Annotated in this window: 104 protein-coding genes and 1 tRNA gene (2 of these 105 cut by a window edge); 40 read left to right on the plus strand and 65 right to left on the minus strand. The window is 47.6% G+C overall.

Features of this window, described 5'->3' with window-relative positions; translation table 11 throughout:
* The 6 genes from odhB to sdhC form a co-directional block, all read right to left on the minus strand.
* On the minus strand, positions 1-475 hold the beginning of the coding sequence (gene odhB, locus SPL68_RS12170; RefSeq protein ID WP_323815432.1) for a 2-oxoglutarate dehydrogenase complex dihydrolipoyllysine-residue succinyltransferase. It extends 713 nt beyond the left edge of the window; 475 of the gene's 1188 nt are visible here — the first part of the coding sequence; its start codon is at positions 473-475; the stop codon falls past the left edge of the window.
* 63 nt (positions 476-538) lie between these two features.
* Positions 539-3367, minus strand: a complete 2829-nt coding sequence (locus SPL68_RS12175) for a 2-oxoglutarate dehydrogenase E1 component (protein WP_323815433.1) — start codon at positions 3365-3367, stop codon at positions 539-541.
* Between the two features lie 202 nt (positions 3368-3569).
* Complete coding sequence (locus SPL68_RS12180) at positions 3570-4274, minus strand: succinate dehydrogenase iron-sulfur subunit (RefSeq protein WP_323815434.1); 705 nt, start codon at positions 4272-4274, stop codon at positions 3570-3572.
* Positions 4275-4292: 18 nt separating this feature from the next.
* Entirely contained in the window at positions 4293-6065 is a 1773-nt protein-coding gene (sdhA, locus tag SPL68_RS12185) for a succinate dehydrogenase flavoprotein subunit (RefSeq protein WP_323815435.1), read from the minus strand.
* Positions 6065-6436, minus strand: coding sequence for a succinate dehydrogenase, hydrophobic membrane anchor protein (gene sdhD / locus SPL68_RS12190; protein ID WP_323815436.1), 372 nt, complete (start codon positions 6434-6436; stop codon positions 6065-6067). The genes sdhA and sdhD overlap by 1 nt, the downstream gene beginning before the upstream one ends.
* Positions 6430-6804, minus strand: a complete 375-nt coding sequence (gene sdhC, locus SPL68_RS12195) for a succinate dehydrogenase, cytochrome b556 subunit (protein ID WP_323815437.1) — start codon at positions 6802-6804, stop codon at positions 6430-6432. Before sdhC ends, sdhD begins: the two co-directional genes overlap by 7 nt.
* A gap of 629 nt (positions 6805-7433) precedes the next feature.
* Between sdhC and SPL68_RS12200 the strand changes: the two genes are divergently transcribed.
* Entirely contained in the window at positions 7434-8714 is a 1281-nt protein-coding gene (locus SPL68_RS12200) for a citrate synthase (RefSeq protein WP_323815438.1), read from the plus strand.
* 89 nt (positions 8715-8803) lie between these two features.
* Here the strand turns inward: SPL68_RS12200 and SPL68_RS12205 are convergent, their stop codons facing one another.
* Positions 8804-10048, minus strand: a complete 1245-nt coding sequence (locus tag SPL68_RS12205) for an alginate export family protein (RefSeq protein WP_323815439.1) — start codon at positions 10046-10048, stop codon at positions 8804-8806.
* 479 nt (positions 10049-10527) lie between these two features.
* Entirely contained in the window at positions 10528-12987 is a 2460-nt protein-coding gene (locus tag SPL68_RS12210; RefSeq protein WP_323815440.1) for a glycoside hydrolase family 3 protein, read from the minus strand.
* 464 nt (positions 12988-13451) lie between these two features.
* Between SPL68_RS12210 and glk the strand changes: the two genes are divergently transcribed.
* Positions 13452-14456: a glucokinase gene (glk, locus tag SPL68_RS12215; protein ID WP_323815441.1), complete on the plus strand. Its 1005-nt coding sequence runs from the start codon at positions 13452-13454 to the stop codon at positions 14454-14456.
* A 71-nt stretch (positions 14457-14527) separates the two neighbouring features.
* Here the strand turns inward: glk and SPL68_RS12220 are convergent, their stop codons facing one another.
* Positions 14528-15559: a LacI family DNA-binding transcriptional regulator gene (locus SPL68_RS12220; RefSeq protein ID WP_323815442.1), complete on the minus strand. Its 1032-nt coding sequence runs from the start codon at positions 15557-15559 to the stop codon at positions 14528-14530.
* Between the two features lie 200 nt (positions 15560-15759).
* Here SPL68_RS12220 and SPL68_RS12225 point away from each other — a divergent pair, with 200 nt between their 5' ends.
* On the plus strand, positions 15760-17103 hold the full coding sequence (locus SPL68_RS12225) for an MFS transporter (RefSeq protein WP_323815443.1): 1344 nt from the start codon (positions 15760-15762) through the stop codon (positions 17101-17103).
* 95 nt (positions 17104-17198) lie between these two features.
* Here the strand turns inward: SPL68_RS12225 and moaE are convergent, their stop codons facing one another.
* Genes moaE through moaC form a run of 3 tightly spaced genes read right to left on the minus strand, consistent with a single transcriptional unit; the run spans position 17199 to position 18389 of the window.
* Positions 17199-17657 (minus strand): molybdopterin synthase catalytic subunit MoaE, encoded by a 459-nt coding sequence (gene moaE, locus SPL68_RS12230; RefSeq protein WP_323815444.1) that lies wholly within the window; start codon positions 17655-17657, stop codon positions 17199-17201.
* Between the two features lies 1 nt (position 17658).
* Positions 17659-17907 (minus strand): MoaD/ThiS family protein, encoded by a 249-nt coding sequence (locus SPL68_RS12235; protein ID WP_323815445.1) that lies wholly within the window; start codon positions 17905-17907, stop codon positions 17659-17661.
* A complete protein-coding gene (gene moaC, locus SPL68_RS12240; RefSeq protein ID WP_323815446.1) occupies positions 17904-18389 on the minus strand; it encodes a cyclic pyranopterin monophosphate synthase MoaC in 486 nt (161 codons plus the stop codon). The genes SPL68_RS12235 and moaC overlap by 4 nt, the downstream gene beginning before the upstream one ends.
* A gap of 148 nt (positions 18390-18537) precedes the next feature.
* Here moaC and dusA point away from each other — a divergent pair, with 148 nt between their 5' ends.
* The 3 genes from dusA (at position 18538) to SPL68_RS12255 (ending at position 21107) form a co-directional block, all read left to right on the plus strand.
* Positions 18538-19554 (plus strand): tRNA dihydrouridine(20/20a) synthase DusA, encoded by a 1017-nt coding sequence (gene dusA / locus SPL68_RS12245; RefSeq protein ID WP_323815447.1) that lies wholly within the window; start codon positions 18538-18540, stop codon positions 19552-19554.
* 133 nt (positions 19555-19687) lie between these two features.
* Complete coding sequence (gene tal, locus SPL68_RS12250) at positions 19688-20641, plus strand: transaldolase (protein ID WP_323815448.1); 954 nt, start codon at positions 19688-19690, stop codon at positions 20639-20641.
* Positions 20634-21107: a tellurite resistance TerB family protein gene (locus SPL68_RS12255; protein WP_323815449.1), complete on the plus strand. Its 474-nt coding sequence runs from the start codon at positions 20634-20636 to the stop codon at positions 21105-21107. The genes tal and SPL68_RS12255 overlap by 8 nt, the downstream gene beginning before the upstream one ends.
* Positions 21108-21125: 18 nt before the next feature.
* On the opposite strand, the gene SPL68_RS12260 is transcribed toward SPL68_RS12255, so the two are convergent.
* From SPL68_RS12260 to trmJ, 21 genes are all read right to left on the minus strand, one after another.
* On the minus strand, positions 21126-21608 hold the full coding sequence (locus SPL68_RS12260) for an STAS domain-containing protein (RefSeq protein WP_323815450.1): 483 nt from the start codon (positions 21606-21608) through the stop codon (positions 21126-21128).
* Complete coding sequence (locus SPL68_RS12265; RefSeq protein WP_323815451.1) at positions 21608-22807, minus strand: PP2C family protein-serine/threonine phosphatase; 1200 nt, start codon at positions 22805-22807, stop codon at positions 21608-21610. The genes SPL68_RS12260 and SPL68_RS12265 overlap by 1 nt, the downstream gene beginning before the upstream one ends.
* 174 nt (positions 22808-22981) lie before the next feature.
* Complete coding sequence (gene der / locus SPL68_RS12270) at positions 22982-24385, minus strand: ribosome biogenesis GTPase Der (protein ID WP_323815750.1); 1404 nt, start codon at positions 24383-24385, stop codon at positions 22982-22984.
* Positions 24386-24542: 157 nt separating this feature from the next.
* Positions 24543-25769 (minus strand): outer membrane protein assembly factor BamB, encoded by a 1227-nt coding sequence (gene bamB / locus SPL68_RS12275; RefSeq protein ID WP_323815452.1) that lies wholly within the window; start codon positions 25767-25769, stop codon positions 24543-24545.
* Positions 25766-26455: a YfgM family protein gene (locus SPL68_RS12280; RefSeq protein WP_323815453.1), complete on the minus strand. Its 690-nt coding sequence runs from the start codon at positions 26453-26455 to the stop codon at positions 25766-25768. Before SPL68_RS12280 ends, bamB begins: the two co-directional genes overlap by 4 nt.
* Before the next feature lie 85 nt (positions 26456-26540).
* Entirely contained in the window at positions 26541-27812 is a 1272-nt protein-coding gene (gene hisS / locus SPL68_RS12285) for a histidine--tRNA ligase (RefSeq protein ID WP_323815454.1), read from the minus strand.
* Between the two features lie 34 nt (positions 27813-27846).
* Positions 27847-28971, minus strand: a complete 1125-nt coding sequence (ispG, locus tag SPL68_RS12290) for a flavodoxin-dependent (E)-4-hydroxy-3-methylbut-2-enyl-diphosphate synthase (protein ID WP_323815455.1) — start codon at positions 28969-28971, stop codon at positions 27847-27849.
* A gap of 25 nt (positions 28972-28996) precedes the next feature.
* The gene (locus SPL68_RS12295; protein ID WP_323815456.1) at positions 28997-29944 is read right to left on the minus strand and encodes a RodZ domain-containing protein; all 948 of its coding nucleotides are present in this window, start codon (positions 29942-29944) and stop codon (positions 28997-28999) included.
* Positions 29945-29976: 32 nt separating this feature from the next.
* Positions 29977-30756: a type IV pilus biogenesis/stability protein PilW gene (gene pilW / locus SPL68_RS12300; RefSeq protein ID WP_323815457.1), complete on the minus strand. Its 780-nt coding sequence runs from the start codon at positions 30754-30756 to the stop codon at positions 29977-29979.
* A gap of 19 nt (positions 30757-30775) precedes the next feature.
* The gene (gene rlmN, locus SPL68_RS12305; RefSeq protein ID WP_323815458.1) at positions 30776-31948 is read right to left on the minus strand and encodes a dual-specificity RNA methyltransferase RlmN; all 1173 of its coding nucleotides are present in this window, start codon (positions 31946-31948) and stop codon (positions 30776-30778) included.
* Positions 31949-31986: 38 nt separating this feature from the next.
* Positions 31987-32412, minus strand: coding sequence for a nucleoside-diphosphate kinase (ndk, locus tag SPL68_RS12310; protein ID WP_323815459.1), 426 nt, complete (start codon positions 32410-32412; stop codon positions 31987-31989).
* 211 nt (positions 32413-32623) lie between these two features.
* On the minus strand, positions 32624-33046 hold the full coding sequence (locus SPL68_RS12315; RefSeq protein ID WP_323815460.1) for a SufE family protein: 423 nt from the start codon (positions 33044-33046) through the stop codon (positions 32624-32626).
* A gap of 22 nt (positions 33047-33068) precedes the next feature.
* On the minus strand, positions 33069-33605 hold the full coding sequence (sufT, locus tag SPL68_RS12320; protein WP_323815461.1) for a putative Fe-S cluster assembly protein SufT: 537 nt from the start codon (positions 33603-33605) through the stop codon (positions 33069-33071).
* 23 nt (positions 33606-33628) lie between these two features.
* Positions 33629-33985, minus strand: a complete 357-nt coding sequence (locus SPL68_RS12325) for a HesB/IscA family protein (RefSeq protein ID WP_323815462.1) — start codon at positions 33983-33985, stop codon at positions 33629-33631.
* A 43-nt stretch (positions 33986-34028) separates the two neighbouring features.
* A complete protein-coding gene (locus tag SPL68_RS12330) occupies positions 34029-35276 on the minus strand; it encodes an aminotransferase class V-fold PLP-dependent enzyme (RefSeq protein WP_323815463.1) in 1248 nt (415 codons plus the stop codon).
* The gene (gene sufD / locus SPL68_RS12335; RefSeq protein ID WP_323815464.1) at positions 35269-36588 is read right to left on the minus strand and encodes a Fe-S cluster assembly protein SufD; all 1320 of its coding nucleotides are present in this window, start codon (positions 36586-36588) and stop codon (positions 35269-35271) included. The genes SPL68_RS12330 and sufD overlap by 8 nt, the downstream gene beginning before the upstream one ends.
* 2 nt (positions 36589-36590) lie before the next feature.
* Positions 36591-37340: a Fe-S cluster assembly ATPase SufC gene (gene sufC, locus SPL68_RS12340; RefSeq protein WP_323815465.1), complete on the minus strand. Its 750-nt coding sequence runs from the start codon at positions 37338-37340 to the stop codon at positions 36591-36593.
* A gap of 67 nt (positions 37341-37407) precedes the next feature.
* Positions 37408-38844, minus strand: a complete 1437-nt coding sequence (gene sufB / locus SPL68_RS12345) for a Fe-S cluster assembly protein SufB (RefSeq protein ID WP_323815466.1) — start codon at positions 38842-38844, stop codon at positions 37408-37410.
* A gap of 33 nt (positions 38845-38877) precedes the next feature.
* A complete protein-coding gene (locus SPL68_RS12350; protein WP_323815467.1) occupies positions 38878-40038 on the minus strand; it encodes an IscS subfamily cysteine desulfurase in 1161 nt (386 codons plus the stop codon).
* Between the two features lie 58 nt (positions 40039-40096).
* Positions 40097-40585, minus strand: a complete 489-nt coding sequence (gene iscR / locus SPL68_RS12355; protein WP_323815468.1) for a Fe-S cluster assembly transcriptional regulator IscR — start codon at positions 40583-40585, stop codon at positions 40097-40099.
* A gap of 165 nt (positions 40586-40750) precedes the next feature.
* Positions 40751-41578: a tRNA (cytosine(32)/uridine(32)-2'-O)-methyltransferase TrmJ gene (trmJ, locus tag SPL68_RS12360; RefSeq protein ID WP_323815469.1), complete on the minus strand. Its 828-nt coding sequence runs from the start codon at positions 41576-41578 to the stop codon at positions 40751-40753.
* Between the two features lie 272 nt (positions 41579-41850).
* Between trmJ and SPL68_RS12365 the strand changes: the two genes are divergently transcribed.
* The gene (locus SPL68_RS12365) at positions 41851-42654 is read left to right on the plus strand and encodes an inositol monophosphatase family protein (protein WP_323815470.1); all 804 of its coding nucleotides are present in this window, start codon (positions 41851-41853) and stop codon (positions 42652-42654) included.
* A gap of 76 nt (positions 42655-42730) precedes the next feature.
* On the opposite strand, the gene SPL68_RS12370 is transcribed toward SPL68_RS12365, so the two are convergent.
* The 8 genes from SPL68_RS12370 to queA form a co-directional block, all read right to left on the minus strand.
* Positions 42731-43300, minus strand: coding sequence for a TetR/AcrR family transcriptional regulator (locus SPL68_RS12370; RefSeq protein WP_323815471.1), 570 nt, complete (start codon positions 43298-43300; stop codon positions 42731-42733).
* Positions 43297-46431 (minus strand): efflux RND transporter permease subunit, encoded by a 3135-nt coding sequence (locus SPL68_RS12375; RefSeq protein ID WP_323815472.1) that lies wholly within the window; start codon positions 46429-46431, stop codon positions 43297-43299. The genes SPL68_RS12370 and SPL68_RS12375 overlap by 4 nt, the downstream gene beginning before the upstream one ends.
* Positions 46432-46436: 5 nt before the next feature.
* On the minus strand, positions 46437-47585 hold the full coding sequence (locus SPL68_RS12380; RefSeq protein ID WP_323815473.1) for an efflux RND transporter periplasmic adaptor subunit: 1149 nt from the start codon (positions 47583-47585) through the stop codon (positions 46437-46439).
* Positions 47586-47813: 228 nt separating this feature from the next.
* Positions 47814-49823 (minus strand): hybrid sensor histidine kinase/response regulator, encoded by a 2010-nt coding sequence (locus tag SPL68_RS12385; protein WP_323815474.1) that lies wholly within the window; start codon positions 49821-49823, stop codon positions 47814-47816.
* 162 nt (positions 49824-49985) lie between these two features.
* On the minus strand, positions 49986-51128 hold the full coding sequence (secF, locus tag SPL68_RS12390) for a protein translocase subunit SecF (protein ID WP_323815475.1): 1143 nt from the start codon (positions 51126-51128) through the stop codon (positions 49986-49988).
* 24 nt (positions 51129-51152) lie between these two features.
* On the minus strand, positions 51153-53066 hold the full coding sequence (gene secD, locus SPL68_RS12395) for a protein translocase subunit SecD (RefSeq protein ID WP_323815476.1): 1914 nt from the start codon (positions 53064-53066) through the stop codon (positions 51153-51155).
* Positions 53067-53176: 110 nt separating this feature from the next.
* The gene (gene tgt / locus SPL68_RS12400; RefSeq protein ID WP_465038330.1) at positions 53177-54298 is read right to left on the minus strand and encodes a tRNA guanosine(34) transglycosylase Tgt; all 1122 of its coding nucleotides are present in this window, start codon (positions 54296-54298) and stop codon (positions 53177-53179) included.
* A gap of 48 nt (positions 54299-54346) precedes the next feature.
* Entirely contained in the window at positions 54347-55429 is a 1083-nt protein-coding gene (gene queA / locus SPL68_RS12405) for a tRNA preQ1(34) S-adenosylmethionine ribosyltransferase-isomerase QueA (protein WP_323815478.1), read from the minus strand.
* Positions 55430-55669: 240 nt separating this feature from the next.
* Between queA and SPL68_RS12410 the strand changes: the two genes are divergently transcribed.
* From SPL68_RS12410 to SPL68_RS12420, 3 genes are all read left to right on the plus strand, one after another.
* A tRNA-Leu gene (locus SPL68_RS12410) sits at positions 55670-55756 on the plus strand.
* A 115-nt stretch (positions 55757-55871) separates the two neighbouring features.
* Positions 55872-56768 (plus strand): adenylate/guanylate cyclase domain-containing protein, encoded by an 897-nt coding sequence (locus tag SPL68_RS12415; RefSeq protein WP_323815479.1) that lies wholly within the window; start codon positions 55872-55874, stop codon positions 56766-56768.
* A 12-nt stretch (positions 56769-56780) separates the two neighbouring features.
* Positions 56781-57260 (plus strand): RDD family protein, encoded by a 480-nt coding sequence (locus tag SPL68_RS12420; protein ID WP_323815480.1) that lies wholly within the window; start codon positions 56781-56783, stop codon positions 57258-57260.
* 16 nt (positions 57261-57276) lie between these two features.
* Here the strand turns inward: SPL68_RS12420 and lptG are convergent, their stop codons facing one another.
* Positions 57277-58335 carry an LPS export ABC transporter permease LptG gene (gene lptG, locus SPL68_RS12425; RefSeq protein ID WP_323815481.1) on the minus strand — a complete coding sequence of 353 codons (1059 nt, stop codon included), beginning with the start codon at positions 58333-58335 and terminating at the stop codon, positions 57277-57279.
* Positions 58328-59425, minus strand: a complete 1098-nt coding sequence (gene lptF, locus SPL68_RS12430) for an LPS export ABC transporter permease LptF (RefSeq protein ID WP_323815482.1) — start codon at positions 59423-59425, stop codon at positions 58328-58330. Before lptF ends, lptG begins: the two co-directional genes overlap by 8 nt.
* A gap of 246 nt (positions 59426-59671) precedes the next feature.
* Between lptF and SPL68_RS12435 the strand changes: the two genes are divergently transcribed.
* The 3 genes from SPL68_RS12435 to SPL68_RS12445 are packed head-to-tail and all read left to right on the plus strand — an operon-like array spanning position 59672 to position 62359.
* Entirely contained in the window at positions 59672-61222 is a 1551-nt protein-coding gene (locus tag SPL68_RS12435; protein ID WP_323815483.1) for a leucyl aminopeptidase, read from the plus strand.
* 5 nt (positions 61223-61227) lie between these two features.
* Positions 61228-61647: a DNA polymerase III subunit chi gene (locus SPL68_RS12440; protein WP_323815484.1), complete on the plus strand. Its 420-nt coding sequence runs from the start codon at positions 61228-61230 to the stop codon at positions 61645-61647.
* 49 nt (positions 61648-61696) lie between these two features.
* Positions 61697-62359: a hypothetical protein gene (locus tag SPL68_RS12445; RefSeq protein WP_323815485.1), complete on the plus strand. Its 663-nt coding sequence runs from the start codon at positions 61697-61699 to the stop codon at positions 62357-62359.
* Between the two features lie 26 nt (positions 62360-62385).
* On the opposite strand, the gene SPL68_RS12450 is transcribed toward SPL68_RS12445, so the two are convergent.
* Positions 62386-63597, minus strand: coding sequence for a sugar efflux transporter (locus SPL68_RS12450; protein WP_323815486.1), 1212 nt, complete (start codon positions 63595-63597; stop codon positions 62386-62388).
* A 129-nt stretch (positions 63598-63726) separates the two neighbouring features.
* Here SPL68_RS12450 and SPL68_RS12455 point away from each other — a divergent pair, with 129 nt between their 5' ends.
* Both SPL68_RS12455 and ylqF read left to right on the plus strand, forming a co-directional pair.
* Positions 63727-64044 (plus strand): hypothetical protein, encoded by a 318-nt coding sequence (locus tag SPL68_RS12455; RefSeq protein WP_323815487.1) that lies wholly within the window; start codon positions 63727-63729, stop codon positions 64042-64044.
* A gap of 19 nt (positions 64045-64063) precedes the next feature.
* On the plus strand, positions 64064-65002 hold the full coding sequence (gene ylqF / locus SPL68_RS12460) for a ribosome biogenesis GTPase YlqF (protein WP_323815488.1): 939 nt from the start codon (positions 64064-64066) through the stop codon (positions 65000-65002).
* A gap of 14 nt (positions 65003-65016) precedes the next feature.
* Here the strand turns inward: ylqF and SPL68_RS12465 are convergent, their stop codons facing one another.
* Complete coding sequence (locus tag SPL68_RS12465; protein ID WP_323815489.1) at positions 65017-65955, minus strand: YidC/Oxa1 family insertase periplasmic-domain containing protein; 939 nt, start codon at positions 65953-65955, stop codon at positions 65017-65019.
* Positions 65956-66135: 180 nt separating this feature from the next.
* Positions 66136-66669: a YaeQ family protein gene (locus SPL68_RS12470; RefSeq protein ID WP_323815490.1), complete on the minus strand. Its 534-nt coding sequence runs from the start codon at positions 66667-66669 to the stop codon at positions 66136-66138.
* A gap of 28 nt (positions 66670-66697) precedes the next feature.
* Here SPL68_RS12470 and SPL68_RS12475 point away from each other — a divergent pair, with 28 nt between their 5' ends.
* Positions 66698-67552 (plus strand): RluA family pseudouridine synthase, encoded by an 855-nt coding sequence (locus SPL68_RS12475; RefSeq protein WP_323815491.1) that lies wholly within the window; start codon positions 66698-66700, stop codon positions 67550-67552.
* An 81-nt stretch (positions 67553-67633) separates the two neighbouring features.
* Here SPL68_RS12475 and SPL68_RS12480 read toward each other — a convergent pair whose 3' ends face one another.
* From SPL68_RS12480 to prfB, 3 genes are all read right to left on the minus strand, one after another.
* A complete protein-coding gene (locus tag SPL68_RS12480) occupies positions 67634-69292 on the minus strand; it encodes a glycosyl hydrolase family 18 protein (protein WP_323815492.1) in 1659 nt (552 codons plus the stop codon).
* Positions 69293-69688: 396 nt separating this feature from the next.
* The gene (gene lysS, locus SPL68_RS12485) at positions 69689-71185 is read right to left on the minus strand and encodes a lysine--tRNA ligase (protein ID WP_323815493.1); all 1497 of its coding nucleotides are present in this window, start codon (positions 71183-71185) and stop codon (positions 69689-69691) included.
* Between the two features lie 61 nt (positions 71186-71246).
* Positions 71247-72342 (minus strand): peptide chain release factor 2 gene (gene prfB / locus SPL68_RS12490; protein ID WP_323815494.1). Its coding sequence is split into 2 segments (ribosomal slippage): positions 71247-72269 and positions 72271-72342, totalling 1095 coding nucleotides; the frame shifts between segments, so codons are not numbered across the junction.
* Between the two features lie 267 nt (positions 72343-72609).
* On the opposite strand from prfB, the gene SPL68_RS12495 reads away from it, so the two are divergent.
* Positions 72610-74031, plus strand: coding sequence for a glycosyl hydrolase (locus SPL68_RS12495; protein ID WP_323815495.1), 1422 nt, complete (start codon positions 72610-72612; stop codon positions 74029-74031).
* 58 nt (positions 74032-74089) lie between these two features.
* On the opposite strand, the gene SPL68_RS12500 is transcribed toward SPL68_RS12495, so the two are convergent.
* The 4 genes from SPL68_RS12500 to SPL68_RS12515 form a co-directional block, all read right to left on the minus strand.
* Entirely contained in the window at positions 74090-75688 is a 1599-nt protein-coding gene (locus SPL68_RS12500; RefSeq protein ID WP_323815496.1) for a PQQ-dependent sugar dehydrogenase, read from the minus strand.
* Between the two features lie 56 nt (positions 75689-75744).
* Positions 75745-76593: an iron-sulfur cluster carrier protein ApbC gene (gene apbC / locus SPL68_RS12505; protein WP_323815497.1), complete on the minus strand. Its 849-nt coding sequence runs from the start codon at positions 76591-76593 to the stop codon at positions 75745-75747.
* 139 nt (positions 76594-76732) lie between these two features.
* The gene (locus SPL68_RS12510) at positions 76733-79813 is read right to left on the minus strand and encodes an efflux RND transporter permease subunit (RefSeq protein ID WP_323815498.1); all 3081 of its coding nucleotides are present in this window, start codon (positions 79811-79813) and stop codon (positions 76733-76735) included.
* 85 nt (positions 79814-79898) lie between these two features.
* Positions 79899-81023 carry an efflux RND transporter periplasmic adaptor subunit gene (locus tag SPL68_RS12515; protein WP_323815499.1) on the minus strand — a complete coding sequence of 375 codons (1125 nt, stop codon included), beginning with the start codon at positions 81021-81023 and terminating at the stop codon, positions 79899-79901.
* 484 nt (positions 81024-81507) lie between these two features.
* On the opposite strand from SPL68_RS12515, the gene SPL68_RS12520 reads away from it, so the two are divergent.
* From SPL68_RS12520 to SPL68_RS12555, 8 genes are all read left to right on the plus strand, one after another.
* The gene (locus SPL68_RS12520; protein WP_323815500.1) at positions 81508-81954 is read left to right on the plus strand and encodes an NUDIX hydrolase; all 447 of its coding nucleotides are present in this window, start codon (positions 81508-81510) and stop codon (positions 81952-81954) included.
* 82 nt (positions 81955-82036) lie between these two features.
* The gene (gene mnmA, locus SPL68_RS12525; RefSeq protein ID WP_323815501.1) at positions 82037-83170 is read left to right on the plus strand and encodes a tRNA 2-thiouridine(34) synthase MnmA; all 1134 of its coding nucleotides are present in this window, start codon (positions 82037-82039) and stop codon (positions 83168-83170) included.
* Positions 83171-83208: 38 nt separating this feature from the next.
* Positions 83209-83832, plus strand: a complete 624-nt coding sequence (gene hflD / locus SPL68_RS12530) for a high frequency lysogenization protein HflD (protein ID WP_323815502.1) — start codon at positions 83209-83211, stop codon at positions 83830-83832.
* A gap of 66 nt (positions 83833-83898) precedes the next feature.
* Positions 83899-85278: an adenylosuccinate lyase gene (gene purB, locus SPL68_RS12535; protein WP_323815503.1), complete on the plus strand. Its 1380-nt coding sequence runs from the start codon at positions 83899-83901 to the stop codon at positions 85276-85278.
* A gap of 73 nt (positions 85279-85351) precedes the next feature.
* Entirely contained in the window at positions 85352-86506 is a 1155-nt protein-coding gene (locus tag SPL68_RS12540; protein WP_323815504.1) for a cupin domain-containing protein, read from the plus strand.
* 33 nt (positions 86507-86539) lie between these two features.
* Entirely contained in the window at positions 86540-87001 is a 462-nt protein-coding gene (locus tag SPL68_RS12545) for a GNAT family N-acetyltransferase (RefSeq protein WP_323815505.1), read from the plus strand.
* Between the two features lie 19 nt (positions 87002-87020).
* The gene (locus SPL68_RS12550) at positions 87021-87521 is read left to right on the plus strand and encodes a DUF7931 domain-containing protein (RefSeq protein ID WP_323815506.1); all 501 of its coding nucleotides are present in this window, start codon (positions 87021-87023) and stop codon (positions 87519-87521) included.
* Between the two features lie 251 nt (positions 87522-87772).
* A complete protein-coding gene (locus SPL68_RS12555; protein WP_323815507.1) occupies positions 87773-88285 on the plus strand; it encodes an HU family DNA-binding protein in 513 nt (170 codons plus the stop codon).
* A gap of 114 nt (positions 88286-88399) precedes the next feature.
* Here SPL68_RS12555 and SPL68_RS12560 read toward each other — a convergent pair whose 3' ends face one another.
* The gene (locus tag SPL68_RS12560) at positions 88400-88822 is read right to left on the minus strand and encodes an HIT family protein (protein ID WP_323815508.1); all 423 of its coding nucleotides are present in this window, start codon (positions 88820-88822) and stop codon (positions 88400-88402) included.
* Between the two features lie 138 nt (positions 88823-88960).
* Between SPL68_RS12560 and SPL68_RS12565 the strand changes: the two genes are divergently transcribed.
* The 3 genes from SPL68_RS12565 to SPL68_RS12575 all read left to right on the plus strand — a co-directional run bounded on the left by SPL68_RS12565 (position 88961) and on the right by SPL68_RS12575 (position 92278).
* The gene (locus SPL68_RS12565) at positions 88961-90688 is read left to right on the plus strand and encodes a proline--tRNA ligase (RefSeq protein ID WP_323815509.1); all 1728 of its coding nucleotides are present in this window, start codon (positions 88961-88963) and stop codon (positions 90686-90688) included.
* Positions 90689-90906: 218 nt separating this feature from the next.
* Positions 90907-91212 (plus strand): ArsR/SmtB family transcription factor, encoded by a 306-nt coding sequence (locus SPL68_RS12570; RefSeq protein ID WP_323815510.1) that lies wholly within the window; start codon positions 90907-90909, stop codon positions 91210-91212.
* A gap of 13 nt (positions 91213-91225) precedes the next feature.
* A complete protein-coding gene (locus tag SPL68_RS12575; RefSeq protein WP_323815511.1) occupies positions 91226-92278 on the plus strand; it encodes an alkene reductase in 1053 nt (350 codons plus the stop codon).
* Between the two features lie 91 nt (positions 92279-92369).
* On the opposite strand, the gene SPL68_RS12580 is transcribed toward SPL68_RS12575, so the two are convergent.
* The 4 genes from SPL68_RS12580 to msrB form a co-directional block, all read right to left on the minus strand.
* On the minus strand, positions 92370-93089 hold the full coding sequence (locus SPL68_RS12580; protein ID WP_323815512.1) for a LamG domain-containing protein: 720 nt from the start codon (positions 93087-93089) through the stop codon (positions 92370-92372).
* Positions 93090-93117: 28 nt separating this feature from the next.
* Positions 93118-96234, minus strand: coding sequence for an efflux RND transporter permease subunit (locus SPL68_RS12585; protein ID WP_323815513.1), 3117 nt, complete (start codon positions 96232-96234; stop codon positions 93118-93120).
* Positions 96235-96245: 11 nt separating this feature from the next.
* Entirely contained in the window at positions 96246-97373 is a 1128-nt protein-coding gene (locus SPL68_RS12590) for an efflux RND transporter periplasmic adaptor subunit (RefSeq protein ID WP_323815514.1), read from the minus strand.
* 233 nt (positions 97374-97606) lie between these two features.
* On the minus strand, positions 97607-98008 hold the full coding sequence (gene msrB, locus SPL68_RS12595; RefSeq protein WP_323815515.1) for a peptide-methionine (R)-S-oxide reductase MsrB: 402 nt from the start codon (positions 98006-98008) through the stop codon (positions 97607-97609).
* 96 nt (positions 98009-98104) lie between these two features.
* Here msrB and SPL68_RS12600 point away from each other — a divergent pair, with 96 nt between their 5' ends.
* Positions 98105-99319, plus strand: a complete 1215-nt coding sequence (locus SPL68_RS12600; protein WP_323815516.1) for a pyridoxal phosphate-dependent aminotransferase — start codon at positions 98105-98107, stop codon at positions 99317-99319.
* A 69-nt stretch (positions 99320-99388) separates the two neighbouring features.
* On the opposite strand, the gene SPL68_RS12605 is transcribed toward SPL68_RS12600, so the two are convergent.
* From SPL68_RS12605 to SPL68_RS12615, 3 genes are read right to left on the minus strand one after another with little or no spacing between them, the layout of a single operon-like run.
* The gene (locus tag SPL68_RS12605; RefSeq protein ID WP_323815517.1) at positions 99389-100318 is read right to left on the minus strand and encodes a class I SAM-dependent methyltransferase; all 930 of its coding nucleotides are present in this window, start codon (positions 100316-100318) and stop codon (positions 99389-99391) included.
* Positions 100318-101454, minus strand: a complete 1137-nt coding sequence (locus SPL68_RS12610) for an ATP-NAD kinase family protein (protein ID WP_323815518.1) — start codon at positions 101452-101454, stop codon at positions 100318-100320. The genes SPL68_RS12605 and SPL68_RS12610 overlap by 1 nt, the downstream gene beginning before the upstream one ends.
* Entirely contained in the window at positions 101447-102709 is a 1263-nt protein-coding gene (locus tag SPL68_RS12615; RefSeq protein WP_323815519.1) for a 4-phosphoerythronate dehydrogenase, read from the minus strand. The genes SPL68_RS12610 and SPL68_RS12615 overlap by 8 nt, the downstream gene beginning before the upstream one ends.
* Positions 102710-102804: 95 nt before the next feature.
* On the opposite strand from SPL68_RS12615, the gene SPL68_RS12620 reads away from it, so the two are divergent.
* Positions 102805-103506, plus strand: coding sequence for a hypothetical protein (locus SPL68_RS12620; RefSeq protein WP_323815520.1), 702 nt, complete (start codon positions 102805-102807; stop codon positions 103504-103506).
* Positions 103507-103606: 100 nt separating this feature from the next.
* Here the strand turns inward: SPL68_RS12620 and tusA are convergent, their stop codons facing one another.
* Positions 103607-103840: a sulfurtransferase TusA gene (gene tusA / locus SPL68_RS12625; RefSeq protein ID WP_323815521.1), complete on the minus strand. Its 234-nt coding sequence runs from the start codon at positions 103838-103840 to the stop codon at positions 103607-103609.
* Positions 103841-103977: 137 nt separating this feature from the next.
* On the opposite strand from tusA, the gene SPL68_RS12630 reads away from it, so the two are divergent.
* On the plus strand, positions 103978-104352 hold the full coding sequence (locus SPL68_RS12630; RefSeq protein ID WP_323815522.1) for a hypothetical protein: 375 nt from the start codon (positions 103978-103980) through the stop codon (positions 104350-104352).
* Here SPL68_RS12630 and rlmM read toward each other — a convergent pair.
* Both rlmM and SPL68_RS12640 read right to left on the minus strand, forming a co-directional pair.
* Positions 104349-105401: a 23S rRNA (cytidine(2498)-2'-O)-methyltransferase RlmM gene (gene rlmM / locus SPL68_RS12635; RefSeq protein WP_323815523.1), complete on the minus strand. Its 1053-nt coding sequence runs from the start codon at positions 105399-105401 to the stop codon at positions 104349-104351. The two genes, SPL68_RS12630 and rlmM, sit on opposite strands and share 4 nt — an antisense overlap.
* Before the next feature lie 43 nt (positions 105402-105444).
* On the minus strand, positions 105445-105672 hold the full coding sequence (locus SPL68_RS12640) for a YheU family protein (protein ID WP_323815524.1): 228 nt from the start codon (positions 105670-105672) through the stop codon (positions 105445-105447).
* 148 nt (positions 105673-105820) lie between these two features.
* Between SPL68_RS12640 and SPL68_RS12645 the strand changes: the two genes are divergently transcribed.
* The 6 genes from SPL68_RS12645 to SPL68_RS12670 all read left to right on the plus strand — a co-directional run bounded on the left by SPL68_RS12645 (position 105821) and on the right by SPL68_RS12670 (position 110518).
* Positions 105821-106354 (plus strand): glycine cleavage system transcriptional repressor, encoded by a 534-nt coding sequence (locus SPL68_RS12645; protein ID WP_323815525.1) that lies wholly within the window; start codon positions 105821-105823, stop codon positions 106352-106354.
* A gap of 114 nt (positions 106355-106468) precedes the next feature.
* A complete protein-coding gene (gene trmL / locus SPL68_RS12650; RefSeq protein ID WP_323815526.1) occupies positions 106469-106933 on the plus strand; it encodes a tRNA (uridine(34)/cytosine(34)/5-carboxymethylaminomethyluridine(34)-2'-O)-methyltransferase TrmL in 465 nt (154 codons plus the stop codon).
* Between the two features lie 39 nt (positions 106934-106972).
* Positions 106973-107419 (plus strand): flavodoxin domain-containing protein, encoded by a 447-nt coding sequence (locus tag SPL68_RS12655; protein ID WP_323815527.1) that lies wholly within the window; start codon positions 106973-106975, stop codon positions 107417-107419.
* A gap of 41 nt (positions 107420-107460) precedes the next feature.
* Positions 107461-107997: a flavodoxin FldB gene (gene fldB, locus SPL68_RS12660; RefSeq protein WP_323815528.1), complete on the plus strand. Its 537-nt coding sequence runs from the start codon at positions 107461-107463 to the stop codon at positions 107995-107997.
* A complete protein-coding gene (gene mnmC, locus SPL68_RS12665) occupies positions 107994-110042 on the plus strand; it encodes a bifunctional tRNA (5-methylaminomethyl-2-thiouridine)(34)-methyltransferase MnmC2/FAD-dependent 5-carboxymethylaminomethyl-2-thiouridine(34) oxidoreductase MnmC1 (RefSeq protein ID WP_323815529.1) in 2049 nt (682 codons plus the stop codon). Before fldB ends, mnmC begins: the two co-directional genes overlap by 4 nt.
* 68 nt (positions 110043-110110) lie before the next feature.
* Entirely contained in the window at positions 110111-110518 is a 408-nt protein-coding gene (locus SPL68_RS12670; RefSeq protein WP_323815530.1) for a late competence development ComFB family protein, read from the plus strand.
* A 79-nt stretch (positions 110519-110597) separates the two neighbouring features.
* On the opposite strand, the gene SPL68_RS12675 is transcribed toward SPL68_RS12670, so the two are convergent.
* On the minus strand, positions 110598-111224 hold the full coding sequence (locus SPL68_RS12675; protein ID WP_323815531.1) for a DUF502 domain-containing protein: 627 nt from the start codon (positions 111222-111224) through the stop codon (positions 110598-110600).
* 33 nt (positions 111225-111257) lie between these two features.
* On the opposite strand from SPL68_RS12675, the gene SPL68_RS12680 reads away from it, so the two are divergent.
* From SPL68_RS12680 to SPL68_RS12690, 3 genes are all read left to right on the plus strand, one after another.
* Positions 111258-112085 (plus strand): glutaminyl-peptide cyclotransferase, encoded by an 828-nt coding sequence (locus SPL68_RS12680; protein ID WP_323815532.1) that lies wholly within the window; start codon positions 111258-111260, stop codon positions 112083-112085.
* 187 nt (positions 112086-112272) lie between these two features.
* A complete protein-coding gene (locus tag SPL68_RS12685; protein ID WP_323815533.1) occupies positions 112273-114246 on the plus strand; it encodes a carboxypeptidase regulatory-like domain-containing protein in 1974 nt (657 codons plus the stop codon).
* Positions 114247-114472: 226 nt separating this feature from the next.
* On the plus strand, positions 114473-115343 hold the 5' portion of the coding sequence (locus tag SPL68_RS12690) for a carboxypeptidase regulatory-like domain-containing protein (protein ID WP_323815534.1). The gene runs 821 nt beyond the window's last position; only the first 871 of its 1692 coding nucleotides appear in the window; its start codon is at positions 114473-114475; its stop codon lies off the right edge, out of view.

A 115343-nucleotide genomic window follows, 5' to 3' on the forward strand; every position in this document is an offset into this window, starting at 1 on the left:
CTTCAATTGCAGCAACTGGTGCTGCAGCGGTAGAAACAGATGCTGGAGTTGATTTAATGTGGTTTGCCACATCCTCTTTCAACACACGACCATCTTTGCCTGAACCAGAAACAGCGGAAGTATTTACATTGTTTTCTTCAGCCATTTTGCGTGCAGCTGGATTAACCGCTGCCGATTTGGGCTCTGCTGATGCAGCAGGGGCTGGCGCTGCCGCAGGCGCGCTGGAAGCAGCCACAGCACCTTCAACAAATTTAGCAATTACTTCGTTGCTCAGAACGGTTTCGCCTTCGCCTTTAAAAATTTCGGCGATGCTACCATCGGCTGGCGCAACTACTTCCAACACAACTTTGTCGGTTTCAATATCAACAATCAGCTCATCGCGCTTGACAGCTTCACCAGGTTTTTTGTGCCAGGTTGCTACTGTGCCATCTGCAACGGACTCAGGGAATGTAGGGGCTTTGATTTCGATACTCATGCTATTCCATCTCTCTGTAGCGCTAGGATTATTTGATCAACTTTAAATGCGTTAAAAAAGCACTCACACAGTGAGCGCTTTGTTTACAAAACGTTTCTCTTCTTCGATATGTGCAGACATATAACCACCTGCAGGAGCAGCAGAGGCATCACGACCAACATAATCGAGATACATTGCTTTGCCATATACTTCTGCAACAGCATGACGCATATGATGCTGACTGCTGTACCAAGCACCTTGGTTCATTGGCTCTTCCTGGCACCAGAAAATATCTTTGATATTTTTAAATGGAGCCAACGCAGCAGTTAACTCAGCCTCTGGGAATGGATACAGTTGCTCCAAACGAATCAATGCAACGTTATCAAGATTGCGAGCAGTGCGCTCTTTCAACAAGGTGTAATAAACCTTACCGCTGCACAAAATAACGCGCTGTACTTTTGCTGGATCAACATTTGTATCAGAGATTACATTTTGGAAGCTGCCGTTTGCCAACTCTTCCAACGTTGAGGTTGCCAATTCGTGGCGTAATAAAGATTTGGGACTCATCACAATCAACGGGCGACGCATTGGACGAATCGCCTGACGACGCAACATATGGAAAACTTGCGCTGGCGTTGAAGGTACACAAACCTGAATATTGTGCTCTGCACACAACTGCATAAAACGTTCTAAACGTGCAGATGAATGCTCAGGACCCTGCCCCTCATAACCATGCGGCAACAACATCGTCAGGCCGCACAGACGCCCCCACTTGTGTTCACCAGAAGTGATGAACTGGTCTATAACCACTTGCGCACCGTTGGCAAAATCACCAAATTGCGCTTCCCAGATGACCAAACCTTTTGGTGCGGTAGTGGCATAGCCATATTCGAATGCCAGCACCGCTTCCTCTGACAAGTAGGAATCGTAAAGATCGAACTCTACTGCCGAGTTAATGCTCTTTAAAGGAGTTGCAGAGCTACCATCTTTTTGACTGTGCACAACAGCGTGACGGTGCGAGAAGGTACCACGACCAACATCCTGACCGGTCATACGTACAGAATAACCTTGTTCAAGCAAAGTGGCATAAGCCAAGGTCTCAGCCATACCCCAATTAAGCGGCAGTGCACCGCCGGCCATTTTGCGACGATCCTCGTACACTTTATCTACTTGTTTCTGTACCACTATGCCTTCCGGAATAGTCAGCATTTTACCAGCAACAGTTTGCAGAGTTTTTAAATCAAGACCTGTGTCAGCTGGGGTCAACCAATCGTGGCCGATGTAAGGTGTCCAATCTACAAATAGACTGCGATCCGGCTCGCTTACCAAACCGCTGGCAACATGATCACCGCGATCCAGCGCCGCACGATAATTGGTAGTTAGCTCATCTGCAGCCGCTTGGGTTAACAGATTTTCTGCAACCAGTTTGTCAGCATAAAGAGTACGAGTTGTTTTAAGTGCGCGAATGATTTGATACATCAGCGGTTGGGTTGCTGATGGCTCGTCAGTTTCGTTGTGACCGCGACGACGATAACAAACCAGATCGATTACTACGTCTTTTTTGAATTCGTAACGATAATCCATTGCCAACTGGGCAATAAACAATACCGCTTCAGGATCGTCACCATTCACATGGAATATCGGGCATTCGATCATTTTGGCAACGTCAGTACAGTATTCTGTCGAACGCGCATCTTCACACTTGTTGGTAGTGAAACCAACTTGGTTGTTAATCACGATATGCAGGGTACCGCCAGTGCCGTAAGCGCGAGTTTGAGACATTTGGAATGTCTCCATTACTACGCCTTGACCTGCAAAAGCAGCATCGCCGTGAACATTGATCGGGACTACTTTTGCACCGGTTTTATCGTTACGACGATCCTGACGCGCACGCACTGAACCTTCCACTACCGGAGAAACGATTTCCAAATGCGATGGATTGAATGCCATCGCCATATGCAATTCACCACCAGGGGTCATCACGTTTGATGAAAAACCTGAGTGATACTTCACGTCACCTGAAGTATTCAACGAACGCTTACCATCAAATTCAGCAAACAATTCTGCCGGGTTTTTACCGAACACATTAATCAAGGTGTTCAAACGGCCACGATGCGCCATGCCCAGTACAATTTCTTTTGCACCGTAAGTACCAGCGCGCTTCACCAACGCATCTACTAATGGAATGAAGCTCTCACCACCTTCCAAACCGAAACGCTTGGTGCCGGGATACTTGCTATCAAGATGTTTTTCCAAACCTTCAGCAGCAGTCAAACGCTCAAGTAGAGCCAAGCGCTGCTCTTTAGAGAACTCTGGATTTGAACGCACACTTTCCAAACGCTGTTGCAGCCATTGCTTTTCTGCCAACGGCGTAATGTGCATGATTTCAGCGCCGATATGACCGCAGTAAGTCTTTTCCAGTGCCTCAATAATTTCACGGAGTGTGGCTTGTTCTTTGCCAATAAATAAATTGCCAGTGCTGAACACTGTGTCCAAATCAGCATTGGTCAGACCATGGAATTGCAAATCCAGATCAGCAACTGGCTCGCGCACCATCAAACCCAATGGATCGAGCTGTGCCTTTTGATGACCACGGAAACGGTAGGAGCTAATTAATTGCAGAACTTTGATTTGTTTTTGTTCATGTTCAGCACTGACTGCACCGCCGGCAACAGTAACAGTGCGGACACGGGATTTACCCAACTGTTCAAATTGAGCGCGAATGACCGAATGGGGAGTATCTTGAGTCAGTACACCGTTTACGCGTGGTAACTGATCGAAATAATTGCGCCATTCTTCAGGAACGGCATTAGGATTATGTAGATATGTGTCGTAGAGCTCTTCGACGTAAGCAGCGTTCCCACCAGAGATGTGAGAAGTACTCCAAAATTGCTCCATAATGCTGTCTTGCATTCCACTCACCTTAATCGTTGGGGAAATATCCCCTGCTATCAACTAGCGGTTAGCTACCAAACGCTTTCAACTTGTGATTAAAAGCGCCGCTTTTAAGTTGTCGCAACACTAGGTCACAACCAACAGTTTTTCAACATCACGAGCCTCAATGTGCTCATTTTGTCATCATTTTTACCCGCTTCAGATACAGAAAAGCGCCACCTTAGGTAGCGCTCTGTAACAACATATTGCGGATATGGCCAATGGCTCGTGTCGGATTCAACCCTTTGGGGCATACCGCAACACAGTTTTGGATACCATGACAACGGAATACACTAAACGGGTCATCCAAATTAGCCAATCGTTTCTGGGTTGCCAGATCGCGGCTATCCGCCAGGAAGCGATATGCCTGCAATAAGCCTGCAGGACCGATAAATTTATCGGGATTCCACCAGAAAGATGGACAGCTGGTTGAGCAACAGGCGCAAAGTATACACTCATAAAGACCATCCAGCTTCTCGCGATCTTCCGGAGACTGCAAACGCTCGATTGCAGGTGCCGGGGTGTCGTTCTGCAGGAATGGCTCGATTTTTTTGTATTGGTCGTAGAACTGGGTCATATCAACAACCAAGTCACGAATCACAGGCAAACCAGGCAACGGACGTAAAATTAGAGTGTTATTTTTTACACACTCTGAAATCGGCTTAATACACGCCAAACCGTTTTTACCATTGATATTCATACCATCGGAACCACACACACCTTCGCGACATGAACGACGATAAGCCAATGATTCATCCTGAGCCTTTAACAGCTCAAGAACATCCAGCACCATCAAGTCCTTACCTTGAGTATCTATCTCATAGGTCTTCATATAGGGTGCATTATCAGTTTCTGGGTTGTAGCGATAAACTTGTACTTTCAACATGATTTCTGCTCCCGATGATTAGTAAGTGCGTTTTTTAGGTTGGAAAGCTTCCATAGTGCGCGGTTTAAAATTCACCGCACGCTTGCCAACGCGCTTTTCGCCGGGGAAATACATGGAGTGACACAACCAGTTGGTATCGTCACGATCTTCAAAATCTTCGCGCGCATGAGCACCGCGAGATTCTTTACGCTCTTCTGCTGCAATTGCAGTTGCTTCAGCCACTTCGAGCAGATTTTGCAACTCTAACGCTTCAATGCGCGCAGTATTAAATGCATTACTCTTATCTGTAATTGCAACGTTTTCGATGCGCTTACGCAGCTCAGCCAATTGCTCAATACCCTTCTGCATGAACTCACCTTTACGGAATACACCGAAGAAGTTCTGCATAATGGTTTGCAACTCTTTACGCAAGACTGCAGCACTTTCGCCAGAGTTAGACGTGTTGATTTTGTTTAAACGCGCCATTGCCTTATCGATATCAGCCTGAGTTGCATCGCGATGCTCAATGCCTTCACGCAGTGCTTTTTCGATATACAAACCAGCAGCGCGACCAAATACAACCAAGTCGAGCAGTGAGTTACCACCTAAACGGTTTGCGCCGTGTACCGACACACATGCAACTTCACCACATGCAAACAAACCATCAATAACAACGTCATTACCTTCCGCATCAACAGTCAGTGCCTGACCATTAACGTTAGTTGGAATACCACCCATCATGTAGTGACAGGTTGGAACCACAGGAATGGGAGCGTATACAGGGTCAACGTGCGCAAAGGTGCGAGACAACTCACAGATACCTGGCAGCTTGCTTTCCAGAACCTCTTCACCCAAGTGATCCAATTTCAGCAATACGTGATCTTTGTTTGGGCCAACGCCGCGGCCAGCAATGATCTCTTGAATCATCGAGCGAGCCACTACGTCACGACCAGCAAGGTCTTTCGCGTTGGGCGCATAGCGCTCCATGAAACGCTCGCCATCAGCGTTGATCAGGTAACCACCTTCACCGCGGCAACCTTCAGTAACAAGAACACCTGCACCAGCAATACCGGTTGGGTGGAACTGCCACATTTCGATGTCTTGCACAGGGAAGCCTGCACGCAGCGCCATACCAACACCATCACCGGTGTTGATGTGAGCATTGGTAGTAGACGCGTAGATACGCCCTGCACCACCGGTAGCCAATACGGTTGCCTTGGCTTTTACATAAACGGTTTCGCCATCTTCGATATTAATGGCGATAACACCAACCACAGCACCATCGGCATTTTTAACCAGATCAACAGCAAACCATTCATTCAGGAATACAGTTTTGTTTTTCAGGTTGCCTTGGTACAGAGTGTGGAGAAGAGCATGACCAGTACGGTCAGCCGCCGCACAGGTGCGCGCAGCTTGGCCACCTTCTCCGAAGTTTTTGGATTGACCACCGAATGGACGCTGATAAATACGACCTTCATCAGTACGAGAGAAAGGCAAGCCCATGTGCTCCAACTCAAATACTGCCTCTGGACCAACTGAACACATATATTCAATTGCATCCTGATCACCAATGTAATCTGACCCTTTTACGGTGTCATACATATGCCAGCGCCAGTCATCATTTGGGTCAGCGCTTGCGATCGCACAAGTAATGCCGCCCTGAGCAGATACGGTGTGTGAACGAGTTGGGAATACTTTGGTGATTACAGCAGTTTTGTAACCAGATTGAGCAAGTTGCAGTGCAGCGCGCATACCAGCGCCGCCACCACCGATTACAATGCCGTCAAAAGAAATTGTGCGCATGTTAGACATTAGTTAATACCCCAAATTACTTGAACACCCCAAACCAGATAGGTCACTGCAACTGCACCCAACACAATTTGCGCAAAAATACGCAAGAATGTTGCTTTAGTGCCCAGTAAACGGGTAGTTAAATAATCGGTTAATACTGCCCACAAACCGATCCACGCGTGAGATATAAAAGAAAGAAGAGTTACAAGCGTAAACACGCGCATCCATAACTGATTAAACAGCGACTGCCACTGCTCAAATGTCAGCTCAGGATTCAATGCCAGATAGGCAACAATAAAAATAGTGTATGCCGCCATAACGGCACCACCGACACGCTGAATCAGCCAATCGTATAGGCCGCTGCGTCCGAAACTGGTTACTGAAGTTACCATACCCACACCCCCGCCAATACGATCAATACAATGGCAATTACCAATGCGATTTTAGCTCCGAGTTGACCGCCTTTAAGCGATTCACCAACACCGAAATCCATAATCAGATGGCGAATGCCTAGCACCATGTGATACGCCAAACCGGCTAATACCGCCCAAAGAACAAATTGACAGATAGGATTAGCGGCCAAATCGCCAATGCTATTAAATCCTTCTTGCGAATCAAGACTGGTGTCGAGCATCCATAAAAGGACTGCTACACCTGCAAAAAGGAAAATGCCAGAGATACGATGAAGAATGGAAACGTAAGCAGTAATTGGTAAAGCAGCGAATGATATGTGTAGGTTGACAGGTCTTTTCTTGTTCACGGTCTATCTCACCTTTATGCCCAATACGGGCAGGTTTAAGAATAAGCGCTTCATTTTTTATCATTAAAAAATGACCTTTAATGAAACACGCCCTGCAAGTCGCGCCGCATTATAGAGATTGGACTCTGGAAACACAAACAAAAACCCGGGCAGAAACACGCTCACATAAGATCCTTAAAGCATCCACCAGCTTTTAACGATTTTTTTACGCAAGACATTGATTAAATTGAAAGTTTTCAAAATAAATGCACCAGCACCAAGCACAACAAAAAATATTGCGCCAGTTGAGTGCAGCAAATTTGATGACTTTTTCAGCAAAGTAAAGCGACACACACAAAGCTCCACCGATGATAAGAAAAATTTTTAAAAAGTTAAAAGAATTTGCCCTGTAGCTGTGCCAAAAACTTTCGCCTTAACAATTAAGTCATCTATAATGCCGCTCGCAAACGGCAGCGTCGGCCCACCATAAGAAGCCGACTAGTCCATAAAAAACATAGCCGGCCTATGACGCTATTAAAAGTAGAGCTACTTGCACACCGCAAAGCTATCTACAGTTTTTATCAGTTGAGTAGAGCGAAACATGCTTCTCTCAAGCCTTTCGTCTTAATCAGTAAGCACAGGAGTCAGTAATGACTGACAAGAAAGCACATCTCACGATTGATGGCATTGATTCGAAGATTGAACTACCTATTTATGCCAGCACCATCGGACCTGACGTTATCGACGTTACCAGTATTACCAAGAATGGCTTTTTCACGTTTGACCCGGGCTTTATGTCCACCGCCTCATGCGAATCGAAGATTACGTTTATTGATGGCGATGAAGGTGTTCTGCTCCACCGCGGTTATCCAATTGAACAACTAGCTGTCTCCTCTGATTACATCGAAACTTGCTACCTCCTTCTGAATGGCGAATTGCCAACCCCGGCACAAAAAGAAGAATTCACTGCCGAAGTTAAAAAACACTCCGTTGTAGACCCTTCTGTTGCCAATATCATTAAAAGCTTCAAGCGCAAATCCCACCCAATGGCGATTCTGTGCAGTGCTGTTGCTGCCTTGGCTGCCGTGTACAACGAAGAAATCGACATTACCGATGCCGAAAGCCGCAAACTGACCGCTTATCGCCTGATTGGTCAAATCTCTACTCTGTCATCAATGGTTTACAAACACCGCAAAGGCGAAGAGTTTGTAGCTACCGACAGCAATCTGGATTACGCCGAAAACTTCTTGAACATGACATTCGGTACCACTGGTAAACCATCCAGTGTGAGCAAGACTATCGCCAAGGCGATGGACAGAATCTTTATCCTTCACGCTGATCACGAACAAAACGCTTCAACTTCTACCGTTCGTTTGTCTGGCTCATCAGGCACCAATCCTTTTGCTGCAATCGCTGCGGGCATTTCAACGCTGTGGGGCCCTGCTCACGGTGGCGCCAATGAAGCAGTACTGGAAATGCTGGAAGAGATCGGTACTGTCGAGAATATTGAAGCCTGTGTTGCACGCGCCAAAGACAAAACCTCTGGCTTCCGCCTGATGGGCTTTGGTCACCGCGTTTACAAAAACTTTGACCCGCGCGCCAAAGTAATGAAGCAAACCTGTGATGAAGTATTGTCTGAATTAGGCTTGGAAAATGAACCACTGCTTGCCATCGCCAAACGCCTTGAGCAAATCGCACTGGAAGACCCTTACTTCATTTCCAAAAAGCTCTACCCTAACGTTGATTTCTACTCAGGCATCATCATGAAAGCTATCGGTATTCCAACCGAAATGTTCACCGTGATTTTTGCTTTAGGCCGTGCGGTAGGCTGGTACTCTCACTGGAATGAAATGGTGAGCACCTCTTATAAGATTGGCCGTCCACGTCAGCAATATACTGGCAGTCCAAAACGCGACTACCCAGCAAAGTAATTTTGCAAAATAAAATAAGTTAAGTAAGAAACAATTAAAAAGGCCGCAATCGCGGCCTTTTTAATTTTTAGCTCGCCAGAAAAACGAATTTAAAAATTCCAATCTGCCATTAACCAGAATTTATTGGTATCAGTAACCGTTGGGGTCACATCACCCATTCCATACTGGGCATATTTTGCTGTCCATACGACTGAGCCAAACTTTTTGCTAACACTCAGGTCGATTTCATCACCATAATCGATACTTCCTTCGTCTGAATCAAACTTGTGGTAGCTGATTATGGTTTGCGCGCCGGCAATAGTGATACCAACATTCAGATACACATCTTCAAGCCCTGCAGTGGGTGTATTGAGGAATTTATCTGCCCAACCTTGAAATGCATGAAGCGTTGCCAGCGGTGTTGCAAAACCATATTGCCCGTCATCGGAACCCAACAATTCATAACCCAAGGTAAACGAGTAGCGGCTTAAATTTAAGGTTCCTTCAGCAAGCGCATAATCAGCATCGAATTGTTTTGCAGCTCCCGCATTTTGCTGCTGCGCATATTCAAGATTATAAGTAAACGTCTCGCCAACTGCGCCCTGCCAGCGAACACCGTAAGTATCACCATTTGCGCCTCGCTGACTAACTGGATCATTTACATCCAGCAAATAGGCATAACCAATCAATTTTCCAGCATCAATTCCTGAGTAACTTGCGTTTAATACATGGCTATCCATGTGCAAATCGCCAAGCGTGGGATTGTCTTCACCAAAAACACGATTCACATTTTTAATATACGCGTAAGTAAAATTGGTGTAGCGAAGTGATTTATTTGTCCAAGACACGCCGTCATAAGTCTGCTCGTTTTGCCTCCAACCGACATTACCGATGAAGCGAGAGTTATCAAGAATTAAGCGCTGACGCCCGTATTTAATTTGATTGTTAAACGTGGTGTAAGAAACAAACCCCTGATTAATTTCAGTACCGACAGGATCGGCAATTACCGCCTTATCTGTATTTGATGGATCATTTCCCGCTGTGCGATAGTCGTGATCATTTGTCATCTCACTTACGTTATCCATTTCCGCAACGAATGCAAAACCATTCCACGCACCTGACTGATAAGACAAGCGCGATCTCGTCGTCCATGCGTCTGCAGTTTTTTCACCGGTTTTTTGTCCTTGGGCATTCACGATATCTTCGGTTACATCTTCATAGCGAGTGCGGAAATTTACTTTTATTGCACTGCCTTGCTGCATCGACTCAGTAAATGATTTTGCTGAAACACTTGGAACAGTACAAACAAGTGAACTAACCGCAGCAACAAAAAGATGAAGCGTATTTTTTTTCATTGAGCATTCTCCAAAAGTTTTCATAAGTGTGTATAGCGATCACTCGTACCCGCCCAATAAATTTTTAAAATTTATTTTTTGCCATGCACCGAAAAAGTTTCTTGTATTTTGGCTAACACAACAGGGCTTCGACTGAATTCCACAGGAGCAAGGCTTATGCCAGATACTTTTTTAAAGTATTTTTCACAAAATAAATCGATATTAATCAAAGGGATATAAATTCAATTTAAATTTCAAAATGGTTATTGGTAATTTTTCATACGCACCTTTATGGAAATTAAGCAAACTTTGATGCGCCAATAAAAACCAAAATGCAAACAAATAACGCACAAAATTCGAACACAAAAATGCACCGCATTTTTTAATGAAGCACAATTTTGATGCAACAAGACTGAAAGCCAATTATTTGGCCCAGATTACAGGCACAAAAAAGCCGCACAATTGCTTGCGCGGCCAGGCAATAACAGTGAAAAGTGTGATTAAGCGATACGCACGCTAGCGCCTTGCGCAATTCCTTTTTCAATTTTGACATTGGCAAAAGTCACATCCAGAACACCATTCGACACCAAGGTAAATGGCTCAAGGATTAACGCAAATAGCTCCTGAGGCGTGCGCTTTAAACCGAAATCCGTACCCGCATCCGGGTAGCATTTCAGGTCAACCATCAGCGTTTTCCAGCCTTGGCCTGCAATAGAAATAAGCTCTTGTGAGATATCGACTTGAGAGTAACAAGATGGACCACAACCAATGCGAACCCAGGCCTTATCCGTTGGTGCCGCATCCACTTTGATATCAAATACCAAAGATGAATCTGCCTCGTAATAATCACTTAATACCTGACGATCGAGCGATGAGATGGCAACCAAACCCTCTCCTGAACCACTCCAAACTGCGCGACGAGCATCTTCCTGCACATCGCGGTCAACACAGGTTACGGTGAGTGTTGAAACGCTAGCGATATTGCCATTGAGACTGGCGCGGTCATTATTTTTACCTTCCAAAATAATGCCGTAAGCCCCCATAGGACGACGATTAAACAACTCCAGAACTTGAGAGCCCTCTTCTATTACTATGCCCTCTTCCGACAAATCATCCCCAAGTTCATCTTCATCGCCGTAAGCCAGACCAAAACCATAAGCGAACAATGGGTCGTATTCTGCATCGCCAATATTCAACGGACCTTGATCAGGCGATTTTGGCCAGGAAAATGACAAGCGACCAGTTACAGGAAAATTAATCTGTCCATCTACAGTTTTGAAGATCACATCGGCAACACCTGCACCTTCAGTTCCCGGCTGCCAAATAACGGCGAAAGCATCGGATACATTGAGTTCACGATTGATCCACATAGGGCGACCAGTAATGAACAACGCTACAACCGGAACACCTTGGGATTGCAGTTTTTTGAGCAATTCCAGATCGCGAGTATCACCCGCTTTTAATAATTGGTGTTGGATATCGCCCTGCATTTCAGCGTAGGGATCTTCACCAAAAATGACGATAGCCACATCCGGTTTTTCACTAAACGAACCATCGACACTCAATGTTGCTTTGCCACCCGCACTCGTTACCGCAGCTTCAATTCCCGTCCATAAAGTTGTGGCACCGGGAAAATCCGCCATAGTGTTGCCGGTTCCCTGCCAATTCACCGACCAACCACCGGTTTGCTTACTGATATTCTCAGCGCCATCGCCCGCAACCAGAACCTTGGCTTTAGGGGATAGCGGCAACAGATTGTTTTTGTTTTTCAGAAGAACTATCGATTCGCGTACCGCTTGTCGGGCAATCAATCGATGCTCATGGGCACCGAGCAATTCATCTTTACCTGCCAGAGGGCGCGATGAAGGCAAGCCTTTGTCCCACAGATTTGCACGCAGTTTTACACGCAGAATCCGACGCACTGCATCATCTATACGCGCCATAGGAATAACACCTGTGCGCGCCTGCTCGACGGTGTTGGTGAACAACTGTTTCCAATCTGGATCAGGCACCATGAAAATATCCAAGCCGGCATTCACCGCTTGTGGACAATTCAAAACTGTCGCACCCGCAACAAAACCATGACCATTCCAGTCACCCACAACAAGCCCATCAAACCCCATCTGCTCCTTCAATACATCGGTCAGTAAATAGCGATGACCATGCATATGCTCGCCGTGCCAACTATTAAAAGAGGCCATTACACTTTGCACACCAGCTTCGATTGCACTGTAGTAACCGGCAGCGTGGATACGACACAGGGTTTCTTCATCGTCCAAGCAGTTGCCGCGATCGATACCATTGTGAGTACCGCCGTCAGCAATAAAATGCTTAGCTGTTGAGATCATTCGATATTTAGATAAAAACCCCGGTTCTTGCGCTTCACCTTGCAAGCCCTCAACCATCATGCCCGCGTATTCGCGCACCAGATCAGGATGCTCAGACCAGGATTCGTAAGTGCGCCCCCAGCGATCATCGCGTGCAACAGCAACGGTGGGAGAAAAGTCCCAATCAAGACCAGTAACCGCAATTTCAGTCGCGGTAATACGACCAATTTCTTTGATTAGTTCAGGATTGCGCGCAGCGCCCAAGGCGATGTTGTGCGGAAACAAAGTCGCACCAACGATATTCCCCACGCCGTGAACAGCATCGGTTCCCCACATAATTGGGATCGCAAGCTTGCCGTCACTGGTATCCATTGAGGCTTCATAATAAGCATCTGCAATCGCCAGCCAATCCGCCGCTTTTGAGTAGCGATTACCGTTGGGAACCGAGCCGCCGCCATTCAATACCGAGCCAATGTGATAATCCTTTACGTCTTGAGGCGTCAGATGACGAATTTCAGGCTGAATCATCTGCCCTACTTTTTCCTCAAGACTTAACTGCGCGAGCAATTCATCGATTTTTGCTTCAAGCGCCGGATCTTTTTTCACCTTGCTGGCGATACTGGGCCACTGCACGTTTGCAACCTCCGTAGGGCATCTAACTAATTTGTTTTTTGGTATTGACCGAAAAGAGGAGAAGTCAGGATTGAACACCAGACATGGCAGTCACGCCTGCCACTTGAGATAAACTCCCCCATTTAAAAATAACATCCTTAAGATCAGCAGCGGAACACCTCGCTCGCCGGCATCCAAGCGGCGCAAGCTACTACCCAGTGACAGCGCTGTCAACCAATAAAGAAGCTGGCGCCATTTTACACTATTAAATAGTCCGAAAAATCAGATTTATAGATACTTGAAGTGCTAATAAATCGTGTTTAAAGCACCATAGATGTGCACAAAAACCTGCACCAAGCTGTATGGCGATTGGCTTCGAAAAGTAAATTTCAGCCCACTGCGATTAATGTTATCCTCCCGCCCCTAACCACTAGAACCCCCCCTATAACTATTTGATCTTCTTATAAAAGAAGCAGAGGAGTCACATGAGCCTGTTACTGGTTGCAGATATCGGCGGCACCAATGGCCGTTTTGGTTTAATCGAATTCGATGAAAAAGACATCGATGCAAATGGCCAAATCAATTACACCGCAGAACGTCAAATTACGCTCAAATGCGCGGAGCATGCCGATATGGCAACAATGATCAAAGCCTGCTGCGCACAATTTGGTGTGGATGTTCCCGCTTACGCCTGCTTGGCGATTGCTGGCCCAATCGAAAATGGCCAAGCGGCCATGACCAACTTGAACTGGAAGTTTTCAGTAGATGGCCTGCGCGATCAACTTGGCATGAAAAGACTGCATGTCATCAACGATTTTGCGTCCCTCGCCTACGCTGTTCCATTTTTACAAAGCAATGAATTAGTCACCCTGTACGAATCCAACAAATCCAATGCAGAAGCGCCGATTGTGGTGATGGGACCGGGAACCGGTTTTGGAATGGCCGCACTGGTACCAAGTCAAAACAATTGGAAAATTATCCCGACCGAAGGTGGTCACGCCAGTTTTGCACCGACCAATGAAAAAGAACTCGCAATCAAGTCCTTTTTACTGAAAGAGCAAAACCACGTATCGGTAGAAAATATTTTATCTGGCGGCGGTTTGGTCACCCTTTATCGCGCCCTCGCCCACCTCGCTGGAGCTGAAGCCAAACCTTACACCCCGGCCGATGTCAGCACCAAAGGCATTAACAATGAAGACTCACTTTGTCGCGAAGCGGTTTTGACGTTTTGCGATGTATTAGGTGAAGTAGCTGGCGATAAAGCACTATCTACCGGCGCGCGCGGCGGTGTCGTGATTGGCGGAGGTATCACACCAAAATTGGTTGACTTACTACCCGAATCACACTTCCTAGAGCGTTACAAAAACAAAGGCCCAATGGCGGGTTACGTAGGCGACATTTCCATTCGCCTGATTGTGAATGACAAAGCCGCACTAGTCGGTTCAGCCGCGTGGTTAATTCACAACACGCCTGAATTAAAAGCGCAGTAATCAACACTGCAATTTTACCGAATAAAAAATGCACTCTCGGGTGCATTTTTTATTGGTGTTGATTTTATTTTTTACTGTTTATCTTTCGCTTTAAGCAAAGGCCCTGTCGATTCACGCGTAATAATGCTTGAACTCAACATGCTCGCGGGCAATTGAATTTCGCGCCCTTTTAATTGCTTCAGTAATAGATCAGTCGCTTTTTTTGCCATCTGGCGAATAGGCTGGCGAATGGTGGTGAGCGATGGCCAAATCTGATGGGCAACCGGCGTATCGTCAAATCCAGCAACCGATAAATGCGCAGGAATTTTAATTCCCATTTGGTGTGCAACCATCATTACACCGGCAGCCATATCATCGTTCGCAGCAAAAATAGCGGTAGGTCTTTGCTCATCAGCCAAAAGATTTTTTCCACACTGCTCGCCTGACTCAAACGAGTTATCGCCCTGCTGTACCAATTCAGCCAACAGTGGCAAATCATTTTCAACCAATGCCGCTTTATAACCTTCGTAACGCAACGACATAGCGCGGTGATCCGGGTGGCCGCAAATAAAACCTATACGAGTATGCCCCTGTGCAATTAGCTGACAGGTCATATCGTAGGAAGCTTCTTCATCGTTGGTTTCTACGTAAGGCGATGCCGATTTATTTTCCGTCGGTGCCACGCGCACGAAGGGAATGTTCATCTTTTTAAGCAGATTGATCACACTCATATTGTCGGACAAAGGTGGCGTCAACATCACTCCATCGACGCGCTTTTCCAGAATCATATCGGTCACATCATTAATCAGATTCGGATCGCGATGAATAGCAGGATGCACAAGCAATTCGTAACGTTGTGGGCGACAAATTTCCAGCACGCCTTCCTGAATATCCAATACATAGTGCGCACTGGGGTGACCGTAAATAAGCCCTAAAAGATAGGAACGATTACCTGCCAAACTGCGTGCCGACTGATTAGGGCGATACTCCAATTCGCGAATCGCCGCTTCTACTTTCTCGCGGGTTGCCGGGCGCACATTGGGTTCATTATTCACAACCCGCGACACGGTTTTCATAGACACGCCCGCTAACGCGGCAACATCATCGATAGTTGCTTTTGACACAGTTTCACCTCAGGTTGATTTTGTCGCTGTAATTGCCGCTGATGCGCAGAGTGACAGGGATTGTAAACCGGGAACAAACAATGTGACAGCCATAGGGGCTTGGATTATAGTACCGCGCGTTTGACGCAGGCTCTCTATCGGCAATCGTCAATTTAAGACCACGACAAAAAACACAATATTTTTATAACAAGAGGCAATACATGAAATCACCAGCCAAATACGGTCCGGCTTATGCAGCCGTCACAACCCTTTTTCTTGCATGGGGTTTTATCACCTCATTGATTGACCCACTCGTTGCAGCAGTAAAAGGCATTTTTAGCCTAACCGACGTACAAGCCCAACTTAGCGCCTTCGCATTTTTTATCGCTTACGGTGTGATGAGTTTTCCGGCCGCGGCCATCTTGTCGCGCTTTAAATCAGTACCGACCATTTTGATGGCGCTGGGCACTATGATCAGCGGCTGCCTGTTAATGCTGATCGCCGCCAACATTCAAAATTACACCTTGGTACTGGCGGGCTTATTTGTGTTGGCTGGTGGCATCACCGCCCTGCAAGTTGCTGCTAACCCATTAGCTGCGGCATTGGGCTCTCCCGAAGGCAGCCACTTCCGCCTTACTTTCAGTCAGGCATTCAATAGCTTCGGTACGTTTATCGGCCCAATCATCGGTGCATCTCTTTTCCTTGAAGGCATCGAAGTAAAACCTGGCATGGAAGTAACTGAAGCAGCTCGCGCAGAAGCTTTGGCAGGTATTGATGCGGCTTATTTTTGGCTGTCAGGCATGATCGCCATGCTGCTGATCTTCTTCTACTTCAGCCGCAATATTGTTGGGCAAGCTGCGCCTGCACCCGATAATGCCTCTCGTCGCAGTATTCCTGAAATGCTCAAAGAAGCAACTCAATCAAAATGGGCGCTATTGGGCGGCATGGCGATTTTCCTTTATGTAGGTGCAGAAGTTGCGATAGGCACACAAATGGCATTTTTCCTGAACTCGGATTCAATTTGGGGGCAGTCAGATGCAGCTTTCAATTTCCCATTGATCAGCTGGCTGTTTACGTCGGACGGCATTCCCGGAATTTCTCTGCAAGAAGCTGCAGCCATTACTGCCATCTACTGGGGTGGCGCAATGGTTGGTCGCCTGATTGGTTCAGCGCTCTTGGCAAAAGTAAATGCAGCCGTATTGCTCGCAACATTTACTGGCGGTGCTGCACTGATGTGCTTGTACGTATTTAGCGTAGGTGGTGTAAGCGCAGGCTTTGTTGCTTTGTCGATCGGTTTGTTGAACTCGATTATGTTCCCGGTTATTTTTACCCTGACACTGGAGCGCTCGACCGCCAGCGCGGAAGCAACTTCCGGGTTCCTCTGCACTGCAATTATCGGCGGAGCATTTGTTCCACTCCTGGTAGGTTTGGTTTCCGGACACTCCAGTTATATCACCGCCTTCATAGTGCCAGCAGCCTGCTATTTGGTACTGTGCTGGTTTGCGCTGAGCGCACGTAAAGTCAAAGCGACCAATGTTGCTGCTGAAGTAGCAACTGGCCACTAGAAAATAAGGCCGACGGTTTGATAACTGTCGGCCTTATTTTTCTTTCATTCTATAGCTCTAATTCTCTTACATCCTGCTTACTCAAGCGATCCCAATTACTCCCAACGCAAAGCGCGCTGCGTATCTGCAGTTTTTGCTTCAACCCATTTTTCATCACCCGCCGCATCAACTTCCTTTTTCCAAAAAGGTGCACGTGTTTTTAAAAAATCCATCAAAAATTCTGCTGCTTGAAATGCTTGCTCACGATGCGAGCTACTTACGCCCACAAACACGATTTGCTCTCCCGGATGCAATTCTCCAACACGATGCACAACACGTGCAGCAAGCAAATCCCAACGCTCTTTCGCTTCGACTATAATTTGCTGCAAGATATTTTCGGTCATGCCCGGATAGTGTTCGAGTGACATACTTGTCACCTGCTGCACGGCATTTATATCGCGCACCCGCCCGACAAAAAACACCACCGCACCCGCACTTTTATCATCGGCGATTAACGCTGCGTATTCGCGTCCGACATCGAAATCCTGAGTCTGAACTGCAACGGAAAAATTCATGTCAGCCTCCGGTTACCGACGGAAAAAATGCAACCTCATCGCCCGCTTTTATCTCTGAATCTGCTTTTGCATATTCATGATTAACCGCAACCAATAACTTCGTATTACCAATATATTGCTCCCACTCAGGGTGATCATTTACAAGTTGCTGCTTTAAAGCTGCGATACTATCGACATGCGCAGACGAGATAGTAACTTCTGCTGTTTTGAGCTGTTCACGCAATTGGGCGAGAAATAAAACGCGAATCATTTTTCATCACCCTGTCTTAGATAATGACCACGACGTCCGCCGGATTTCTCCAACAAACACACTTGCTCTATCACCATATCCATATCCACCGCTTTACACATATCGTAAATGGTTAATGCGGCGATGCTGGCAGCGGTTAAGGCTTCCATCTCTACACCGGTCTGCCCGGTCAACTTACAATAACTGGTAATCTCTACCGCAGACTTTGATTCATCAACAACAAAATCAACAGCAACTTTACTCAGCGCCAACGGATGACAAAGCGGAATCAAATCAGAACATTTTTTTGCTGCTTGAATACCCGCAATTCGGGCAACGGCCAACACATCCCCTTTTTTCAAGCTATTTGCCTGAATTTGCGCCAAGGTTTCTGCCTTCATCAACACTCGCGCAAAGGCCCGCGCTTCACGCACACTGGCAACTTTTTCCGAGACATCCACCATGCTGGCATGCCCGTGGGGATCGATATGGGTTAACGACATAAACAGCTATTCCTATAACAGGTCATTTACATATAAGGCGTACTTACGCGCTTTTTAAGTGTGCAGCGATGAGTAAATATCGCTATCATAAAACACCTGCTGGCTCTGGCCGCACATTTATTTCCGCGCAATAGAATCTCACTACCCAATGACATCCTCGCACACGCTAGATCGCCGCTTTACCCTCGCCCCCATGATGGAGTGGTCAACCTCAGATTGCCGCACATTTTGGCGCTTACTAACCCAAAAAGCGGTGCTTTATACCGAAATGGTCACCACCGGTGCCCTGCTCCACGGCGATAGAAAACGCTTTTTGGATTACAACGCCTGCGAACATCCATTAGCGCTGCAACTAGGCGGCAGTGACCCTATTGCCTTAGCAGAATGCACACGCATTGCAGAAGACTGGGGCTATGACGAGGTTAATCTCAATTGCGGCTGCCCGAGCGACCGAGTGCAAAACGGCATGATTGGCGCTTGTTTGATGGCAGAACCTCAGCTAGTCGCCGATTGCATCGCCACTATGCAAAATGCCGTAAAGATTCCAGTGACAGTCAAACATCGCATTGGTATCGATGACATGGAAGACTACGAAGGTTTGGCGAAATTTGTGGGAACCATCGCCGAAACCGGTTGCCACACCTTCATAGTGCATGCACGCAAAGCCTGGTTAAAAGGTTTAAGCCCTAAGGAAAACCGCGAAATTCCACCTCTGCAATACGACAAGGTGTATCAGCTGAAACAGGATTTCCCACACCTGGAAATTATCATCAACGGTGGAATTACAACCTTGGAGCAGAGCCAAAATCTGCTTGAACATGTCGATGGTGTCATGATTGGGCGCGAGGCATACAGCAATCCGTATTTGCTCGCACAAGTCGATCAACAGATTTATGGCATTGATACTCCTATCGTCAGTCGCGATGGGGTGATGCAAAAATTTATGCAGTACTGCGAAGAAGAATTGATTAAGGGTGCTCGCCTCAATCACCTCACCCGCCATATTCTTGGGCTTTACCAAGGATTACCGGGAGCACGCAGTTTTAGACGAATTATTAGCGAGCAAGCACATAAGCCCAAAGCAGGAATTGAGGTACTTAAACGCGCGCTTGAGGTACTAAATGAGGTACCATTAGCGACCTCAGTTGAAGGTGATAAGGCTTAATATCTTCAATACTATTGATTTATCGACTTATAAAAAATGACTGCTTTCAACATAAAGTCATGAAGACTACAATATATCTGACGGCAATAATCGAAGATCAACCACACGTACTTTCAGAGATAGGATTACCACTGTGACTAGTAAACTTGAACAACTGAAACAATTTACCGACGTTGTTGCTGATACCGGCGACATCGAAGCCATCCGTTTGTACAAACCACTGGATGCTACCACCAACCCATCGTTGGTATATAAAGCTGCGCAAATGCCACAGTATCAAGACCTGTTAGCAGCATCGATAAACGCAAGCAAAAGCATCACCAACAGCGCGCAACAACTGAGCGCAGCATGCGATCACTTGGCAGTTGGCATTGGTTTGGAAATTTTGAAAATCGTTCCGGGTCGCATTTCTACCGAAGTGGATGCACGCTTATCATTTGACACCAAAGCATCTATCGCGAAAGCGCACGAACTGATCAATCTTTATGAAAAAGGCGGTGTGGATAAATCACGCGTATTGATCAAATTAGCTTCCACTTGGGAAGGAATTCGCGCCGCTGAAGTGCTGGAAAAAGAAGGCATCAACTGTAACCTGACCCTGTTGTTTGGCTTCAATCAAGCTGCTGCTTGTGCTGACGCTGGTGTATTCCTGATTTCTCCATTCGTTGGTCGTATTTTGGATTGGTACAAAGCCAATACCGATAAAAAAGAATACACATCGGAAGAAGATCCAGGCGTAATTTCTGTACGTCATATTTACAACTACTACAAACAAAACGGCTACAACACTGTTGTTATGGGCGCGAGCTTCCGCAACCTCGGTGAAATTGAAGCATTGGCTGGCTGTGACCGTTTGACCATCAGTCCACAATTGCTGCAAGAATTGGAGCAAGATAAAGGTGAACTCAAGCGTGTACTGTCTCCTGACAATACTGGCGCTGCTATCGCAAAACAAATCGAAACTGAAACCAGTTTCCGTTTTGGTTTGAATCAGGATGCAATGGCTACCGAAAAATTAGCCGAAGGTATTCGTGGTTTTGTAAAAGACCAAATCAACCTTGAGAATTTGTTGAAGTCTCGTGCTTAATAAACTCTCTCGCTTCATCGAACGCCATCTGCAGCCTGCAGATGGCGCTTCGCCTCCCCTATCCGCTCACCAAAAACAAGTTGCAGTTGCTGCATTACTTGTCGAAGTTGCAATGGCAGATCAAAAATTCAGCGATATTGAGCTGGATAATCTCGGCAAAATTCTCACGCAGAAATTCAATTTATCCTACGAAGAACAGAACGAACTGATTAGCCTCGCCAAAAATGAAACTAATCATGCGACGTCCCTGCATCAATTCACGCAACTGATTAATCAGTCCTGCAATTACGATGAAAAGTTCAAGCTGATGATAGCCATGTGGGAAATGGCTTATGCGGACGGGAATTTGGATAAATATGAAGATTATGTGATTCGCAAAGTGGCTGATTTGATTTACGTGCCCCACAGCGAATTTATTCGTGCAAAAAGCCAAGTAAAATCAGGCTTGGAAAACGCAGAAAATTAATTTTTATACAGTAGGCAATTAACAGCTTTCAAGCATATTAACCAGATTGCGGAAAGTATCGGCATTACTCGCATTTAGCCCCATCAAAATTCGATGTGCTTCAAGCACCTTTTCTTTGACCTCTTGCTCATCACAGTTAATACAATTTAATGGCTGACTCGCCAGTACAGGCTCTTCAAGCTTATCAACGATAGTAAAGATATCGCTGAAACCCATAGTCTGTAAAATTCGCTGAATACTGGGATTACTTGCCAAAATCACCGGCATAATTCCGTGGCGCTCTTGCCCGAGAATAGAAATTTTTGCCATCAATCCGAGTGTTGTACTGTCTATAGCTTCCGCCTCGGAAAGATCAAACAACACAGAAGTAAAACTTTCACTCTTAAACATTGCATCAATAAATTGATCAAAAGAGATGCACAAGGTCAGGCGAACATCACCTACCATCTTGATCACGTAAACGCCATTGTGATCAGCAACTAAAATCTGGCCGGCTTTCATCAACTCACACCTCGGGAGATGGACAGGACTGCAATGTCATCCGGGTTATCACGAATTTCTTTAATATCCAAAGTATTACAGACTGAATCCAAACTGCCACTGCTTTCTGCAATGCGTTTTAATAAATGAGCTTCTTTATCCTGTAACTCTGGCTGAGGCAAAATTTCCAGCACACCATCAGAAAAGCATACTAATGCAAATTTTTCTGGTAGTTGTCGCTCATAAATTTCCCAGCTGACATCTTTAAATATTCCTACCGGCTTTCCTCGCCCGGTCAAATATTCCGCGCCGGATTCAGTGAGCAAAATTGGCATTGGCAAATGTCCAGCCACAACATAATGCATTTTGTTAGTTTCGGTATCTATAACACCAACAAAGAGCGTTAAATGATGACTTAGGCGCGTCTCATGCAGCTCGCGATTGATCTGCCGCAACATGAGGTCTGCACCCTGCACAAACGAATCCTCATCGCCAAACAATCCTTCTTCGCGCACCATGCGGCTTACCAAGTGCTTAAGCCAAATGGTGACAAATGCTGAAGATGCGCCATGCCCGGACACATCAGCCAAATAAAAGGCTAGGTAACGCTTTTTGATATTGGCGTAATCGACAAAATCGCCGCTGAGAAATAGCGAAGGAACAATAGTATGAGCAGCGGTATAACCACTCTCTGTAGTAAACCCGGACGGCATCAGACGCCGTTGGACTCGTCGCCCAGCAATATGATCGCGCTCAAGAACACGCAAATTCTCTTTCAATTCACGGTTAGCATCTTCCAATTGGGTACGATAACGCTGGTTTTGCTCTTCCAGATCTTGCCGATCCAGCACCTTGCCAATTGAATGCACCAGCACTTCCAAATCAACCAACGGTTTAATGAGATAGTCACGCGCGCCCAATCGCAGTGCCGATACCACATCATTCATAACACCGGCGCCAGAAATAACAATCACTGGCAACCCTGGATAACGATCATCCAGCAACTGCAGCAGCTGCAAGCCATCGCCATTAGGCATACGTAAATCAGTGATAATCAGATCAGGGAGGGAGCTTTCGGAATTGGCAAGAAGATCAAGCGCAGCGGTCGCATCAGAGGTGGGGCACACATCAAACCCACTATCCGTCAGATAGGTCACAATACTCTGGCGGACAAGAACATCGTCATCGATGATAAGCAGCTTTCGGCTAGCGGGTGTCATCTTCTGCTCGGGCTTTTTTGGCTACAAGTTGAGTTAAGGACAAATCAATAAGGCGCGTAACACTACTCCTTCACCCTAAGGAGCGCAAGCCATAGTAGCTAAAGCAGGCGCTGCTTAGGCGATTAAGTTTTGTTTACCTTTCTTGCCTCAATATGAAGCATTCACCGTATATCTTTATTTCGGTTTATTACGATTTTTATCGCGCTCTGCCTTACGGCGCATCTCTACCAGCTGACGCTGTGTCATCTTGCTCTTGCGCTCACTGTAAGGGTTTTCATTATTGCGATATTCAATCTTTACCGGTGTTCCATGCAAGTCCAACACCCGACGGAAAGTCTTTTCCAAATATTTGGTGTAATGGCTTGGTACGTCATTCGTTTGATTGCCATGTATTACAATGATTGGTGGATTATGACCACCCGGATGCGCATAACGTAGCTTGATGCGGCGCCCTTGAATCATTGGAGGCTGATGCTCACGCACTGCATCCTGCAAAATTCGCGTCAGGAAGTTGGTACTGAACTTATCAGTCGCCGATTGGTAAGCCAACTCAATCGATTTGTAGAGATTCCCCACCCCGGTTCCATGCAGAGCTGAGATGAAGTGAATGGTGGCAAAATCCACAAAACGTAACCGACGCTCAAGTTCGTTTTTGACGTACTGTTTGTGCGCATCATCCAGACCATCCCACTTATTCAGTGCGATAACCAACGCGCGCCCCGCTTCGATAGTAGTGCCCATCAAATGCAGATCTTGCTCAACTACACCTTCACTGGCATCCATTACCAACACAACTACGTTGGCATCCGCAATTGCCTGCATGGTCTTCACGATCGAGAATTTCTCGACCATTAAATCGATATTCTTGCGGCGTCTTACACCCGCGGTATCTATGAGGGTGTAAGGTTTGTCAAAACGAGTGTATTTAATATAGGTACTGTCACGAGTAGTGCCCGGTTCGTCATACACCACTACCCGCTCCTCACCTAGTAAGCGGTTTACCAGTGTGGATTTACCTACATTTGGACGACCGACGATGGCAATCTTAATTCCAGAAGCTTCATCCGATTGATAATCTTCCGGAAGCTCGGGAATTTCAGCCAGCACATCTTCCATTAGCGATCTAACACCACGCCCGTGACTGGCAGTGGTCGGATAAACCTCACCCATTCCCAGCTCGTAAAAGGGCGCCAATGCAATATCAGGATCCATCCCATCAATTTTGTTTGCCACAAGGTAGGTTTTTTTGTTGTGGACACGCAGATGTTTTGCGATCAATGCATCGGCAGGATTCAATCCTGCCCGACTATCGAGAATAAAGAGCACTATGTCCGCTTCCTGAATCGCCAGCAGCGACTGCCCTGCCATCATGCTATCGATACCTTCCTCTTCACCGCTGATGCCACCTGTGTCAATCACAATAAAACGGCGATTTTCCAATACACCTTCACCGTATTTACGATCGCGTGTCAGACCAGGATAGTCAGCAACAAGCGCATCGCGCGATTGTGTAAGGCGATTAAATAAAGTGGATTTACCCACATTCGGGCGTCCAACAAGGGCAATTACGGGAATTATCATAAAAGTATCAGTGTGCTGAGATATCAAAGGATTGCAGTCTGTCAGGCTGCATAAATTTTGGTGCGTAAAAAACAAAACCAGCCGCTGTGAAGTTTACCTTATTCAACAACGGCAAACTCAAGCGGCTGGCTGGTATTACAAAAATTCAGAAAGACTATTCGTCCTTTTCTGCTCTGAATGCGATTAACTTGCCCCCATTGGTGAAAACATAGAGAGTCTCACCATCAGTCAACATGGGGGCACGAGCCCCTTTTCGGTCAACTCTGGTGCGCGCAACGAACTCACCATCATTCTGATTGAGTACGTGCATGTACCCTTTAAAGTCAACCACGGCAACATAATCGCCAAAAACCTGCGGGCCATTTAGCAGGCGACGCAGCATTTTTTCGTTACTCCAAAGTTGTTCACCAGTTACAGAGTTATAAGCAACCAACTTGCCATCGGCGTGCGATACAAACAGCTTATCGCCAGAGACTGCCAGATTTTCGCTGGTCGAGCCATCTTGCCCCCAAATAGGTTTGCCAGTACCGCGCGCAAGCGCACTTATGCGACCTTGATAGGTTCCCACATAAATAACACCATCTTTGATCAGTGGACTGGAATGAATATCCACCATGCGCTCCAGTTCAGAACGACCTTTGGGTGATGCAATTCGTTGCTCCCACAGGATCAATCCATTTGCAGGATTGAAAGCCATCATTCTGCCGTTGGAAAATCCGGCATAGATAGCGGTGTCGGTCACTATGGGTGACGGGGTGCCGCGCAGAGTCAAAACTGGCGGAGGGTTATCGTAAAACCACAATTGCTCACCGGTTTTAGCATCTAACGCAAAGAGTTTACCGTTTACAGTTTGAGTGGCAACAACTGTACCGTTAGTGCGGGGGGCAGAAACCACCTCACCAGGTAATTGCTTGCGCCATAATTCTTCGCCCGACTCTTTAGACAAAGCCATTACTTCGCCAGCATAAGTAGCCACGAGCAACAGGCCGTTTTCGGCACCAATACCACCCACAATTTGACGGTTGGGATCTCCTGCAACAAAAAAGCTTTTGAACCAACCCCACAAACCATACTGTGCTTTGTTAACTTTTAGTGACCACAATTTCTTGCCAGTTTGGCTATCCATTGCAACAACCAAACCTTCATAGTCCACAGCATAGATAGCATCGCCATCCAATGCGGGAGTGAGGCTGCTAAACCCTTTGTTTTGACCTTCGCCTATGCCACGCGACCACACTTTGTCGAGATCGAGTGTTTCTTCAAAATCGACCAATTCCATAGGTTCGTTGCCGGTTTTTTTACTAAACCATGAGCAACCGGACATAGCGAATGCACAAAGCAATACCAACCAGCTTAAGTGCCTCACGGAGACTTGCATCATTGAGCGCTCCCCTCAGTGCCGGTAGCGTCGCTCACTTTCAAATCATTTACTTTCATTTGCAGCAACATATAACGCTCTTGTTGTTGTGGATCTGTCGCGCCTAACGCTTTTTCAAATGCGGTACGGGCTGCATCCAAATCACCTTGTTGTTTAAGAATATCGCCGCGCGCTTCTGCATACTCTGAAGCAAATGCAGCAGCTGGCTCAGGCGATAATTGCGCTAATGCATCATCGTAGGCTTTTTGTGCAGTCAGCACGCGAGCCAAACGCAAACGCGCAAGCTGCTCGGTAGCAGCCTCGGGTTTGGCAGACAAAACCCATTTAAGTTCACTTGCGGCAGTATCCAAATTGCCTTCTTCTACAGCCAATTTAGCCAAGAAAAATGCGGCGCTGTGAGCATACATACTTTTGCTATTACCATCTTTTAATTCACCCGCCAGATGAGTAATCGTGGCTTTATCTGCATCTGTTAAGGTCTTGCCTTGGTCAACTGCAGCCAGTTTCAACAGTTGTTCATAAACCGCTGATGCATTTTCTGCTTTTTGGCGTTTTTGATCTTGCCATGCGGTATAACCAAAATATGCAGCAACAGCTACTATCACTGCGATAACTACGGTCTTGCCGTAATTCATCCACCAGCGCTTTAAGTTTTCTAATTGTTCTTCTTCTGAAAGATGTACGCTCACAATCGACTCCTGTTGGCCTTAGCGCAATGCGCAAAATATAGAAAATAATTTAGATATAACGTTATTTTTTTACTCAAGCATTCACTTACTCAAACGACTGCAAGTAAGCGAGCGCATCATCAAACGCGAGCGTTTGCTGTTCAATTTCTTCACGCAAGAATTTGATCGTAACTTTTCCGGCCTGTGCTTCATCTTCACCTAATATGAGTGCGATATCAGCGCCGGATTTATCCGCTTTTTTCAGTTGATTTTTGAAGTTACCACCACCGCAATTGGTTAACAGACGCGCGAACGGCAATTCGTCGCGGATACGCTCTGCTAATTGCATGGCAGTTGTTTGTACATTACCGACGGCAACCAAGAAGATGTCGGCTTGCTGATCAAGGTCCTCTGGTACCGCTGCTACAGCTTGTAAAAGCAAAACCAAGCGTTCAAGACCAATGCCAAAACCAACGGCAGGTGTTGATTTACCACCAAGCTGCTCGACCAAACCATCGTAACGACCGCCAGCACAGACTGTACTTTGCGCACCCAATTTGTCGGTCACCCACTCGAACGCCGTTTTACCATAATAATCAAGGCCACGCACCAAACGTGAATTGACTTTATAGGTAATACCAGCAGCGTCCAGCAACACTTTCAAACCCTCAAAATGAATACGCGACTCTTCATCCAAATAATCCAGCAATACCGGGGCTTCATTAAGCAGCGCTTGGGTATTGGCATCTTTGGAATCAAGAATACGCATAGGATTGGTCGATAAGCGGCGCTTGCTATCTTCATCCAATTGATCTTGAACATTGCTCAAAAAAGCAACTAAAGCATCTTTGTATGCTGCGCGCGCAGCTGTGCTGCCGAGGGAATTAATTTGTAACTCGACATGATCAGCAACACCAAGTTCGCGCAAAACACGCGCACTCAGCATTAAAACTTCAGCATCAATATCCGGCCCTTGAATACCGAATGTTTCAACACCTATTTGATGAAACTGACGATAGCGACCTTTTTGGGGGCGCTCATGGCGAAACATCGGCCCCATGTACCAAAGTCGCTGGGATTGATTGTAAAGCAAACCATTTTCTTCACACGCACGCACACAACAGGCTGTACCTTCCGGACGCAATGTCAGGCTATCGCCATTGCGATCTTCAAAGGTATACATCTCTTTTTCAACGATATCGGTCACTTCACCAATTGAACGCTTAAAAAGCTCAGTTGACTCAACAATCGGGAAACGAATTTCCTGATAACCGTAACGCGCCAAAATATCGGTGACTACACCCTCTACGTATTGCCACAAAGGTGAATCTGCCGGCAGCAAATCATTCATGCCGCGAATTGCCTGAATCTTTTTCAATTTAAAATCCTAACTATTGCACACCAAAAAGCAATTAGCCCTTGGCAATAATATTCTTGGCGTCAGCATCCATTTGTGCTTGTTTTTGCGCCGCTTTTGTACGGATCAACCGCTCCAGATTATCAACCAGGTTTTCATTGGTTAATTTCTGATTGGGTTCACCGTCGATATAAATCAAATTGCTGGGCGTACCACCAGCAAGCCCGAGATCCGCTTCTTTCGCCTCACCGGGGCCATTAACCACACAACCGATAACGGCAACATCAAGCGGCACAGTAATATCCTCAACGCGCTGCTCAAGGTCATTCATGGTTTTGATTACATCAAAATTTTGGCGAGAACAACTTGGGCAGGCGATAAAGTTCACGCCTTTGCTGCGCAAACGCAGACTGCGCAACATATCCCAACCCACTTTAATTTCTTCAACTGGATCAGCAGCCAGCGAGACGCGAATGGTGTCACCAATACCGTCCATCAAAAGCGCGCCCAAACCTATTGAGGATTTCACTGTACCTGAACGCAAACCACCTGCTTCGGTAATGCCCAAATGCAGTGGTTGCTCAATCAATGTCGCGAGTTTGCGATAAGCAGCAACAGCCATAAACACATCTGATGCTTTTACACTGACTTTAAAATTCTGAAAATTTAACGAGTCCAGAATCTCAACATGACGTAATGCCGATTCAACCAAAGCGTCAGGCGTTGGTTCACCATATTTTTTTTGCAAATCTTTTTCGAGCGAACCAGCATTAACACCAATTCGAATCGGGATATTCAGATCGCGAGCTTTATCCACTACAGCTTTGATGCGCTTTTCGCGGCCAATATTTCCCGGGTTAATACGCAAACAATCTACACCTAGATCCGCAACACGCAGCGCAATCCGGTAATCAAAGTGAATATCGGCAACCAAAGGGATAGTGACTTGTTTGCGAATTTCACCAAATGCTTCTGCTGCCTCCATAGTGGGAACAGAAACACGAATAATATCGGCGCCCGCCAGCTGAATTCGACGAATTTGCTCAACAGTTGCAGCAATATCGGTGGTTTCAGTATTGGTCATACTCTGAACTGAAATAGGCGCATCACCACCGACTGGAACATTACCCACCATAATTTGGCGAGACTTACGACGCTTAATTGGAGACTCGCAGTGCATATAAATTCCTGATCACATTACGCGACTATTCGCGCGTGGACTCACCCACTTTTAACGACAACACATTAGTACCAATTGCCGGTACTATCGCGACTTCATTGCCATTAAGTTCTATTTTTGCACCCGGTGCATTACCGAGTTTTACATCAAAAGGCGCCTTACCCTGCAATTGCAAACTGCCACCTGCACGCTGCAAATCTGCAATTAAAACATCACCCACGGCATCACTGACCTCAAGCCAACACTCTTGAGTGAATGAAAATCGGATTAAATCCCGCTGGGAATTAAGTATTTGATTTGCAGGCGTAGAGGATGGTGCGATTGAAGAAGATGACTGACTCATCGCAGACATACTGGAAATCTGCGTAGCAGTATCCCCCCCTGCTACATCCTTATCTGTTTGAGTCAAGGCTCCAGCATTCATAGCATCAACTGCTGCACTAGCAGATGGCTGATTTTCCACAACACCTGCTGAACTTGTCGCAATAGCAACTTGCGAATCCATTACAACTTCTGCAGGAGGAATTACAACTACGGACGGGTTATAAGCTGGCTCTTGGCGATTATCAAAAAACCAGATGGAAAGCAGCCAAACCACAAGTAAAACCACCAGAATCAGCACAATAAATTGCCATAAAGGTTTATTTGCAGATTCAACTTTCTGAGGAACTACCGGTTCAATCAAACCATGTTCTTGTGCGTGGCGATCATAGGCAGCAAGCAACTCTTCTACATCAAGTTTTACCAAGTTTGCGTAGGAGCGCAGATAGCCGCGAATGAACGTATCTGACCCCATATGACGATAATCATCCGACTCAAGGGAGCGCACCTTGGTCAAGGTCATGTAGAGTTCTTTTGCCACTTCCTCTTGAGTCAGGTTCGCACGCTCACGCGCCCACACCAATAATTTTCCGGGGGAAAGCTCGCAAAAACGACTATCGTCGATGGTTTTGTTTTCGTTGTCGGATGTCATTGAAAGCCCGTTGTGATCACTATTGCTGTGGTTTACATCATCGTTTGCTTATATTCCAAATACTCTTTGGAATAGGGATAACGATTCTTTAATACCAACAAATAACTGGCTTCCTTATCTTTATTGCCAAACACACGCTCCAAACGAATCCCTAATAAAAGCGCACGAGAAGACTGCTGCCCTAGCGCCTGATAGCGATCCAAATGCTTTTTAGCATCGGCATATTCCTGTCGTTGAAAACTGATATCCGCCAGCTCGATATGTGGGTCAGCAAGCCCACGATCCAATATTGCAGCGTGCTCAAATGCGGATTTGGCGCGCTCATTTTTTCCAAGCAATAACGCAGTTCTGCCAACATTCACTAATGCCGAAGCGCGGCCATCGTAATCCAAATCTGCAGCCGCAATTTCAAATTGCGCCAGCGCTTCTTCATAGCGTTTTAGACCAAACAAAAACACACCGAAGTTGTTATTGGCCAAGGTGAAATCTTTTTTACGTTTAAGCGCTTTTTTAAAAGTTTCTTCAGCTAACTCAGGCTCGCCCTCTAACTGATACAGTCGCGCCATAGCCTCCATAGCTTCAGGTGAATTTTTATCAATTTCAGCGGCTTTACGCAGATGGTGACGTGCTGCTTCACGATTGCCTTTCTCAATGTAACCCTGTGCCAGCTGAATATGCAGCTCCAGAGATTTTGATTTATCAACTTGACGATTTGCCCCACCAGTAGATGTGCAACCCACAAGAAGTGCCAGTGTTATGGCAGACACCAAGGTTAATTTCAGCAATTTTATAAAGTTATTTATTTGCATCATTGATACCTTTAATTTGAAATTATTGGCCAACAATTTTTACCGTTTGCACATCATCAAATTGTGCTCGATAACGCTCACTGCGACGCGTGACATCATTAACCTGCCCTGCTAATTGACCGCAAGCAGCATCGATATCATCGCCACGAGTCGTGCGCACGGTAGTGATGTACCCTTCCTCCATCAAAATATCCTGAAATTTGCGCAACGCGTTGTTACTCACACGCTTGTAATTCGACAAATTAAATGGATTAAATGGAATCAGGTTTATCTTGACCGGCACATCACGCAGGAGTTCCGCTAATTCGCGGGCATGGTGAGGACGATCATTAACCTGATCAATCAATGTATATTCAATGGTGATTTTCCGATGTGTATCTGGCATTGCTTCGATATAGCGCTTAGCAGAGTCGAGCAGCATAGCAATTGGATATTTGCGATTGATTGGCACCAATACATTACGCAATTCATCGTTGGGTGCATGCAAAGAAATTGCGAGACAGGCATCGGTATACTGACTTAAACGATCAAGTTGCGGCACTACACCAGATGTACTCAAAGTAACGCGGCGCTTGGAAATTCCATATGCGTTGTCATCCATCATCAGATTCATTGAATCGACAACGTTATCAAAATTAAGCAGCGGCTCACCCATTCCCATCATCACCACATTGGTAACACGGCGAGGGCCATTTGCTTGTAACTGCCCAAAAGATTTAGCGGCAATCCAGACTTGGCCGATAATTTCTGCAGCCGTTAAATCGCGATTAAAACCTTGTTTGCCTGTTGCACAAAAACTGCAATCCAGCGAGCAACCAACTTGCGATGACACACACAGAGTTCCGCGATCGCCATCAGGAATAAATACAGTTTCGATAACATTATTACCGCTGACGCGAATCAGAAATTTGCGTGTTCCATCAGCAGAGTCAAATTGCTGCACAACTTCCGGCATGCGGATTTCAGCAATATTTTTCAGCTTTGCGCGCAAATCCTTGCTGACATTGGTCATATCATCGAAATTATCCGCCCCAAGCTGATGAATCCATTTCATCACTTGAATTGCGCGAAATTTTTTCTCGCCAATAGATTCGAAAAAAGCTACCAGTTTGGCTTCTGACAAGCCCAACAGGTTCATTTTGGCAGAGCCTTCTGCGACCTCCGCTAGAGCGGGAGAATTGGATATTTCAGTCATGGCTCAATACCTATGAACACGTTGGTGATTTCAAAAAATTAACGAATAACAACTTCGTTGCTAGCAAAAAAATAACCGATTTCGCGCGCCGCAGATGTGGGCGAATCCGAACCATGAACAGCATTAATTTGCATACTGGTCGCGAAATCAGCACGAATAGTACCCGGTGCTGCCTTGGCCGGATCAGTCACGCCCATCAGCTCACGGTTGGCGATGATTGCGTTTTCACCAGACAACACCTGAACCACGACTGGGCCAGACGTCATAAAATTAACCAAGCCTTCAAAAAATGGACGCTCTTTGTGCTCGGCATAAAACCCTTCAGCTTGGGCACGGCTCAATAGCATCATGCGCTGGGCAACCACCTTTAAACCCGCTTTTTCAAAACGAGTGATGATTTCGCCGATGTGATTCTTGCTAACTGCATCAGGTTTGATAATGGACAAGGTTTGTTCGACAGCCATGATACGCTCCACTCGCTATTTTCCCGGTTGTTGTAGGCCAATTTTTCCGCCCAAAGCGAATTCGATACCTACAAAATACAAAACCCGCGAATTATACGCGGGTTTAGATGATTTTTATATCCTAGCTATTTGATTCATAAACAAAATCAGTTAAAGAACCAAATCTGGTGAGGTGACGCCCAACCCCCATACGATTGCAATAGGTATTGCACTAATTGATCGCGGCCGCGCGATCCTGAATGCGCTTGACCATCGCCTTCAAACCATTGCCGCGAGTAGAACTCAAATGCTGCAACAGATCTAACTCCGTGAAATAGGCGTCAATATCAAACGCAAGAATCTCACCCGAGGTCTTGCCATTGAAAGCGGCCAAAACCACTCCCAGTAGACCTTTTACGATAAACGCATCGCTATCTGCTTGAAAAAACAACTTTCCGGCGCGCAATTCATCAACCAGCCACACCTGACTTTGGCAGCCTCTCACCAAATATTCATCGGTACGCAGACTGGCATCCATCTCAGGCAGTTCTTTGCCCAAATCAATAATGTATTTGTAGCGCTCTTCCCAGTTATCAAAAAAGCCGAGACTATCGATGATGTCATCAACGGTTACATCTATGCCAAATTGGGTCATTAAAGGTCTCAATCTACTGCGATTAATAAAACATGCCGGTCTGAAGCTGAGCTTCTTCACTCATCATATGGCGCTGCCAAGGAGGATCAAACACCAACTCCACCTTAACATTTTTCACATTCGGAACCTTGCGCACGCGGTATTCCACATCCCCTACCAACACTGGCCCCATACCACAAGCCGGGGCAGTTAAGGTCATCTGAATAATCACCTGCTTTGCAGACTGGTCAATATCTACTGAATAAATCAATCCAAGATTCACCAAGTCCACTGGTATTTCCGGGTCGAACACTGTACCCAGCGCCTGCCAAACCTGATCTTCAAGGATTTGATCATTCGTCGGTTCAGGAAAACTTATCACCTCTGACTCAAGCCCAAGATGATGCGCATCTGTACCATCAACGCGCACCATTTGACCATGATAGGTCAGTGTGTAATTACCCCCCAGAGCTTGGGTAACGGTGAGAAATGTACCCTCCGGGATAGTTAATGGAGTACCGTCGGGAACACGTCTTGCTGGGCAATCCGCTTGGGCAACCACCATACGTCTTTCAGACATAATATTTCTCTACACCAATCGCGTTAGTTGACGCTAAAGCTTTCGCCGCAGCCGCAATAATCTTTCACGCGCGGATTATTGAATTTGAGCTGGCGATTGAGACCTTCGGTGACATAGTCGATTTCAGTACCACTCACCACCGATAAACTTTTTGCATCAACCAGCAGCTCAACGCCCTCTTCCAGCTGCATATGCACATCATCAGTCTTGGCCTCTTCAACCAAATCGACAACATACATCCAGCCGGTACAGCCGCTCTGCTTCACACTTAAACGCACAGCTTTTGCATCTTTGGCCGAGCCCAATTGCCGTTTGAAATGGGCGGCAGCCGCTGGGGTAACCTGCACCGGTTGTTGTGGATCAAATGAGGCAACGCTCATAACAATCTCCAGAATTAACTCATTGCTTTCCGAGTAGAAATATTCAGAGCAAAAACATTTTCGCTTTTTCTATCGCCGCGAACAGACGATCCACCTCGGCAAAGGTGTTATAAAAACTGAAACTTGCCCGCACAGTGCCGGGAATACCAAACTGATCCATGATGGGTTGCGCGCAATGATTACCAGTACGTACAGCAACTCCTTGCTTATCCAATAAAACACCTACATCAGCAGGGTGCGCACCCTCCAACAAAAAGCTCATTACGCTAGTTTTGTTGGTCGATGTACCTATCAGTTTAATTCCCGCCGTAGCACGCGCTTTTTCTTCAGCATAAGTAAGCAATGCTTGTTCATGCGCGGCAGCAGCAACGCGATCAATACTGTTGAGATAATCAATTGCCGCACCAAAGCCTATAACACCGGCGATATCCGGCGTACCGGCTTCAAATTTGTAAGGCAACTGATTAAATGTCGTTTCGACAAAACTAACTGTTTCGATCATTTCGCCACCACCTTGATAGGGAGGCATAGCTTCGAGCAGCTCACGTTTACCGTAGAGGACACCTAAGCCTGTCGGGCCAAATAATTTGTGCGCTGAAAAAGCATAGAAATCGCAATCCAGCGCTTGCACATCAACAGCCCAATGACTCACGGCCTGAGCACCATCAACTGTGACTTTTGCGCCAACGCCGTGCGCCAATGCGATAATTTTTTCGATAGGATTAATGCTACCCAGAGCATTAGAAACATGCCCAACAGATACCATCTTTACCCGATCATCCAACATGGCTTCAAATGCTGGCAGATCAATGCATCCTGTTGCATCTACAGAAATCGCTTCAACTTGTGCACCTGTCGCCTGAGCAACTAATTGCCAGGGGACAATATTCGAGTGATGCTCCATTGCCGACACCAGTACTCGGTCGCCAGCTTGCAAATTAGTCTTGCCCCATGAAGCGGCAACCAAATTAATGCTTTCGGTAGTACCGCGCGTCCAGATAATTTGTTTCGCTTCGGGCGCATTTAAAAACTGCGCCACTTTTTCACGCGCAGCTTCAAATTTTACTGTTGCTCGATCTGCCAAAGCATGAGCACCGCGATGAACATTGCTGTTATCAGTGCGATAGTAATCGCTGATCGCATCTATCACCGCATTGGGCTTTTGTGTGGTGGCTGCGTTGTCGAGATACACCAATGGCTGCCCATTAACCTGCTGATGCAAAATAGGAAAGTCAGCGCGGATTTTCTCTACACCAAACGTAGCACTGCTTTGCTCTATGGTGTCAGTCATCGGTCAACTCCAGCAAATGGCCTTCAGCAGCAATCAAACTTTCATCACGCCCAAACAATTTTGCGAGACGCGGATATAAATAATCATGTACCGCTGGCTGCTGGATTTGCTCCAACAACTCATTGATAAAACCGAAGCTCAACATCACATCGGCCTCAGCACGCGATAAGCCACGACTCTGCAAGTAATAGCGAGCATTGGCATTTAACTGGCTGATAGTTGCACCGTGCGCACACTTCACATCATCGGCGTAAATTTCCAATTCCGGTTTGGTATTTACTTCGGCCTTATTGGAAGTCAGCAAATTTTTGTTGCTTAACTCAGCCAGCGTTTTTTGCGCGTCCTGATGAATATAAATACGGCCGTTAAAAATTGCTTGCGCTGAATCACTTACGATACCGCGAAACACCTCATTCGATTTGCAGTGAGGAACCCAATGGCAAACGTTGGTATGGTAATCCACCATTTGCTGATTACGCGGCAAATAAATACCCTGCAAGTCTAGCTCTGCGCCCGACCCGCGATGATTCAGCTGATAATCAATACGCATCAGGCTAGAACCGAGCGCCAAAGCAAAACCACGCAGACGCGCATTGCGCTGTAAATCCACATGCACCGCACCAACATGCTGCGCCTGCTCTTCTTCCAAATTCAAACGGTAGTGATGCAAACTGGCGTTATCGCCCAAATGAATTTCAGTCAGGCTATTTGCAAAACCTTTCTGCGCATTTTCGCCAGAAAGATAATGCTCGATAATTTCAGCTTGCGAACTCTCTTCCAGCACCACCAGCACACGCTGATTACTCACAACAGCGCCAGTCATCACATTGACAATATAGACCGGCTTTTCCAGTTGCTGATTGCGCGGGATATGAATCAACACACCATCATCAAGCCATGCATTATTCAATGTCGCAAACAAATGGCGCTCACCTTCAACTATCTTTCCGAGGTGTTTTTCGATCAAACTTTTCTGCGCTACATTCGCCTGCGAAAAGCGCACAACAGATTCCGGCAAATTGTTGGAATGTTTTTCATCAAACACACCATCAACAAAGACCAAGCGGGTTGCATCCAACGGAATAAAACTTTCCTGCACAGTATTGAGCAGTGACTTTTCAGATGCTCCCCACACTTGATAAATAGTCTTGTGCAGACTTTGCAGCGGCGTATATTTCCAATGCTCAGTTTTGCGAGTCGGCCAAGGCTGTGCCAACCAATTTTCAGCTGCGCTATTGCGCAGCGATTCCAGCCAAGTTAACGGCTGCTGCTGGGTAGTCAGGCGAATGGCTTGATGTTGAAAATCACTCATGCTTACACCGCCTCGTTTTCAAGCCAGGCGTAGCCTTTTTCTTCCAGCTCTAACGCTAATTCTTTGCCACCGGTTTTCACAATGCGACCATTCGCAAGTACGTGCACGTAATCAGGCACTATGTAATCCAACAATCTTTGGTAGTGTGTCACCACAATAAAACTGCGATCAGGTGAGCGCATTGCATTCACACCATTAGCAACAACTTGCAGAGCATCAATATCCAAACCTGAGTCAGTTTCGTCGAGAATGCACAAGCTCGGTTCAAGCAACATCATTTGCATAATTTCGTTGCGTTTCTTTTCGCCGCCGGAAAAACCTTCGTTAACGCCGCGCTTTAAAAACGCCTGATCAAGACTAACGCGCTTGCTGGTTTCACGCGCAAGTTTCATAAATTCCATTGCCGACAATTCTGGCTGGCCGTGGTGCTTACGTTTTGCATCCACCGAGGCCTTCAAAAATTCCATATTGCTAACACCGGGAATTTCTACCGGATATTGAAACGCAAGAAACAAACCTTCGCGTGCACGCTCTTCGATTTCAAGCTCGAACAAATCTTTGCCGTTAAATTCCACATTACCGCTAGTCACTTCATAGCCATCGCGACCAGACAAGACATTGCCCAAGGTACTTTTACCTGCACCGTTTGGCCCCATGATGGCGTGCACTTCGCCCGGCTTAACGCTCAGATTCAAACCTTTAATAATTTCTTTCTCTTCAACACGGGCAAACAAATCAGTAATGCGTAACATAAATTTTTCAGTCCGATAATGTTCTAACACGGTAAATTCAATTTCTGGTTTTGATGAACAACAGCGATCAGCCTACAGAGCCTTCCAAGCTAACTTCTAAAAGTTTTCCTGCCTCTACGGCAAATTCCATCGGCAACTCTTTAAATACTTCGCGACAAAATCCATTCACAATCATAGAGACCGCTTTTTCAGCATCAAGGCCGCGCTGTTGGCAGAGGAACATTTGGTCTTCACTCACTTTGGATGTAGTCGCCTCGTGCTCAATAACCGCGCTTGGGTTTTTGCTTTCGATATAGGGGAAAGTATGAGCGCCGCACTTATCGCCGATTAACAGCGAATCGCACTGCGTATAATTACGCGCACCTTCAGCACCCGGATTAATACGCACCAAACCGCGATACGCATTGGAACTTTTACCTGCTGAAATACCTTTGGAGATGATGGTCGACTTGGTGTTTTTACCAATGTGAATCATCTTGGTGCCGGTATCGGCTTGCTGATAATTATTGGTCAGTGCGACCGAATAAAATTCACCAACACTGTTATCACCGCGCAACACACAGCTAGGATATTTCCAAGTTACTGCAGAACCGGTTTCAACTTGCGTCCATGAAATTTTGGCATTGGTGTGGCACACACCGCGCTTGGTTACGAAGTTGTAAATACCGCCCTTGCCTTCTTCGTTACCGGGATACCAGTTTTGCACGGTGGAATATTTAATCTCAGCATTATCCAGCGCAATCAATTCAACCACTGCAGCATGCAATTGGTTTTCATCGCGCATAGGTGCAGTACAACCCTCAAGATAACTGACATGCGAACCTTCATCGGCAACAATCAGAGTACGCTCAAATTGACCAGTATTTTGTTCATTGATACGGAAGTAAGTAGACAACTCCATTGGACAGCGCACACCTTTGGGGATATACACAAAGGAGCCATCGGAAAATACCGCCGAGTTCAATGCTGCGTAGTAATTGTCTTTTTGCGGCACCACTGTGCCAATATATTTTTTTATCAGCTCAGGATATTTCTGCACCGCCTCGCTGATCGAACAAAAAATCACGCCTGCTTCGAGCAGCTTTTCACGAAAGGTAGTCACTACCGAAACCGAGTCAAACACCACATCCATCGCCACACCGGCAAGCGCAGCCTGCTCATGCAGCGGAATGCCCAATTTTTCATAGGTACGCAGCAATTCTGGATCAACTTCATCCAGACTTTTAGGCTTTTCATCCATTGACTTGGGCGCGGAATAATAAGAAACCGCTTGGAAATCGATATCGTCGTATTTGACATGCGCCCATTCCGGCTCAGTCATTTCGAGCCAGGATTGATAGGCTTTTAGTCGCCATTCAAGCAGCCATTCCGGCTCATTTTTTTTCGCCGAAATAAAACGAACTACATCCTCGTTTAAGCCAGGCGGAAGCGTTTCTGAATCGATAGCCGTATGAAAACCTGCGGCATATTCTTTCTTGATGAGATGTTCGACTTGTTCAGACATAACATTTACCTTTTGCTGAGGATAGCGCTGGCGCTACGCCTTGTGCAGCTTAACGATCACACCGCGAAGGTGCTCAATCGCATAGTCAATTTCGTCGGCCGTGGTATAACGACCAATACTAAAACGCAACGATGCTTGCGCTGCGTCATCATTCAATCCAATGGCTTTTAATACATAACTGGGCGACATACTGGCCGAATTACAAGCTGAACCACTGGAAATTGCCAAATCGCGCAGCGAGAGCAATAACATCTCGCCATCGGCATTACCAAAGGCGACATTTAAAATGCCGCTCACACAATTAATAGCTGAGCCGTTACGTTTAATACCCGGCAAATCGGCAATGCCCTGCCAAAGACGATCACGCAAATGTTTAATACGCTCAGCATCATCAGCCAGCCGCGCAGCAGCAATTTTTGCTGCCTCACCGATGCCCACTAATTGATGCGCTGGCAATGTACCTGAACGCATACCACGCTCATGTCCACCACCGTGAATTTGCGCAGCAACTTTTACATCGCCTGAGCGACGAACATAAAGCGCACCAACACCTTTAGGGCCGTAAAATTTGTGCGCGGAAATTGATAACAAATCCACACCCAAATCTTTTACATCAACCGGAATTTTCCCTGCGCTTTGGGCGGCATCGCAATGAAATAAAATATTGCGCGATTTGCAGACATCAACCAATGTTTTGATGTCGTTAATGCAACCCAACTCATTATTGACCTGCATAATGCTTACTAAAAATGTGTCTGCTTCCAGAGCAGCAACAAGCGCATCTACCGTGATGATTCCTTCTGCGGTTGGCTGCAAGCGAGTGATACGAAAACCTTGGGCTTCCAACCAATTGGCCGGATCAAGCACTGCTTTATGCTCAATGGCCGACACAATGATATGACCGCCAGTGCTATGGCTTGCGCGGTAAGTTTCCGCGATACCTTTGAGCGCTAGGTTGTTGGCCTCAGTTGCACCGCTCGTCCATACAATTTCGCGGGGATCTGCATTAATTAACGCAGCAACTTGCGCACGCGCCTCTTCAACCACTTCTTCTGCTTGCCAGCCATATACATGGGAACGTGAAGCTGGGTTTGCAAAATTGCCCTCTAACGTCAGGCACTGCGCCATGCTTGCCGCCACTTCAGGGGCAACCGGCGTAGTCGCGGCATAATCGAGATAAATGGGCTTGCGCAAAACTATTGATACCTTACAAGGTGTAAAAACAGGCAATAAATCGACTGGGCGTAAATCGTTACAAAATTTCACTGATCGCAATGTGCGACTCATCTTTTTGCATCGTCATTACACGCATATCCTGACGCTTGCTCACAGACTGAATATCGTTGCGAGCAACCAGATCAGCGAGCGTAATCTCACTCAAGAATTGATGAATGCGAGCACTTAAATCCTCCCACAAATGGTGAGTCAAACAGACTTCACCTTCGTGGCAGTTGCCCTTGCCTTCACAGCGGGTTGCATCCAGCGATTCACTGACCGCATCCACAACCTGCGCAATGGAAATATCGGCGGTACTGTTCATCAGGCGATAACCACCGCCGGGGCCGCGTACACTTTTCACCAATTTAAAATGGCGCAAACGCGCAAAAAGCTGTTCAAGATAAGACAGAGAAATGCCTTGGCGCGCGGAGATATCCGCCAGACTGACGGGGCCAACATCACTGTGCAACGCCAAGTCGAGCATGGCGGTAACAGCGTAACGGCCTTTGGTAGTAAGTCTCATAGCAGAGGAGCCTCGCAGCAAAATCTCTGGGTTTATCTCGTATCGCGATCCTGAAATCACCTTCGAAAGCAAGCGCGACGCCAATTCCGAGTATTTTACTCAAGTATTCGGTTTTTTCCAACGCCCAATCCGGTGAGCGCTGGCTATCGCCCGCATTTAACTGCGCTATTCCGCAGGCTTATCGTCTTTTGTCAGCTCGCGCATGGATTCCAAACCCGGTTTTAACCCGAATTTATTCATCACCTTGCCGCTGTAAAACATGTAGTTCTGTATTGCGGTCAGCACGCCGCGCAGGATATTTAGCTCCATCTGATCCATACGCACGCGGTTATACAAGCGACGCAGGCGCGTCATGGTTTGCTTGGGATTATCGCGATCAAGAAAGTTCAGCTCCGCCAAAGTATCTTCGAGGTGCTCGTAGTAGGTTTCCATCGCTTGCGCTTCTACGGGCGGCATATCCCACTGATGCTGCGGCAGCGTATTACCCTCAACTGCCTGCAAATACGCCATGCGCACTTCATAGGAGATCACCTGCACCGCTGTCGCGAGATTGAGCGAGCTGTAGTCAGGGTTCGCGGGGATATGTACGTGATAGTTGCACTTGTGCAGCTCTTCGTTAGTCAGGCCACGATCTTCACGACCAAACACAATCGCCACCTCATGGTTGCCCGCCTCTGCCCAAACGCTTTCGCCGCATTGACGTGGATCGAGCAGCGGCCAAGGGATTCGGCGTTCGCGCGCACTGGTTCCTACCACCAAGCTACAACCAGAGATGGCTTCATCGAGCGTTTCTACGACTACCGCATCATCTAATACATCAGTCGCACCGGCAGAGCGCCAGACTGCTTTGTCGGAGGGATACTCTTGCGGTGCCACCAAATACAGGCGCGATAAACCCATGTTTTTCATCGCCCGCGCGGCACCGCCAATATTGCCCGGGTGACTGGTATTAACCAAAACGATACGAATATTGGCAAAAGGCTGGGCTGACATAGGCAAATCTCGGCTGTAAATGAGCGGTAACTCGGTTGTATATGAGAGGTAAAAGGGCGCGCAGTATACAGTCAAGTATCACTAGCCTCTAGTAAGGACTTGCGGCTATAATTCGCGCCCTTGGCGAGAGGTGTGATGCAATGATTGCTCAAACCACCTGCGGCCCCGCTCTTTTACAATCCCGACCCCTGAATTAGTGCTATCTAATCGATACGATCTAACTGCTTGATTAGCATTGGCTTTTTACTTCTAGCTTACTGAATTGGTACTCTATGGAACCCATGTTGACTATTGCTCTGCGCGCTGGGCGCAAAGCTGCTGAGCTGATTGAACGCGCATTTGAACGCGTTGACCTGTTAACGATCGAAACCAAAAGCCGCAATGACTACGTCACCGAAGTCGATAAAGCTGCTGAAAAAGAAATCATCTATCACCTTCGTAAAGCCTACCCTGACCACAGTATTCGCGGTGAAGAAGGTGGCCATCAACCGGGCAAAAACCCCGATTACGAATGGATTATCGACCCCCTCGATGGCACTACCAACTTTATTCACGGGGTTCCTCACTTCTCAATCTCCATCGCTTGCAAATACAAAGGCCAGATTGAACACGCCGTTGTAATCGACCCAATTAAACGCGAAGAATTTACCGCCAGCCGTGGCCGTGGTGCTGCACTTAATGGCCGCCGCATTCGCGTATCTAATCGACGCGGAATGGAAGGTGCTTTGATCGGTACTGGCATCCCGTTCAGCGGTTACGCGCTTGAGCACATTGGCCCTTACCTCGCGTGCGTACAGGAAATCGCTGGTCAAACTTCAGGTATTCGTCGCTGCGGTTCAGCTGCGCTGGATTTAGCCTATGTAGCGGCTGGCCGCTTTGATGCCTTCTGGGAAATGAACTTGAACGAGTGGGATATCGCTGGCGGCATTCTGCTGGTTAAAGAAGCCGGCGGCTTGGTAAGCGACTTTAACGGTGGTGTAGATTTTATGGAAACCGGCCATATCGTGTGCGGATCCCCCAAGGTATTCAAACCAGTTTTGCAAATCGTTCAGAAGAATCTGGGTCACTTGAAATAAGGCGACTTTTGAGCAACTGATACAAAAACGGCGAGCCTAGGCTCGCCGTTTTTCTTTATTACCTGCATAACTGATTCTATTTGTTGGCGATGGCATCCCAACTGGCCTTTATGATCGATTCCAATAATGGCTCGTCGATCTGGATAAGCCCCTGCGATGACTTACGCGCAAGCTCGAAGTAAGGCTCAAAGCCCAGAGAGAAAAGCACCTCATCAGGAAAATCCTTCAACTCTTTGCGTTCACGCCCCTGCTTATAAAAGGTAAACAGTGGCATTAGTGTGACCTTCACCTCTTCGTGCCGACTTTGCAGTATTTCCACCGGCAAGTGATCGAACTGCCCTTTACTCAGAATGATATCCGGCTGGCGCAAAAATAATGCCCAGAAATTCAAGCACATACATCTGAATTGCTCGAACAATGGGTCATTTTCACTGTGACTGGAAAACACTTGCTGGGCGACTGTATCGATAATCTGGGTATGCAGTTTATGGATAAGATCATCCCGATCCTCAAAATACAGATACACAGTACCAATCGCGATACCCGCTTCTTTGGCCACATCGCGAATCGAGAAGCCGTGGAAACCACGGCTTGCCAATAAGCGCAGGGTTGCATCAAGAATGATTCCACATTTGCTGCTTATCATTCTGATGCTTCACTTTCTTTCGATTTTGAGGGAAACCAGCGCTGCGCCAAACGGAACACCACGACAAAGAACACTGGCACAAAGTAGATCGCCAATACCGTCGCCGAGAACATACCGCCAAATACGCCAGTACCAATCGCATTCTGGCTACCAGAACCGGCACCAGTACTGATAACCAAAGGCGTTACACCGAGCATAAATGCCATAGAAGTCATGATGATCGGACGCAAGCGCATACGCACCGCTTCTTTAGTCGCTGCGAGCAATTCCATACCCTCTTCATGCAACTGCTTGGCGAACTCCACAATCAGAATTGCGTTTTTCGCCGCCAAACCAATGGTAGTTAACAAGCCGACTTGGAAGTAAACGTCGTTCGACAAGCCGCGCCCCATCGCAAACAGCACCGCACCTATCACCCCGAGCGGAACCACCAAAATTACCGCAAAGGGAACCGACCAGCTTTCATACAAGGCAGCCAGACACAGGAATACGATCAGAATCGACAAGGCGTACAGCAGCGGTGCCTGATTACCGGATTCTTTTTCCTGCAGCGACATTCCCGTCCACTGATAACCAATACCTTTCGGCAATTTGGCGGCCATTTCTTCAATCGCCAGCATAGAGTCACCCGAACTCACGCCTGGCGCGCCCTGCCCGATAATATTTACCGAAGGCACACCGTTGTAGCGCTCAAGGCGCGGCGAACCGTAAATCCAGCGGCCAGAGGTAAAGGCCGAGAATGGCACCATTTCACCTTTGTCATTACGTGCGTACCAGTTTTTAACGTCTTCCGGCAGCATGCGATATTGCGCATCGCCCTGCATGTACACCTTCTTCACACGCCCTTTGTCGATAAAGTCATTAACGTAGGATGCTGCCCAAGCGGTTGAGAAGATACTGTTGATGTCGCTCAGGGATACACCCAAAGCGGCAGCCTTTTCCTGATCTACATCCAACTTGAACTGCGGGTTATCTTCCTGACCGTTAGGACGAACGCCGACCAAACGGGAATCCTGCGACGCCATACCCAACAGCTGGTTGCGCGCTTGCATCAAGGCTTCATGACCCAAACCGCCCAAGTCTTGTAACTGCAAATTAAAGCCCGATGAGGTGCCCAACTGGGTAATCGCGGGAGGAACAAAGGGGAATACCATCGCATCTTTGATTTGCGAGAAGGCCCCCATCGCCCGACCGGCCACGCCTGCTACATGCTGGGATTCGTCGGTACGCTCAGACCAATCTTTCATACCCACAAAGGCAATACCGTTGTTTTGCCCACGACCACTGAAGCTGAAGCCAATTACCGAAAACACCGAACGCACATTTTCAGCTTCGTTTTCCAGATAGTGCCTCTCGATCTGATCCATAACACCACTGGAACGCTCTTTGGTCGCACCTACCGGCAAGGTCATTTGGGTAAACAGAATCCCCTGATCTTCATCTGGCAGAAACGCACTTGGCAGGCGCATAAACAGCAACCCGAGCACCACGACGATAGCGACATAAACCGCCATGTAGCGACCAGTTTTACCCAGCATGCCGCCCACGGTAGATTGGTATTTGTCGGTAGCGCGGTTGAAATTGCGGTTAAACCAGCCAAAGAAACCGCGCTTTTCGTGGTGATCGTGACTGACGGGCTTTAGCAGAGTCGCACAAAGTGCTGGAGTCAAAGTAAGTGCCACGAGTACCGACAACACCATCGCCGATACAATAGTGATCGAGAATTGGCGGTAAATAACACCAGTCGAACCACCAAAGAACGCCATAGGCACGAATACCGCTGACAGCACCAAAGCGATACCAATCAAAGCACCCGTAATCTGCTGCATGGACTTACGTGTCGCTTCGCGCGGCGAGAGACCATCCTCCACCATTACCCGCTCGACGTTTTCCACCACTACGATGGCGTCGTCCACCAACAAACCGATAGCCAATACCATCGCAAACATGGTCAGGGTGTTGATCGAGAAACCAAACGCCTGCAAGACCGCAAAAGTACCCAACAATACCACTGGCACCGCAATGGTCGGGATCAGGGTGGCACGGAAGTTCTGCAAGAACAGGTACATCACCAAAAACACCAGCACAATCGCCTCAATCAGCGTGTGCACTACCGCTTCAATGGAGAGTTTTACGAAGGGAGTTGTGTCGTAGGGATAAACCACATCCAGATTCGGCGGGAAAAATGATTGCAACTCGCCGATGCGTTCGCGTACTGCGGTCGCGGTATCCAGCGCGTTAGCACCGGACGCCAAGGTGATCGCCAAACCGGCAGCCGGGCGATTGTTGAACTCAGTTTCAAACTGGTAGTTTTCACCCCCCAACTCTACCCGCGCCACATCACCCAAGCGAACTTGTGAGCCATCCTGATTTACACGCAGCAGAATATTGGAGAACTGCTCAGGCGTAGATAGACGGGTTTGCACCACGATACTGGCATTGATTTCCTGCCCCGGCAGCGCTGGCGTACCACCCAATTCACCTGCGGCGATCTGGGCATTTTGCGCGCGAATCGCAGTCGCTACATCAACAGTAGTCAGGTTGTAAGTCGCAAGCTTATTGGCATCCAACCAGATACGCATCGCATATTGCGAACCGAACAGCGTGATCTGCCCTACGCCGTTCAAGCGGCTGAGCTGATCCTGCACGTTAGCGGCAACATAGTCGGCGATATCGTACTTATCCATAGAGCCATCGGCGGATACAAAACCCAAAACCATCAGGAAGCCGGATGAGGATTTGGTCACGCGGATACCCTGCTGCTGCACTTCTTGCGGCAACAAAGGCATGGCGGTTTGCAGCTTGTTCTGCACCTGAACCTGAGCAATGTCGGGGTCGGTTCCCGCAAGGAAGGTAATGGTTACCTCGCCGCGACCACTGGACTCACTGGTCGAGGACATGTACTGCACATTATCGATACCGGTCAGGCCCTGCTCGATAATCTGGATAACCGTGTCCTGTACCGTTTGCGCAGAGGCACCTGGATAAGTGGCACTGATCGACACCGCTGGCGGTGCCACATCGGGATACTGGGCGATGGGCAATTTGAAAATCGACAAGGCGCCCGCCAGCATGATGATGATCGAAATAACCCAGGCAAATACCGGGCGATCAATAAAGAACTTGGCCATAGTGGTTATTCTCCTGCTGCTGCGCTGGGAGCGACCGCTTTAGCCGGAGCACCGGGCTTCACTTTTTGCAGACCTTCGACGATCAACTGATCGCCAACCTCCAGACCATCCAACACCAACCACTGGTCGCCCACTGCACGGCCAGTTTTGATTTGGCGAACCTCAACAACACCTTCTTTGTTGATGATCATCGCCGTAGCATTGCCGGAACGGTCGCGGGTAACCCCGCGCTGTGGCGCCAGCAAAGCATTGGTACGCACACCTTCATCCAACTGGGTGCGCACGAACATGCCGGGCAACAACAGGCGATCAGGGTTGGTAAATTGGGCGCGCAGTGTCACCGAGCCAGTCGATTCGTTTACACCCACCTCAGCAAATTCCAACACACCTTCATGCTCATAGACTGAGCCGTCGTCGAGCAACAGGCGAACTTTGGCTGAATCAGTAACAGACACATGACCTTTCAACATATCGCGACGCAATTGCAATTGCTCATCTACTGATTGGGATACATCCACATAAATCGGGTTTAACTGGATGATTTCAGCCAAGACCGCGGCTTGGCCCGCACTCACCAAGGCACCTTCAGTCACATTGGACTTACCGATCACTCCATCAATTGGCGCCAAGACTTTGGTGTACTTCAGGTTGATTTGCGCGGTTACTACGGCTGCTTGCGCGGCAGCAACAGCAGCTTTTGCCTGACTTGAAGTTGCCAGTGCATCATCATAATCCTGCTTGCTGATGGAGTTCACTTTCACCAGATTCTTGTAGCGGGATTCACGCGCATTCGCTGCTTCTGCATTGGCTTGAGCGCGCTGTAATTCCGCTTTAGCACTGTTCAATGCAGCTTCATAGGTCGCCGCATCAATCTGGTACAAAGGTGTGCCCGCTTTGATCTCGGCACCCTCTTCAAACAGACGCTTCTGGATAATACCGCTCACCTGAGGGCGTACCTCCGCCTTGCGAAACGCCGAAGTGCGCCCCGGCAGACTGACCTGCAAAGGGACATCCTGCGCGGCTAAGGTGACAACGCCTACTTCTGCCGGCTGGCCTTGGGCTGCTGCCGCAGGAGCTTTTGAGTCACACGCAGATAACGCGAACCCCATAACTCCAATAGCAATAATTGCCCTGTACCCATTGACTGAAAACATGGTGAACTCCTTAAAAAACCATTAATAAATCTGGACGAAAAATGTGGGGGATATGATGCAGAATGAGAAAACCCGACAATGAACAAATGTTCATTTGTGAATATTAGGCTGCTTTTGGCGAGAAGCCACGCACATTTGCATTTGTTAACGATCAAGTAAAAAAGAGCGATGCTCAGGAGGGAGATATAAAAAAATGGCGCCTAACCGAGACGCCAATCAGACGATTAATCAATGATCATGCAGAATCTGGTTAAAGACATCGATTAGATGATGGATATTGACCGGCTTGGTGAGATAGTCGTGAAAACCCGCTTTGCGCCCGCGCTCAATATCGTAAGGCATGGCATTGGCAGACAATCCAATCACCGGAATCACGTTTGTTACCGAGTCATTCATCAATACACTTAGCACTTCATAACCATCCATGCCCGGCAAATTGATATCCAGAATAATTAAGTCCGGCTGGGTACTACGCGCCTTGTATATCCCTAAAAATGCCTCTTCGGCAATATCCAGCTCCAACTGTGGATAACGAGTAAAAATTTGCTGCAACAAACGGATGTTAGTTGGATTGTCCTCAATATAGAGAATTTTGCAGCGGCGCTGCACATTCAGCTGCGCAGGAATATAGTCGTGAGATGACGCCCCAGCACAGGTCGATTCGGTATTCCACTCGGCAGCCATGGGGAAATCGATCCAAAAGGTAGAGCCGACACCTTCAGTACTGGTGAAATCAAGTCGGCCTTGCATCATCTCCACCAGCTGCTTGGTAATCACCAAACCGACCCCCGAACCCTCGATATTGGTATTTTCTGCACTCAAGCGATTAAACGGCTGGAAAACCTCGTTTTGTCGCGCAAGTGGAATACCGCGCCCGGTATCGCGCACAGCAATACGCAGTTGCTGCCCAGTTTGAGCCATTAACTTAACCTCAACATCGCCACCCACGGCGTTGTATTTGACCGCGTTGCTCAGCAAATTCAGCAACACCTGCTTGCAACGCACATGGTCAGCTACTACATAGGTGGCCGCAAAATCACCAAGAGATGAGGTCAGGCGAATACCTTTGGCATCTGCTTGCGGCTGCACCAGGGTAAAACACTCAGCGATTAAACGGGACACCAATACCGGCTCAAGCGATACGGTCATAGCGCCAGATTCAATTTTGGCGAGATCCAATACATCGTTAATCAATTGCAATAAATGCTCGCCCGCGCGATGAATTTCACGCACATTTTCGACTTGTTGGGGTTTTAAATTGTCGTCATATTCAAACAGCTGGGTGTATCCAAGAATGGCATTTAATGGCGTGCGCAATTCATGACTCATACTCGACAAAAATTCGGATTTGGCGCGATTCGCTTTTTCCGCCAATTCTTTTGCCTGAATTACCCGCTCTTCGGCACGCTTAACCTCGGTGATATCCATATTGGTACCCGACATCATTATCGGCTGCCCTTTGTCATTGAACACGGCGCGCCCACGGCCTCGCACCCAACGGACCTCTCCTTGCACACTAATCAGCCGATACTCCACATCAAATAATCCGCGCCCTGCCATATGTTCAACCAACGCCTGATCGAACTTGGCCAAGTCCTGCGGGAAAATATGTTTGCGCCAGATTTTTAATCGATCTTCACCCTCGGTGAGTACATCATCCAAGTCGTCGTAACCCAATAGCTCCCAACAGCGATGCGAAAAGTGGAAACCACCACGATCGGCATACCACTCCCAAATACCATCACTGGACGCTTGAATAATACGTACCTGACGCGCCTCACTCTCACGCAGAGCAGCTTCAACTTTTTTGATTTCGGTGATGTCAAAATTCACACCGGACATGATGGTCGCATGACCATTTTCATCGCGCAGGGAATCCGCACGAACTTGCGTCCAAATGTAATCGCCCGACTTGGTTCTAATACGATAAGACACATCCAGCGGCACACCGCTACGCAAATGCTGGCGAGTTGCTTCCATCGCAAAATCGCGATCTTCCGGGTGCAAATAGGTATAGACAGTGGCGGCATCACTTATTGCAATTGCATCCTCTTCGCCATAACCCAGTCGCTCCCAAAACTCACCCGACCACTCAATGTGTTGGGTGCGTAAATCCCATTCCCAAAAGCCATAACCGCTGCCATTAAAAATGCGCTGAAAACGCCCTACGGTGGTACGCAGCAAGTCGATGTCATCACTGAACTGTAAAGCGGGATTGAAACTGATGTGCTGGATCATAGAATTGTTATTAGCAGCCTAAGGGATGAATTGGTGGGAGAGTAAAAACCGTGTTTGACGATACCTGAGATACCAACATTGCACAATCTCACAAATTCTTACTCCAAAAACAACAACAGCGCCTGAAAGCGCTGTTGTGAATTTTGAGTTTACGGTCAGCAATCAAGGAGCCTCATCAAGCTCAGCACCTTCTTTTTCTTTCGGCATCAAATCTTCTTTGCTCACATCGAGTGCCGCCGTTATATGGGCAGCAATGTAAGTGGAAGAGTAAGTACCCACCACAATCCCAATAATTAATGCAGTTGAAAATCCGCGTAGCAATTCACCGCCAAACAGGAACAAACTAATCAACACTAACAAGGTGGTTCCCGAGGTCATCATAGAACGACCCAGTGTTTGGGTAAGCGAGACGTTGATAACGTCAAGCGCATCGGTCTTGCGTAGGATGCGGAAATTTTCACGAATGCGATCATAAATAACGATGGTATCGTTAATTGAATAACCGATCAGCGCCAAAATGGCAGCCAGTACAGTCAAATCAAAATCCCATTGGAAAAACGAAAAAATCCCGAGGGTGATAATCACATCGTGAAAGAGAGCCGCAATCGCGCCCACGGAGAACTTCCATTGGAACTGTACAGCAACGTACAGGAACACCAGTACAAATGCAGTTAACAGCCCCAAGCCACCTTGGTCGCGCAGTTCATCACCAATTTGCGGACCGACAAACTCCGAGCTACGCAACTCGATTTTTGCACCTGTTTCAGTTTCTACATCCGCAAGCAGCGCTTTTACGTAGATAGAATCAAGCGAGTTTTCCACCACCACCAAGGTCTTACCATCGCGCTCGGCGTATTGAATACGGCCATAGTCAGCCTCGGAAATCACGCCTTTTTGCTGCAGCGCTGCAGTGCTCAAATTAGCGATGACCAAGGTATCCGAAAAGCCTTCATACTCGCGTGTTGGGCGCTCAACTGCTTCCAGCACACCGCCCGCTGCGCGAATTTTGTCAGCGACAAGCTGCTGACCTTTTACCTTCATTTCATCCTGGGTACGGATCATTACTTGCTGATCCGAACCAAACAATACCGCAACCGGACTTTTCAAACCCTTGTCTTCAAGTACCACACGTACTTTATTGAGGTCAGCTGGCTTATCAAACAAGACTTCGAGTTGCGTGCCACCGGTGAAATCCAAACCACCTTTGAGGCCAAAAAATACAATCGAAAAGATAGAGCCAAGCACCAACAGGATGGACGTTGCGGCAGTGAACTTCCGCACACCCATAAAATTAATAATTTTCATTTCCTGATTCATGAGCAATCTCTCTTAGCGAAAGCGGTGGAAAGGTGGAAGCGGATAAATCGCAATCGACTGCAAATTTTTACGTCCGCCATAAATGAGGTTGGCCAAGCCACGACTTGCAAAAATGGACGTGAATAGCGATGTCAAAATGCCCAGCGTGAGGGTAATGGCGAAGCCTTTTACTGGCCCAGTACCTATCGCGAAAAGAATGATGGCGACAATCAAAGTTGTCAGGTTGGAGTCAAGAATCGTAACGAAGGCGCGCTCGTAGCCAGCGTAAATCGCCTGTTGCGGTGATGCGCCCGCTTTTAATTCTTCGCGGATACGCGAGAAAATCAGTACGTTTGCATCTACCGCCATACCGATGGTCAATACGATACCGGCAATACCCGGCAGAGTCAGGGTCGCACCAAACATTGACAGGGCTGTTAACAGGAGCAGTACGTTCAAGCCAAGCGCGATATTGGCAATAACACCAAACATGCCGTAGAACCAAAACATAAACAACACCACAATCGCGAAGCCCCAAAGCGCTGATTTCACACCACGCTCGATGTTTTCTGCACCCAGCGATGGCCCGATAGTACGCTCTTCAACAAAGTGCATTGGCGCAGCCAAAGCACCAGCACGCAGCAGCAGCGCTAACTCAGAAGCTTCAGCCGGACTATCCAAACCGGTAATACGAAATTTCACACCAAGCGCACTTTGAATTGTCGCAAGGCTAATGACTTTGCGCTCAACGTATTGCGTCATTTTCTCGACTTCTTCACCGGCAGCATTTTTCACCATCTGGGTGCGAGTCTTGTATTCAATAAACAGAATACCCATACCACGCCCCACGTTTTCGCGCGTCGCACGGTGCATTTGAGTACCGCCCAAACTATCGAGGGTGATGTTTACTTGCGGCTGATTGGTTTCCGGGTCAAAGCTGCTGGTCGCATTGGCTACGCGATCGCCAGTAGCGATAATTGAACGCTCCAGTACCGCATTACCGCGCTGCATTTGTTGCAGCTCATCTTTGTAAGGAAACTCTTCTCGGTTTGATACCAAGGTGTCTTCATTGGCGCCCAAACGGAATTCCAGGTTGGCAGTTTTACCAATCACTCGCTTGGCTTCAGCCGGATCCTGAATACCGGCAAGTTGCACAATGATACGGTTGCGCCCTTGGCGCTGAACCATTGGCTCAGACACACCCAGTTCGTTTACACGGTTACGCAAGGTAATCAGGTTTTGACCAACAGCGTAGTCTTCAATCTCACGCACCGCCGCTTCACTAAGATTGGCTACAAAGGTGAAGCTGCTCGTACCCTCTTCCTCATCTGGAGTGGAAAATGACAGCTGGGGATAATCGCCGCGTAATTTGCTGACTGCCGCATCGCGGATGTCAGCACTGCGAAAACGCCCAACAATTTGATTCCCCTTATTGGCAACCAAAGATGCGTAACGGATTTTGGCGTCGCGCAATTTGGATTTCATCTCGTCAGAATTGACTTCCTGACGCTTCGCCACCGCCGATGCAGTATCCACCTCCAGCAAAAAGTGCACACCACCAGCCAAATCCAAACCCAATTTCATAGGCGCCGCACCCAAGGCTTGCAGCCATGCCGGTGTGGTGGAGGCATTATTAAGCGCTACTACAAACCCATCGCCCAAAGAGCGCTGGATAGTTGTACGTGCCAACATTTGCTGATCGCGATTATGCAAACGCACCATCGCCGTTTTGGGGTTTACCTCAGCACCAAAATAATCGATACCCGCTTCTTTTAACGAGCTTTCAATCTTGTCCAAAGCGGTCGCGTCCATCACCTTGGCACTGGAATCGCCAGAGACCTGAACGGCAGGATCAGGCACGTAAATATTAGGGATGGAGTAGATAAAACCGATTGCTGTGACAAAGATCAGCAACAGGTATTTCCAGAGCGGATAGCGATTTAACATAGGGAGTTCCCAACTTATTTTTTACTTGCGCGCAGCCAAAAAAATGACTGCGGTATGGTCAAGGGCGCCGGATTATACCCTTTAATTAGCTCACAACAATGGCGCAGCACTCATTGTGGGGGCGCAGGCGGGACTTCCAAGCCTTGACGACCATAGAAATCTGCCAAAAAGGCATCGAATGTATTCTCACTCAAGGCTTTGCGCATATCCGCCATGATCCGCTGGTAATAGCGCAGGTTATGGATGGTATTAAGCTGCGCACCAAGCATCTCATTGCACTTATCCAGATGATGCAAATAAGAGCGCGAGAAGTTTTTGCAGGTATAACAGTCACATTGCGGATCGAGCGGGCCAGTGTCGTCGCGATACTTGGCATTGCGCAATTTGACCACACCTTCGCTGGTAAACAGATGGCCGTTGCGCGCATTGCGGGTGGGCATTACGCAGTCAAACATGTCCACACCACGGCGCACGCCTTCGACCAAATCCTCTGGCTTACCCACGCCCATCAGATAACGCGGTTTATACTTTGGCATTTGTGGGGTCAAGCTTTCGAGGATACGCAACATATCTTCTTTAGGCTCACCCACTGACAATCCGCCAATGGCATAACCATCAAACCCGATCTCCACCAATCCGGTTAAGGATTCAGTACGCAGGTTTTCATACATACCACCCTGCACAATCCCGAATAACGCCGATGGATTATCGCCATGAGCGACCTTGGAGCGTTTAGCCCAACGCAGCGACAACTCCATAGAATCGCGCGCTTCATGGATAGTCGCGGGATAAGGCGTACATTCGTCAAAGATCATGACGATATCGGAGCCGAGATCGCGCTGAACCTGCATCGACTCTTCCGGCCCCATAAACACTTTGCTGCCGTTGATTGGCGATTTGAAGGTCACACCGTCTTCGGTAATTTTGCGCAACTTGCCCAAACTGAACACCTGAAAACCGCCGGAGTCAGTCAGGATCGGCCCTTTCCACTGCATAAAATCGTGAAGATCGCCGTGAGCCTTAATCACTTCAGTGCCTGGGCGCAGCATCAAATGGAAGGTATTCCCCAGAATGATATGCGCACCAATCTCTTCCACGTCTTTGGGCGTCATACCTTTTACTGTGCCGTAGGTGCCTACAGGCATAAATGCAGGCGTCTCGACTGTGCCACGCGGGAACTTCAACCGGCCACGACGCGCCCTGCCCGTTTGGCTATCCAACTCAAATTCCATAAAACATTGATTAGTCACGTTTTTCTCTCAGGATTCTTTAAACAGATATTAATCGGATAAGCCTACCGGCTGTTCGGCAGCCGCAGGGTTGCGGGTAATAAACATGGCATCGCCATAACTGAAAAAACGATACTCTTGCGCTACAGCTTCTTTATAAGCAGCCATAGTAAAACCATAACCGGCAAACGCGGATACCAGCATGATCAGCGTAGATTCTGGCAAATGGAAATTAGTCACCAAGGCATCCACCACCTGAAATTGATATCCGGGGTAGATAAAAATACTCGTCTCACCTTTGTAGGGGTGAATCTCACCTTTTTGACTCGCATCGGCATAACCCTGCGCTGCTGACTCCAAGCTGCGTACACTGGTTGTACCTACGGCGATAACGCGCTTGCCAGCCGCTTTGGTTGCGCGCACCAACTCACAGACATCGGGTGATACATCCATAATTTCCGAGTGCATCTGATGCTCAGCGATGTTATCAACGCGCATATTCTGGAAGGTTCCAGCGCCAACATGCAGAGTTACAAAAGCGGTTTGTACACCTTTTGCGCGCAACTGCTCCAGCATCAGCTCATCAAAATGCAATCCGGCAGTCGGTGCTGCAACAGCGCCCTGCTCTTTGCTATAGACGGTTTGATAGCGCTCGCGGTCAGCAGCGACATCCTCTCTATCTATATAAGGGGGCAATGGCATGTGCCCGATTCGCTCCAACACCACTAACGCCGAATCACCCCCCTGAAACTCCCATTCAAACAGCGCATCATGGCGGGCGACCAACTTCACTTGCGTGCCATCTTGCAGCACAACATATGAATCAACCTTCGGCGCTTTGCTGGCGCGAGTATGCGCAAGTACGCGACGATCATCCAACACACGCTCAACCAGAATCTCAACCTGTCCACCTGATAGCTTTTGCCCAAACAAGCGAGCTGGAATGACGCGGGTATTGTTAAACACCATCAAGTCACCCGGCTCCACCAGATTCAGCAAATCGGGAAATTGCCCATGAGTGAGCTGGCCGCTAATGCCATTCAGCTGTAATAGACGGCTACCGCGCCGCTGGGCTGCGGGCGCTCGGGCGATAAGGGCATCGGGTAAATCGTAAGAAAAATCCTGGCGGCGCATAACGGTCAGACAGCTTCAATAAGATTGACGAGAAATAAGATCGACGTAAAAAAGGTCGGCAGGGTAACGCAATTTAGAGCACTTGCAAAATCAGACACACCAAATCCACTCGCAAAGAAACTGCTTTTTGATCAAGTTGATTAGTAATTGAATCAAATAGATAAACAAACCAAATCTTTCTGAAGTTTTCGCAATTAGTGTTTGACAGCCAAGCGCAAATCATTAAAATGCGCACCACTCGCCAGTGTGGCGGAATTGGTAGACGCACCGGATTCAAAATCCGGCGCCCTTAAAAGCGTGTCGGTTCGAGTCCGACCACTGGCACCAAATCCGAAAGGGCTTACAGCAATGTAAGCCCTTTTTTATTGCCTTCTGTTTTTTGCCCCTGCCGTGCAAAGCGCTTATCATAGGCGCCCGCCATCCAGCTAAAGCCGCTCACCGAATGAATCAACGCAGCCAGCACCAAGCGATTATGTTTGCCGATGTCTCAGGCAGCTCTGCGCTTTATAAACAAGCCGGGAACGCGCAAGCCAAAGCGATTATTGATGAAGCCGTGCAGTTTATGACCGCACTGACTATTGTTCACGAGGGCACACTGGTCAAAACTATTGGCGATGAAATCATGGCGCGCTTTGATGAGAGCACACACGCCTGCGAAGCGGCAATTGCCATCCAACAGCGTGCGATTAAAGAGCCTCGCCTGAAAGACCTAGGCATTCGAATCGGAATCGCCTACGGTGAAACGCTCATCACGCCTAATGACGTTTTCGGCGATACAGTGAACGATGCTGCTTGTGTCGCCCACATTGCGCGCGCCAACCAAATTGTGATCACCCAATCGATTGTTGATGCGCTGGAATGCAGCCTGCGCAATGACTGCCAGATGTTCGATCAGATCAACATTAAAGGCGAAAGCGAAAAAACACTGATCTATCGTTTGGAATGGGAACACTCGCGCAAAGACAATCGCGCCACCACGGTCATATCCACTTTGGAAGTCACCCGTTTTATCGACCAATTTCAGCTGGAACTGATAATTAATGGACTACCTATCACCCTACTCCCGGAACAAACACCTTTTTTAATCGGACGCGACCCGCACAAGGTACAACTGTTGATTGAAAATGAATTGGCCTCGCGCGAACACTGCCACATCGATTTTCGCCGTGGGAAGTATGTGCTGGTTGATCACTCAACCAACGGCACTTATGTGTACACAGACGATCAGACACCGATTTATTTGCGCCGCGAAGAACTTCCACTGCAAGGCCAAGGATTTATCGGTCTCGGTCAAACCACCAACGCCAGCACTCCTTGGACGCTGCATTTCAAAGTGTAAAAACACCTCTTCATGAATACGACCACTACCCCTGAATACTCCACACCCAGCTTGATGCGACGCTTTGCAGCTATGGTGTACGACACACTGTTAATCACCGCCATTAGCATTTTGTATGGCGCAGTGATAACCGGAATTAATGTTGCGATTAAAGGATCACCGCAAATGGGTGAGCGCATCAGCTGGGGGATGTTTGGCGTGGTAGTTTTTGTAGGATGGATACTGACAATCGGATTATTTTTTTGCTATTTCTGGCATAAATCAGGCCAGACACTGGGAATGAAAACCTGGCGAATGAAAGTCGTTAATAGCAACAACTTGAACTGCCCGAGCTACACACAATGCGTCATTCGATTTTTATGCGCACCTGTGTCGCTATTGCTATTAGGCGCAGGCTATTGGCTTATCTATACCAACGCCGAGCGCCAAACACTACACGATAAAATCAGCAAAACGCGTACACTACTGATGGCAAAAGAAAAACACCACTAGCTAATACTTTATAAAATCAGCGAGCGCGATTCAGCAAATAAATTCCCAGCGCAACACACAACAAAATAGGAATCATCACTGCAACCAGTGGAGGGAAGCCAAACACCAAACTGGACGGCCCCAAGAGTTTTTGCAGCAGAACAAACACAATTCCAAAAATCACGCCAGTAAAAATTCGCTGCCCCATAGTAACGCTGCGCAACGGACCAAAGACAAACGAGATTGCAATAAGCACCAAACTGGCCGACGCAAGTGGCTGCAAGATTTTTTGCCAGAATGCCAGACTGTAATTACTCGATGACAAGTTCTGCGCATCAAGATAATTGGTGTAGTAATGCAGATTGCGCATGGAAATATCTTCCGGCTTCAACACCAAAATATTAAACAGATTTGGCGTGAAGGGTGTATCCCAACGGCGCTCAGCCAGCGTTTCATTACGCACACCATTCTCTTCCATCACCGTAATAGAAACATCCTGCTCCTGCCAATAACCATCCTGATACACAGCCTGCTTGGTAAAACTTGCCGATTGCAATTGATGTTGATCATTAAAGGTATAGCGCGCCAAACCGTAGATAACACCATTAGGTAATACCGCACTCACATACATAAATTCATTGCCTTCGCGATTCCAAACTTTTTGTGGAGCCTGCTGAGTCACGTTGTATTTCAAAAAGTGGCGACGGTTATCAGCCATCTGCTCGGTATAAGGCGATACAAATTCGCCCAACAATAATGCAATAGCAATGAATATCAGTGCGGGGCGCAAGGCCATCCAGGCAATACGCTTTACCGATACACCTGCTGCACGCACAATCACTAGCTCACTACTGCTGGCAAGCAAGCCCAAACCGGCTAGACAACCAATCAAGCAAGCGTAGGGAATCAAATCATACAAACGGCGCGGTACGGTCAGCGCCATATAATAAAAGGCTTCCAGTGCCGTGTAGGTTTCTGTCACATCTTCAAGCTGGGCAATCAAGCCAAAAATAAAATCCAGTGCAATAAACACCAGCAATGTCATGGCAATCGCCAGAAAAACCGTACGCGATATATAAGCGGTAATTTTACGCATGGGCACCTCTCGCTGATTTATTACGCAATTGCACAAACGCTTGCCAATTCAAGATCAGCAAGGCAATCAGCAAAAATGGAACATGTATCACCCAAACTCCTAACCACAGCGGCAAATCGCCATCAGCAATCGCACTGCGGGCATTAATTAAAAATGCGAGATAAAAGATGTAAATCAAAATCGCCGGCAGCATTTTTAAATAACGCCCCTGACGTGGATTGGTTTTACTCAAGGGCACCGCCAACAAGGTGGCGATTAACACCATCAACGGCATAGATATCCGCCATTGCAATGTCGCTTTACTTTCAAGATCTTCAGCAGCAAATAATTGCGCCGTTGTTTTTGCGTCAGATTTACTTTCGAACTCAGCCTCACTTGTAGTCGGCGGCAAATAACGCCCCCACTCGGCAAACTCGGTGATTTTGAATTCGTTACTCCCCGGCAAGCCTTCGTAGCGATGCCCTTTGTGCAACACCAGATAACGCTGCCCAAAATCTGCGTTGTAGGCCTGCTCACCTGTTTCAGCAATCACGATTGCATTGCTTTGGCCGTCATATTGCGCGACAAAAACATGCTCCAGCAGCTTATTGTTTTCGCTCACCTGCTCCACATAAGTCATGATCCGCCCCTGCCCTATGGACTGAAACCGACCTTCTTGCAGGCTTTCAAATTCGCTGCGGTTGCGCTGCTCAGCAAGTGTTTTCTGCGTAAGCTCAGCACCCAGTGGACTCAACCAAAAACTGAATGCGGCGACAATAAGCGCAACTACCGCAGCAGGCACCAGCGTCATGCGCACCAATTGCCCTTGACTCATCCCGGTAGCCGAAAGCACCACCATCTCGCTTTCGATATACATGCGCCCATAAGCCAGCAAAATCGCCAGATAAAAACCCAGCGGCAAAATCAGCTCTAATAAATTGGGCATGCGGTAAAAAATAATGGTGAAGAGCACATCCACGGCGAGTTTGCCTTGGGCTGCGTCATCGAGGTAATCACTGAATTTTCCCGACAGGAAAATAACCAGCAAAATCGCGCTCACCGCAAAACTGGTGACCAATAAATCCCGCGAGATATAACGAAAAATAATCAAAATGATAATCCTGTCATTGGACATTGGTTACTGCATGCACAAAACCTGTACAGCGTTTTATCCATTGCCATCAGTAAAGCGTAAAAATTGTCTGCGCAGGCGAGTTCAGTGACTTGCGATAAGCGACAAGGTTCAGATTTTCACCGAATTTTGCCGCCATGCCCCGCGCAAATTGTGGCATTATCACGCACCGCGCCCGTTTTGTCTTGAGCGAATTTTTCACTGCTTTTTTACCAAGGACTTCCTATGACTGCCGCCAAAGCCTCTGCAAATTCTGCCAAACCTGCGTCTACCAAATCCAACCTGATTCAATACACCGCCAAAGTTATAGATCCGATCAAACAAGCAACTCAGTGTTTGGTTATCGCCTGCTATGAAGGCGTCAAACTCTCATCATCGGCCAGCGCCGTGAATAGCGCCGACGCCAGCCAACTGGAAACCCTGCTTAAGCGCGAAGGATTCCAAGGCAAAGCTGGGCAAAGCCTACTGCTGCTGAACCCGCAGGGAATAACAGCTGAACGCCTGCTGGTATTGGGTGTTGGCGCGGCCAAAGACGGCAATATCAGCGCAGACAACTTCCGCAGAGCCGTACAAAAAATCAGTGAGGCACTGCGCTCAACCACTTGCAGTGAAATCACCCTCGTACTGAACGAGATCAGCGTTGCCGATCAGGATACTCAATGGCAAGCACGTCAGGTTGCCGAAAGCTTGAGCCTATTGGATTACCGCGCCGACAAGCTCAAAAGCAAACCCGCCGAACTCAACCTTCAATTGAAAAAGGTTGTCTTTGGGGCCGCGAAAGCGCAAGTCGCTAACGCCACCAAAGGTTTGCTCTTGGGGCAGGCAATCGCCAAGGGGGTCAACCTCGCCCGCGCACTGGGCGATTTGCCAGGCAATATCTGCACCCCAACTTATCTAGCCAGTGAAGCCAAGCGTTTGGCCAGTAAAGAATCCAAATTAAGCGTCAACATCCTCGAAGAAAAACAAATGAAAGAGCTGGGTATGGGCTCGCTGTTGTCAGTTGCGGCAGGCAGCGATCAACCCGCCAAGCTGATCGTACTGGAGTACAAAGGCGGCGCAAAAAAACAAGCACCTATTGCATTGGTTGGCAAAGGCATCACCTTTGATACCGGCGGCATTAGCCTCAAGCCCGGTGCTGGCATGGATGAAATGAAATACGACATGTGCGGTGCAGCGAGTGTCCTCGGCACCATGCAAACCCTGCTGGAAATGCAATTGCCGATTAACGTTGTGGGCGTAATCGCAGCCTCGGAAAACATGCCTAACGGCAGCGCCACCAAACCGGGCGACATAGTGACTTCTATGTCCGGCCAGACCATTGAAATCCTCAACACCGATGCCGAAGGCCGCTTGGTATTGTGCGATGCCCTTACCTACACCGAGCGCTTCAAACCTAAAGCGGTAGTGGATATCGCCACCCTCACCGGCGCTTGTGTGATCGCACTGGGCAACCATGCGACTGGCCTGTTCAGCAATAACGATGAACTCGCCAAGGAGCTTTTAAAAGCCGGTGAAGAATCCGCCGACCGCGCATGGCACATGCCACTGTGGGACGACTATCAAAAACAACTCGATAGCAACTTTGCCGACATGGCCAACATTGGCGGGCGCGAGGCTGGCAGTGTGACCGCCGCCTGCTTCCTGTCGCGCTTTGCGAAGAAGTTTGCCTGGGCGCATTTGGATATCGCCGGTACTGCCTGGCGCTCTGGTGGGGCTAAAGGCGCGACTGGTCGCCCGGTAAGCATGCTGGTGCAATATCTGTTGAATCAGGCTTAAAGCGCGTGACCAAAGTTGATTTTTACATACTGCCGGAAGCAACCAGCGAAGCCCGCTGGTTGTTTGCCTGCCGCCTGATCGACAAAGTGCAACGTATGGGCATGCGCGTACTAGTGGCGATGGATACAGAAGCTGACGCGCGCGCCTTCGACGAACTGCTCTGGACGTTCAAGCCCGAGAGTTTTATTCCGCACCAACTGATCAACGGCGGCAAACCTGCACCGGTAGAAATCACATTCACGGCGGATGCTGGCGATCATCAGGGTTTATTGCTTAACTTGAGCAAGACCACGCCCGCCTACTTCAGCCGCTTTGAGCGGTTAAGTGAAGTAGTCGTGCAAGAGCAGCAAAGCTTGGCATCCAGCCGCGAGCGTTATAGCTTTTACAAAAGCCGCGGCTATCCGATTGAAACCCGAAAAATATGACGATATTGAAATTGCGCTAACAGAAAAATTGCAATAACAGGTACCCAGCATGGCCAATACGAATAAAACCAAAGCCGAAATATTGCAGGAACTTGAATCGATAAAAGGATTATTACTGGAAGAAGACCACATACCTATTCTGCAGGACATGGAGAGTAGGCTTGACGCACAGCTTGAGCGCTTTAGCGATGCTCAAACTGATGACGATCACATAGAACCACCCGTACTCACCAACCGCCACGAATCGGTTTTACCCGGGCAAGGTTCATTGTTTGATGAGTCATCATCACCAATTGCGAAAATCGTTGATCAACTTAATATCAAACCCGTTGCGCCGGCAGCAGCGGCCGCACCGAACACTCCCAATCCCTATCGTGTTCCTACCCAACCACAATCACAACCACAGCCACAACCACTTACAACAGAGAATCGCCCGCTTGCCAAAGCCAGCGGTGAGAATCCTTTTTTACCCCAACACATTCGCGAACGCCTGCACGGCAACAACCCACCGCCGCTGTTTGAATACGAAACTGCTAAAAAAATTATCAACTCAACAAAAAATATCGCGCACAAAACCAATAAGCCGCGCCAGTATTTGGTTGAAGAGGTGATGCTCAGTATCATGCCGCAACTGGAGCGGGAGTTGCGCCAGCGCTTGTTTGCGATGAGCGTGGAAGATTTGGAAAAACTGCTCAATGAGGATGAGGACTAAGCCTGTACAAACTTAGTCCTCAAAAATTATTGTTGATTCGCACAAGCTAAATCGCGCGATGTTTTCACTTTTCCAAACACCCAAAGTGCAAAAAATACCAGCAGGATATTAACCAGAAAGACCTGATGGTAGCCGTAATAATCGGCCACCAAGCCCACCATCAAACTACTCATTAAATTGCCGATGTGCGTGGTATTGGTGTAAAGCGCTGACGCACCGCCTGAGCGCCCCGGCATTAAATCCTGAATCACTGAAACACCTAATCCTGCTAGCACGCCAATAAAAATCGCGTTGAAAATTTGCAGCACAAACAAATGCCACAATTCAGTTGCCCAATAAACGCCTGCGTATAACAACAGTGCGGCAATACCTGCACAACGAATTAAGTTAATCAACGGAAAACGGCTGGCGTAGTAACCAGCCAACAGCATAAACGGAACTTCCAGTGCGGCGGTGGTACCCATCACCCAGCCCATCCACTGCGTATCCAAATGCAAGTTGTCTTTGAGGTGAATCGGCAAACTAATCAGATAGGCGTTATTCACTCCCCAAAATAACGAGAAGGCAATCGCACACAACCAAAGGGATTGTTTAATCGTGGGCGCAAGCGGCGGTAAAACAGGTTGATCCGCGGCACACTCACGCAGATTATTTTTTTGCGTCAAACGTGGCATCAGCTTGATACTTGCGGCAGCAACTAACACATACAAAATACCAGCAACGCTATAACTCACATCAAAACCAAAATAGGTGGCAAGTAAAAATCCTGCGGGTGGGCCGGCCACCCAAGCAAAAGCAATTTGCGCGCGCATGATTGCGTTAAATAGGGGAATACGCTCGCCGGGGATTTCTGCTTCGGCGTAATCAAGACTGTAAGCCATGATTTGCGAAAAAGAGACCATCGATAAGCTCAGCAGTAAAACCGCCGTAATCGCCACCAGCCAATAATTACGCGATAACGCAAAAATCACACACGCGAGAGTGCCGAGCAAACAACAAGCAATCACCAAGGGACGGCGATCCGCCAACTTATCAGACCAATGTCCCAACCAGTGGTTGTACGCAATACTGGACAAGGCGATGCCCGCAAACGCCAACCCCACCAAGAGCGGGCGCGCGCCTATCTCTTTAGCCAGAAACAAACTAAACGTAGGCAATACCAGCGCACCAACAACACCAGCGGTAAAAAATAATAGATATAAGCCCAAAGCGATGGGGCGAAATAAAGGAGATGACACACGAATTACCAGCAGAAAAGATAAAGCCGCATCATAGCTGAAACCGATTACAGGCAATAGGCAGACTTATTCAGCCTGATGACTAGAGTCTTTCTGTATAATCGCCGCAACCGCCCAGAGGATCGCCCTATGCAGTGCATTAGCATTCAAATACAACCTAAATACAGCCGAGAATTTGATCGCGAGGCGTTTTTGCAGCGAGTCCGCAACATTCGCTCGCCGGAAGTGGATGCAATCGAAGAAAAGGGCAAGCTCTATCTGAGCTTCAATTTTTTTACCGAGTTCCCTGCCCCTTTGTGGCAAGCGCTGAATGAATCCCTGTACAAAGATCCCGAATACTCCGCACGAATCGCACCAGTTTCCGTCGCCATATGCGAAGGTGAAACCGATGAAGAGTGCCTACTGCTACATCACTTTGATGCAAGCGAAAAGCTGGACCATTTTTAACATTCCCACCGAGTAAATCATGTCAACAATTAATTGGTTCCCTGGCCACATGCACAAGGCCCGCAAAGAAATTGCGGAAGTAATGCCTCATGTGGATGTAGTGATTGAAGTTATCGATGCCCGCATTCCTTTCTCCAGTGAAAACCCATTGGTTCCCGCGCTGCGCGGCGACACTCCATTAATCAAATTGCTCAACAAAGCCGATTTAGCCGACCCGGCGACGACCGCACTGTGGGTTGAAAAGATGGAGCAGGAAGCAGGCGTGAAAGCCCTGCCAGTGAGCCAACAGCGCCCCGAGCAAATTCGCAATCTGTTAAATGTATGTACCAGTTTGGTGAGCGAACGCCAGCGCGAATTGCGCCCCGCGCGCGCAATGATTATGGGCATCCCCAACGTGGGTAAATCGACCATTATCAACACCCTTGCCGGGCGAGTGATTGCCAAAACCGGCAACGAGGCAGGTGTCACCAAGGCGCAACAAAAAATTAAATTGGAGAACGGCATTTTATTAACCGATACCCCCGGATTTTTGTGGCCGAAATTATCGCCACCATCCTGCGGTTATCGCCTTGCCATTACCGGTGCAATCAAAGACACCGTATTTGATTATGCCGATATCGCTCTCTACGCCGCTGAATACCTATTAAAAGCTTATCCCGAAGCACTCAAGAAGCGTTACGGATTAGACGAACTGCCAGAAACCGATGTGGAATTATTGGATGCGATCGGGATAAAACGCGGCTGCACACGCAAAGGCGGCGGAGTAGAAATCCAAAAAGTGTCTTCGATATTAATTACCGAATTGCGTGGCGGCTTACTCGGGCCGATTAGCTGGGAAACCCCGGAGATGACTCAACAGGAAGTTGCTGAAGCGAAAGAAGCAGATGAAAAAAAGCGGATAGAAAAAGAAGAGGCAGATCGGATTCGCCGACTAAAAACCAAAAAAAATCGCCGCTAGGGCGATTTTTTTATTTACAGCAGACTGCGTACATAACTGGCCACTGCCAGAGGATCATGGGATTCAGCCAACTCATCTGGCAACTTTTTCACATGCCAAATTACTGTCCAATCCAAATGCTCGCCCGGCGCTAATTCAACACTAGCGCCCTGCTGTTTCATCTCAATAAAAATATGCTCGACATGGGTAAAGAGTTCAATTTCACGCTCACCATCTGCAATACCTGATGCAGGGGTATCCACAAATTCTTTTACCAGCAGGTAATTTTTATCAACATATGCAACCCAACCCTCTTTGCCATCTTGCATCGACTTGTGGTGATCAGTGCGAATTTTTTTCGCGTCGTAGTCGTACCAGGTTAAATCGCCAATAGCTTGCACATTGAGCGGATAAAAAATCCCGCTGGTTACTTCGGTGTCACCCGCCGGATAAAACAAACTGCCGCGCGGTGGCAAACGAGTCACTTCCAAGGGGGCAACTTTTTTTGTTTGTGCACTGTGATTGGTAATGCGATAAGTCACTGCGATGCGATCATCACCAGCAGGCATATAGGTTTTGGTAAATTGATAGCCGGTTTTGGGGTCGATTCCACTGGTTAATACCAAGCGATCTTCTTCAGTACCCAAGGTGTAGGGTTTGCTATCAAGCGTATCTATGGGCGGCCATTGCCACTCAGCTTGCGGGCTTGACCACAACACAGTGCCCCAATCGGTAATCGCACTTTGATCGGCATCAGTCACCAGAAACTCATGGCCGGCATATTGAAGGGATGAAATACGTGCGGCGATTTTGGGCATTATCTCCATACGGATTTTGCCTTGTTTAATGTACAGCCGCGAACCATCTTGTTTACAGAACTCAGGCAAGGAAGCCGCATCCTGACTATTATTGCCGCATCCGGATATAGCCAAGCAAATGGCCAAAAATGCGATCAGGGAAAAGCGCTCTCTCATTGTCTATCGTGATCCTCTAGCGGAATGCTGGTCGCCATTAGGGTAAAGCCCTTGCGGGCATTCAAGTTACGGCTTTTTTACGGTATTCAAGTGTACTCACTTTTGGTGGCAGCGACCATTTGTCAGACGTAAAGCCGAGTAAAGCAAAGTAAATAACCTATCCCCTATATGCACCTGCGATTATTCCATCTCGCGCAAGCTGATGGTGATATCGCCCGCAGCACTGGAAACATAGGCGATAGACTCGGTAATCGTCACTGTGAGATTCATGGTTTTATCGGCAAGTGCCGTCAGGCTTTGCAACTCATCGGCAGCAAAATAATGAATGCTGACTTTCGGTAGTGCGCGAATCGCTGCGCTATTGGATTTCCACCAAACATCCATACCGCGCCCATAAGTAAATACCTTCACGGCTTGCGATTGCCCTGATGCTTTTTTCAGCCGCTCAGGTGTTGGCTGCCCTACTTCAATCCATTCCAAAATAGTGCCGTTATCGTGCTTTAACCATAAATCAGGCTCATCCATAGAGGACAAACCTTTGGTGAAGGTTAAATTTTCCGCAGCGCGATAACAAAAGGCTAGAATACGCACCATCATGCGCTCAACCGTTTCCGATGGATGCAGCGCGACAGTTAGATTGAAATCGCCAAATACATTGCGATCCATATCCGATACGCTCAGGTTTGCTTTATAGATACTTGCCTTCAGAGCCACAATTTTCTCACTTATTCAACGCTAAAAAATGTCTGATACTTCTTTTGAAATACCGCAAAAATTTGAATTCACTGTCACCCAAGCCGAACAAACCGCACTGGATTTATTGGCCGAAGGAACAGGATTGTCCAAGCAGCGCATTAAAGATGCGATGAACAAAGGCGCAGTCTGGTGGGCACTCAAAGGTAAAACCCTGCGCTTACGCCGCGCCACAAAAGTGCTGAACAAAGGTTCAAAAATTCAGTTCTTTTACGACGAGCAAGTGCTCGCACGCAAACCCGGCACCGCCACGCAAATTTATGATGGCAATAATTACAGCATTTGGTTTAAACCGGCAGGCATGCTTTCGCAGGGGTCACAATGGGGCGATCACTGCAGCATTTTACGGTGGGTTGAAGTGAATGGCCAACCTAAAGATGGTCAGCGTCAGCGCGAGTGTTTTTTAGTACATCGATTGGATGCCGATGCGATGGGCTTAATCATCCTCGCCCACAACAGCCAAAGCGCGGCAAAATTATCGGCACTCTTCCAAGCGCGCGACATGCGAAAATTTTATCAAGCCTGGGTTGTTGACCACGGCGAATTACCCGCAACGGAATTAACACTCAATAATGATCTCGATGGAAAATCGGCCATCACTCACATCAAAAAAATTCGTTCGACCGATAATAAATCGCTGTTAGATATCCACATTGAAACCGGGCGCAAACATCAAATACGTCGCCATCTAGCCAACATCGGCCACCCGATTGTGGGTGATAAACTCTACGGAACCAAAGCATCTGCCGGTTTACAGTTATTAGCTTATCGACTCGAATTCACCTGCCCCAATACCAAGCAATCCGTTATTGTTGAATTGCCCACTGAATTACAATTCAGCTAGCAAACAGATAAAAAAATACATCGACGCAAAAACAAAAAGCCCTGCTCATTTTGCAATGAGCAGGGCTTTTTTATTTAGCCATTAATTACATTGGTTTTGTAATGCACAGGCCTTCAGACCATTAGAGAACGCATAGCCAGTTACATAATCTTCCCAAGTAGACCAAGCCATAATTCCGCGCAAATCCGGATAGATTTTTGCAGGCTTATAACCGGTACCGCAATCACCTGAGCGCAAGCAACGCATCGCCGCTTTCACAACAGTCGGGTTGGTATAACCACTACCTGCTGCACTTGGCGCAGTTGATGCCGGCAAACCAATGATCACCTTATTAGCAGGCAATCCAAGGTAGCTCACGCCGGTGCTGCCAATTTGGAAACCTTCAATCAAGGCTTCAGTCCAGGCAACCAAACCATCTTGAGTGGCAGAGTTATAGAACTGACCATTTTTACCTGGCATAGAACCGGTGTTGTAGTACTGCATTTGAATCCAGCTAATGTCATCGCGCAGTGCGTTAATCAACGGCAAGTACACGCCCCAATTGTATTGCCCCAACCAGTTACCGGGCAAATTCGCACCTATGGTGTGAGCCGTTTCCGGAGCCATAGTCAACAGGAAGCTGGAACCGTAACGCGCTTTCAAACGCTTGATTGCACGCGCAAGGTAATCCGCTGAATATTGCGGGCTGGTCAAATTGATTTGTGCATTCGGGTTAGTGTGCAGGCCTTTTTCAGTATCGATGTCGATACCGTCCAAACCAAATTGATCTTTAATCGCAATAAACGAATTAACGAAGTTATCTTCCTGTGCTTGGCTGTTCAACACGAAAGTCGCATTAGCGCCGCCAATCGATAACAACACGCGCTTGCCTTGTGCTTTTGCCGCAGCAATTTGCGCCGCAGTTGGATTATTTTGAACCCCACCTTCATTACCCAAAAAGAGCGAACCATCTGAATTAATTGACGGGAAAGAAATGTTCAACACAGTGTAATTTGGAATCGATGCCGGTACTTCTAACGGCCAGTGCCAGTTTTCCCAGTAACCCACCAAGTCGCGACCATTGTCCGTTGCCACTGAACTGCTACTGCTGCTGGATGGCACGCTGGAGCTGCTAACAATCGATGAACTGCTTGAAGAAATTACACTGCTAGAGCTGGAACTTGAGCGAGAACTGCTCACTACAGACGAGCTGGTCGCAGAACAGTTTCCGCCAGCAGTCCAAGCCTGTTGCCAGTAACTACCAGTACCCGGTGCATAGGCCCAAGCCGCAGTAGAAGAGCACCAGCCTGGAACCTGACAGGTGTAAGCGCCACCCGCATTAGTAACAACGGCACCAGCAGCGTAAGTAGTACCTGCAACAAACGCGGGGCAACTACCAACACTGGCTACTGATGAAACAACACTACTGCTTTGCACAGATGAACTGGATGGACGTGATGAGCTGCTCGGCACACTGGAAGAGCTAGGTGCGACGCTGGAGCTGGAAGAAACGCTAGAAGTAGCGCCATCACAAGTACCATTATCAGTCCAATGCTGCCACTGACCAGATGAGGTAGCTGGATTGTTCGCTTGTGTCCAGTAGTTAGCGGTATAACCACGGCTCAAGTGCTGAACCTTGTTACCTTGAGTGTAAATAGTGCTGCTGTTCCATTGCGCCAAGCCTGAGCAATCCACTGCAAATGCTTCGGTTGATATCAGGGACGCACTGATGAGTGCTCCCATCGAGATTATTTTTTTCATCGACGTTTCTACCCTCTTTTCATTATGAATTCTTAAGAAAATACGACTGACGAATAGCAACAAGACTCTCACCGTCACTGGTTGCTGCATAAGGCTGGCACCTTTTATATTCGCCGATTAGCGATTGTCAACGTTGTCATTTGCACCTGAACCAATCCCCAACTAGCAAAACAACATCAAACAAGGGAATCAAATACAGGAGGGAGGACAAACTTACATCAGACAAACGACTGCCGATGAGAGTAAGTACATCTTTTATACAAATCAAGCAACTGAAATATAAAAACGCGACACATCTAACATTTTGGATCTAAAAGATTTTCAAGTTTTTGATTCTGGTAAACATCCAGATAAAAAAATAGCGCCACTAGGGCGCTATCTTCAACAACCTGATAATTACTCAGGGCGCATATGCGGGAAGAGCAAAACATCGCGAATTGATGGCGCATTGGCAAACAGCATAATCAGACGGTCGATACCAATCCCCTCGCCTGCTGTTGGTGGCAAACCGTATTCCAATGCACGAACGAAGTCAGCGTCATAGTGCATAGCTTCATCGTCGCCTGCATCTTTTTCACGAACTTGCTGCATAAAGCGCTCAGCTTGGTCTTCTGCGTCATTCAACTCAGAGAAACCATTCGCCAACTCGCGACCGCCAATAAAGAATTCAAAGCGGTCAGTAACCGCAGGGTTCTCATCGTTGCGACGCGCAAGAGGTGAAACTTCAATTGGATATTCGGTAATGAAGGTTGGTTGATCGAGCTTATGCTCAACTGTCTCTTCAAAAATTTCGATATGAATTTTGCCCAGACCGTAAGAATCTTTAACTTCAATACCCAAATCTTTCGCCGCTTTGGTTGCACCTTCAATGGTGCTTAATTGTTCGCGAGTAATTTGCGGGTTGTAGTGCAATACAGAATCAAATACCGACATGCGCGCAAATGGTTTACCGAAATCGTATTCACTGGTTTGGTATTTCAAAACAGTGCTGCCAGTTACTTCAACGCACAGCTTACGCAGCAAGTCTTCGGTCAAATCCATCAGATCTTTGTAGTCGGCGTATGCTTGGTAGAATTCCATCATAGTGAATTCTGGATTGTGACGAGTTGAAACACCTTCGTTACGGAAGTTGCGGTTAATTTCAAACACTCGCTCAAAACCGCCAACTACCAAACGCTTCAAATACAGCTCTGGCGCGATACGCAAAAACATATCCATATCCAGCGCATTGTGGTGAGTAATAAATGGTTTTGCAGAAGCGCCACCAGGAATTACGTGCAGCATTGGAGTTTCAACTTCCATAAAGCCGCAGCCACTCATGTAGTTGCGAATAAAGCTAATGCATTGTGAGCGCAAGCGGAAAGTGTCACGCACTTCCGGGTTAACAATCAGGTCAACATAACGCTGACGATAGCGAATTTCCTGATCGCTCAGGCCGTGATATTTATCCGGCAGCGGACGCAAAGATTTGGTGAGCAATTGATACTCCTCCAAGTTCACGTACAAATCGCCTTTGCCAGATTTATGCAGCGCACCTTTTACACCAACGATATCGCCGATATCCCACAAGCCCCACTTATCTTTAATTACTTCTTGTGCAGCTTTGTCAGCATAAAGCTGGATGGAGCCATCGCCATCTTGCAGCACCATAAATGGGCCACGTTTAGCCATGATGCGACCAGCAACGCTCACCACGTGATTAGCCGCTTCCAACTCTTCTTTAGTTTTTTCACCAAAAACAGCCTGTAAATCCACACTTTTATCAGCGCGACGGAAATCATTTGGGAAGGCATTGCCCTTCTCACGGATTGCAGCCAGCTTATGGCGGCGCTCGGCAATCAGTTTGTTCTCATCCTGTGCTTCTGTTTGTGCAGATTGATTTTCGTTGCTCATAGTCTTCACTAAAGTTGAATTAAAAAGTTGAATTTAAAATAGATAGTTGGGCTGCTAAAAATTACAGACCGGCCTTTAAGCTTTCGACAATAAATTGATCCAAATCACCATCTAACACGGCTTGAGTATTAGAGGTTTGTACGCCAGTACGCAGGTCTTTAATACGCGAGTCATCCAATACGTAGGAGCGGATTTGACTGCCCCAGCCGATGTCAGACTTGTTATCTTCCATCGCTTGTTTTTCAGCGTTGCGCTTTTGCATTTCCTGCTCGTACATTTTTGCACGCAGCATTTTGTAAGCCTTGTCGCGGTTGGCGTGTTGCGAACGCTCGTTCTGGCACTGCACCACAATTCCGCTCGGAATGTGCGTAATACGAATCGCGGAATCGGTTTTGTTAACGTGCTGACCACCCGCACCACTTGCACGATAAGTATCGATACGCAAGTCAGCGGGATTGATATCAATTTCGATATTGTCATCAATCTCTGGCGATACAAATACGGAACAGAAAGAAGTGTGGCGACGATTGCCGGAGTCAAACGGCGACTTACGCACTAAACGATGAACACCGGTTTCAGTGCGCAACCAACCAAAGGCGTACTCGCCTTCAAAATAAATGGTCGCACTTTTAATACCCGCCACATCGCCCGCAGAAACTTCTTCCAAGGTGACTTTGAAACCTTTGGCTTCGCCCCAGCGCAGATACATACGCAGGACAATTTCAGCCCAGTCTTGCGCCTCAGTACCGCCCGAACCGGATTGAATATCCAGATAGGCATTGTTCGCATCGGTTTCACCCGAGAACATGCGACGGAATTCCAACACACCTAATTGCTTGTCCAGACGATCCAATTCGGCTTCAACATCAGCCACCATGGATTCATCATCTTCCTCTACCGCCATATCCAACAATTCGCGCGAATCAGCAACGCCACTATCGAGATCATCGATGGTTTTTACCACCATCTCCAAGGCTGAGCGTTCGCGTCCGAGAGCTTGGGCGCGCTCTGGATTTTCCCAAACACTGGGTTCACCGAGATCTAACTCAACTTCGGCTAGGCGTTCTTTTTTGAGATCGTAGTCAAAGATACCCCCTAAGCACATTGGTGCGCTCAGTCAGGTCTTTAAGGGCAAGCAATAAGGGGTTAATTTCCATGATGATGCGTAATTTAATCCGGGTTTAGGCCTGAATCAGGCAGAAAAAGCGAGGCGCGCATTCTACATGAGATAGAGGGATCAGGCCAAATCACTGTAAAGCAGTATAAATTCACTCATAGATAAGCAGATCAATCGACTAGCAAGATTATTTCCGCGACAGGCTTCCGTGAAAACGGTTACATCTGTAGACTGCGAGTAACCGATTACATCGGTTTACTACAACATTTATAAATCTCGCAGATAAATATAAAAACCTGGAGAACCCATGAAGTATTCGTCATTACCTTTTTGTTCATTTTCCTTGTCCGCAGTTTTGGCAATTACCCTTTCGGCTTGTGGCGGCGGAGGTGGAAGCGGCGGAAACAGCAACCCCACACCCGGTACTGCTAGCAGTCAGGCCGTTTCTTCCAGCTCAAGCATCCCAATTTCAAGCATACATAGCTCAAGTGCACCAAGCTCAAATGCGGCCAGTATCAGTTCAGTTATCTCGTCCAGCAGCACAGCCAGTAACTGTCAGGTCGATGGTAAATCCTGGTCTATGTGCACCCAAAACCAAATGGGATGGGATTATGAAAATGGCAGCTATTGCATAGCAACCAGTTTCTGCCCAGCCAATCGCACTAACCTACCCATTATTGCTGGCCGCGATACGCCCGTTGATACCAATGCAACCAGCAAAACCCGCGCGCTCTACACCTACCTGCGCAGTATTTGGGGGAAATCCACACTCACAGGCCAGCAAGATCTAACCTGGAAAGATACGATAGATATGGCTGAGCGTGTACACGCTGACACAGGAAAATACCCAGCTCTGATGGGTTATGACTTTATGAACTACGGCATGACCGCTAATTGGGCGGAAGGTCGTCAGCAGACCGAAGAGGCCATCGCCTACTCTGCCAAAGGCGGTTTGGTGAGTTTTGCCTGGCATTGGCGCGATCCATCCAAGCTGAACACAGCGGATGTTAACAATGCGCACTTTTATACCGCTGACACCGCCTTTCAGATCCCGATAAAGGATGGCGCGCTGGATACCAACAGTGCGGCTTACACGCAAATCAACGCGGGTATCGACTTAATCGCCATTGAGTTAAAAAAATTACGCGATGCCGATGTGCCTGTACTTTGGCGCCCATTGCATGAAGCCTCAGGCAACGATGGCAGTGGCTGGTTCTGGTGGGGACGCACTCGCACTGACGCTGCGCCGCAAGCTTACGCGCAAATTTTGTTATGGCGCCATATGTATGACCGCTTGGTAAATTATCACGGCCTGCACAATTTATTGTGGGTATGGAATGGCCAAAGTGCAGCTTGGTATCCGGGTGATGATGTGGTCGATGTAATCAGCCACGATATTTACGACAATACCGACAACAAGACCTATAAGTCGCAAGTCGCCACTTACACTCAAGCACGCAAATATTCTGCAGAAAATAAATTAATAGCCTTGAGTGAAAATAGCTACATTCCCGACCCGGACAAGATGGCAACGGATAACGCTTGGTGGCTGTGGTTTATGACATGGAACGACGGCAACTTTAATGAAACCACGTTGGAATCCAGCACTCATAAAGACAATTTCTGGAGTGGCGATTACTACAACACCAGCGCGCACAAAATCAAGGTGTACAACCATACCAATATGATTACGTTGGATGAATTGCCGAATCTCACACAGGCAAATTAATTCAAATTAAAACCCAAAAAAAATGCCCCCCTAAGGGGCATTTTTGTCTGCATATTTATTAAATACTGACAAACCAATCCTTGAGTATTTTTCTCTCCTTATCGCTCAAACTGCCATCTGGTGGCATTGGGCGACTTTTATCTTCAAAAACTTTTATTTCGATTTTTGTTCTACCATCTTGCTTTATTAACCAGTTATCTAGAGTTAATAAATTATTGTGTTCTTGCAAAAGTTCGCTGTGACATTGAGCGCAACGCTGTTGCAAAACCTCTCTCACCGCAGCAGGTGGTACTAATGATTTTGCAGACACATATCGGCCAGTTGTTTTGGGCTGATATTGCTCTCCCACAGACAAACGCAATATAGCGGCGTTACGATCATCCACAATAAAAATACTGCCATCGCGCGCTTGTGTGAGCCCAACGGGCGCTCCCTCGGGACGAACACCGGGAATTTCGTTCCACTGTGAAATCACTTCTTGATGCTGAGCTACTTTCTTCTCTTCTTTTTTTACACTAGCACCGCCTATTCCACCTTTAGGTGCAAAGATATGCTGAGTGTAAGGTTCATCGAACTTTGTAGGCGCTCGCCAAAAAACGGCTTCTTGCTGTAGTTCCGGACGCCCTAGATTATCAACCGAATAACTAACCAAACGATTACCCACAATCCGGTAGCCATGCCAACTCATTAGCAATTTGTTTTGCAGACCCGGTAGTTTTGTATCCGAATAGTAAATCATGTCCAGCGGTGCAACATGGGGTGGTAATAATGTCCAAGGCTGTTGGTACTCAGGTTGTTTACAATTACCGCCCTCAATACTTACATCACGATTAAAGCATAATGGCCACCCATAAAAGCGATTGCCATTTGCGATGATATTTAACTCTTCATATGGCTCTTCTGCATCAGGGAAGTCGATGCTATTTTCAGCTTGTAGAATAGTGCCTGAAGTGTGAACAACCAGTGCCATAGAATTGCGCAATCCGCGCGCAATAATTTCAAAGTCAGCAGAGTAGGTATTTGTTGATTTGTCGATATGATAGCGACGAATGCTCGCTTCTTTACCACTAATACAATCATCCAATGATGTTTTTTTATCGCAGCGATCGGATGAACTACCAATATTTACCAATAGATTGAAGCGTTCATCAAACGTGAAATTTTTGAGGGGATGGAGATACTCAGTATCAACTGGCAAATTATCCACCACCGTTTCCAATCCAACTACCTCACCGTTCTCCAAAGAAAAGCGTCTGATTCTGTCTGCCTCTCCTACATAAAATTTTCCGTCTACCCCGCGCAAAATTTTATGTGGCAAATTCAACTGGTTTAATAATACTTTTGCCAATGAATTCTGATTGCGATAATCCAAAAGAAGTAATTGCCCTTTACGCGGCGCCCATCCCCCCATATCAACGACGAGCAACTTATCATCATCTGTTTGCACCAACGTGCGAGGCATTTTGAGCGGATTTTTTGCATCGCGCCTTGCCACTAACCCTAAACAAGTTCCGGCTTGGGTTACAACGGGCAATTGAGCAAAACCATCGCAGTTACCCGCTACAGTTGTGTAAGAACCCGCGTTAACCGCTACTGCATATAACATCGGCAAACCAGCACAGAACAAACATCCAATATGTTTCAGCAAACTAATCATCTTCAAACGTTTCCACTCTCCCTTATCCATACGATTAAACGATTTCTATGGCACTGTTAATCATCCGTGAATTCAATCTCCGGAAAACCATCTGCCTGCGCATTTTGAGCATTCACATTGGCGATAACTTTACGCGCAATAGCGCGGTATTTTTGACTGATGGGCGATTCAGGGTCAGCCACTACCGAAGGTTTGCCTTCGTCCGCATCGGCACGAATCGATAATGCCAAGGGCAGCGAACCCAGTAACTCGGTTTGGTAATCACGCGCGATACGTTCACCCCCACCCTCGCCAAAAATATGTTCTTCGTGGCCGCAATTGGTACAGGTATGCAGCGCCATATTTTCAATCACCCCCAAAATCGGCACGTTCACTTTGCGGAACATTTCTATACCTTTTTTGGCATCTAACAGGGCGATGTCTTGCGGAGTCGTCACTATCACTGCCCCAGTCACCGGTACTTTTTGCGCTAGCGTGATTTGGATATCGCCTGTGCCCGGCGGCATATCTATTACCAGATAATCCACATTGTCCCAGCGGGTTTGCATCAGCAACTGCTGTAAAGCACCGGTTGCCATAGGGCCGCGCCACAACATAGGCGTTTCTTCGGTCACTAAATAGCCCATGGAAATCGACTGAAGGCCGTGAGCAACAATCGGCAGCATTTGCTGTTTGCCTTGTTCGCCTACAATCTCAGGGCGACGCTGCCCTACCCCTAACATCTGTGGTTGGCTGGGGCCGTAGATGTCGGCATCCAGAATCCCCACACGCGCACCTTCCGCCGCCAAGGCCAGAGCCAAATTGACCGCGGTGGTTGATTTACCAACACCGCCCTTGCCCGATGCCACCGCAATGATATTTTTTACTTGTGGAATCGCCTGTGAATGAGTCGCAGCCTGAACCATAACCAAACCTCCAAACGCTGTTTAAGCAGCTCGTTTATCCGTTGAAATTGCGCGCACCATAACAAACAGCTGCCTGTAGCAAAATAGCCAGAAACAAAAAAGGGTGCCGCTTGGCACCCTTTCATTTACCGCTTTCGTATTAAATCGCTTCCGCAATTTCCTGCTCATTATCGCGATCATGCTGATGGTCTTTCGCCAACAACATATATACCGATGGCAGTACAAACAGGGTGAAGAAAGTACCGATGGTCATACCCAATACCAGAACGATACCAATCGCATTACGCGCTTCAGCACCTGCACCCGCAGCAAAAATCAGCGGAGTATGGCCGGCGATAGTCGCCACACTGGTCATCATGACCGGACGCAAACGCAGTGACGATGCCTCGCGAATTGCATCCAACTTGGCCATCCCTTCTTCTTGCAGCTTGTTAGCAAACTCCACTACCAGAATACCGTTACGCGCAATCAAGCCCATCAAGGTCACCAGACCTACTTGGGAGTAGATATTGAGGGTACTGGTGAAACCGTTGGTGAAGAACGGAATCGGCATTGGAATCTTGAGGAAGGTGAACAGCAAGGCACCAAACATCGCCAAGGGTACCGACCCCGCCAGAATTACCAATGGATCGCGGAAGCTGTTGTACTGCGCCGCCAATACTAAAAAGATCATCAGCACTGCCATCAGGAATGCAGGCAGGAAGGTGTTGCCTTCACGAATCAGCTGACGCGATTCACCAGTGTAATCAATGGTGTAGTTTTTCGGCAGAATCTTACGTGCCTCAGCCTCAACATAAGCCAGTGCCTCACCCAATGGAACACCGGGCACACCGCTGATCTTGACTGCGTTCAACTGTTGCATACGGTTGATGGTGCGTGGCTCGGTGGAGTGAGTCATGGAGGCAACCTGATCAAGACGGATCAAGTTTCCATCTGGCCCAGTCACATAGAGGCCACCCAAATCATCCGGGCTCAAACGCTCTACACGCTTCACCTGCGGAATCACCTTGTAGCTTTGGCCGGCCATATTGAAGCGATTCACATAACCGCCACCTAACAAGGTGCCTACATCGTTAGTTACGGTTTGCAGATCCAGCCCTAAATCGGCCACTTTTTCGCGATCGATTTTGAGCGTGAATTCCGGCTGATCCACTTTAACGTCCATGGTCGAGAAGTAAAACTTGCCCGATTTCGCCATGATGTCCTGCACTTTCAGCGCGTACTCGTAAATCTCTTTGATGCTACCGGTAGATGCCAACACAATCTCAACCGGGAACTGACCACCACCCGGCAGCGCAGGTGGTGTAATCGGCAGAATTTTCACACCGGAAATCGCCGCCAGCTTCTGTTGCACCTCAGGCATGATTTGAAATACATCGCGGTCGCGCTCAGCCCAAGGCTTGGTTACCAAACCCGAGAAACCAGATGTAGGCATAGTCAGCTGGAAAGTAAAGTCAGTTTCAGGAACGCTCAGCAGCGCTTCGTTCACTTGTTTTCCATAGAAGGATGACTGATCCACCGTCGAGTTAGCTTGCGAGTCAACAATCCCGAAAATAACGCCTTGATCTTCGGTTGGCGCCAACTCTTTGGGCGACATGTTATAGAGCGGGAAACACATAATAGTGATACCGATCCAAAACACATAAACACCTGCACGATTCTGCAAACTGGCAGCCAGAGTACGACCATACCATTCACGGAAACGCTCGAATGGTTTCTCTAAAGGTGCTTTTAAACCGGTATGAGGTTTGAGCATGCGCGAACCCAACATGGGCGAGAGTGTAATCGCCACGATTGCCGAGATAGTCACCGCACCTGCCAAAGTGATCGCAAATTCGCGGAACAAGGAGCCGATCAAACCACCCTGCAAACCAATCGGGATATACACCGAGGCAAGTGTCACCGTCATCGCCAAAATTGGTCCAGCCAACTCACGAGCAGACACAATCGCCGCTTGGAAAGGTTTCATACCATCTTGAATATGACGCTCGATGTTTTCGACCATCACGATGGCGTCATCCACCACCAGACCGACACAGAGCACAATCGACAGCAGTGTCAGCAAATTCAGCGAGAATCCGCATATCTGCATAATGAAGAGCGCACCAATCAGCGAGAGCGGAATCGCCAATACCGGAATAATCACCGAGCGACTAAAACCGAGGAACAGGAAGATCACTATGACGATAATGATCAGGGTTTCAGTCAGGGTTTTAATTACCTCATGGATTGCCGCATCAATATACGCGGTAGAGTCATAGGCAACCGTTGCCGATAAACCGGTGGGCAATTCAGCCTTAATGGCATCCATCTCTTTATTAACGGCTTTCATTACATCCAGCGCGTTGGCATTAGGCGCAACCCAAACGCCCATAAACACGGCGGTATCACCTGAGTAGTTCACCACCGTATCGTAGTTTTCAGCGCCCAGAGCGACATCGGCAATATCGCTTAAACGGATAATCCCTTCGGGCGAGTTGCGAATAATCAGCCGCTTGAATTCATCCACGCTTTGGATGTCGGTATCCGCGCGCAAGTTAACCTGCGTATAAGAGCCGCGAGTTTGCCCGACTGCCGCTTGCACGTTGTTCGCTGCCAGCGCTGCACGTACTTGTACGGGGGTGACATTCAACGCCGCCATCCGATCCGGTTTCAGCCAGATACGCATCGCAAAAGTTCTGCCGCCCAATACATCCGCCTTTTGCACACCGGCAACAGCAATCAATCGCGGCTGGATTGAACGAGTCAGGAAGTCAGTGATTTGGTTTTGCTCAAGAATTTCCGAGCTGAAACTGAGATAGGCTGCCGCAAATTGGGAATCAGCCGCTTCAATACGAATCGCAGGCACTTCCGCTTCAGGTGGTAAATCGCCACGCACCTGATTCACCTTGGCGGAGATTTCTGTCATCGCCTTGAGTGGATCGTAATTCAAGCGCAGATGCGCAGTAACCGTTGAACTGCCCATCGCACTTTGGGATTCGATGTAATCAATCCCGCCGGCAGAAGCGATTGCACGCTCAATCGGGGTGGTAATAAAACCGCGCACCAACTCGGCATTAGCACCGACATATACGGTATTGATGATAATCACCGAGATATCACTGCGCGGGTATTGGCGAACAGTCAGGTTGCTTCCCGCCTGTATCCCCAAGATCAAAATCAGCAGGCTCACGACTATCGCGAGAACCGGCTTTTTAATAAAGACATCAGTAAATTTCATAAATTTGGCTCGCTGGCTTTTGCGCTATGACAAAAGCATGGGCTGAAAATCATTTATCCCTTGTTGGATTACACCGCGCTAGCACTTAGCTATCTGACGGGGTTGGCTCCAATTTGAATTCCGGCACAGGCAACTGGCCAAGAGTGACCGCTTGCCCATTGAGCAATTTAAAGGCACCGGCACTGGCAACCAACTCACCCTCTTTCAAGCCATCAACAACTTCAACAAAATCGCCACGCGCTTTACCCAAACGCACAAATTGTTGACGCGCCTTGTGGGTACCGGCTTTTTCGCCAGGCTCGATCACAAATACGGTGTCGCCAAAGGGGGCATAGATAACCGCAGTAGCTGGAACTGCCAAAACTTGTTGTGGCTCAGACAGGGTTACGGTGGTCTCAACCGCCATACCTGGGATTAATTGATTGTTGGTATTAGCCAAGTAGGATTCCACTTGCGCGTTGCGCGTCAGTGAATTGATCTCAGCACCAATAGCGGTAATCTCACCAGAGATAGTGGCATCGGAGCCATCGCCCACATTCACTTCAACTGGCAAGCCACGAGTCATTTGCACCAACCAGAATTGCGGAACCGGGAAATTCACGCGCACGCTGTTAGTCGCTTGCAAAGACACTATTTCGCCGCCCACTTGCAAATCCTGACCTAAATCCACCGCGCGAATCCCCAAACGGCCATCAAATGGCGCACGCACCAGTTTTTTCTCAAGGGTTGCTTTCAAGTCGGCAACATCACCGCGCGCAGAATCCATTTGCTGAACGCCAGTATCCAACTCACTTTGAGATACGGTGTTGCGCTTACGCAATTCCACCAAGCGCTCATAATTGGATTTAGCCAAACGCAGACGCGCTTCCGCAGCACTTAATTGCGCCTCTTCGTTGGTGGATTCCTGCACCAGAATCACAGTGCCGCGCTTTACCTGCTCACCGGATTTAAAGCGAATCTCTTTCACCTTGCCCGCCACCTCAGCGGTAATGGTGATGCCTTCAGACGCCTTTACGGTTCCCATGGCGGTATAGCTGTTTGGCCACTGTTGCATCTCTGCCGCGAAGGTACTCACAGTCTCAGATGGCGGTGGCGTATTTTCACCTGCCTGCACCATAGTAGCGATCTGGCCACCTTTGATGCCGCCAACAATCAACACAATTCCTAGTAGGCTTGCGACAGCAATGCCGATTGATTTCACATTGTTCATAAATAAAGAACCATTGAGAGGAGAGATAAGATCACAACAGGACTGCACAAAAGCAGATAGGAGGGAGGGCGAAAGATCGACGGTATCCCAACCATAACTTCAACCTTGTTTCAGCCGAAGAATTGTTGCACAGCCACTAACTAAAGCAAAAAACACATGTGTCACAAAGTGTAAAACAGATCTGCTTTTCAATTAACAAAAAGCAGCCGACCATCTGGTCGGTCGGCGAATAATATTCCCTTTTGAATCAATGTCCAACGAATTGTTAGTCATAACATGAAGTGATGACATTCATCATTCGCCGCGCTGGCCATTCTCAGCAAACCCCATGACAAAAGATGTCAGCAGATAGTTTTAGCCGCACATAGATAAGCGCGATCACAAGACACTACTGCCAGATAACCTTATCCTTTAAAACACACACCAGGTTTTAATATCAAGTCTGTTAGGATTAACAGCTCTTTTATTTATCCAAGGATTATTTATGACCTGGGCACCACACGTTACCGTCGCCACTATTGTTGAGCGCGACAATCGTTTTTTGATGGTTTATGAAGAGGCTGATGGCAAACAGGTTTACAACCAACCCGCCGGTCACTTGGATCCGAACGAGACATTAAAAGAAGCTGCAATTCGCGAAACACTGGAAGAGACTGGCTGGACAGTAGAACTGACTGGCGTGGTGGGCGTGAATCTGTACACCGCACCGAGCAATGGCATCACCTACTTCCGTACCACTTTTATTGCTAAAGCGCTAAGTCACGCCCCTGACTACAAACTGGACACAGGCATCATCGAGGCCGTATGGCTGAGCTATGAAGAACTTGTCGCCCGCAAAGACCAGTTGCGCAGCCCTATGACCTTGCAGATCATTGAAGAATATCTGGCCGGACGCCGCTTTCCACTATCGGTTGTGGGCGACGATCAATAGCCAACAGAAACTTACGAAGGTGGCAGTGATTGCCTTAGGCGGGTAAAATGCCCGCCTTTCCCTTTCCCAGCAGTTGTTCTTTATGTCAGACGCTATTCCCGCTCCCGTCTTGGATTCCTCTATCGCCTCAGGCCCAAAGGTCATTGTCGGTATGTCCGGCGGTGTTGATTCCTCCGTCTCTGCCCTACTCCTGAAGCAACAGGGTTATCAGGTCGAAGGCCTGTTTATGAAGAACTGGGATGAAGACGACGGCACTGAATACTGCACAGCTAAAGCGGATTTGGCCGATGCGGAGATGGTGTGCGAGCGTATCGGCATCAAACTTCATACTGCCAATTTCGCATCGGAATACTGGGATAACGTCTTCGAGCATTTCCTTGAAGAGTACAAAGCCGGACGCACGCCCAACCCGGACATCCTCTGCAACCGCGAGATCAAATTCAAAGTGTTTATGGAATACGCGCGCATGCTCGGCGGCGAACTTATCGCAACCGGCCATTATGTGCGCCGCGCTGACCACGATGGTCATGCCCACCTCTTAAAAGGTCTCGATCCCAATAAAGATCAAAGCTACTTCTTACATGCCGTAGGCGAAGCTGAATTTGCCAAATCCCTCTTCCCCGTGGGCGAGCTGGAAAAACCGGAAGTGCGCCGCATCGCCGAAGAGCATGGTTTGATCACTCACAACAAAAAAGACAGCACCGGCATTTGTTTTATCGGTGAGCGCCGCTTTAAAGACTTTTTGCAGCAATATCTTCCAGCACAACCGGGCGAAATCCAAACGCCCGATGGCAAAGTGATTGGCGAGCACATGGGTTTGATGTACCACACCATTGGCCAACGCCAAGGGCTGGGAATCGGCGGCGTTAAAGGTGCCAATGAAGAACCTTGGTTTGTGGCGCAAAAAGATCTCACCCGTAATGTGTTGGTTGTTGTGCAAGGTACAGATCACCCACTGCTCTACACCAATCACCTGATTGCTCAGCAAGCCCATTGGATTAATGGTGTGCCGCCCACACCTACTATTCGCTGCATGGCGAAAACCCGCTATCGCCAGCCGGATCAAGCCTGTGTTGTCAGCCTGCTAGCAAATGGCACTTTGGATGTTCAGTTCGATGAGCCTCAACGCGCCGTGACTCCCGGGCAATCCGTAGTGTTCTATAGCGATGACATCTGCCTTGGTGGCGCCGTCATCGAATCAACAGACAACCGTTAATTCGCCCTAGATACTTTTAAATAGCCGAGAGAATCCGCGTGAGCAAAAATTGGCAAGACATTACCATCGCCCTTGCGGGCATATTTCAAGCGACCGCACTGGTTGAACAGGTTGCGAAAACTGGCCATGTCCCGCCCGATGCCTACAAATGCAGTATTGAAAGCATGCTCGATCTCAATCCTGCCAGCACGCGCGACGTTTACGGCGGCAATCTGGAAAACTTACGCACAGGCTTGGAAGTGATGCGTGAATTGCTGCGCCCCGGCTCGCAAAAACATCGCGACTGCCTGCGTTATGGCCTAGGTATTTTGCACTTGCAGAAAAAGCTCGCTGGCCGCCGCGATATGCTCGGCGTAATAGGCAGTCGTTTAGAACAGGTTGCGCAACAGGCCCAACATTTTTCAACGACCCATGACAACGTCATCGCCAATTTAGGCACGCTATACACTGAAACCCTGAGCACCTTTCGTTTTCGTATTCAGGTGAATGGCGACTACAATTATCTGCAACAACAACGTATCGCCAACCAAATTCGCGCTCTGCTGCTCGCCGCAATGCGCTCCGCGATTTTATGGCGACAAGTGGGCGGCAACCGTTTGCAATTGCTGTTTTATCGCAAGCATATCGCCCAACAGGTAGATGACTTATTGCGTCGCCTATAAACCCGGCATCGAATATCAAATTCCGTATTTAGTTTTTTTATCTTTCATTTTTAATCGAGAACCACCATGGACAATTCATTTAATACGCTCACCGCGCTTAACGCCGTATCACCTGTAGACGGTCGCTATGGCAGCAAAACCGTCGCTCTGCGCAGCATTTTCAGCGAATTCGGCTTGATTCGTTTCCGCGTAGAAGTGGAAGTCCGCTGGCTGCAACAACTCAGCCGTTTGGCCGGTGTACCTGAAGTTCCTGCATTCAGTGCAGCGACTAACGCGGTATTGGATGCAATTGTGGCCAACTTTAACGAGGTCGATGCACAAGCAGTAAAAGATATCGAACGCACCACCAATCACGATGTAAAAGCGGTTGAGTATTTCCTCAAAAATAAATTTGCTGGCAACGCTGAGCTTGAAGCCGTTTTGGAATTTGTTCACTTCGCCTGTACTTCTGAAGACATCAACAACCTGTCGCACGCATTAATGCTGCGTGAAGGCCGCAAAGTATTCCTGCAAGATGCAGAAGCGATTGTTGATGGCATCGCCAAACTTGCACACGATTACGCGGAAGATTCCATGCTCTCGCGTACTCACGGTCAAACCGCATCACCAACAACTGTCGGTAAAGAGATGGCAAACGTTGCTGCACGTCTGCGCCGTCAAATCAAAGCGGTCAAAGAAGTTGAGTTGCTCGGCAAAATCAACGGCGCTGTTGGTAACTACAACGCACACTTGTCTGCTTACCCGGATGTAGATTGGCAAGCGAATGCACAAGAATTTGTGCAAAGCTTGGGCTTAAGCTGGAATCCCTACACCACCCAAATTGAACCGCACGATTACATCGCTGAATTGTTTGATGCTATCGCTCGCTTCAACACCATCGTGATCGATTTTGACCGCGACATTTGGGGTTACATTTCTCTCGGTTACTTCAAACAAAAAACCATCGCCGGTGAAGTTGGCTCTTCCACAATGCCACACAAAGTTAACCCGATTGACTTTGAAAACTCCGAAGGCAACCTCGGTATCGCCAATGCAATTTTCACTCACCTCGCACAAAAACTGCCAATCTCCCGCTGGCAGCGCGACCTGACCGACTCCACCGTATTGCGTAATATGGGTGTTGGTTTTGGTTACGGCATGATCGCCTATGCATCAACCTTAAAAGGTATGGGCAAACTGGAAATTAACCGTGCGCGTCTCGCGGAAGATCTGAACAACTCATGGGAAGTACTGGCCGAGCCAATCCAAACCATTATGCGTCGCTACAACGTTGCTGAGCCTTATGAGAAATTAAAAGCCCTGACCCGCGGCCAAACCATTAACCGCGAAGTATTGGCGGCGTTTGTTGAAACTCTGGATATTCCAGAACACGCCAAACAAACCATGCGCGATTTGACCCCATCAAATTACATTGGTAATGCGATAGATCAAGCTAAGGCAATCTAAACCACGATAAAATTAAGGGCTCACATGAGCCCTTAATTTTATGGGTATAAATGTACATCTGCAGGTAACAACCATGACCACTCCCCTTACCCATCTCGGCGATATGCCCATCGAAGAATTTCTGCGCGATTACTGGCAAAAAAGACCGCTATTGATTCGCAATGCTTTTCCCAATTTTGAATCGCCACTCTCTCCCGATGAACTCGCTGGCCTTGCACTGGAGGAAGAAGTGGAGTCACGTATCGTTCTGGAAAATGGTGCAACACCTTGGGAATTGCGCAACGGCCCCTTTGACGAAAAAACCTTTGAAAGTCTACCCGAATCGCGCTGGACGCTATTAGTGCAAGCAGCCGACCAATTTGTGCCGGAAGTAAACCAAATGCTCGATGCATTTCGTTTTATCCCTAACTGGCGCTTGGACGACATCATGATCAGCTACGCGCCCGATCAAGGTGGTGTAGGCCCTCATTTCGATTACTACGATGTATTTTTGCTGCAAGGCTTGGGCAAACGCCATTGGAAACTCGGCCAAATGTGCGACAGCAATTCACCGCGTGTTGAGGGCACGCGTTTAAAGATTCTGAGTGAATTCCACACCACCGATGAGTGGGTACTTGAACCCGGCGATATGCTGTATATCCCGCCTGGCATCGCACACTGGGGTAATGCTCAAGGCGATGATTGCATGACTTACTCGATTGGTTTCCGCGCGCCTAGCCACGCCGATATCATTTCCGAAATCGGTCAGGAAATCGCACTCTCGGTTGAAGACGATCTGCGCTACGCCGACCCGGATTTAACTCTGCAAGACAATCCCGGCGAGATAAACGCAAAAGCCATCGATCAAGTGCGTGAAATTGTTTTGCAGCATCTCTCTCAGGAAAAAATCGCATTTTGGTTCGGCAAATATATGACTGAACGAAAATATCTGGAGCAGACCCAAGAAGAACCGCTGGATATAGATGCGGATGAATGGCAATCCGCACTTGCCGATGGTGAACTCTTGTGGCGTCATCCATCTGCTCGCCTCGCCTTCCACAGCGATGAAAAAGGCACCTTGCTATTTGCCGATGGCGAAGCTATTTGCTGCTCGCGCGCACTGGCTGAATTGGTGTGTAAAGAGGTCGAAATCAGCTGGCGCGAACTAAAAGAACTGGTACAAGATCCACAAAATCGCGCCGCCATCACCCAGCTGGTCAATCAAGAAACCCTCTTGGTTGATGAATAGTTGGTTGACGAATAACAGACTGACGAAAACACCATGCCCTACTCCATCCTTCTCACTGATTGGCAGATACACAAAGCGGAATTGATGAATATCCGCACGCTTGTTTTTATGCGCGAACAAGGTGTCGGCGCTGCCGATGAGTGGGATGGTTTGGATGAACAGGCGCTGCATTTCTTAGCAGTCTCCGCAACCGGAACAGCTATCGGTTGCGCGCGCGTGCTGCTTGAAAGCGATGACGGCAAAACACGTTTTCATATTGGCCGCGTCGCTATTCTCAAGCCGTTTCGCAATAAAGGAATTGGCCATCAATTAATGCAGGCGATTATCGCCCACTGCACACAAACCGCACCGCTGAATCAGATGTATTTGCACGCGCAAATCGAGCGGCAACATTTTTACGAAACCTTGGGCTTTGTCGCTGAAGGCGATGTGTTTATGGATGCAGGCATTCCGCACATCAGTATGTATTTAGCGAAATCGGATTTAACCAAGTAAAGAGAGCAAGGAAATTTAGATGGCCGAACAATCATCCAGCTGTGAAACACTGTGGCTACTCGATGGCATCACTGATTTTCGCCATTACAGTGAACAACTCGTACAACACAGCCGCCGCTCAATTGCCATTCTCACGCAGAATCTGGATGCATTGGTTTACGCAACTCCAGAGTTTCTACAACAGCTATCCAACTTTGCACGCTCCAGCCGTAATGCACAGGTACAAATACTGATCAAAGACACCAAACCAGCTATAGAATCAGGCCACACACTGGTACGACTCGCACAGAGAATTTCATCCAAAATTATCGTTCGCAAGATGACAGTTGAACCCAATAATAAAACCATGGCATACATGTTGGGCGATACCGACAAACTGCTTTTCAAAAATGATGATGCAATTCATCGCGGTTTTTTTAACAGTGCCGCCGCAAGCGAAATAAAGTCGCTGCGCGAAGAATTTAATTATCTGTGGCAATACGGTGAACCTGAACCAGAATTTCAAATTTTGCACATCTAAATTACCGACCTATCAACTCCTACCACTCAAATCTGTTGCCAAACATCACAACCCGTAAAAAAAGCGGTTTTTGCCGGAAAAGCCTTGTATTTTTTGTTGCCGATTGGTTTTTTATCCTATATATATAGCGTCAACCTGCATGGGCGGCTGTTTAAGCCTATAAATACAGGGCTTTTTGTTAGTTTTACTTGTATAGATAGTTCAACCGCTAAGTACTCTTACTCCTCATCAATAAATAGAAGGAAATCAATATGGCTGCCAAAAAACCTGCCGCCCCTAAAGCTGCTCCAGCAAAAAAAGCACCTGCTGCTAAAGCGCCAGCCGCAAAAGTAGCTGCCCCGAAAGCAGCACCAAAAGCCGCTGCTAAAAAAGCACCTGCTGCTAAAGCAGCCGCTCCAAAAGCCGCTGCTAAAAAAGCGCCAGTTGCTAAAGCTGCTCCTGCTGTAGTTAAGGCTATTGCTGAACGTCAAAACAAAACTCAAATGCTGCAACAAATTTCTGATGCGACTGAGCTGAGCAAAAAGCAAGTTCAAGCAGTATTGGATGAATTGACCAACATCATCGAAGGTCACATCAAGAAAAAAGGTGTAGGCGAGTTCGTACTCCCAGGCCTGTTGAAAATCACTACCGTGAAAAAGCCTGCGACCAAAGCACGCAAAGGCATCAACCCTTTCACTAAAGAAGAAGTGACTTTCAAAGCAAAACCAGCAAGCATTTCTGTAAAAGTACGCCCACTGAAAAAACTGAAAGAATTTGCTGTTTAATCAGTTTTAGTTGGCGACATAAAAAGTTAGTAGATAAGAAAAAGCCCTGCTGTTTAAACACAGCAGGGCTTTTTCTTATCTACTATGTGTTATTTTTGCTTGCAGAGTAATCTGCTACAGGATGTTAAAACCCTCACCGACCAGAGCGTTTTGCAAGCGCTTGATTCGCTCAGCAAACTCCTCTTCCGCGTAGTCTTTTGCAGGCAACTTCCCCCAAATCGGCTGCGGCCAAGCAGGATCATCCGTAAACCGCGCGATATGATGCACATGCAGCTGGCGCACCACATTCCCCAGCGCCGCCACGTTCATTTTGTCGGCATCAAACAAGCTCGTCATTACCTCTGCCAACCGGCAGGACTCACGAATCAGCTGCAATTGCTCTTCTTCATCCAAATGGTGAATTTCAAATACATCTTCCCGTTTGGGAACCAGAATGCACCAAGGGTAATTTGCATCCCTGCTTAATAGCAGCAGCGACAAATCAAATTCACCTATAACAACAGAGTCCTGAGCAAGACGCGGATGAAGTTCAAACATGATTGGCTTCCTTTAGCTAAATAGATTTTTTATTAATCAGGATGGCGATCTGCGCAGCCGAGGCGCTATACCAATACCGCCAACCGCCGTAGAATAAGCGACTTTGATTCCCATTATAGCCATCAAGAAGTCATAACTATGCGTTCCAGTCGATTTTTAATTGCCACCCTGAAAGAAACACCTTCCGATGCTGAAGTCATCAGCCACCAATTAATGCTGCGTGCGGGCATGATCCGCAAGATGGCCTCTGGCCTCTACAACTGGCTGCCGCTGGGCTTGCGTGTATTGCGCAAAGTGGAAAATATTGTGCGCGAAGAAATGAATAAATCCGGCGCAATGGAAGTATTAATGCCAGTAGTGCAACCAGCAGAATTATGGGAAGAATCAGGCCGTTGGCACCAATATGGCCCGGAACTGCTGCGTATCAATGATCGCCACGACCGCCCCTTCTGCCTTGGCCCAACCCATGAAGAAGTCATTACCGATTTGATCCGCAACGAGATCAGAAGCTACAAACAATTGCCTGCGAATTTTTATCAAATTCAAACCAAATTCCGCGATGAAATTCGCCCACGTTTTGGCGTAATGCGCTCGCGTGAATTCATCATGAAAGACGCCTACTCTTTCCACACCAGTACTGAATCGCTGCAAGAAACCTATGACGTAATGCACGCAACCTACTGCAACATTTTCACCCGCTTAGGTTTGCAATTCCGTCCAGTATTGGCCGACACCGGCTCTATCGGCGGCGCTTTCTCCCATGAATTCCACGTATTGGCCGAAAGTGGTGAAGATGACATCGCCTTCAGTAACGCCAGCGACTACGCCGCCAACATTGAAAAAGCCGAAGCGCTGCCACCAACAACTCCACGCGCTGCTGCACAACATGTTATGCAGGAAGTTGCGACTCCCGGTAAACACAGCATCGAAGATGTTTGCGCATTTTTGAATGTCAGCCCAGAGCAAACCGTTAAAACCCTGATCGTTTTGGGTGAAGTGCGCGAAGACAAAACCCAACCGCTGGTTGCTTTGGTATTGCGTGGCGATCACGAACTCAATGAAATCAAAGCCGAGAAATTAACCGGTGTAGCATCGCCTCTGACGCTGGCCCCGGAAGCACGCATCAAAGCAGAATTGGGCGTTGGCATTGGTTCTATTGGCCCTGTTGGTTTGAATATTTCGGTGATTGTCGATCACTCCGCTGCACACCTGTCTGATTTTGTCTGCGGTGCGAACAAAGACGGTTTCCACCTGACCGGCGTAAATTGGGAGCGCGATGCAATGGCGCCGCTGGTTGCCGATATTCGCAACGTAGTAACTGGCGACCCAAGCCCTTGTGGCCAAGGGACACTGGAAATTAAGCGCGGCATTGAAGTGGGCCATATTTTCCAACTGGGTACCAAGTACTCCGAAGCCATGAAAGCCAAGGTATTGGATGTGAATGGCAAAGAGCAGACCATGATTATGGGTTGCTATGGCATAGGCGTAACTCGCGTTGTGGCGTCAGCCATTGAACAGAATTTCGATGAAAATGGCATTATCTGGGCCGACTCAATCGCACCTTTCCATATCGCCATTGTGCCAATCAACATGCAAAAATCCCCTGCTGTTGCAGCCAAGTGTGAAGAACTCTACGCAGAACTGCAGGAACTGGGTTTTGATGTGTTGTTGATGGATGAGGACAAAGCACGTCTCGGCACCATGCTTGCGGATACTGATCTGATGGGGATTCCACATCGCATCGTGGTAGGCGACCGCGGATTGGAAGCCGGCAACGTCGAATACAAAGGCCGTCGCGATGCAGAGAAACAAGAAATTGCAGTCGCTGACATTCTGGATTTCTTAAAAGGCCGCATCACCCGTTAACTGCTGTTGATTTATCCCTCTGGCGATTGCAGTTCAACTGCAATCGCCATCACCCTCTCTCCCGCTAACAACCACCATTTATAACCACTGTCGCCATTTTTTTGCTGGGAACAGAATTAAACGGTCTTTGTATATCGACAATTAACGATATATATTTTCATAAATCGCGATATACAAATATACAAAGATACAAACTGATCAGATAAGGCCAGAAGCCCATGAGTACTGCAGAACTCGACGAAATGATTAAAGCGCTATCGCACCCTATGCGACGGGAAATTTTGAATTGGCTCAAGCAACCGGAACTGCATTTTGCCGATCAGGAGCATCCGCTGAGCTTTGGTGTGTGCGCCGGAAAAATTGACCAAAAGGCTGGTCTGTCCCAATCCACCGTATCAGCCCACCTGGCCACGCTGCAACGCGCTGGGCTCATTACCAGCCGCAAAGTCGGTCAGTGGAACTTTTTTTCGCGCAATGAAGAGGCCATTCAGGCATTTCTCGCGCGCTTGAACGATCAACTTTAACTGGAGATCCATCATGCCAACACTATTTGACCCTATCACCATTGGCGGCCTAACACTGAAAAACCGAATTGTCATGGCACCCCTCACCCGCTGCCGCGCAGATGAAGGCCGAGTACCCAATGCGATGATGGCAGAGTATTACCAACAGCGTAGTGGCGCCGGCCTGATTTTGTCTGAGGCCACGTCAGTCACACCTATGGGAGTTGGCTACCCTGACACTCCCGGCATCTGGTCAGACGCGCAAGTAGAAGGTTGGAAACTCATCACCGAGGCCGTACACAAAGCGGGTAGCCGCATCTTTTTACAGCTGTGGCACGTAGGGCGTATTTCCGATCCAATCTATTTGAATGGCGAAAAGCCCGTTGCCCCTAGTGCTATTCGCCCTGCTGGTCATGTCAGCTTGGTTCGCCCCATGAAAGATTACGACGAGCCACGCGCACTGACATTGGCAGAAATTAAAGAAGTAGTAGCGGCCTATCGCTTGGGTGCAGAAAACGCCAAAGCTGCAGGTTTTGACGGCGTGCTGATTCACGGCGCCAACGGTTATTTGCTCGACCAATTTTTGCAAGACAGTACTAACCTGCGTACCGATGAATACGGCGGCTCACTGGAAAATCGGGCTCGTTTAATGCTGGAAGTAACCGACGCTTGTATCGACGTATGGGGCAGTGACAAAGTTGCCATGCACCTTGCACCACGTATGGATGCACACGACATGGGCGATTCCAACCGCACAGCGACATTCAGTTATGTAGCTGAACAATTGGCTAAACGCGGCATTGCGTTTATCTCTACGCGCGAATACTCAGCAGAAGATAGCCTCACACCGCAATTGAAAGAGGTGTTTGGCGGAACCGTAATCGCCAATGAAAAATTCACCAAAACTGAAGCCAATGCCTGGTTAGCGGCAGGCAAAGCAGATGCAATTGCTTTTGGTGTTCCGTTTATTGCCAACCCAGACTTGCCTAAACGCTTGGAGCTGGATGCACCACTAAATCCACCGCGCCCTGAATTGTTTTATGGCAAAGGCCCAGTGGGTTATACCGATTACCCTACTCTGGCTTAAGTCAGAAGCCGATTTAGGATTAATAAGCTAAAAATAAAAATGCCAGCTAAACATCTGCTGGCATTTTTGTAAGCGTATTCAAGGTTGAAAATTAGTGTTTATCCAACAATAAAAATTCATCAGGCGTCAGTACTTTTTTAGTAATTTTCACCCAAGCAATTTCACCATTAAACCAATGCACCTGATTCATACGCGAACCTATGGATGTTTTGGCGTTGGCAGCGATAGGCAAATAATCCACCTGCCCGATCAATTCCTGCTTTCCATTAACGTAAGAAATAAACTCGCGATTTTTATAAGTCACCGCCGCATGTGCCCAGCTGCCAACCGGATGAACTTTGGTAGCGTCAATCAATGTGAATTGTGATTTTTCTGATTTGATATAAGCATCGAGATACCACTGCTTTTTATCGTTCAATCGCAGCTCGATGGTAATGCGGCGATTAGGATTATCCGGCGACTCTATGTGAAAAAAGCGCGGCTCCAGATTATTGGGATAAGCATCAGCAGGGTTAAAAATAATCTCAATCGTAAATTCAGTTGCATCACCTAGTGGATTCGCGTCCACCAATAAACGATCACTATCACCATCAAATGCAACAGCAGTTCCTGCACACGATTTAATCAATCCAGAATTAACAACTTGCGGATTACCCATCACACTTACTGGCGCACCGCCAATACTTGTCAGCGAATTAATATTCCACTCCACTGAATTAGACGATTTTGCAACAGAAGTAGAAGATGACGACGTACATGCACTCAATAAGAGTGCAGCAAGAGCTAAAGTGCTTATCGCAGATTTCTTCATTGTATTTTTCCTATTGTTATTTATCTTGTTATTCATCTATACCGGTATAGCGCGCCTGATCCTGTAACAGCTTGCGTTCAACATCACCGGGCGATCCAGTATTACGAGCTAATAAGCTATACGCAACGGGCACTAAAAACAGGGTAAAGAAAGTCGCGACCAACACACCTGAAATCACCACTATACCAATTACAAACCGTGTTTCTGCACCCGCGCCAGATGAAATCACCAGCGGAATAGCGCCAGCAACTGCAGTGAGACTGGTCATTAAAATTGGACGCAAGCGTGCGGAAGATGCCTCCAATAACGCCTCGGTAAATTCAACACCGCGATCACGCAATTGGTTGGCAAACTCAACAATCAAAATGCCATTTTTTGCAGCAAGGCCAATCAGCATAATTAATCCAATCTGCGAATAAAGATTAAAACTGCTACCGGTTAAATAAAGCCCTAGCATCCCACCCAATATTGCTAAAGGCACCGTCAACATAATCACAAACGGATGCACATAGCTTTCAAACTGCGCAGCCAACACCAAAAATGTAATCAGTATTCCGAGCAGGAAAATAAACATGACGGAACTGCCTGCGGTTTGAAAATCGCGCGATAGACCTTTGTAGTCGACTACTGCAGTCGCAGGCAAATGCTCACGCACCAAATGGTTAAGATGATTGAGCGCATCGCCCAACGCCAAGTTATTCGACAGGTTCGCTTCAATAGTTAAAGAACGCATCCGGTTGTAACGATTCAATTTACTCGCATCTGCAATTTCTTTAAGCGTGACCAGATTAGCTAACGGAATTAACTCACCTGAATGCTCAGAGCGAACATACATATTTTGCAAGCTGGTTGTGGTGCGCTGTTCATCGCGCTCACCCTGCATAATGACATCGTACTCTTCGCCATCATCGATATACGTTGTTGCGCGACGTGAGCCCAACATGGCCTCCAAAGTGCGGCCAATATTGTTCACACTCACACCCAAATCAGCAGCGCGATTAGTATCGATAAGCACCTCAACTTGAGGTTTGGTTTCTTTATAGTCCCAATCAATACCCGTTAAGCCGGGGTTATCCTGTTCCAATTTTTCTAACAAAATATCGCGCCACTGCGCCAATTCTTCATAGGTTCCACCACCTAACACAAACTGCACTGGCTTTTGCGCTTGCGAACCAAACCCTTGGCGCATTACAGGTGCTGCCGTTACACCGGGCAAATCCGCAAGCTTTTTGCGGATTTCATCCATCACCACAAATGCACCGCGGCGCTGACTCCAATCATTCATCACCGCAATGACCATTCCCGAGTTAAAACTTTCTACAGCGCCAAATCCGCGCGGGGCACGCACCATCAAACGATTTATCTCGCCTGCTTTCACATATTCCATCATGCGGTTTTCAATTTCCGTCATGTACTGCTCCATATAGGCATAACTAGCTCCTTCAGGGCCATTTACCATGACAAAAAAAGTGCCGCGATCTTCACGTGGTGCATATTCAGAAGGAATTTTTTGTGCGAGAAAAAATATGCCGAGTAAGAGCAAAGCAAAACCCACCACCATTAATTTTGCTCGATGCAAACAAGCACGAATGGATTGCTGATAGCGAAACCGTAGCTTTAACATCCATTTATTAATGGATTCAACAAAACCATTTTTATTCTCATTGCGCACCAAAATTTTGGAAGCAAGCATTGGCGACAGGGTTAACGCAATCAGTGATGAGAATCCAACTGCTGCCGCCATAGTGATCGCGAACTCGGAAAACAATCGTCCAACATCGCCTTTTAGAAAAACGATAGGCACAAAAATCGCAATCAACACCAACGTAGTTGCAATTACTGCGAAACCTACTTCGCGCACACCATCGTATGCAGCTAATAGTGGAGTTTTGCCTTTTTCCTCTACATGGCGAACAATATTTTCCAGCACTACAATGGCATCATCGACCACCAAACCTATCGCAAGCACCAACGCCAGCAAGGTCAACATATTCACCGAAAAACCTAAAACAGCTAACACGGTAAAAGTCGCGATAATCGATACTGGAACTGCAACAGCAGGTACCAACATAGCGCGCACACTGCCGAGAAATAAATAAATCACCAACACAACCAGTGCTATAGCAATTGCCAAGGTTATATAAACCTCATGAATAGCACGCTCAACAAAAATCGAGCTATCGTAGCTATCTTCAAGGCGCATGCCTTTTGGCAAAATTTCATTAATGCGATCTCGCTCTGCTTTTGCACCGCGCGCCACATCAATTGTGTTTGCAGTGGATTGCTTAACGATACCAATACCAACCTGAGTCACACCGTTGCCGCGAAACAAGGTGCGATCTTCCTCGGTACCTTTTTCTACTCGCGCGACATCGCCTAGACGAATTAAATGGCCGTCATCACCGCGCTTAACCACCAATTGACTAAATTGATCAACTGTTCGATAGGAGCGCGCCATACGCACAGTAAATTGTCGCTCAAGCGACTCAATGCTTCCCGCTGGCAACTCTACGTTTTCTGCACGCAATGCAGTTTCTACATCGTTAACCGTTAAATTTCGCGCGGCCAATTCACGGCGATCCAACCAGAGGCGCATCGCATACCGCTGCTCACCACCAATACGCACGCGCGCAACACCGTCGATTACCGAGAAGCGATCAATCAAATAGCGCTGCGCATAATCCGATAGTTCAGGCATGGTCATATCTTCTCCGGCCAAATTAAACCAGAGAATTACATCCTCATCGGAACTGACTTTTTGCACTTCAGGCGGCTCGGCTTCAACGGGGATATTACCTAACGCACCATTAACTCGGTCGCGAATATCGTTTGCTGCGGAATCCATATCATGGCCAGTATCAAACTGCACCACTATGTTGGATATGCCGTTTTCGCTGGAGGATTCAATAAAACGAATACCTTCTACACCAGAGATACGATCCTCAAGCACTTTGGTAATTCGCGTTTCCACAATACTGGCAGCCGCACCGGGATAATTAGTGCGAATAGATACAACAGGCGGATCGATATTGGGGTATTCACGCAAGGTAAGTCGATCAAATGCAACCAATCCAAATGCAATAAGTAACAAAGAAAGAACCGAGGCGAAAACCGGGCGCTTGATAGAAATATCTGAGAGCATCATGGTCGTTACCCTCAGTTATTTTTTTGTTTTATAAAATCAGATACGGATTTATCGTCTACAGATTTTTTTAGCGCGAGCTGCTCTTCAGCCAGCACTTTCACCTTTTGCCCTTGGCGAATTTTTTGTAATCCGTGAGTAACGACCTTATCGTTTTCACTTAGCCCATTCAGCACTTCCACTGATCCAGCAAGGCGCTCGCCGATGGTAATTTGACGACGGTCAACACTGAGGCTATTACCATCTTCCTTTAATACGAAAACAAAGTTATTACTTCCAAATGGAACCAACGCAGATTCAGAAATAAGCAGCGCAGCACGGGAAGATGCTTTTAAATCGACGAGCATCAACATGCCTTGGGTTAATTCATGATCTTTATTATCCAGTATCGCGCGCACTTTAATTGAACGGGTAACAGCATCAATTTGATTGTCAATGCTAAGTACTTCACCATGAAACTGCTTGTTATCCAAATCGCGGCTTTTTGCAACTATGGGCAATCCCACTGACAAACTGCGCATATAAATAGCCGGCACAGTGAAATCCAATTTCATTTTGGAATCGTCATTCAACGTCGTAATTTTATCGCCCGGCGACACCAATGCCCCAACGCTCACTTCACGCAAACCCACCACACCTGAAAACGGCGCAACCAAAACCAAATCTTTCAAGCGCGATTCAGTTGCGTTATAGCGCGCACGCGCAGATTCATATTCACGCACACGTTGATCAAGCAGGGATTGCGATGCAGCTCCCTGTTTGGCCAATTGTCTTACGCGGTCGAGCTGCTTTTTTGCCTCATCGGCATTGAAACGCGCCTCTTCTAATAAGGCCGACTCTTCGCGACTGGTCATCTCCACCAGCACTCGCCCTTTCTCTACCCGCTGCCCATCCTCAAAGTTAATGCGGGTGATTTTCTTGGTGTCATTGGATGTGAGCGTAATCGACTCATTTGCTCGCAATGTACCTAGCGCTTCAATAGTTGTGGTTAGTTGTTCGATGCTGGCGGCTTGTACGATTACCTCAACGGCGCTATCGCCCGTTGACTGGGCACAGGAAAAAGCAGACCAAAAGAGCCAAACAACTGCCAAGGCTCGCAACGGGTTTGATCTACCGGAAAAACGGTGATGAGTTAGCTTCATGGAGTCTCCCTGAGAGTAAATATCGCTATTGTTTGAATGATTTTGGTAGCGACATAACGAAAATGCGCCCGCAAGTAACCGTGATTAGTCACTTGAAGGCACATAGATAAAAGCAAAGAATAATGGTCAGTTGATGCAATCTTATTAATTTAACACTTGTTTACAAAATCCAACTTTTTGAAGAGATTGTGCAAAAAATATAAAAGCGCAATTAGCGATAAATATCGCATCCGCTAGTTTTCATCCGGCACAAATAAAATAGACGCTGAATTGATGCAGTAGCGCAATCCAGTAGGCGCAGGGCCGTCGGTAAACACATGCCCCAGATGGCAATCGCAGTTGCGGCAAATCACTTCGGTGCGCAACATATGATGACTGGTATCCATTAATTCACGAATAGCCACCTTATTTACTGGTGCATAAAAACTGGGCCAGCCACAACCTGCATCAAACTTGGTATCTGCATCAAACAAGAGTTCACCACAGCAACGGCAACGATAATCACCTGCACTAAATTCTTGCCAATATTCACCAGTAAATGGTCGTTCGGTGCCTTTTTCACGGCAGATTCGATACTGCTCAGGGGTTAATTTTTCCCGCCAATTCGCATCGGTCAGGTTTTCGTTATCAGCCATAAGGATTTCCTTGACAGATCAACTAGTTAAGGTCGATTATTCGAGTGTTTTTCAACCGCAATCACGCACGACCGCATTCAAGGCATCTTACTGCAAATGAACCCGATTAAGAAATCCGACAAACTCAATGGAGTTTGCTACGACATTCGCGGCCCAGTACTCGAACACGCTAATCGCCTCGAAGAAGAAGGCCACCGCATTCTGAAACTGAATATCGGCAACCCTGCCCCATTCGGTTTTTCGGCGCCGGATGAAATCATCCAGGACGTCATTCACAACCTCGCCAACGCCGAGGGCTATACCGCATCCAAAGGTTTATTCGCCGCGCGTAAAGCGATCATGCATGAATGTCAGCGCATGGAAATTCCCGGCGTTGATATTGAAGATATTATTCTCGGCAACGGTGCCAGCGAATTGATCGTCATGGCGATGCAAGCTCTGCTGAACAATGGCGATGAAATTCTGGTGCCTGCACCGGATTATCCACTCTGGACTGCTGCAGTAAATCTCGCTGGCGGCAAAGCTCGTCATTATCTTTGTGATGAACAATCGGACTGGTTCCCTGACCTTGCTGATATCGAAAGCAAAATCACCGATAAAACCCGCGGCATAGTGGTCATCAACCCCAACAACCCAACCGGTGCCGTATACAGTCGTGAATTATTAGAGGCGATTGTTGAGCTGGCGCGTCGCCACAACCTGATTATTTTTGCCGACGAAATTTACAGCAAAATTCTTTACGACGACGCGCAATTTATCCCTATGGGTAAATTGGCGCAGGACGTACTTTGTGTAACGTTTAACGGCCTATCCAAAGCTTATCGCTTGGCTGGCTTCCGCTCTGGCTGGATGGTGATTAGCGGTGCAAAGCATCGCGCACGCAGTTACATAGAAGGTTTGGAGATGCTGTCATCCATGCGTCTGTGTGCAAACGTACCGGCGATGTATGCGGTTCAAACAGCGCTGGGCGGTTATCAAAGCATCAACGAATTGATTATTCCCGGCGGTCGTTTGCGCGACCAACGCGATGCAGCAATGAAAGCACTGGCTGAAATTCCCGGCGTATCTTGCGTGAAACCAAAAGGCGCCTTGTACTTGTTCCCCAAACTGGATTTGAACATGTACAAGATTAAAGATGATCAGCAGATGATTCTGGATTTTTTGCTGCAAGAAAAAGTATTGTTAGTACAAGGTACAGCGTTTAACTGGCCCAACCGCGATCACTTCCGCATCGTATTTTTACCGCGTGAAGATGATTTAACCAAAGCGATTCAGCGCTTCGGCAACTTCCTATCGCGCTACTCTCAGTAAAATAGTCGCACTAACTTTTCTGCAATTTCAACACATAAAAAAACCAGCTTTCGCTGGTTTTTTTATGTGTTATTCACTGGTACTCGGCAGCTGGTAAACCAAGAGTTTCAACTGTTGCTCTGGATCAATATCCGGAAAGTCAGCATGCGGCTTAATGCGCTCTATAAATACCGCTTGCGGGCATTGCTCTTCAAATTGCTGCTTTAAGAAACTTTCGCTTAATTCCGGCGCATTTAAACAAGCCAACACCAAACCGCCAGTTGGCATCAACTCTGGCAAACGGCGAACCACTTTAGCGTAATCCTTCTCTGCGATGAAACTGCCTTTTTGATACGAGGGCGGATCAATTACCACCAGATCATAAGGCCCCGGTTTTTTCACGCGACTCCATGACTTTAAAATATTTTCAGCAACAAATTCGCTTTTGTTTTTTGCCAGATTATTAAGCTGATGATTGGCTCGCCCCAGATTCAAGGCTGCACTACTCATATCTACATTCACGACTTTTTCAGCTTCCGCAGCAACCGCCACTACTGAAAAAGCACAGGTATAAGCAAATAAATTTAACACCCGCTTATCTTTTGCATGTAACTCAAGCCATTGTCGAGCGGGTTCTATATCCAAAAAGAAACCGGAATTTTGCTGCTGTGCAAGATGCAAATTAAAGAGCAAATTTCCTCGACGCGCATAAAGCGCATCTGGCAACTCACCCCAGAGTATTTCACTTGGCGCATTGGGTAAATAACGATGCTGAACCACTAAAACCGTACTCTCATATGAAAATAGCGGTTTAATATTCGCCACCAATTGATCCAACCAATTCGCAGGCGGCTCAAAAAATAACGTAACTAAAATAGCAGGCTGATAATAATCAACCGTCACAAACTCCAAATCTGGAAACCTACGTCCGCGACCATGAAATATACGGTAGCTATCGATTTCCATTTGCGTGCGGATTTTTTCTGCAAGCTCTACAAGGCGATCAATAATTATGTGCATTAGACTTCGCCCACTCCATATCCAACCGGATACATAATCGTTTCGCGATAACCTGTGATTACCGGGCGATAACCACCAAATGCCAAATCTAATTCTGGGTCATTCGTATCCACCAGCAGAGGGCGGCCATTAAGTGCGAGAATTTTTCCGCGCGCGGCGATGATATGAATATTTTCTTTTCCGATGCGGCGCAGAATTGCTGGCGTGAATTGCTGATTGCCTCGTCCGAGAATATGCCCCTGTCCACCAATTGCAGTTATTATCATTTTTACCGGGCCAGAAAACTGATCAAGCTGCGCGGTGATTTGAGTCGCACTTAGGTCAGTTGCAATCAATTCATTATTCAACAGCAAATCAACACCTAAAAGCGTTCCGTCCAGCCCCAGTTCTTGCAGAAAAAGATGAGTGGTTGAGCCCGGGCCAACCAAATACAGCGTATCTGGCTGCAACTGCTCAATCATTTCCTGCGCAACATCCAACTGCGCCAATTCATCGCGCTCAGTGCCGGCATTTTTGACTTGCTGCAAAAACTGGGAGTCTTCCGGCACCAACAAAGTACCGTAAAAACGTGCGCGCACCTGACCATTGCGGAAGGCATCTTCATCAATATCTTTTACATCGCGCTCAACAATATTCACCAGGGTTCCGGTTAGTAATTGTTTAAGAATTTCTCCCGCAGCTTCAGGCGCATTTGCATAAACACCAGAGTGCATTTTTACGCCGCTGGGTACACCTAACACTGGCTGGGATACGCCAACTGCATCAGCAATGACACGCGCAGTGCCATCACCACCCGCAAACAAAATTAAATCTACATTTTGTGCGATGAGTGCTTTGGCCGCAGCCGATGTATCCTCAGCACCGCTCGGATGTTGTTGTGCAGCGCCTACCACATGAGTAACAAAATCCAATGCTCGCGCACTGGCTTCACCCATATCGCCAGCGAAACAAAAAATTTCAACTTGATCTTGAAAGTTGGCAATGACCTGTAACGCGCGCTGCATTCGTTGCTGCGCTCGCGGCTCGGCACCGCGAGCCAAGGCTTCAGTGCGAATGTCATCGCCGTCGGAACCTTTTAAACCAACACTACCACCCAAACCCGCATAGGGATTGATGATCAAACCAAGCTTAAACACAGTGAAAACCTAATACTTGCAGCCAGTGTTTATCTGCTTCGCTGATATTTTCCAAGTGGACTTGATAATTATGAAATTCACGGCGCACCGGGTAGTGCTTACGCAGGCCATCAAAGCCTTCACCAAAAACGACTTCACCTGCGAGTGCATTTGCTGCCAACGCGCGCAGACGAGCATCATCAGCAGCAATATCGTAAACCTGCTTAGTCAACGCTTTGACGATAGTAAATATATTATTGGGCTGATCGATATTTGCATCAACGCGCAATTGATTATTCGCCAGCGGCGGTACCAATTCAGCAAGAGAAGATTTCGGTTTTTGATCGAGGTGACGGCACAACGCTTGATAAATCATCTCAGTGCCGTTTAATTTTCCATCGTAGCTGTAACCGGCGATATGCGGACTACCAAGCAGAACTTTATCGAGCAATTCCAATGAAATATCTGGCTCTGGCTCCCAAACATCCAGCACCACATTCAAATCACTGCGCTCATTTAATACATCCAACAATTCTTGATTATCGATCACTGGCCCACGGCCACAATTAATCAACACAGCACCTTTTTTTAATTGCAGCAGTTCATTACGGCCAATTAAATGAAAGCTCGGATGCGGTCCGGTAGTAACCAGCGGCGTGTGCATGCTGATCACATCGCATGCCAGCACTTCTTCAAGACTAGTGAGATCAGAGTTTTGTGCGAGATTCAGATTGGGATCGTAACAACGTACATCTACGCCCTGCGCTTTAAGGCGCTTATACAGCAACCCGCCGACATTCCCGCAGCCGATAATGCCGAACTTCACCGGCAGCCAATTGATATTCAAATGGCAAAGTGCCGCATAGACAAACTCGACAACTGAATTGGCATTACAGCCCGGAGCGCTCGACCAGCCGATAGCCTTCACATCCAAATAATCCTGATCCAAGTGATCAACGCCAATGGTACAGGTGCCCACAAACTTCACCTTACTGCCATTTAACAAAGCCGCATTGACTTTGGTTACCGAGCGAACAATCAGGGCATCGGCATCGCGGACATCCGCTGCGGTCATATTCCGACCGGGCAAGCGAACCACCTCGCCTAATCGACTAAAAAATGCCTCTACCAGTGGGATATTCTCATCCGCCACTATTTTCATAATCGCTCGCTTAGTTGTGAAGATGGACATCTGATAGCCCAACTTGCGATAAGCCGGCAGCCGGATAAATCCATTGGGAGAAAAAGTTGCCCATAGCAGTTGTGCTTTGGACATTTACCATATACTTTATATAGTGATGGTGACGTTCAAACCATCGTTCGGCACCTGATTTTTCCATCAGGATCTGCCTCACTTAAGGGGGTGGTATTATGAAGATCTCGGACACTGGCCACAACATGGATAATGTGGTTGATCTCTTCACCAGGAAAACCTATTCAGCCCTTCACGATGAGCGTTTTATCCGCCTTGCGCCAGAATTGGACGGGTTGGAAATGCTCTACTCAAACGATACCAGCTCCGAACGACTCTACAGCCTGAAAATCCTCTGCTGGGGTTTACGCGCTAACGGCGAAGTTGTCGGTTTAGTCCCTTGGCTTAACGATATAGTCCCCTGCCCTGATTTATGCGATCCGCTAAACGGTCACTGGGAAGGCTATTACGATCCGGGTATCGACGAGCTGTTTTTTGAGGCACCCATCCACAAGATTATCGAGTTGGAAACTGCAGCGGAGTATTACGAAATCCAATGCGACAGCGGCGATGATGTTATTCAGGAATTGCCCGACACTATCGGCACCCACGCCGTGCTGGCGATACCGGATAGCAAGCGTTTATCGCTAGTTGAAGTCGTTAGCTGGAGCCTGCATTTTGATGGCAGCGTTTACGCCATGATCAGCGACCCGTCCAAAGTAGTCAGCACACCGGTGTTGCCGGGTGATGAATCGTTGTACGAGGCTCAGGCTAGCGAAAACTTCCGCTACTTTTTCCAACATCAAATTGCCAATAAAATCAAAGCAGAAGATCCCGAGGCTATGGCCGCGATATCAATGCTGGTTGATGGCATGGAATAAATTGAATTGTTTCTTAGTAATAACGCCGCTATTGCGGCGTTATTTTTTTGCGCAATTGAATAAGCAACTATAACGAAAAAAGCCTTGAGATAAATTATTTTTAGTTTTTGCGAATATAAAAAAGATATTTATCGTCGCTTTCTTTCTGCTCAACCAATTCGTGACCAAGAAATAAACAAAATTTTGGGATGTCGCGCAGAGTCGAGGGATCAGTTGCAATTACCTCGATAAGATTACCTGTTGCGGCTTCGCGCATTATTTTATGCAGCATCATCACCGGCTCAGGGCACAACAAGCCTGAAGCATCCAAACTTTTATCAATTACATCATTCATAGTTTTAAATCATCTATAAACTTTTCAGCAAATAGCGAACTGGTTGCTATTATTAGCTGAACGGAAATCACATCAGGATAAAGACTTAACCACCGAGAGATCATTCGTTGATCACCCGGACACCGAAAAGCGATTATATGCCCTCCGATTTATTTAGTCGCCAAGCTCTGGAGCTGACCTTTCGCCTCTTGCGAAACAATCATCCACTGCTGGCACATGCAGTCAAACAAACAATTGATCACACAACCGCTGTATCTTACGAAGATCAACAGCTGGCCTACACAGGTGAAATGTTACTTAACTCCGAAGTATTAAATTCACTCAAAGCGCACACCATAGGCAAAATTGTTTCGGTATTAACCGATATTGGTGAACAAGCATTGAGGCAAAACGATTTGCCTCCCAGTCACATGACATTAATGCGCACACTGATCGAGGACTGGGTACAACTCACCGAATGGGTGTTGGCACATACGGCGGCCGACCTTCACGACCGCACGGCATATCATTAAAAAACGCGGAGGTGACCAGTCACCTCTTCTCTATCGTGATACAACTGCTTGAATTGAATCTCCACTCTAAAGCCGGCTTTTTCCAACTCTTTGTGGATACGCTCTTCGCACTTTTTCACTTCAAGATAACGCTGTTTCATCGGCAGTTTTAAATTAAAAATCGCCTCGCGACAGTGCTTTTTGGCGAACCAACTAATAACCATACTGGTCACGCGCGCTGGCTTATCAACAATGTCGCACACCAACCACTGCACTGGTTTTTTTGGCTCGTACAAAAAGCCATCGGTCAAAATATGCAGAACTTGCCCTGTTTCCAACAAGTTTTTATCCATAGGCCCGTTATCAACCGCTTCAACATACATCCCACGTTGCACCAGTTGCCAAGTCCAACCTCCAGGTGCAGCTCCCAGATCAACAGAGCGCATGCCCGACGCCAAACGCTCATCCCATTCGGCCGCTGGAATAAAATGATGCCAAGCCTCTTCGAGTTTTAAGGTCGCGCGACTGGGCGCCTCTTTTGGTAAACGCAAACGCGCAATGCCCATTGGCCAAGGCGATGAGTTATAAATTGGCGCAACACCTAAATAAGCCTGCGTACCTGAGATAAAAACCAGATGCAATCGCAGCGCACTATTAGCCTGAAAAAACTTATTGGCCTTCAACGCTTTTTCAAAAGGTGCGGTAAATTTTTTACTTAATCCTGAAAGCTCTTTGCCTTCGTTGGTATCGACAGTTTCGATCAGCAATTCTTTTGTACGCGGCAAAGCTTCTGCCGTAGCCAGTAATGGTGTTACGCGGTCAGTAACGGGTAAATCACTGATCAGCCCTGCGCTGGCAAACCATTGGCGAGCAAAAATCAGCTTGGTAAAGCGCAACTGTTTAATGATCAGTTCCGCACCATTAGGCTCATGGGTAATGAATACTACATACGCACTGGCATCTTTGGTTTTACTGTAACCATAGATACCCAGCTCACCGGCCAGATCAGTAATTTCTGCGGCGCATTCTTTCTCAAAACCGGCACGACAATGTAAAAATAAATGATTCACAATTTTCTCATTTTTGCTAAACGTATTTATCCGTCACTGCGAGTTATTGCTCCAACAACTCTGCATCGCGACGCGACAAAATACTCACAGATTCAGTCGCAGGATCAAAAACCACTACTATCTCGCGACGCTTTAATTGCTGTTTGATTTGCTCAACTTTCGTGCTGAGTGAAACTTCTTCAACACCGTAATCCGTTCCTTCACGCGTAATAAACTCTTCAATTAATCCCTGTAAAGCGTCGCTCGATATTTGCTCGTAAGGAATAATCATAACTACTTATTTCTCTCTTTTTATGCGGAATTTCAGCCTATTTAAGGCTCGACTTGTTCGACTAGCGCAAGCGGAGTAATCTTCGACTATCCTTTAACTCTAACTCGCTATAGCAAGAAATACTTTTGCCCAAAAATAAGGAATCACCGTGAATACACAACTGGTTTTAACTGTTCTCTGCGATGACCGCCCCGGTGTTGTTGAACAACTCGCCCAAACCATTACCGATCATCATGGCAACTGGCTGGAAAGCCGAATGGCGCAGCTTGCGGGGAAATTTGCTGGAATCCTTCAGATTGCTGTGGCCGATACTCATCAAGCCGAATTGCGTACAGCATTAAATAGTTTGGCAGACAAAGGCTTCAAAATCGTCATTGAAGATGCACTTACCACCACCAAATCAGACAGCCGCGACTTCAATTTCAGCGTAGTCGGCAGCGACAGACCCGGCATAGTGCGGGAAATCGCCCAAGCCTTTGCGGTGCGGCATATTAACATGGGCGAGCTGGAAACGGCGTGTTCAAGCATGCCGTGGTCGGGGGAGCCGCTGTTTGAGGCCACCGGGATTATCGAGGTGCCCAAATCAGTCGATATGAACGAGCTATATGACCACTTGGATAAAATTGCCGATGAGCTGGCAGTTGATATTCGCCTTGAATCCTCTACTGAGCGCAATAATTAAGCCCCTTTCGATATTTGCATCCGCTCAAAACACGCAAAAGAGCCGCACCTGCGGCTCTTTTTCATTCTGTATAATTCGCTTTTTCCTACCTGCCATCCAATCGAGACGCGCTAGATGCTGAATATTGTTCTTTTTGAACCGGAAATTCCGCCAAACACTGGCAATATCATCCGGCTTGCGGCCAATACCGGCTGCCAGCTGCATCTGATTGAACCTTTAGGATTCAAGCTGGATGAAAAAAGCGTGAATCGCGCTGGGATGGACTACCGCGACATACAAGATGTGAATATCCACAAAAGCTGGGACGATTTTTTGGAGACACAAAAACCCAGCCGGATTTTCGCATTGAGCACCAAAGGCACGCATTGCCATAGCGATGCCAGCTTTCAAGCGGGTGACTATTTATTATTCGGCCCTGAATCGCGCGGATTACCGGCGAGCATTCGCGAATCCTTGCCTCCCGAACAAGTGTTGCGCATTCCTATGGCTGCCAATAGCCGCAGCATGAACCTATCCAACGCCGTCGCGGTGATGGTTTATGAAGCCTGGCGCCAATTGGGGTATGCTGGCGCGCTTTAACGCCATACAAATTTATCGAAAAAACGCAGAGAGAATCCCATGAGTAAAATCCAGATTTTTATCGGCAGCGTTTACGGCGGCGCCGAACAAGTGGCCGAAATAGTGAGCGAAGAATTGGGCAAACTCGGCCACGAGGTGAGTTTGAATACCTATGCGCGCGCAGAAGATTTAGCGCGCGATCCAGAAGAAATTATCCTGCTGTGCCACTCCAATACCGGTTCCGGTGACCTGCCAGACAACATTCAACCGCTCTATTTGCACCTCACCCGCGACTACCCACGCATCGCTGGCCGCCGCTACGGCGTGGTTAATCTGGGCGATAGCAGTTACATGACCTTTAATGATGCCGGCAAAATGCTGGATGCAGCCTTTGAAGATTTGGGCGCGCAGCGTATCGGCGAGCCTTTAGTATTAGATGCCAGCAGCGGTGACGATGCAGCCACACTTGCGCGCGAATGGGCGCAAAACTGGGCGCAACTGCTTTAGCAAGCTGTTACAACTGATAATGATTAGATGTAGTGATCCATATGAGTGAAACCAAAACCATCGGCCTGTTTTATGGCACATCCACTTGTTATACCGAAATGGCAGGCGAAAAAATTCGCAAAGGGTTACATACCTTACTCGGTGAAGATCGCGTAGATGTTTTTAATATCGCCGATACACCCATCATCCAAACCCAATTTTACGATTTTCTGATCTTTGGAATTCCCACGTGGGATTACGGCGAATTACAGGAAGATTGGGAAGAAATTTGGGATGAACTGGATAGCATTGATTTCAGCGGCAAAAAGATCGCGATTTATGGCTTGGGCGATCAAGTCGGTTACCCCGAATGGTTTTTGGATGCAATGGGTTATCTGCACAGCAAGTTAGTACATCGCGGTGCAATTCCCTGCGGTTATTGGCCGCGCGAAGGTTATGTATTTGAAGCTTCCAAAGCACTCACTCCTGATGAACAATATTTTGTTGGCCTTGCATTGGATGATGAAACAGAATTCCAATTAAGCGATGCGCGCATTCAACAATGGTGCACACAAATTATTGCTGAGTTCGGTTTGTGAGTGAACCATCAACAATCCATCACGCACAATTGCAATGGGATGAAGATGGTCAACCTGTTTCCAGTGCTTTTGGCGATGTGTATTTCTCCCGCGCGAACGGGCTGGAAGAAACCCGCCATGTTTTTTTGCAGCACAATCAATTAGCTGACCGCTGGCAACAGCTTGGCGATGGCGATCACTTCACCATCGCCGAAACCGGTTTTGGTTCCGGACTAAATTTTTTAGCCGCCTGGCAATTGTGGCTTTCAACTGCACCCACTAGCGCACAACTGCATTTTGTCAGTGTTGAAAAATTCCCATTAACCAAAACCGATTTACAACGCGCATTAGCGCTCTGGCCTGAACTGCACGAATTAACATCGCAATTGATTGAGGTCTATCCGGTATTTATCGGCACAGGTTTTCATCGCCTGAATTTTATGGATGGGCGAATCAAACTCACGTTGATAATTGATGATGCTGCAACCGGATTTGCACAGCTGCTCGCAACTCCTCAGCCCCAATTTGCCGGCTACTGCGCAAAAATCGATGTCTGGTTTTTGGATGGTTTTGCTCCAGCAAAAAACCCGCAAATGTGGAGTGATGCTTTATTTACTGTCATTCGTCAACTGAGCCATGCAGGTACAACTGCCGCCACTTTCAGTGCCGCCGCGATTGTTAAACAAGGGTTAAAACTAGCCGGATTTAGCATTCAAAAAGTACCCGGCTTTGGGCGTAAACGCGAAATGGTTAAAGCCTGCATGGAGCATGAACCTGTAGCTGATCTGCAAGATTCACTGCAAGCACGTAGCTATTCCCCCTACCCTGTACCTTGGACGATTGATGCATCTGCAAGCATCACTGCAGAAAAACACGCACTAATAATTGGCGGTGGATTAGCGGGATGCACAAGTGCACGTGCGCTGGCAGAACGCGGCTGGAAAGTCACACTAATAGAAAGGCACAGTGAACTTGCGCAAGAAGCGTCGGGCAATCCACAGGGTGTGCTTTATGCCAAGCTCTCCCACAAAAATGAAGCACAAGCTGAATTTAATTTGCACGCATTGCAATTTGCGCAAGCCTATTATCAAGATCGTTGGAATGAAATAGGAGAGCAATGCGGAGTATTGCAATTAGCTCACTCAGAATCCGAATTGCAATTACATGAGCAATTGCGCGAAAAATTTTCCGCTACCGATGAGCTGGTGCAATTTGTAAATGCACAACAGGCAAGTGAAATTGCAGGAGTCACACTAAAACAATCTGCATTGCACTTCCCTAATGCTGGTTGGATTAATCCACGTAAACTCTGCGAATCACTCACTCGTCACCCTGCAATTACTCTGATCACAGATTGCGCCGCAATCGAATTGGAGCGCAACGGCGATTGCTGGCAAATCAATAATCGATCTGATTTACGCGCACCAGTGGTGATTATTGCAAATGCTAGCGATGCAAAATCATTTTCGTTCACTCAGCACCTGCCTATTAAATCTATTCGCGGGCAAATCAGTTATCTGCCTGAAACTGATATCAGCAGCAAATTAAAAACGCTGATTTGCAGTGAAGGTTACATAGGCCCGGCGGTCAATGGCCAGCACTGCACAGGCGCCACGTTTAATTTAAAAGATACCAATCCTGAAGTGCGCGCTGAAGACCATTGCACTAATTTGGAGAATCTGCGCGAGCCGCTGCCGGAGTTTTTATCGGCTTGGTATGCAGACAATCTCAATGTGGAAAACTTAGCGGGGCGAGTAGCCTTTCGCTGCACCCTGCCCGACTATTTACCCTTGGTTGGTGCCGTTCCCCATGAGCAAATGATGGAACACGATTTTGCTCCACTGCGCAAAAATGCCCGCGCGGCTATCAACAAAACCGGCAGCTATCATCAAGGGTTGTATATCAATATCGGCCACGGTTCACGCGGCCTTGCTTATACACCGGTATGTGCTGAGTTACTTGCCGCGCAGATCAATCAGGAAATACAGCCTTTGCCGCGCACACTGGTTAATGCACTCAACCCTGCCCGCTTTTTAATTCGCGACCTTATTAAGAACAAGCGTTAGATTAAGAACAAACGCAAGGCAAAATCCCTGTCTATACTCTTTAACATTCCATAAAGAGAGGTGCTGCCATGCTGACCAAACACTACCCCATTGCGGATGATGACATTGACTTTTTGCACAACTACTACGAGCGATTAGTCGTGCAAGAGGTGCAAACGCAGAGTGAACGAGTTCAGCAAGGCGACCGGGATTTCCTCGCCGATGTAGCCTGCGTGGCGCTCAACCGGTTGCCGCCGCGCTATATTCGCCACGATGTAGATATGACTTTTTTTATGTCGCCGCAGGATATTGTCGAGATTGAGCGCAAAGTCAGTCAAGCGGTGAGCGATGCGCTGAGTTATGTTGAAAGTAGAGAGCGCGGTGAAACGCCCAAACTGCCGCCGGTTGAAGTATCACTCATCTCGACGCGCGGAGATAAACCTGCCAAAACAGCAAAAACACCCGCAAAAGTGAAATCCAGCAAAAAGAAGACCTGAAGCTCTGCTAATCCCTAAAAAAATGCCCACTAAAAAACCTTATTACAGCTTTTTAGTGGGCAATTTGTCTCGCCTTAAATTACCTGGAAATTTCTGGCGGAATTTCCGATATCACTTGAGAACCACTACCGCAGGCGATCACTGTGCGCATCGCCTCCTCCACCCCGATATGCGGCAGTAAATCCACGCAAGCAGCAGACAGGTGATAAACAAAGCCTGACGTGGGGATAGGTGCAGTTGGAACATAAACAGTGAAGTCTCCATTCGCATGTTTTGCAGTCACGATTGCTGTAACCGATACACCGGCATCACGCCCCATTAAATAGGCGCGGCAAACCTCCCCCTTTAATAACGAGGTATTACCCTCTCCGCCTAATAACTGCGATACCACTTCGCGAATCGTTTTATAACCGGGCGCCAAGCGTTTTAACCAGGCATCAAGCTGATCATGCACCCATTCACCTACGCTGGTTTTGATAAATAAACCAATAACAAAAAATCCGCAGAGCAATAAGAGTACGCCCAAAATATCTGCAATTTGATTGGTAAATGCCGTCTGTTCTACTAACCAATCGCTCAAGGGCTGGATAATCTCCCGTACCAATCCCAACACCCACTCCACCAACCACAAAAAAATCGCGATTGGCAGGATCACCATAAATCCACCGATCAGGGTAATACTGACAAACGAACGCAAACGCTTCATGATGTGAGCCTTTCTAAAAATATGGAAACCAGAGTGAAACATTTTCTTTGCGCGCTATTGTGCACCAGCCTGCTGTTGATAGCGAACCTTTCGCCCGCACAAGCCGACACCTCGACAACAATCACTTCGCCAGCAACCATCGCTTCACCAGCGTTTGAAATTTTGGCTGAACGCACTCACAAACCCAGCTTATTTACGCAGGGTTTATTGGTAGATGGGGATCATTTTTACGAAAGCAGTGGCTTGTACAATCAGTCGCTCTTAGTAACTTATCCGATAGCAGAACCAGCAAGCACTTGGGCAAAAATTTCAGCGCCCTTCACTAAAAAGCAATCGCTTCCTGCACGCTATTTCGCAGAGGGCTTGGCATTAGTAGACGATAAGCTTTATCTGCTTACCTGGATGGAAGAAACCCTGCTGATTTACGACAAGGCCACGCTCAACTATCAAAGAAGTATCAGTTATAAGGGCGAAGGCTGGGGGTTAACCACAGATGGAAAACAACTGATCCGCAGCGACGGCAGCGACACTTTGTATTTTCATAACACCAGCGATTTTGCAGTGACAAAAGAATTAAAAGTTACCGATGCCGGCACAGCCGTTACACAACTAAATGAATTGGAATTTGCGCAGGGTTATATCTGGGCAAATATTTGGCATAGTGATTACATCGTCAAAATAAATCCAGAGAACGGGCATGTAGTAAAGCGTATCGATTTATCGCCACTGAAACAAAACCTGAAACTGACCAATAGCGAACAAGTATTGAACGGCATCGCCTGGGATGAAAAACGAAATGCATTTTGGGTGACGGGAAAAAATTGGCCAAAGATGTTTTTGATTCGCATGAACGATAATTAATTCTCCTAGACTCACTCCGCCTCCTGAAGATGGGAGAAATTTTGTTATCTTGGTCAAGTTTTTTGTAAATAAATGTACCTTAACTTGTAACAAGTTCTGGTTTTCCTGAAAATTCCGCCGACCTCCAATTACAGCACTCTCCCGTAATTGGATTACATTCGGACAAGTATTATTTAAGGAATTATTCATGAAAGCAAAAACGCTCGGTCTAGTGTTATCAACCAGCCTATTGCTAACCGCCTGTGGCGGTGGCAGTGACGGCAAAAAAAACAACTCCAGTAGCTCTTCAAGCTCCAGTCTGCCAGCCAGTAGCCTAGCCTCCAGTAATCTCTCTACCAGTGCATCTTCATCATCTGTTGCTGTATCGCTCTATTCTTTAGGCGGTAACGTCACTGGCTTGGCTGGCACATTGAAACTGCAAGCTGGCGATCAAAGCCTTACACTCAACAACAGCGGCGAATTTACATTCCCCAACGAATTGGCAGCTGGCACGCAAGTTTCATTGGTGCTCAGCGAAACGCCGTTCCGCCAAACCTGTACTCTGAATAGTGCAGCACAAATTACTCTGAATACAGACATCAGCAATATTGATATTAGCTGTGTAGCGCTAGGAGCTCTCACTGGCACCATCAACAACTATCACACAGGCACTCCTATCTCTAACGCCCAGATTACTGTGACCGCAGTAGACGAAGATGGCGCCACCTTGATGACTGCAACCACTCAAACTAATGAGGCAGGCGCTTACACAGTTGAAGGGCTGGGAATTTCTAACCGCTTTGTACTCAACGCATGGAGCGCAGGCTATTCCACTCGTAGCGAAGTGTTTTCTAACTCTGCAGAGCAGCCTAATGTCACCCGCTCTGCATTGGTATTACTTGCCAATCAGACTGAAACCTTCTCCGCCAGCTCTGCTGCTAGCCTGACAGTTGACGGCAATGTTCTAGTCGAATTACCTGCAAACGCTTTTGTGACCGCCAACGGTAGCGTAGCAACAGGAACCATCACCCCATCACTAACCGTGATCGATCCATCGGGTGATGCCAGTGTTATGCCGGGCAACTATGAAGTTCGCAATCCTGATACCGGTGCCATCAGCCTGATCGAATCCTTTGGTGCAATCGATGCCAGCTTCCGCGATGCGCAAGGCAATCTGTTGCAATTAGCAGATAACACCAGCGCGACTATTTCTATTCCATTGGCCAATGGTGCCAACTCAGCCCCAACCACCATCCCCCTGTTTTATTTCGATGAAACCACTGGCTATTGGGTTCAGGAAGGTGAGGCAACACTGACTCAAGCGAATGGCCAATATTTCTATCGTGGCACCGTCACTCACTTCACCACCTGGAATGCTGACCGTATTTATGAAACAGTGAATGTCACTGGCTGTATACGCGATGCCGATAACAATCCTTTAGCGAATGCACGTATTGTTGCCAGTGGTCGTAGCTATATTGGTCAAAGCACTGCGTACAGCGATGCAGAGGGAACCTTTGTTATTCCAGTTCGCATGGACTCATCTTTGCTACTCACCTCTATTTCAGGCTCACAGAGCGATACCATCGTCATCGATGATTCCGGCAACACCAATTCAAATATTGATACCTGTCTACAACTCGCTGAAAGCTCTGCCACTATCACACTGACTTGGGGCGAAAACCCTCGTGATTTGGATTCCCATTTCTACATCCCTGATCCCGAATTAAATATCGAACATGAACTTTACTTCGGCAACGAAACAAAAGAAGTTAATGGTGTGGTATTTGATCTTGATGTAGATGACATCAGCAGCTTTGGCCCTGAAGTAGTTACAGTGCCAGATTTCCCTCACGCAGGAACTTATCGCTATCTGGTACACCTCTACAGCGGCAGCGGAACCATCACCGACTCACCTGCACGCGTTGAATTAAATCTGCGCGGGAATGTACACGTGTTTTCACCAGGCGAAGCGACTGGCGATCACACTGATAGCTATTGGCATGTCTTCAATATTGTGGTGGATGACGCTGGTGCGGCAAGAGTAGTTACCGTACAGACCTTTACCGATAGTGAAGATTCAACTGAAACAACCCTGCAGATGGCACGCAACATGAAAACCGGGCGGACCATAAAAGATCAAAAACCAGTTGAGAAAGAGCGCAAGTATTACGCGGAATGATCTGGCGACTCCCGGCTGAACAACACCCCAAAAGCGGTTCGGCATCAGGAGGAATAATTGAAGGACTGAATTCGGTATTACATCGGATTCAGTCCTTTTTTATTTAATGTGCTATTTGGCTTGCAACGTTTGTTGAATTTCTCGACAATCCTGTCGACCTCCAATTACAGCGACTATTGCGATTGGAATACGTGTTTGGAAATGTATGATTTTTAAGGAATTATTCATGAGAGCAATAACACTCTGTCTTTTATTATCTACCAGCTTATTGGCCGCCTGCGGCGGAAGCAGCGATCTTTACCCTGGCACCGAATCCAGCAGTCGATCTTCCAGCTCCAGAGCCGCATCATCGGTAGCTCCAACTACCGTAGAGACACTTACCGGAACTGTTAATAACTATTACACCGGCACGCCCATTGCTGAAGCTGAAATCACCGTGACCGCACTGGACGAAAACGACAACGTATTAATGAGTGCTACCACCCAGACTGACGCAAATGGCGCTTATAGTGTAGAAGAATTAGGAGTACACAGCCGCTTTGTACTCAGTATAAGAAAAACCGGCTTTGCTACTCGCACCGAGATACTTTCAAACTTCACCACGCAAACGAACATAAACCGCTCCAGCCTGCTACTGGTTGCCAATCCAACCACAGCGTTTTCTGCCGATTCAGCTACAAGCGTGATTATTAATAACGATGCATTAATCGAATTACCGGCAAATGCATTAGTCAACGCCGATGGCACCGCAGTGAACGGCGATATAACTCCCACCATAACGATTATCGATCCATCCGGCGACGCCGGTATTATGCCTGGCAACTATCAAGCACGAGATACTGAAACCGGCACAATCAGTTTGATCGAATCTTTTGGCGCGATTGATATTAATTTTCGCGATGCGAACGACAATCTGCTGCAACTCGCAGAAAACACCAGCGCTACTATCTCCATCCCGCTCGCGAGTGGCGTACGCCCAAGCGATGCTCCCGCGACTGTACCTCTGTACTATTTTAATGAAAGCACCGGGTACTGGATCAAAGAAGGTGAGGCAACTCTGACAACAGTGGGCAACAAACATTTCTATCGCGGCGAAG

The organism is Cellvibrio chitinivorans (assembly GCF_035117775.1).
In the GTDB taxonomy this organism is placed as follows: Bacteria; Pseudomonadota; Gammaproteobacteria; order Pseudomonadales; family Cellvibrionaceae; genus Cellvibrio; species Cellvibrio chitinivorans.

Excerpts from the sequence above, each read along its gene's own strand:
- secD (WP_323815476.1), bottom strand. The coding sequence starts at position 53,066 with ATGTTAAATCGCTATCCGCTCTGGAAATACCTGTTGCTGATCTTTGTC.
- SPL68_RS12455 (WP_323815487.1), top strand. The coding sequence starts at position 63,727 with ATGCAGTGCATTAGCATTCAAATACAACCTAAATACAGCCGAGAATTT.
- SPL68_RS12495 (WP_323815495.1), top strand. The coding sequence starts at position 72,610 with ATGAAGTATTCGTCATTACCTTTTTGTTCATTTTCCTTGTCCGCAGTT.
- ispG (WP_323815455.1), bottom strand. The coding sequence starts at position 28,971 with ATGCACTGCGAGTCTCCAATTAAGCGTCGTAAGTCTCGCCAAATTATG.
- SPL68_RS12180 (WP_323815434.1), bottom strand. The coding sequence starts at position 4,274 with ATGTTGAAAGTACAAGTTTATCGCTACAACCCAGAAACTGATAATGCA.
- glk (WP_323815441.1), top strand. The coding sequence starts at position 13,452 with ATGAGCCTGTTACTGGTTGCAGATATCGGCGGCACCAATGGCCGTTTT.
- mnmA (WP_323815501.1), top strand. The coding sequence starts at position 82,037 with ATGTCAGACGCTATTCCCGCTCCCGTCTTGGATTCCTCTATCGCCTCA.
- lysS (WP_323815493.1), bottom strand. The coding sequence starts at position 71,185 with ATGAGCAACGAAAATCAATCTGCACAAACAGAAGCACAGGATGAGAAC.
- sufC (WP_323815465.1), bottom strand. The coding sequence starts at position 37,340 with ATGTTACGCATTACTGATTTGTTTGCCCGTGTTGAAGAGAAAGAAATT.
- SPL68_RS12510 (WP_323815498.1), bottom strand. The coding sequence starts at position 79,813 with ATGAAATTTACTGATGTCTTTATTAAAAAGCCGGTTCTCGCGATAGTC.
- rlmN (WP_323815458.1), bottom strand. The coding sequence starts at position 31,948 with ATGACTGAAATATCCAATTCTCCCGCTCTAGCGGAGGTCGCAGAAGGC.
- SPL68_RS12415 (WP_323815479.1), top strand. The coding sequence starts at position 55,872 with ATGAATCAACGCAGCCAGCACCAAGCGATTATGTTTGCCGATGTCTCA.
- SPL68_RS12615 (WP_323815519.1), bottom strand. The coding sequence starts at position 102,709 with ATGTCCAAAGCACAACTGCTATGGGCAACTTTTTCTCCCAATGGATTT.
- fldB (WP_323815528.1), top strand. The coding sequence starts at position 107,461 with ATGAGTGAAACCAAAACCATCGGCCTGTTTTATGGCACATCCACTTGT.
- SPL68_RS12685 (WP_323815533.1), top strand. The coding sequence starts at position 112,273 with ATGAAAGCAAAAACGCTCGGTCTAGTGTTATCAACCAGCCTATTGCTA.
- SPL68_RS12555 (WP_323815507.1), top strand. The coding sequence starts at position 87,773 with ATGGCTGCCAAAAAACCTGCCGCCCCTAAAGCTGCTCCAGCAAAAAAA.
- SPL68_RS12550 (WP_323815506.1), top strand. The coding sequence starts at position 87,021 with ATGGCCGAACAATCATCCAGCTGTGAAACACTGTGGCTACTCGATGGC.
- SPL68_RS12655 (WP_323815527.1), top strand. The coding sequence starts at position 106,973 with ATGAGTAAAATCCAGATTTTTATCGGCAGCGTTTACGGCGGCGCCGAA.
- SPL68_RS12545 (WP_323815505.1), top strand. The coding sequence starts at position 86,540 with ATGCCCTACTCCATCCTTCTCACTGATTGGCAGATACACAAAGCGGAA.
- SPL68_RS12385 (WP_323815474.1), bottom strand. The coding sequence starts at position 49,823 with ATGATCCAGCACATCAGTTTCAATCCCGCTTTACAGTTCAGTGATGAC.
- ylqF (WP_323815488.1), top strand. The coding sequence starts at position 64,064 with ATGTCAACAATTAATTGGTTCCCTGGCCACATGCACAAGGCCCGCAAA.
- SPL68_RS12265 (WP_323815451.1), bottom strand. The coding sequence starts at position 22,807 with ATGACACCCGCTAGCCGAAAGCTGCTTATCATCGATGACGATGTTCTT.
- trmL (WP_323815526.1), top strand. The coding sequence starts at position 106,469 with ATGCTGAATATTGTTCTTTTTGAACCGGAAATTCCGCCAAACACTGGC.
- SPL68_RS12570 (WP_323815510.1), top strand. The coding sequence starts at position 90,907 with ATGAGTACTGCAGAACTCGACGAAATGATTAAAGCGCTATCGCACCCT.
- SPL68_RS12590 (WP_323815514.1), bottom strand. The coding sequence starts at position 97,373 with ATGAAGCTAACTCATCACCGTTTTTCCGGTAGATCAAACCCGTTGCGA.
- SPL68_RS12175 (WP_323815433.1), bottom strand. The coding sequence starts at position 3,367 with ATGCAAGACAGCATTATGGAGCAATTTTGGAGTACTTCTCACATCTCT.
- tgt (WP_465038330.1), bottom strand. The coding sequence starts at position 54,298 with ATGGAATTTGAGTTGGATAGCCAAACGGGCAGGGCGCGTCGTGGCCGG.
- SPL68_RS12500 (WP_323815496.1), bottom strand. The coding sequence starts at position 75,688 with ATGATTAGTTTGCTGAAACATATTGGATGTTTGTTCTGTGCTGGTTTG.
- sufD (WP_323815464.1), bottom strand. The coding sequence starts at position 36,588 with ATGAGTGATTTTCAACATCAAGCCATTCGCCTGACTACCCAGCAGCAG.
- SPL68_RS12605 (WP_323815517.1), bottom strand. The coding sequence starts at position 100,318 with ATGCACATAATTATTGATCGCCTTGTAGAGCTTGCAGAAAAAATCCGC.
- bamB (WP_323815452.1), bottom strand. The coding sequence starts at position 25,769 with ATGATGCAAGTCTCCGTGAGGCACTTAAGCTGGTTGGTATTGCTTTGT.
- SPL68_RS12225 (WP_323815443.1), top strand. The coding sequence starts at position 15,760 with ATGAAATCACCAGCCAAATACGGTCCGGCTTATGCAGCCGTCACAACC.
- SPL68_RS12375 (WP_323815472.1), bottom strand. The coding sequence starts at position 46,431 with ATGGCCAAGTTCTTTATTGATCGCCCGGTATTTGCCTGGGTTATTTCG.
- queA (WP_323815478.1), bottom strand. The coding sequence starts at position 55,429 with ATGCGCCGCCAGGATTTTTCTTACGATTTACCCGATGCCCTTATCGCC.
- ndk (WP_323815459.1), bottom strand. The coding sequence starts at position 32,412 with ATGGCTGTCGAACAAACCTTGTCCATTATCAAACCTGATGCAGTTAGC.
- SPL68_RS12365 (WP_323815470.1), top strand. The coding sequence starts at position 41,851 with ATGGAACCCATGTTGACTATTGCTCTGCGCGCTGGGCGCAAAGCTGCT.
- apbC (WP_323815497.1), bottom strand. The coding sequence starts at position 76,593 with ATGGTTCAGGCTGCGACTCATTCACAGGCGATTCCACAAGTAAAAAAT.
- SPL68_RS12560 (WP_323815508.1), bottom strand. The coding sequence starts at position 88,822 with ATGTTTGAACTTCATCCGCGTCTTGCTCAGGACTCTGTTGTTATAGGT.
- SPL68_RS12620 (WP_323815520.1), top strand. The coding sequence starts at position 102,805 with ATGAAGATCTCGGACACTGGCCACAACATGGATAATGTGGTTGATCTC.
- sufT (WP_323815461.1), bottom strand. The coding sequence starts at position 33,605 with ATGTCTGAAAGACGTATGGTGGTTGCCCAAGCGGATTGCCCAGCAAGA.
- SPL68_RS12480 (WP_323815492.1), bottom strand. The coding sequence starts at position 69,292 with ATGAAAAAAATAATCTCGATGGGAGCACTCATCAGTGCGTCCCTGATA.
- SPL68_RS12465 (WP_323815489.1), bottom strand. The coding sequence starts at position 65,955 with ATGAGAGAGCGCTTTTCCCTGATCGCATTTTTGGCCATTTGCTTGGCT.
- SPL68_RS12675 (WP_323815531.1), bottom strand. The coding sequence starts at position 111,224 with ATGAAGCGTTTGCGTTCGTTTGTCAGTATTACCCTGATCGGTGGATTT.
- SPL68_RS12540 (WP_323815504.1), top strand. The coding sequence starts at position 85,352 with ATGACCACTCCCCTTACCCATCTCGGCGATATGCCCATCGAAGAATTT.
- SPL68_RS12445 (WP_323815485.1), top strand. The coding sequence starts at position 61,697 with ATGGCCAATACGAATAAAACCAAAGCCGAAATATTGCAGGAACTTGAA.
- purB (WP_323815503.1), top strand. The coding sequence starts at position 83,899 with ATGGACAATTCATTTAATACGCTCACCGCGCTTAACGCCGTATCACCT.
- SPL68_RS12565 (WP_323815509.1), top strand. The coding sequence starts at position 88,961 with ATGCGTTCCAGTCGATTTTTAATTGCCACCCTGAAAGAAACACCTTCC.
- SPL68_RS12420 (WP_323815480.1), top strand. The coding sequence starts at position 56,781 with ATGAATACGACCACTACCCCTGAATACTCCACACCCAGCTTGATGCGA.
- SPL68_RS12260 (WP_323815450.1), bottom strand. The coding sequence starts at position 21,608 with ATGAAAGCCGGCCAGATTTTAGTTGCTGATCACAATGGCGTTTACGTG.
- SPL68_RS12585 (WP_323815513.1), bottom strand. The coding sequence starts at position 96,234 with ATGATGCTCTCAGATATTTCTATCAAGCGCCCGGTTTTCGCCTCGGTT.
- SPL68_RS12370 (WP_323815471.1), bottom strand. The coding sequence starts at position 43,300 with ATGATAAGCAGCAAATGTGGAATCATTCTTGATGCAACCCTGCGCTTA.
- SPL68_RS12580 (WP_323815512.1), bottom strand. The coding sequence starts at position 93,089 with ATGAAGAAATCTGCGATAAGCACTTTAGCTCTTGCTGCACTCTTATTG.
- sdhD (WP_323815436.1), bottom strand. The coding sequence starts at position 6,436 with ATGGTAACTTCAGTAACCAGTTTCGGACGCAGCGGCCTATACGATTGG.
- moaC (WP_323815446.1), bottom strand. The coding sequence starts at position 18,389 with ATGTCGTTAACCCATATCGATCCCCACGGGCATGCCAGCATGGTGGAT.
- SPL68_RS12630 (WP_323815522.1), top strand. The coding sequence starts at position 103,978 with ATGCCCTCCGATTTATTTAGTCGCCAAGCTCTGGAGCTGACCTTTCGC.
- SPL68_RS12315 (WP_323815460.1), bottom strand. The coding sequence starts at position 33,046 with ATGACCCAATTTGGCATAGATGTAACCGTTGATGACATCATCGATAGT.
- SPL68_RS12600 (WP_323815516.1), top strand. The coding sequence starts at position 98,105 with ATGAACCCGATTAAGAAATCCGACAAACTCAATGGAGTTTGCTACGAC.
- SPL68_RS12515 (WP_323815499.1), bottom strand. The coding sequence starts at position 81,023 with ATGAACAATGTGAAATCAATCGGCATTGCTGTCGCAAGCCTACTAGGA.
- tusA (WP_323815521.1), bottom strand. The coding sequence starts at position 103,840 with ATGAATGATGTAATTGATAAAAGTTTGGATGCTTCAGGCTTGTTGTGC.
- msrB (WP_323815515.1), bottom strand. The coding sequence starts at position 98,008 with ATGGCTGATAACGAAAACCTGACCGATGCGAATTGGCGGGAAAAATTA.
- pilW (WP_323815457.1), bottom strand. The coding sequence starts at position 30,756 with ATGATGCAAATAAATAACTTTATAAAATTGCTGAAATTAACCTTGGTG.
- moaE (WP_323815444.1), bottom strand. The coding sequence starts at position 17,657 with ATGAATTTTTCCGTTGCAGTTCAGACTCAGGATTTCGATGTCGGACGC.
- trmJ (WP_323815469.1), bottom strand. The coding sequence starts at position 41,578 with ATGTCAGCCCAGCCTTTTGCCAATATTCGTATCGTTTTGGTTAATACC.
- SPL68_RS12575 (WP_323815511.1), top strand. The coding sequence starts at position 91,226 with ATGCCAACACTATTTGACCCTATCACCATTGGCGGCCTAACACTGAAA.
- lptG (WP_323815481.1), bottom strand. The coding sequence starts at position 58,335 with ATGCGTAAAATTACCGCTTATATATCGCGTACGGTTTTTCTGGCGATT.
- SPL68_RS12670 (WP_323815530.1), top strand. The coding sequence starts at position 110,111 with ATGCTGACCAAACACTACCCCATTGCGGATGATGACATTGACTTTTTG.
- SPL68_RS12235 (WP_323815445.1), bottom strand. The coding sequence starts at position 17,907 with ATGATTCGCGTTTTATTTCTCGCCCAATTGCGTGAACAGCTCAAAACA.
- SPL68_RS12435 (WP_323815483.1), top strand. The coding sequence starts at position 59,672 with ATGACTGCCGCCAAAGCCTCTGCAAATTCTGCCAAACCTGCGTCTACC.
- sdhA (WP_323815435.1), bottom strand. The coding sequence starts at position 6,065 with ATGTCTAACATGCGCACAATTTCTTTTGACGGCATTGTAATCGGTGGT.
- SPL68_RS12325 (WP_323815462.1), bottom strand. The coding sequence starts at position 33,985 with ATGAGCGTTGCCTCATTTGATCCACAACAACCGGTGCAGGTTACCCCA.
- secF (WP_323815475.1), bottom strand. The coding sequence starts at position 51,128 with ATGAAAATTATTAATTTTATGGGTGTGCGGAAGTTCACTGCCGCAACG.
- SPL68_RS12475 (WP_323815491.1), top strand. The coding sequence starts at position 66,698 with ATGTCTGATACTTCTTTTGAAATACCGCAAAAATTTGAATTCACTGTC.
- SPL68_RS12380 (WP_323815473.1), bottom strand. The coding sequence starts at position 47,585 with ATGTTTTCAGTCAATGGGTACAGGGCAATTATTGCTATTGGAGTTATG.
- SPL68_RS12520 (WP_323815500.1), top strand. The coding sequence starts at position 81,508 with ATGACCTGGGCACCACACGTTACCGTCGCCACTATTGTTGAGCGCGAC.
- iscR (WP_323815468.1), bottom strand. The coding sequence starts at position 40,585 with ATGAGACTTACTACCAAAGGCCGTTACGCTGTTACCGCCATGCTCGAC.
- SPL68_RS12330 (WP_323815463.1), bottom strand. The coding sequence starts at position 35,276 with ATGACTGACACCATAGAGCAAAGCAGTGCTACGTTTGGTGTAGAGAAA.
- dusA (WP_323815447.1), top strand. The coding sequence starts at position 18,538 with ATGACATCCTCGCACACGCTAGATCGCCGCTTTACCCTCGCCCCCATG.
- SPL68_RS12205 (WP_323815439.1), bottom strand. The coding sequence starts at position 10,048 with ATGAAAAAAAATACGCTTCATCTTTTTGTTGCTGCGGTTAGTTCACTT.
- sufB (WP_323815466.1), bottom strand. The coding sequence starts at position 38,844 with ATGTCTGAACAAGTCGAACATCTCATCAAGAAAGAATATGCCGCAGGT.
- SPL68_RS12295 (WP_323815456.1), bottom strand. The coding sequence starts at position 29,944 with ATGACATCCGACAACGAAAACAAAACCATCGACGATAGTCGTTTTTGC.
- SPL68_RS12640 (WP_323815524.1), bottom strand. The coding sequence starts at position 105,672 with ATGATTATTCCTTACGAGCAAATATCGAGCGACGCTTTACAGGGATTA.
- SPL68_RS12200 (WP_323815438.1), top strand. The coding sequence starts at position 7,434 with ATGACTGACAAGAAAGCACATCTCACGATTGATGGCATTGATTCGAAG.